Here is a 113,264-nt window from a genome sequence, read left to right as displayed (position 1 = left end):
GTCGGGCGATCGGAAATCATGTGACCTGCGGCGGCCCGACAAGCCGGGGCGCGCAGAAAGCCAAGGGAAGAAGGACATGGCCACCGCTGAACTTACCGCTGAGAGCCCCGTTGCTGCCGAAGTCGCGGAACTGATCGCGCGTTCGCGGGCAGCGCAGCAGCAGATCGAGAATGCGACCCAGGAGCAGGTCGACACCTGGATCAAGGGCATGGTCTATGCCGTGTGCAAGCCCGGCATGGATGAAGAGATCGCCCGCGAGACCGTCGAGGAAACACAGCTCGGCAACTACGAGGGCAAGTTCAAGAAGATCTCGATCAAGACCCGCGCCACGCTGATGGACATCATTCACGACAAGTCGGTGGGCGTGATCGAGGAAGATCGCGAGCGCAACCTCGTCAAGATCGCCAAGCCGGTGGGCGTGATCGGCGCGCTGTCGCCCTCGACCAACCCCGAGGCGACCCCGGTCATCAAGGCGATCAGCGCCGTGAAGGGCCGCAACTCGGTCATCATCTGCCCGCACCCGCGCGCCAAGTTCGTCAATGCCAAGATCTGCAACCTGATGCGCGATGCGCTGGTGAAGATGGGCGCGCCGGCCGACCTCGTGATCCCGATCGAGCAGCCCTCGGTCGAGAAGACCAACGAAGTGATGAAGCAGTGCGACCGCGTTCTGGCCACCGGCGGCACGCCGATGGTGAAGGCGGCCTATTCCTCGGGCACTCCGGCGCTGGGCGTGGGCGTGGGCAATGCCGTCATCACCGTCGACGACACGGCCGACCTCGACGACGCGGCCGAGAAGATCCTGATCTCCAAGACGCTCGACTTCGCGGCCTCGTGCTCGTCGGACAATGCCGTGATCCTGCTCGATGCGATCTACGACAAGATGCTGGCCAAGCTTCAGGAGAAGGGTGGCTTCATCATCGAGGGTGAGAACAAGACCAGACTGCAGAACGCGATCTGGGAAGATGGCGAGCACATCAACGCCAAGGTCGTTGCCCAGTCGCCGCAGTTCATCGCCGACTATGCCGGCTTCGAGATTCCGAAGGACACCAACTTCTTCATCGTTCCCGAAGTCGGGACCGGCAAGGAGCATCCGTTCTCGGGCGAGAAGATGACCGTCACCATGGCGCTCTACCGCGCCAAGGACCTCGACGAGGCGATCGAGCTGACCAATGCGATCCAGGCCTATCAGGGCCAGGGCCACTCCTGCGGTATCTACTCGACCTCGGACGAGAACATCATGAAGCTGGCCATGCACACCAAGACCAGCCGCGTGATGGTGAACCAGCCGCAGTCGGCCTCGAACTCGGGCAATCTGTGGAACGGCATGCGCCAGACCTTCTCGCTGGGCTGCGGCTCGTGGGGCGGCAACGCCACCAACAACAACGTGACCTGGCGCGACCTCATCAACGAGACCTGGGTCTCCAAGCCGCTGCCCGAACACAAGGTGCTCCCCTCCGACGAGGACCTGTTCGGCAAGGACATCATCGATCTGGTCGGCTGATACTTTTGCGGCAACCGGATGGGCCTGGAAGCGTTCCGGGTTTCATCCGGACCTGCAAAGGAGAAGACCGATGAAGACCATCCCGCTGATAGCCCCTGCCGCGCTTGCCCCCGTCGCGCTAGCCCTCGCGCTTTCCGCCTGTTCGGGCGGGAGTCCCGCGCCGGAGGCCACGGCCAGCAGCGAGGCCGTGGCGCAGGCAGGTGGCGTGTCCGCGGAACAGGCTGCGGCGGACGACACTATTCCCGAAGCCCTGCGGGGGCGCTGGGGACTGGTTCCCGCCGATTGCACCAGCACGAAGGGCGATGCCAAGGGGCTGCTGACAGTGAGCGAGGATGCGCTCACATTCTACGAGTCCGCCGCGACGCTCGGGTTCATCAAGGCCCGCGACAAGGACATGATCACTGCGGCATTCGAATTTTCCGGCGAAGGTCAAAGCTGGGTGCTCGACGTCACGTTGTCGTCACCCGACGGCGGCAAGACGCTCGTTCGCGAGGACACCGGGCCGGAAGCCGCACCGAAACCGCTTACGTACACGAAGTGCCCATGAGAGGCCGAGATGACAGGAACAGGGGCTGAGATGACCGAACAGTTCGGGCTGACCGAAGATCAGATCGCGATTCAGGAAACCGCGCGGAAATTCACCGCCGACATGATCACGCCGTTCGCCGCGGAATGGGACGAGAAGTCGCATTATCCCGTCGACGTGTGGAAGGCCGCCGGCGAGCTGGGCTTCGGCGCGATCTACGTGTCCGAGGAAAACGGGGGCATCGGTCTCGGCCGGCTCGATGCGGCGCTGATCATGGAAGCCATGTCCTATGGCTGCCCGTCGACCAGCGCCTATATCTCGATCCACAACATGGTCGCCTGGATGATCGATACTTTTGCCGATCAGCAGCTCAAGGACCGCTATCTTCCCGATCTGTGCACGATGGAGAAGATCGGCTCCTACTGCCTGACCGAGCCGGGCTCGGGCTCGGACGCGGCGGCGCTCAAGACCAGCGCGAAGCTGGATGGCGATCACTATGTGCTGAATGGCACCAAGCAGTTCATCTCGGGCGGCGGCTACAACGATGTCTACGTCGTCATGGCCCGCACCGGGGAGCACAAGTCGCGCGGTGTTTCGGCCTTCGTGGTCGAGAAGGACACGCCGGGCCTCAGCTTCGGCGCGCCGGAAAAGAAGCTGGGCTGGAACAGCTCGCCCACCGCGCAGGTAATCTTTGAGGATGTGCGTGTGCCGGTCGAGAACCGCGTCGGCGCGGAAGGGGACGGCTTCAAGTTCGCCATGGCCGGGCTCGACGGTGGTCGTCTCAATATCGGGGCCTGTTCGTTGGGCGGGGCGCAGCGCTGTCTCGACGAGGCGATCCAGTACGTGAAGGACCGCAAGCAGTTCGACCAGCCTCTCGCCGAGTTCCAGAACACCCAGTTCCGTCTTGCCGAGATGGCGTCCGAGCTGGAGGCGGCGCGTGCGTTGCTCTACATCGCGGCTGACAAGGTCACCCACAAGACGCACGACAAGACGCGCTTCGCCGCCATGGCCAAGATGATGGCGAGCGATACCGGCTCCTCGGTGGTCGATCGCGCGCTGCAGATGTTCGGCGGCTACGGCTACCTCAAGGACTATCCGATCGAGCGCTTCTGGCGCGACCTGCGCGTCCATCGCATCCTCGAAGGCACCAACGAGGTGATGCGCATGATCATCGGCAGGGACTTGCTCAAGTAATGACCGATGAACTGCTGATCCGCCGCGAGGGTATCGCGGGCGTCATTTCGCTGAACCGCCCCAAGGCCATCCATGCCCTGACGCTGGGCATGTGCCAGGGCATGATCGAGATCCTCACCGAGTGGGCCGCCGATCCCGAAGTGAAAGTCGTGATCCTCGACCATTCGGAAGGACGCGGTTTCTGTTCGGGGGGCGACATCAACCTGTTGCGCCAGTCCGCACTGAACGATGGCGGCGTTTCCGGCCGCCAGTTCTTCTTCGAGGAATATCGGCTCAATAATCTGCTCTTCACCTATGGAAAGCCTATTGTCGCTTTCATGGATGGCATCACCATGGGCGGCGGCGTCGGCATTTCGCAGCCCGCCAGGTACCGCGTGGCGACTGAACACACGCGCTTTGCCATGCCGGAGACCGGTATCGGCCTTTTCCCGGACGTGGGCGGCGGCTGGTATCTCTCGCGGCTCGAGGGGCGCATGGGCCAGTTTCTCGCGCTCACCGGCGCGCGCCTGAAGGGCGAGGAATGCCTCTGGGCGGGCCTTGCCACGCACTACCTGCCGAGCGAGGCGCTCGAGGAAGCCAAGAATCGTATTGCTGCCGGGCACGAGATCGCCGGCGTGCTGAGCGCGCTGGCCGTCACGCCGCCCGAACCGGCGATTGCCGAGCATGAGCATGCGATCCGCAAGCATTTCGCCTTCGATACGCTGGAGGAAGTGCTGGCTTCGCTGGAGGCCGACGACAGCGGGTGGGCGATGAAGGAGCTGGCAACGCTCAGCACCAAGAGCCCGCAGGCCTGCAAGGTCTCGCTGCGCCAGCTTGCCGAATCCGAAAAGCTGGAAACCTTCGCCCAGAACATGGCGATGGAATACCGCATTGGCAGCCGCGTGCTCATCTTGCCCGACTTCGCCGAAGGCGTGAGGGCGGTGATCGTCGACAAGGACAATGAGCCGAAATGGAACCCCGCCACGCCTGAAGGCGTGACCGACGATATGCTGGACGCGATCTTCGCGCCGCTCCCCACCGAAGAGGAATGGAAGGCCCTATGAGCTACGAAACGATTCTGGTCGAACAGAAGGGTGCCGTCACCCTCATCACGCTCAACCGTCCGCAGGCGCTCAATGCCCTGAATACGCAAGTGCTGGCCGACATGATCGACGCGTTCGGCAAGTTCCAGGCGGACCCCTCGCAGCTCTGCGCGGTCGTCACGGGGGCGGGCGACAAGGCCTTCGCCGCCGGCGCCGACATCAAGGAGATGGCGGACAAGTCGGGGGCCGAGTTCTATTCGCAGGACTTCTTCTCGGGCTGGACCAACCAGCTCGTGAAGATGGTGCGCAAGCCCTGGATCGCGGCGGTCAATGGTTTCGCGCTGGGCGGCGGCTGTGAAGTGGCGATGATGTCCGACTTCATCATCGCTTCGGAAAAGGCGAAGTTCGGCCAGCCCGAAATCAAGCTCGGCGTGGCACCGGGCATGGGCGGCTCGCAACGCCTCACGCGCGCGGTCGGCAAGTCGAAGGCGATGGATATGTGCCTTACCGGCCGCATGATGGACGCCGCCGAGGCGGAGCGTGCGGGGCTCGTCAGCCGCGTGGTTCCGGCCGACCAGCTGATGGAAGAAGCCATGAAGGCGGCAGAGGCGATTGCCGCGATGCCGCCGCTCGCCGCGATGATGAACAAGGAGCTCGTCGACATGGCCTTCGAGACCACGCTCGACACCGGCCTCATCATGGAGCGCCGCATGTTCCAGGTGCTGACCGCCACCGAGGACAAGACCGAGGGCATGAAGGCCTTCGTCGAGAAGCGTCCGGGCGTCTGGAAGGGCCGCTGACGGCAATCGAACCGCAGCTGGCCTTTTGGCTGGCTGCCTGGTTCCGCAATGCGCCGTAGACGGACGGCTCGAACCGGAACGGCTCCTGGGAGAATGACATGAAGACGATCGCATTCATCGGCCTTGGCAACATGGGCGGCGGCATGGCCGCGAACCTCGTGACCGCCGGCTACAAGGTCCACGCCTTCGATCTGTCGGAAGATGCGCTGGCCAAGGCGAAGGAAAACGGCTGTCAGCCGTTCTCGACCGTTTCCGAAGCCGTTGCCGAAGCGGATGCCGTCGTTACCATGCTGCCCAACGGCAAGATCGTGAAGTCGGTCTATACCAGCGAAGTGATCGGCAAGGCTCCCGTGGGCGCGCTGTTCCTCGATTGCTCGACCATCGACGTCGCCACCGCGCGCGAGGTTGCCCAGCTTGCCGAGGATGCCGGTTATACCATGGTCGATGCCCCGGTTTCGGGCGGTATCGCGGCGGCCAGCGGCGGCTCGCTGACGTTCATGGTCGGGGGTACGTCCGAGGCCTTCTCCAAGGCGCAGTCGGTGCTGGAGCCGATGTCGAAGGCCGTGATCCACGCCGGGCAGATCGGCAGCGGCCAGGTTGCCAAGATGTGCAACAACATGCTGCTGGCGATCCACATGATCGGCACTTGCGAGGCGATGGCGCTGGCCAAGAGGGCCGGGCTGGCGCCGCAGAAGTTCTACGAGATCAGCTCGAAGTCGACCGGCTACAACTGGTCGCTCAACGACTACACCCCGGTTCCGGGCGTCGGCGCAACCAGCCCGGCGGACTACGACTACCAGGGCGGTTTCGCTTCGGCACTGATGCTCAAGGACCTGGGGCTGGCCATCGACGGCGCGCACGATGCCAGTGCGACGGTCCCGCTCGGCGAGCATGCGCTGGAGATCTACAAGGCCTTCGTCGAGGCCGGCAATGGCGGCAAGGACTTCGGCGCGATCTTCACGACGCTTTGAAGGCGCGCTGCAGAACGAATACCGGGCAGAAAGAATACCCGGTGGACATCAGGCAAGATGATCCTGCCGCGCCCCACGTTTCCGCGCTGCTGGCTTTTCATCTGGACGAGCTTCGCAGCGTGATGGGGGAGCATGCTTTCGCGCTGGATGCGAGCGGGCTTTCTTCCACGGATGTGACGTTCTGGACAGCCTGGCGGGATGAATACCTGGCGGGTTTTGCGGCCCTGAAGCATCTCGGCACCGGTACGGGTGAAGTCAAATCGATGCGTGCCGCCCCATCGGCGCGCGGTTCCGGCGTGGGCCGGGCCCTGATGGACCACGTCATCACCGAAGCACGACAGCGCGGTTATCGTGAACTCTATCTGGAAACCGGTACCGCGCCGCTGCACGAACCGGCGATCGAGCTTTATCGGCGATCGGGTTTCGTCAGTTGCGAGGCTTTTGCCGACTACCAGCCCAGCCTGCACAACCAGTTCATGGTGCTGGCTCTTTGAGTTTGCGCCGCCGTTCGATTTCGAAACGCGGCAGCCTCATCCCCTTGGTGCGGCTGGTGAGGTGATACTGCCGGCACAACGCGCAGCGATAGGGGCGCAGTGGGAAGGGGGCCCTGGCAGCCACCTCAAGCGCAGCTTCCTCGCTCGCATAGCGGGCCTTGCGCCGGCAGATGCCGGGGCGGGTGCGCACGTCAGCCCAACAGTTTCGCGGCCAGCAGCATGAGCATCTTGACGTCGATGGCGTAGCCCTGTTCGCGCCAGTCGGCGATTGCCTGATCGATGCCGGACAGCGGCACGCGGTGGACCACGATGTCCTCGCTGTCGACGCCGCCGCCTTCGCCCACTTTCACCAGATCGTGCGCGCGGAACAGCGTGAAGCTTTCCGAGACCATGCCGGGAGAGGAGAAGAACTCGCCGAGGTTCTCCATGTGCCCGGCGTGGTAGCCGGTCTCCTCTTCCAGTTCGCGTGCGGCAGCGATGCTGGGATCTTCGCCCACATGCTCGTCGTGGTCGCCGACGAGCCCGGCGGGCAGTTCGATGCAGTGCTTGCCGAGCGGCACGCGGTACTGGTCGACGAGGATCACGTGGTCCTCGTCATCGACCGCCAGGATCACCGCCGCGTGGATGCCCCGCGCGCGGCTGACGAATTCCCAGCGGCCCCGCTTCTTGGCCGTGATGAACCGGCCTTCCCACATGATTTCTTCCGGTTTGTCGCCATCGTAGTGTTCGGCCAGTTCGCGATCCATGTAAGTCATACTTCGATAAGCCTGTCTGGAAGTTCGTTCACGTCGTCGTCCGCACGCGGGAAGTGCGGGGCGATGATCGCGCCGACCTTGCCCACTGCGGCGCTCATGCCGTCGGCGATGCGCCCCTCACGGACATGGGCGAGCATCGCCGTCATGGCATCGCCCCAGACCTCGGGATCGACCTTGGTGGCAATGGCTTCGTCGGCGACGATTTCGGCGCGGTGCTCGCGCATCGAAAGGTAGATGAGCACGCCGGTGCGCCCGGTGGTGCGGCGTTCGGCGCCGATGCGGAAGGCGCGGATCGCGCGGTCGTGCACGCGCGCCGTCTTGACCGGCCCCGGTATCAGGAAGAAGTGCAGGGGCTGCCACATCTGCAGCAGGAACAGCGCCGCGAACGCGATGCTGCCCATGCCCAGCGCCAGCCCGAACAGGCCGCGCGGGGTCCATTCGTGGCCCCAGTCGGCGATCATCCGGTCGTAGAGCCCGACATAGAAATCGGGTACGATCGTGAGGGCTGCCAGCGCGAGAAAGGCAGCGAGCGCCGACCATGCCAGAATGACATCGGTATAGCCGTCCGATCGGTCGGCGAGGATCGTGACGATCTCGCCTGCGCTTTGCAATTCCGCTTCAGCGACCGCCGCGGTGATCTGCGCGTGGTCTTCGGCCGAAAGATAGGAGGGGGAGGGCACGTCTCGTTCTCCTCTACCAGCTGCCGCTTGCGCCGCCGCCGCCGAAGCTGCCGCCGCCGCCCGAGAAACCGCCGCCGCCGAAGCCGCCGCCTCCCCAGCCGCCACCGCCGCCCCAGTGGTCGTCGTTGCCGCCGAAGCCGCCCGGGATCCAGATGAAACCGCCGCCGCTACGCCGACGCCGTCCGCCGCTGCGCGCCTCGTTGATCATCGGCATGACCACGAAGAACAGGATGACGAGGATGAACACTACGGTGCCCAGCGAAATGCCGCCGCCGCTGCCCTGGCGCTGCTGATCGGCCTGCGCCGCGATCTTCTGCGCTTCTTCGGGTGGCAGGGTGATCTGCTTGATGATCGCATCGGTCCCGGCCGCGATGCCGCCGGGATAGTCGTCCTTCTTGAAATAGGGGATGATGACCTTGTTGATGATGAGGAAGCTCATGCCATCGGTCATTATCGGCTCGAGGCCATAGCCCACTTCGATGCGCACCTTGCGTTCCTTGGGGGCGACGAGCAGCAGGACGCCGTTGTCTTTGCCCTTTTGCCCGATCCCCCATTCGCGGCCGAGCTGGTAGCCGTAGTCGGAAATCTCGTAGCCCTGCAGGCTGGGGACCGTCACCACGACCATTTGCCGGGTGGACTGCTTTTCCAGCGCGGCAAGCTTCTGCGTCAGCTGCGCTTGCTCGGCCTTGGGGATGATCCCGGCCGCATCGACGACCTGTCCTGTCAGCTTGGGAAAGTCAGGCGCGGCCCACGCCGCCTGCGGCCCTGCAAGCAGGGCGCACAGGAGCAGCAGAAAGGGCGCGAACAGGGCCCGGAAACGAATCACCAGCTCACATCTTCCCTTCGAGGCTCGGCGCCACTTCGGCGCCCGGCGTCACGGCCTTGTAGGGCACCAGCGGATCGGCTCCGCGCAGGCGCGCGCCGATCATCGTCGGGAAGGTGCGCACTTCGGTGTTATAGTCCTGCACCGAGGCGTTGTAGTCGCGGATGGCGATGCGGATGCGGTTTTCCTGGCCTTCCAGCTGGCTCTGCAGCATTTGGTAATTGGTGATCGACTTGAGGTCCGGATAGGCCTCGAAGCTGGCCATCAGCCGGCCCAGGCCCTGCGAAAGCTGGCCCTGCGCGGCGGCGAACTGTTCCATCTTCGCCGGATCCTGCAGGTCGTCGCCGCTGATCTGGATCGAGGTTGCCTTGGCGCGCGCCTCGATCACGCCGGTCAGGATTTCCTTCTCCTGCTCGGCCGCACCCTTGGCGACGGCGGCGAGGTTGGGGACGAGGTTGGCGCGTTCCTGGAAGGCGGCTTCCACGTCAGCCCACTTGGCCTTTGCGGCCTCCTGCTTGGTGGGTACCGAGTTGAAACCGCAGGCGGTGAGGCTCATCGCCGCAAGCGTCACGATCGCAAAACGGCCTAGGCGCGAAATCAAACCGCGCTGCGTGTTCGAAGCTGACATTGCTTTACCTTACTCCTCACCTGCCGCGTCCAGCGGCTCCAGGGGACGAATGTAGCGGTGTACATCGATGGTTCAAGGACTTGCCCTTGCAATACCGGCTTGCGATGACGGTGATGTGGCGCGACTTCGTGTGCAGGAGGGCTGGATGTTTCAGGATTTCAAGAAATTTATCGCCAAGGGCAACGTCATGGACCTTGCTGTGGGCGTCATCATCGGCGCGGCATTCGGGGCGATCGTGAAGTCGCTGACCGACGAGGTGATCATGCCGCTGGTCGGTGCGATTTTCGGCGGCGCGGACTTCTCCAACCACTTCATCCTGCTCAGCGCGCCCGATGGCTATGACGGCGCGACGGACGATTACGCGGCGCTCAAGGAAGCGGGCGCGGCGATGATCGGATACGGGTCGTTCATCACCGCCATCATCAACTTCCTGATCCTGGCCTTCATCATTTTCCTGATGGTCCGCTACGTCAACCGGCTGATGGAAACCGTTGAGAAGAAGGAAGAAGAAGCCGCGCCCGCACCTGCCGGGCCGAGCGAGATCGACCTGCTCACCGAAATTCGCGACGAACTCAAGAAGCGTGGCTGATCCGCGAACGGGCTGCGCGGTTCTTCTCTGCGCGGTCACTTCACATTCACGTTCGATCGCCTATATGGGCACTGCCGGTTCGCCGGCTATGACGATAAATTGCAGCGTGCAATAGACGCAGCGGACCCGGGGGCGGTACCCGGCGGCTCCACCATCACCCGTCCCGAAAGGGGCAGCCCTGTTGTCGCAGGGGTGATGACGGGGCCGAACTAGGATCGACGTGTGTTGAAAAGCGGTGTTTTCGTCCGGGCTGAGTAACCCGTTAAAGGCTCAAAACTCATAAGTGCCAACGACAACGAAGCACTCGCTCTCGCCGCGTAATTCTAGGGGCTAACGCCCTGAAGTTACAAAGCTAAAGCGCGGTTGGACCCACCGGGCAACAGAAGCGGATTCCAGGGGCCCGGGGTGAGCCTGGCAACAGAATCACCCCACTCCAGGTCTTGAGGCCGGATTTGGTCTTGAGGCGGGGCCGCGTGCGGCGGTGGCCCCGATCGGATTTCCTTGATCGATGGTGTGCCGGGGTGAACGGTCAGGCGGCTTTGGGGTCGCTGTTCGTACCCGTTTCTGCGGTTTCGTCTTTCCGCTGCTTTTCGGCCTGTTCGTACTTTATGCAGTCGAGCACCTTGGCGCCGGCCATGAACACCGCGCCGGTGCAGGCGGCGAACAGCAGCTTGCCGCCGAAGCCTGGAAACTGCGTCAGGTAGACGCTGCCGCGTTCGGTAGCACCGAGCGCGAGGGCGTAGATGATCATGAACGCTTCCCAGCGCGTCTTGATCACGAACAGGCGACCGATTTTTCGAAACATGTCAATCCTCTTGTTAAGGACTTGTTTAGCAACGTCCGTGCCAATCGTGAGTTCCCGCCGACTCCGATGCTTAACGTTTGCAAGAGTGTAAGCTAACCCGACAAACGGCATAAGCCGCAAGCGCATTTCGATGTGATCGCGCTGTTGCCATTCGTGCACGCTTGCGTCATAGGGCGGGCATTCCTTCCCCAGGGCAGTTTTGGCTATCGTTATGTGCGTTGCACGCCCTGATTCGGCGTGCGCGTTCGAAACAGTGCGAGGAAAGATGACTGACAGGGTTGAACGTTCGGGCCTCCAGGTTGATGCCGGTCTGGCGAAGTTCGTCGAGGAGCAGGTTCTGCCGCCCATCGGGCAGGACGCAGATGCCTTCTGGAGCGGGTTCGCCGCGCTGGTGGGCGATCTGGCTCCGAAGAACAGCGCGATGCTCGCCAAGCGTGACGACCTGCAGGCGAAGATCGATGCCTGGCACGTGGCCCGCGCCGGCAAGCCCATCGATCAGACCGAATATCAGGCGTTCCTGAGCGAGATCGGCTACCTCGTGCCCGAGCCGGGTGATTTCACCATCGGTACGCAGAACGTCGATCCCGAGATCGCGACCATGGCCGGCCCGCAGCTCGTCGTCCCCGTGCTCAACGCGCGCTTCCTGCTCAATGCCGCCAATGCGCGCTGGGGCAGCCTCTACGATGCCTATTACGGTACCGACGCGCTCGATGCCGCGCCGGCGCAGGGCAAGGGCTACGATCCGGTGCGCGGCGCTGCCGTGATTGCCGAGGGGCGCAAGTTCCTCGATGCGGCGCTGCCGCTCGCCTCGGGCAGCTGGGTCGATGTCGCAAGCCTCGATGTCACGCTGGCCGATCCCTCGCAATATGTCGGCACCACCGCGAAGGGCCGCCTGTTCACGTCGAACGGCCTGCACATCGAAGTCGTCGTCGATCCTTCAAGCCCGGTCGGCAGCACCGACAAGGCGGGAATTTCCGACATCGTGCTCGAAGCCGCGCTGACCACCATCGTCGATCTCGAGGATTCGATCGCGGCGGTCGATGCCGAGGACAAGGTGCTGGCCTATGCCAACTGGCTGGGCGTGATCCGCGGTGACCTCACCGACACCTTCGAAAAGGGCGGCGAGACGATGACCCGCGCGCTCGCGGGCGACAAGACGGTGACCACGGCTGGCGGCGAGAGCGTCAACCTGTCGGGCCGCAGCCTGCTCTTCGTGCGCAATGTCGGCCATCTGATGACCAACCCGGCGATCCTGTTGCCCGACGGCAGCGAGATTCCCGAAGGCATCATGGACGCAGTCATCACCAGCGCCATCTCGACACAGGACGTGAAGGGGCTGACCAAGTATGGCAACAGCCGTGAGGGCAGCATCTACATCGTCAAGCCGAAGATGCACGGCCCCGAGGAATGCGCCTTCACCAACACGCTGTTCGATGCCGTCGAGGACCTGCTGCAGCTTGAGCGCAACACGCTCAAGGTCGGCGTGATGGACGAGGAGCGCCGCACCTCGGCCAACCTTGCCGCCTGCATCCATGCGGTGAAGGACCGCATCGTCTTCATCAACACCGGCTTCCTCGACCGAACCGGAGATGAGATCCACACCTCGATGCGGGCCGGCCCGATGATGCGCAAGGGCGACATCAAGGGCTCGACCTGGATCGCCGCCTACGAGACGCGCAATGTCGCCATCGGCCTGCAACATGGCCTTTCGGGCAAGGCGCAGATCGGCAAGGGCATGTGGGCCGCGCCCGACAAGATGGGCGACATGATGGTCCAGAAGATCGGCCATCCCAAGACCGGTGCGAACACCGCCTGGGTGCCGTCGCCGACCGCCGCGACGCTGCACGCTACGCACTACCATCAGGTCGATGTCTTCGGCCTGCGCGATGCGATCGCGGCCGCGCCGGTGCCGGGGCTCGACCTGCTGCTCACCGTGCCGCTGGCCGAGGGCGTGAACTGGTCCGAGGACGAAGTGCGCGACGAACTCGACAACAACGCGCAAGGGTTGCTCGGCTACGTCGTGCGCTGGATCGACCAGGGCGTGGGCTGTTCCAAGGTGCCCGACATCAACGACGTCGGCCTGATGGAAGACCGCGCCACGCTGCGCATCTCCAGCCAGCACATGGCGAACTGGCTGCTCCATGGCGTCTGCTCCGAAGAGCAGGTGATGGATTCGCTCAAGCGCATGGCCGCAAAGGTCGATGCGCAGAACGCGGGCGATCCGCTCTACGAGCCGATGGCAGGCAACTGGGACACCAGCTTTGCCTTCAAGGCGGCCTGCGATCTGGTGTTTAAGGGCGTCGAGCAGCCCAGCGGTTACACCGAGCCGCTGCTGCACGCCTGGCGCCGGAAGAAGAAAGCCGCGGCAGCCGTCTGAATTCCATTAACACGAACCTAACCATTGTCCCCTAGGTTGTCTCGTGAGAGCAACCGGGGGGCGATGTCTTTCGTGAGCATTGAAGAACGAAGAGCGGAGCCGCGCACCGCGATGGTGCGGGAGGCGCACGTGCGTTGGGCCGGTGGCGAGAGCGACATCACCGTGGTCGACGCCAGTTCCGTCGGAATGCAGGCCACGACCTCCCGGCCGCCGGCGCGCGGCGAATTCGTGGAACTGGTGGTCGGGCCGCATGCCCTTGTCTGTCAGGTGCGCTGGAGTGCGGGAAACCGTTTCGGGCTGGCTTTTCGCGAGCCGGTCAGCGTCACTGCGCTGCTCGACGGCGAGCCGGGCCCGGTCACGCTTGCCGAACTGGATGCGCGTGGCGGATGGCTTGCAGCGCTGACGCGAAAGGCATCGGCGCTGGGTCGCGGATTGCAGTTCACGGTCCTCGCCGCCGTGCTCGGCGCCACGGCGGCAGGCGCGGCTGCGTGGTCGATTTCTTCCCATTCGGAAAACGGGCGTGGCCCGGTGGACGTCGTGCGCCTGACTATGGCTGGCTCAACACCCGCGCAACACTGACGAATTCCGCGACCGTCAGGGTTTCCGCGCGGCGCTGTGGATCGATACCCAGAACCTCCAGAGCATCGAGCGCGCCGGGCACGCCTTTCAGGCTCTGGCGCAGCATCTTGCGGCGCTGTCCGAATGCGGCCTCGGTCACGCGTTCGAGCACGCGCATGGACAGGCCTTCCGGCGCCTCGCCCGGTACGACATGGACGATGGCGGACATCACCTTGGGCGGCGGGGTGAAGGCACTGCGGTGGACTTTCATCGCCAGCTTCGCGGCGGAGCGCCACTGCGCCAGCACGGCAAGGCGGCCATAGGCGGAGGTGTTCGGCGCGGCGACGATGCGGCGGGCCACTTCCTCCTGGAACATCAGCGTCAACGAGCGCCACTGCGGCGGCCAGGCCTCGCCCGAAAGCCAGCCGGTGAACAGCGCCGTGCCGACGTTGTAGGGGAGGTTGGCGACGATGTGGTAAGATCCGTCGAACAGCGTGGCGGGCGCGATCTTCATCGCATCGCCCTCGATCACCTTGAGCTTGCCGGGAAAGGCAGCCTCGACTTCCGCGAGCGCGGGCAGGCAGCGGCGGTCCATCTCGATGGCGGTGACTTGTGCGCCGGCGCGCAGCAGGGCGCGTGTCAGGCCGCCGGGACCGGGCCCGACTTCGAGCACGTTCTGGCCTTCCAGCGATCCGGGTATCGCCGCGATCCGGTCCAGCAACTGCTCGTCGAACAGGAAGTTCTGGCCCAGTGCCTTGCTGGCGGACAGGCCGTGCTTCGCGATGACCTCGCGCAGCGGGGGCAGGGTGGTCACGACACCCGCCTTGCCGCGCATTCGCCGGCCATGCGGATGGCGGCGATCATGGCCCCCGCACTTGCCACGCCCTTGCCGGCGATGGCGAAGGCGGTGCCATGGTCCGGAGACGTGCGCACGATGGGCAGGCCCAGCGTGACATTGACGCCCTGATCGAAGTCCAGCGTCTTGATCGGGATTAGCGCCTGATCGTGGTACATGCACAAGGCGACGTCGTAGCGGTCGCGCTCGTGGGCGGCAAAGATGGCGTCGGCCGGGTGCGGGCCGGTAACGGCAAGCCCTTCGGCCTGCAGCGCGGCGATGGCGGGGGCGATGATTTCGATTTCCTCGCGCCCCATGCGCCCGTCCTCTCCGGCATGGGGATTGAGTCCGGTCACCGCGAGGCGCGGTGCGGCTAGCCCGAAATCGCGGGCTAGGGCGCGCGTGACGATGCGCGCCTTGTCCACGATCAGCGCGCGGGAGATCAGGCCGGGCACGGCGGCCAGCGCCTCGTGCACGGTGAGCGGGACCGTCCTCAGGTTCGGGCCGGCGAGCATCATCACCGCGTTTGCGTGCGGCAGGCCGCAGGCATCGGCGAGGAATTCGGTCTGGCCGGGCTGGGTGAAACCGACGGCGGCCAGTTTCGACTTGGCGATCGGACCGGTAACGACGCCGCCCGCTTCGCCTGAAAGCGCCAGTTCGCTGGCGCGGGTCAGCGAATGGAGCGCGAGTTCGGCGCCCTCGCGGCTGGGCGAGCCAAAGGACGGGGTGGCATCGTTGCCGTCCAGAACGGGCAGCGCATCGGGGAAGGTCCGCGCGGCCTCGCCGGGCGCGGAGATCGGCGCGACGGGCATGTCGACCCCGCGGCTCGCTGCGGCTGCGGCCAGGACACCGGCGCCGCCCACGACGAAGAATGGCGCAAACCCGGCCTCGCCGCGCCGCGCCCATGCCTCGGCAATGAGCTCGGGCGCAACGCCGGCCGGATCGCCCAGAGATACGGCAAGCGGAGCCGCCTGCGTCATGTCAGGCGCCCCGCGTGCTGTCAGTTGTATTCGATGATCGCATCGCGACGAAGGTCGCGCAGGTACATCTGCGCGCGCTTGTTGATGCGGTCGTCTTCCATCTGCGCCTGCAGCTGCTCGAAGCTCGGGCCGTTGTCGACCTGCGGATCGTCGCGGCCGCACAGCATGAGGATGCGTACGCCGTCCTGGAGCGAGCCGAACGGCGGAAGCGTTTCACCGGGGGAAAGCTGGAGGATCGCGTTCTGGATCGGGCCCGGCAGGTCGCGGGCCTTGACCTGGTCGTTGGCGACGACCTGGGCGCCGGCCTGCGCGGCGACCCTGTCCACGTCGCCGCAACCCTTGGCGGTCTTGATCGTGTTGGCGAACTGCTCGGCCATTTCGCCGGCCTTGGCCTCGCTGATGCCCTTCGGGAAGTTGATCGAGATCTGCTTCAGCGCCAGCACCGCATCGCGCGGATCGGCGGTCAGCACCTGACGCTTGTCGATCAGATAAAGGATGTCGAAACCGCCGGGCACCTCGATCGGACCGACGAGCTGGCCGGGCTGCATCTCGCGCGCCACGGTGGCGAGTTCGCCGGGAAGCTGGGCGAGGCGAATCCAGCCAAGGTCGCCGCCGACCGCAGCCGTGGAGGCCTGCGAATACTGGCGGGCATAGGCGACGAAGCTGCCGCCCTCGCGCAGCTGCTGCACGATCTGCGTGGCATTCTCGTAGACCTGCTGGCGCGCTTCGGCAGGGGCGGCGAGGTAGATCTCGCCAAGGCGGTACTCGTCGGTGCCCTTGGCCGCCTTGAGGCGATCGAGCATCTCGTTCACTTCGTCTTCGGAGACGTTGATGAAGGGGGCGACATTGCGCTGGAGCAGGCGCTGCCACGAAAGTTCGCCGCGGATCTGGCGCTTGAGCGATTCCGCGGAGGAACCGATGCGCTTGAGATAGGCGTCCATGGCGCTGGTGTTCTGGTTGAAGTTCTGCGCTGCGACGCGGGCGTAGGACTGGTCCACTTCCGCCTGGCTGACCTCGATGTCGGAGGCCTTGGCCTCCTGGATCTGCAGCGTCTCGTCGATCAGGTTGCGCAGCACCTGCAGGCGCAGGCGCTTCATTTCCTCGTCGCTGATCTTGCCCTTGTTGGCCGCGACGAGCAGCGCGAGGCGCTGGTCCACGTCGGTGCCGGTGATGACGGAGCCGTTTACCACCGCCGTGGCGCGGCGCACGTTGGGGTTGTCGTTGCCAAAGATCTTGACGTCGTCGGGTATGACGATCTGGCCTTGCGGGGCCGATTGGGCCAGCGCGGCCGGTGCGGCAAGCACTCCGGCCAAGGCGGCCAGACTGCCGATCGAAGTGAACGCGCGCCTGATGGACCTGCTGCGATTGACTGCTTGCACCGTGATCACAATCCCGTTTTCTGCCGGCTGGGCCGGAACATTCATGGGCAGGAACCGTGTCGCAAAGACCTGCCGCACGCGTTCCATATACCTGCCGCGTCGCGGCTTAACTGAAAATGAGCACACCCGATAGCGGCTTTGCACCGGCCTGCCAACGGGCGCGGAGCGGCATGCCGGGCGCAATCCCCGAATCATGGGCGGCTTACCGTAAACCGATGTTCTTGAGGCTGAAGCGGATCTGGAAGGAGTTGCCCTTGCGGGCATCGCCGGTGGCCTCGTAATCGCGTCGCCAGGTAATCGCGATCTGCATGCAGTCGTCCTCGTAGGCGGCGCCGATGCGGGTGCGCAGCGGCTGGAATCCGTCCGAACCGTAGGTCGGGTCTTCCTTGCGGTCCGTCAGGTTGACGACCGCCGATCCGAACAGCGACCAGTAGTTGGCGAAGGCCACGCGGCCGGCGGCGCGCACTTCCTCGCGGTTCTGGAGGTCCTCGATCGTGTTCGAAATGTCGCGGTTGAGCTTGGTGTAGCCGATTTCGAAGTAGGTTCGCGTATTACCGATCGCCGCGTCGAACTCGTTGCGGCGCACCGCCAGGCTGTCCTTGTCGATGCGAAAGCGGTGGGTCAGGTTGATGAAGTCGCGATAGCGCACTTCGGTGCGTCCGACGATATCGGAGGTTTTTCCGGTCAGCCCTGTGCCTTCGGGGAGCAAGGTGGGCTTGTCGCTCAGCCGCACGGACTGGCCGATCGTGGTCTTGATTCGCCAGCGCGGGGCTTCGAACTGCCAGTCGAAGCCGTAGGTGAAGCGCACGCTGTCCTCGATGCGGTCGTAGCCGGGGAAGCGGTTGAGCGCGAAGATATTGCTTGTTTCCAGTTCGATGGCGCGCGAGTCCTCGTTCGGGACTTCGAGGTTGCGGACCGAAGGGCTGGCGACGAGCTGGACGCGCGGGGTGAGAACCTGCGTGCCGCCGAAGGCTTCGCCCACCAGCGGCCACTTCACGTCGACCGCCGCGAGCGCGATCGCGCGCGTCTGCCAGCCGGGTTCGCCGCGGTAGATCACCGTGCTCGTCGCGGCGTTCTCGTCTGAATGATAGACGTCGCCGCGCATGAGGCCGGTCAGCGTCACTTCCTGCCCGAGACCGGTGATTCGGCGCAGCGTCCACTGCGCGCTGGCAAAGGCGCGCTGGGTGTCCTGGCCATCGGTACGCTGGATTCCCAGCGTGTTGAGCTGGGTCTCGATCTTGCCGCCCAGCACCGGGTCCTCGAAGCGGCGGCGGTAGTCGATCACCGGAAAGGCCACCGGGATCAGGCCTTGGTCGCGCCCGGCCTGGAGCGTTTGCGTGGCATAGCCGGCGAACGAGAAATAGCTCTTCTCGTCGATCCGCTCGACATCGATCATCGAGCGCAGCCGGTCGTCACGGCTGATGTCGTAGCGGCGCAGGAAGGTCCGGTCGGTGGAGCGCCGGATCGAGGCAGTCACGCTCCAGTTCTGGTCGAGCTGGAGCTTGCCGTTGGCGAAGATATAGCCGCGGAAGGCGCTGACGCTGTCCGTGGTGGTGCTCGAGGTCGAGCCGAAAATCGGGATCTTGTTACTGCCCGTGGCGTAGCCGGTGATCTGGTAGGCGCCCTTGTCGGTCAGCGCGCGATATTCGATCGATCCCATCGGGGCCGCCTTGGTATAGGCGGACAGGCTGCCTGTAAGGTCCCGGTTCTCGGAGATCTTCCAGTAGTAGGACTGCCTGATTTCCACGCCGTTCGACGGGCTGGAGCGCAGGTCCGGGATCAGGAAGCCGGAGACCGCGTGACCATCGGTGCTGACCGTCAGGCCCAGTAGCGGGATCTGGACCGCGCCGAACAGTTCGAGCCGGGCGTTCCGGAAACGCACGCGCTTGCGCGTGTCGCTGTAGATCACCTGCTTGGCGACGACTCGCCAGCTCGGCTTCCTGGGGCAGCCGTCCGCATCCACGACGTCGCAGCCGGTATAGGCGGCCTGGCTCAGGATCACGTCGCCATTGGCGATACGCTCGCCCTTGAGCGCGGCCAGCCTGCCGCCTTCGCGCATGACGAGCAGCATGTTTTCCATCATGCCGGTCTTGAGTTCGTCGGTCAGCTCGACGCGGTCGGTGGAAAGCTCGTTGCCGTCCTGATCGACCAGATGGACATTGCCGCTGGCCACGATCTGGCCGGTCTGGCGGTTCCACGCGACGCTGTCGGCGCGCAGCGACTGCTCATCGCGGCGTAGCAGGACGTTGCCGCTGGCGCTGACCAGTTCGGCGTCCTGATCGTAGTCGATGGTATCTGCTTCGAAAGCGATGTGGTCTGCGTCTTCGGGCGAGGATGCCGGCTGCGGGGTGGTAGCCTCCTGGCTCTCGGCCGGGGGCTGGCCAACGGTGGCGGCAAGGTCCTGCGCCAGGGCGCCATGGGGCAGGGCGCAGGCCGCGATGCCCAGAGTCAGGACGCCCAGCGAAACGGAGCGCAAGCGGCAGTACGGGGCTTGCAGTGGATTCTGCGCGGCAGGGAGCATGGCTTGCCTATCGCACCGCCTGTGCCTAACTGCAATCCAGTCATACGGCGAAGCGCACAAGTTGGGCGCGATGCCGGAAAGTTCCAGGAGAATCCATGCAGATCCAGTTCCTTGACGCGTCGGCTGCCACAAGCGCGCGTCTCGTCGCCCGTATCGTCAACAAGGATGCCGTGCCCGCCGACCTCGAACCGGTCCTGGCCGAGGCCGCTCGGATGGCGCGTTTTTCGGGCAAGGCGGGGCAGATTTTCGAAGGCTTCGTCGAGCGTGGCGGGCAGGTCGTGCGGGTTGTGCTCGCGGGCATCGGCGCGGGCGATGCGAAGGACCGCAAGGGCGCGATCGAGAAGGCGGGCGCATCGATTGTCGCGAAGTACCTGACGTCGGGTGAAACCGCTCTGGCGCTGGACCTCACGGGGGCGGGCCTTTCGGCCGATGAGGCCGTCGGCGCGCTGACCGGCGCGGTGCTGCGTTCGTGGCGCCACGATGTCTATCGCACCAAGCTGGCCGACGACAAGAAGCCGACCCTTGCCGTGATTTCGGTGGTCGGCGCGCCCGAGGGCGTCGAGGCGCTGTGGGAAGTCGAGCAGGCAGTGGCGTCCGGCGTCGCGCTCACGCGCGAGCTGGTGACCGAGCCGGCCAACACGATCTATCCGGAAACCTTTGTGGAGCGCTGCAAGGCGCCGATGGAAGCCGCGGGCCTCAAGCTTCGCGTGCTCGACGACAAGGAAATGGCTGCGCTCGGCATGGGCTCGCTGCTCGGCGTTGCGCAGGGTTCGGTGCGTCCGGCCCGGCTGCTGGTGATGGAATGGATGGGCGGCGCCGCAGGCGACAAGCCCGTCGCCTTCGTCGGCAAGGGCGTGACTTTCGATACCGGCGGCATCAGCCTCAAGCCGCCGGCAGGCATGGAAGACATGAAGTGGGACATGGGCGGCGCCGGCGCGGTGGCCGGGACCATGCTCGCGCTTGCGCTGCGCAAGGCGAAGGCGAACGTTGTCGGCGTGTGCGGCCTCGTGGAGAACATGCCCGACGGCAATGCCCAGCGTCCGGGCGACGTGGTGACCTCGCTCTCGGGCCAGACCATCGAGGTCATCAATACCGATGCCGAAGGCCGCCTGGTGCTGTGCGACGCGCTCACCTGGGTGCAGCGTGAATACAGCCCCGTAAAGATCGTCGATCTTGCGACGCTGACCGGCGCGATCATCGCCGCGCTGGCGCACGAATATGCCGGCCTGTTTTCCAACAACGATGCTCTCGCGGCCGAACTTACCGCGGCGGGCGAGGCCACCGGCGACCGCCTCTGGCGCTTCCCGATGGGCCCGGCCTACGACAAGCAGCTCGACAGCGCGATCGCCGACATGAAGAACGTTGGCACCCGCTTCGGCGGCTCGATCACCGCGGCGCAGTTCCTGAAGCGTTTCATCGAGAACGATACGCCCTGGGCGCACCTCGACATCGCCGGTACTGTCTGGGCCGACAAGGCCGGGGCGACCTGGGACAAGGGCGCGACCGGCTTCGGCGTGCGCGTGCTCGACCGCTTCGTGCGCGATACGGCCGAGGCCTGAGGACGGATGCGGGGACGCGGCTGATGCGCGTGGACTTCTACCAGCTCAGCCGCGATCCCGCCGAGGCCGCGCTGCCGCTCATCGCGCGCAACGTGATGAACGTGGGCGAGCGGTTGCTCGTGGTCGCCGCCGATCCGCAGCAGCGTCAACGCATCTGCCAGGCGCTGTGGTCGCTGTCGTCCGAAGCCTTCCTGGCCAACGGCATGGCGGGTGAAGGCGACGAGGAGCGCCAGCCCATCCTGCTGTCGGACACGGTTTCGCCGCTCAACGGCGCGAAGTTCCTCGCCATTGCCGATGGCCAGTGGCGCGAAGGCGAGACGCCCTTCGAGCGCACGTTCTTCCTCTTCGACGGCGCGACCGTGCAGCATGCCCGCGACACCTGGCGCATGCTGCGCGGGCGCCAGGGCGTCGAGCACTTCTACTGGAAACAGGAAGGCGGGCGCTGGGTTCAGGCGGGGTGAAGCGGTTCTTGCGGCAGGGGGCAATCCCGGCTAGGGGCGCGCGCGACAACTCGATAACACCCCTACTTCGCAAGGAATGAACCATGGCGGTTACCCGCACCTTTTCGATCATCAAGCCTGACGCCACGCGCCGCAACCTGACCGGCGGCGTGACCAAGATGCTGGAAGAGGCCGGCCTGCGCGTCGTGGCTTCCAAGCGCATCCAGATGACCAAGGAACAGGCCGAGGGCTTCTACGCGGTCCACAAGGAACGCCCGTTCTTCAGCGATCTCGTCTCGTTCATGATCTCGGGTCCGGTCGTCGTCCAGGTGCTCGAAGGCGAAGACGCCGTGAAGCGCAACCGCGACGTGATGGGCGCCACCAACCCGGCCGATGCCGCCGAAGGCACGATCCGCAAGACCTATGCGGAATCGATCGAAGCCAACTCGGTCCACGGCTCGGACTCGGACGAAAACGCCGCGATCGAGATCGCCTACTTCTTCAAGCCGGAAGAGATCGTCGGCTAACCGACTGTTAATTCTTGGTAAGAATGGTCAAGGCCGCCGTTTTCGGCGGCCTTTTCTTTTGGTGAGACTCGTTCTCATCTGGTAGCTGACGATTAGCTAACCGGGGGCAGGGTCATGGGCATGTGGTCTGCGGGTTCGCGTTTTTTCGTTGTCGAAGAAAAGGGCTTGAGCATGAATCGCATGACGGCTTTTGTCGCGGTCACCATTTCTTTCATCGGGGCGATCCTGGTTTCGCAGGCCGCTCACAGCAGCGAAGCAGGGGCTTCGCTTGGGTCGGTTTCGGCCACGTCCATCATGACCCGCTGAACGGTTCGGCCGGGAGGTCGTCCGGCTCGGAGATGCTTGATCGCACGTGCGGTGCCGATCGTGCAGGTGCCGCGGGGATTAGCGTTTGATCCTGAATAGATCATTGCGGTACTCTGCCGGCAAAGGAGAACCGCGATGGAAGGCATGGGTGAAGCAGGCGAAGCCTGTCCCTTCGAATTCAACTTCGACGAAAAGACCTTCAAGGTCGGCGATACCGTAAGCTTCCGTGTCACCGGCAGCCTGGAGGGGTTTCCTTTCGTCGGCAGGCTGGTCGAGGTGCACGCGGACTACGTTATGATCGCGGGCGATCCGCAGGAACCCGAAAAACTCTATCGGGGCACGCGTGAAAGCCGCCCGCTGGTCGACGAATCGGAAATTTGAGGGCGCGGTCGCCGCGTTGATCTTGCGCAAGGTTGCTGTCACGCGCGGCGGCTAGGCTTGCCCCGTTATCAGAGAGAAGGAGCCGAAATGTCCCACAAGCCTCACGATCTGGCGGCCGAGTTTCCCGACGATGTCGAGGTGCTGCACCGCCTCAAGGCCACGAAAGGGCATTTCGCCGTGCTTGCCGACCGCTACGACGAAGTGAATCACGCGATCTTCCGGATCGAGGCGGAATGCGATGCCGCTTCCGACGAGCGCGCCGAAGAGCTCAAGAAGGAGCGGCTTTCGCTGCTCGACCAGATCGGCACCCTGATCCGCGAAGCGCGGCGCGCGCCCGCCTGAATCAGCTTGGCTGAGCCGGATGAATGTCCTCCGGGTGCGTCGCGCCCGGAGCTTCCCGGTGTGCGGCCGTTCGCCGGTCAGAACTCGTCGGCCGCGTCCAGCAGGCCGGTCAGCTTCTTCGGTGCCACGGTCCGCCATGATCGGCTGAGCCAGTCGCCGATCGCACCCCAGTCGTTGTCGCCAATGTCCAGCCGCATGCCGATCCAGGCGTCCCCGAAATAGGCGGGGCGGAAGTAGCGCTCGGCGTCCTGCTCGATCAGTATTGCCTGTTCGTCCACGCCGCTGATCTTGACGAGCAGGGCAATCCGGCCGTCACCGTGGTGATCGGCGCTGAAATAGGCGAACTTCTTGCCCTTGACGATGCCGAAGCAGGCCATGCCGTGGCTGACGACTTCGTCGGTTTCGGGCAGGGCCAGCGCACTTGCGCGGACGTGTTCGAGCAGCCAGTCGGGGTTGCGGCCGCGGGTGACCAGTCTGGCCAGACAGCGCGAATAGAGCTGGTGTTCGGCGATGAGCACGCGCGCGGCGAGGCTGTCGGGCGTGTCGTCGGGCAGGATCGCCACCGGGATCTGTCCCAGGATCGGTCCGTCGTCGAGCTCGGGGGTGACGAGGTGGACGGTCACGCCGCCATGGCTGTCGCCCGCCGCGATTGCGCGCTCGTGGGTGTGCAGGCCGGTGTACTTGGGCAGCAGCGAAGGGTGGATGTTGACCATGCGGCCTTCCCACTTGCCCACGAATTCATCGGTAAGGATGCGCATGTAGCCGGCGAGGGCGACCCATTGCGCCCCGCTCTCGCGGATTGCCGCGTCCATCGCCGCGTCGTGCTCGGGCCGCTTCATGCCCTTGTGCGAAAGGGCGAAGGTCGCCACGCCTTCGGCTTCGGCAAGGCGGAGCCCCTTCGCCTCGGGATCGTTGGCGGCAACCAGTACGATCTCGTAGGGGCAGTCGTCGGCGCGGCTGGCATAGAGCAGTGCCGCCATGTTGGTGCCGCTGCCCGAGATCAGGACCGCGACCTTCTGCCGTTCGGGTGCCTGTTCAGGCAAGGTGGACGGCCTCCCAGGCTTCGCGCGCGGTCCAGTCATCGACGCTGCCCTGGACCGTGCAGCCCTTGTCGCCCGGCTCGATCGCCCCGATCACGAAGACTTCCTCGCCGGCGGCTTCCAGTTCGGCCTTCAGCGCGGCGGCATCCTGCGGGTTGACGGCCAGGACCATGCCGATGCCGCAGTTGAAGGTGCGTGCCATTTCGGCCGGTTCGATATTACCCTGCGCCTGCAGGAACGCCATCAGCCGGGGCTGCACCCAGGCACCGGCGTCGATCCGGGCATGCAGGCCATGCGGCAGCACGCGCGGTACGTTCTCCAGCAGGCCGCCGCCGGTGATGTGGGCCAGCGCATGGATGCGGCCCGCGCGGATGAAGGGCAGCAGGCTCTTCACATAGATGCGGGTAGGCGCGATCAGCGCATCGATCAGCAGCGTTTCCTGATCGAACAGGGCAGGGCGGTCCAGCTTCCAGCCCTTGTCCTCGGCCAGGCGGCGCACCAGCGAATAGCCGTTCGAGTGTACGCCTGAAGACGCAAGGCCGAGCAGGACGTCGCCGGCCGAGACGCGATCCCCGGTAAGCTGTTCGCCACGTTCCACCGCGCCGACGCAGAAGCCGGCTAGGTCGTAGTCGCCCGCGGCATACATTCCCGGCATCTCCGCCGTCTCTCCGCCGATCAGGGCGCATCCAGACATGCGGCAGCCTTCGGCGATACCGGCGACCACGCGTTCGGCGACGCCGTTCTCGAGCTTGCCGGTCGCGAAGTAGTCGAGGAAGAACAGCGGCTCGGCACCCTGCACGATCAGGTCGTTCACGCACATCGCGACAAGGTCGATGCCGATATGATCGTGCCGGTCGTGGTCTATGGCAAGCTTGACCTTGGTGCCGACGCCGTCGTTGGCGGCGACCAGCAGCGGGTCCTTGTAGCCGGCCGCGCGTGGGTCGAAGAATCCGCCGAAGCCGCCCAGTTCCGCATCGGCGCCAGGACGGGCCGTGGCTTTCGCCAGTGGGGCGATGGCCTTGACCAGCGCATTTCCGGCCGCGATCGAGACGCCGGCCTGCTCGTAGGAGTAGCTCTTCGAGGAGTTATCATCGGACATTCGCGCCGCCTAGCGCTTTACTTCTTGGATTTCCATCGCCGTTTGGGCAAAAGGCCCCCGGTTTCGACAATGGCGATGACGATCTCCCCCAAAATCCTGCGGCTCGGTCGCAATGGAGCCCGCCTGGGGCAGGGCAGGCGCACTGCTGCGCTGGTCGCCGGTGCCGTGGCGCTGGCCGCGGCGGGAATCGGTGGCGTGCGACTCGCAGCGCAGATCGAGGGGGACCGGGGCATTGCCCCGCTCGCCAATTCCGAGGACATCCAGGTCAACGGCATCGACGTCGACGTTACGGCCAAGAACGGCGCCGAAGCCCGACTCGAAGGGTGGAAAGAGGCCGAGAAGAAGGCCTGGAAGAAACTGGGCGGGCCCGACATGCCGCTCGCATCGATCGATGCGATGGTTTCCTCGGTAGTGATCGAGCACGAGCAGGTCGGTCCGCAGCGCTATGTCGCCCGGCTGGGGGTGATCTTCGACAAGACCAAGGCCGGGCAGTTCGTCGGCGGGCCGGGTGGCGCCGTGGCGCGTTCGGCGCCGATGCTGGTGATTCCGGTGCTCTATTCGGGTGGCGTGCGTCAGGTGTTCGAGGTGCGCGGGCCCTGGCAGCAGGCCTGGGCCGAGTTCCAGGCCGCATCGAGCCCGGTCGACTATGTGCGTCCCGCGGGCAGCGGCGGCGAATCGCTGGTGCTCACGGCGGGGCAGACCAGCCGTCGCAGCCGCCTGTGGTGGAGCACGCTGCTGGGCCAGTTCGATGCCGCCGATGTGGTCATGCCGGTCGCACGGCTCGAACGGCAGTGGCCGGGCGGCCCGATCAAGGGCACCTTCACGGCGCGCTACGGCCTCGACAACACGTTTCTCGGCAGTTTCACCATGATGGCGAACAGCGAGCAGGACCTTCAGGGCATGCTCGATCAGGCCGTCGTGCGGGTGGACGGGCTCTACCGCGATGCATTGTCGAGCGGAGTGCTCAAGCCCGATCCCACGCTCAGGAGCGGCCGGGTCGCGCTCGATCGCGCCTTCGATCAGCTGCGGGCCGCGCTGATGCCGCAGGAAGAAGAGACGCCGGTCGGCACTGTCCCTCAGGCCGTGCCGCAGGAAGGCGCGCAAAGTGCCGCTACCGCTCCGGCCGAGACCGTTTCGGTCCAGTTCGCCACGCCCGATGCCGCCGCCGTCGATGCGGCGCTGGCAGCCGTGCGCGGCGTGCCGGGCGTTCAGGGCGCGGCCACGGTCAGCCTCGCGATCGGCGGGACTTCGGTCATGCGCGTTACCGTTGCGGGCGGCGCGGACCGCCTTGCCGGTGCTCTTCGCGCGCAGGGCTGGAATGTCTCGAGCGGTGGCGGCGGCGGCGCACTGAGAATCAGCCGCTAGGTTTCCGCAGCGATGAGGCAGATCGCCCTTCCGCTGTCCTCCGCGAGCGACAGTCCGCCGCGCATCGTCGTGGGCAATTCCAATGCGGCCGTGATCGAGGCGCTGGGGGAGCCAGGGAAATGGCCCTTCCATACCGCTATCCTTGCCGGTTCGCCGCGTTCCGGCAAGTCGCTGCTGGCGCGCTGGTTCGTCGAAACGGGCCAGGGTGACGCGGTGGACAACGCCGAGACAATGGACGAGGACGCTCTGTTCCACCGGTGGAACAGAGCGCAGGAAAGCGGGCGCCCGCTGCTGATCGTCACCAATCGGCCTCGCGGCACCGGAGATGGGGACTGGCAGGTCCGTCTGCCCGATCTCGCCTCCCGTCTCGGCGCGGCGCTGGATCTGGAAATCGGCGAGCCCGACGACGCCATGCTGATCGCGCTGATGGAAGTTCACGCCGAAATGCGCGGGATCGTTCTTGACCATTCCGCAACGCAATATCTTGTAGGACGGTGCGAGCGTAGCCATGTGGGCGTGGAGAAGCTGGTCGCCGCGATCGACCGGCTCAGTCTGGAGCGGAAACAAGCGCCGACAATGGCGATCTGGCGTGATGCACTGATTGAGACTAAGGGCGGCACCACGAAAGAGGATTGACGGCGGCAGGCGCAAAAAGTTGCATCGCGGCCGGATTGATGGGAATTACGGGAAATGCTGGGTAACCTGATCCGCTATCTGGACTCCGTCGTGGCACGCGATCCCGCGCCCCGCTCGCGTTGGGAAGTGCTGCTCTATCCGGGTGTCTGGGCACTGTTCTGGCACAGGATCGCGCATCGCCTGTTCAATGCGCGCCTGTTCTTCCTGGCCCGTGCGGTGAACCATCTCTCGCGGTTCCTGACCGCGATCGACATCCATCCCGGTGCCACCATCGGCAAGAACTTCTTCATCGACCATGGCTTCACCGTGATCGGCGAGACCGCGCATATCGGCGACAACGTCACGATCTACCAGTGCGTGACGCTGGGCGGCTCGAACCCCACCAACGGCGTGGGCGGCAAGCGCCACCCGACGCTGGAGGACAACGTGATCGTCGGCTCGGGGGCGCAGATCATCGGCCCGGTTACTGTGGGCAAGCGCGCGCGCATCGGCGCCAGCGCCGTAGTGACAGAGGACGTGCCCGAGGGCGCGACGATGATCGGCGTCAAGGCCCGCTCCACGCTGGTCAAGGCCGAGACCTACGCCAAGGAATTCATGCCCTACGGCACGCCCTGCAAGGAGCCGTGCGAGCCGGTGGGCAGCCAGCGCGTGGATGAGCTGGAAGAGCAGGTGGCCGTTCTGCGCGAGCAGGTCGCCGCTCTGGTCGAGGCCAACGAGCAACTCGCGCGAAAAGCCGAAAAGCCGGGCAAGCCGGCTTGCAAGGGCGTCTGATCTGAATGGCGGCAGGTCCGATCGGTACCAGTCCCCATTCCGGTAGCGTCTTAGCCTTTCCCGGCCGGGCCCCGTTGCAGATCGGCTTCGACCGGTTCGAACTCCAGCGCATTCTAGATCTCTACGGCCGCATGGTCGCGGCCGGCATGTGGCGCGACTATGCCGTGGACTTTGGCAAGGACGCGGCCAGCTTCTGCGCCTTCCGTCGCGCCGCCGAGCGGCCCCAGGCCCGTATCGAGAAGCGCCCGGGATTGCGCAACAAGCAGGGCATGTGGGCGCTGTTCGGCGAGGCCGGGCAAGTCCTCAAGCGCGGGCACGAACTGGCCGGCGTGCTCAGCCCGCTGGAACGCAAGCTGCTGAAGGTGGTGGAGGACTGAGCTTCAGACGAAGGTGTGGCTCATGGAAAGGCGTTCGGTCTGTGCTCGCGTAACCACGCGTACGATTTGAAGCAGGCACCACGCTGCAGCGATGTCCAGAACCAGTGTCACTGCGGCAAGAAGATATTGCACATCGTCGGCAACGAAGGCCGTTCCATTCACGGTACCGATGACATTGCTGCCGACAAAGAACGTCCACCAAGGCACGAGTTCCGGCAGGTCGCGCATCATCGGCTTGTTTCCGTAGCGGCTGACTTGCAGAAGTTCGCGCATGGCTTGAAACGGTTCGAAGAAGTTGGCGATGGGAATGAAGAACCAGCCGACAGACCAGCCTGGCGTATATTTCAGGCCCTCCATGCCAGCCGCAAACAGGTTTGCGTGGGCACGGTATATCCACATCAGGATCACGATGGCGGCAAAAAGCGTTCCGGCCCAGTAAACCACGGTCGTCAGCGCGCTGATTGTAACGAGGTCGATGCTGCCGTAAAAGCCCTGCCAATTGGCCATGCCGCCGTACAGCATCACGATCATTGCGAAAGAAAGCGCTATGTATGCGTAGATCGCATAAGTCGCGATCAAACTGCGCCGTTCGAGCACGCGCAGTCCATGATCGAGCTTCAGTAGCGCCATGCTTCTTCTTGAGAGACCGCAGCAGCTTTAGTCAATCCACCTTGCTGGAGTTTAATGCTGCGATTTCAGCAGCATCGACAGCGCATGGTGTGATTGCTCCATGCCGTTCTCGAACACGTGGTCTCCCGCCCGCTCGCGGATTTTCGGCCAGGCCCTTGCGAAGCCTTCCGCGGTGCGTTCGGCCTCGGGCAGCAGCATGCCGTCGTTCATGGTGATGAAGGCGCTCTGGAATACGCCGCCGCCTGCCGCCACGATCGCATCGGTGGGGGCATCCTTCGACACCAGGAAGACGGCTGCGGGCACGACGCCTTCGGGTTCGAAGGCCTTGTAGGCCTCGTCCGGGAAGATGTCGGCGGTCATGCGTGTGCCGGCGGTGGGGGCGATGCAGTTGACGCGGATGTCGTGCCTGGCACCTTCCAGTCGCAGCGTACGGGCAAGGCCCAGCACGCCCGCCTTGGCCGCGCCATAGTTCGCCTGCCCGAAATTGCCGCCGAGCCCGGTGGACGAGGTGGTCATCAGCACCCGGCCGTAGTTCTGCTCGCGCATCGTGTTCCACACGGCCTTGGTCGCAAAGGCGCTGCCGAGCAGGTGGACGCGCAGCACGAGCTCGAAATCGGCCGGGTCCATCTTGGCGAAGGTGCGGTCGCGCAGGATGCCCGCGTTGTTGATGAGGACATGCACGCCGCCCCAGTCCCTGACGACGCGCTCGGCCAGGACTTGCATCTGCGCGAAGTCGGAAACGTCGCCACCGTCGGCCATCGCCTCGCCGCCCTGGCTGCGGATTTCCTCTACCACGGCGAGCGCCGCGTCCGAATGGCCGCTGCCGTCGCGCGCGGCGCCGAGGTCGTTGACGACCACTTTTGCGCCCCGGCGGGCCAGATCCAGCGCATAGGCGCGGCCAAGGCCATTGCCCGCTCCGGTGACGATCGCGACCTGACCGGCGAAGGAAATCGACATGCACTGCTCCGTTTCGGCCATCGGGGGGCCTGTTCAACAGCGGCGCCCATAGCACGGCTTGCCCTGATGCGCCTCAGGAGTCATAGGCGCATCAAACGAATCTGCCCGCTCGTAAGCGAAAGGCCCTGCGATGAAAGTCCGCATCCACGTCAGTCTGAAGCCCGGTGTGCTCGATCCGCAGGGGCGGGCCATCCACCATTCGCTCGAAGGCCTGGGCTTTTCCGGCGTAAACGACGTGCGCGCCGGACGTCTGTTCGAGCTCGACGTCGCCGACAGCACGACCGACGAGGCGCTCGACGACATGTGCCGCAAGCTGCTCGCCAACATGGTGATCGAGAACTACCGCATCGAGAAGGTGGCCGCCTGATGGCCTTCCGCTCCGCCGTCATCACCTTTCCCGGCTCCAACTGCGACCGCGACATGGCGGATGCGCTGGAGAAGGTCTCGGGCACCCCGGCACTGCGCGTGTGGCATGGCGACCACGACCTGCCCGAGGGGCTGGACTTCATCGCGCTGCCCGGTGGCTTTTCCTATGGCGACTATCTGCGCTGCGGCGCCATCGCCTCGCGCTCGCCGGTGATGCAGGCGGTGATCGCCGCCGCCGACAAGGGCGTGCCGGTGCTCGGCGTGTGCAACGGCTTCCAGGTGCTGACAGAAAGCGGACTGCTGCCCGGCGCGCTGCTGCGCAATTCGGTGATCCGCTTCGTCTGCCGCGACGTGAGGCTGAAGGTGGAAAACGCGCAGTCGCTGTTCACCAGCGGCTATGAGGCGGGACAGGAAATCGCGATCCCCGTGGCGCACCACGACGGCAACTACTTCGCCGACGAGGAGACGCTGGATCGTCTCGAAGGCGAAGGCCGGGTCGCCTTCCGTTACATGGAAGACGTCAACGGTTCGGCCCGCCAGATCGCCGGCGTGCTCAACGCCGCCGGCAACGTGCTGGGCATGATGCCGCACCCCGAGCGCGCCATCGAGGCGACCCACGGCGGCACCGACGGCCGTGCGCTGTTCGAAAGCGCGATCAGGGGGCTGGTCGGGGCGTAAGCGATCCTGCTGGCCGTGTCCCTGACCGGAAACGGAGCAGGGCTGCGCCACAGGCACGGCCCTGCCGTTTGACGGGGTGTCGGCAAGGTCAGGCGGCTTTCTTGCCGGCCATGGCATGGACGTCCGCCGCGCCGAGGCGCTGGCCGCCGATTGCCCAGTCGCCCTGTTCGACTTCCATGATCCGGACCCAGGTGACCGGGCGCATGGCTTCGCCTTCGACGGCGATCATCGCTTCGGTGACATTGTCGATCAGGGCATGCTTCTGTTCTTCGGTGAAGACGTTCTTGATGACATCGATGGTGACGAGAGGCATTTCTGTTCTCCTTGTTCATTTGGCGCATCGGCTGTTTCCGATGTTCAAGGAATACAGCGCCTTGTCTGGCGCTGCTTGACGTCGGCGTGAAGATATCTGACCTTTTCTTGAAGAATTCAGGGAAAGGGGGGGCGCTTGACCGGATTTGGCCCGCGCATCTACCGATTCGAAACATTCGAACTGGACGCCGCCCGCTTCGAATTGCGGTCGGACGGCAACCCCGTGCATGTCGAACCGCAGGTTCTCTCGCTGTTGATCCTGCTGGCTGGAAACCGCGAGCGGATGCTCGGCAAGGACGAGATCATCGACAGGATCTGGGACGGACGGATCGTTTCCGAATCCGCGGTCGCGGCCCGGATCAAGGCCGCGCGCAAGGCCATCGGCGACGACGGGAGCCAGCAACGGCTGATCCGCACGATCCATGGCAAGGGCTTTCGCTTCGTCGGAGAGGTGACCGAGTGCGACGTGGCACGGCCCGCATTCCAGGCATCGTTGCAGCCGGAAGTCGCTTCGGCATCCGCGATCACCACCGCGCTGCTGAACGCCCGGCAGGGGCGTCCCTCGATCGCCGTATTGCCTTTCCTGATGATCGGCGAGCCAGGACCGCACGACATTGTCGGCGATGCGCTGCCGGCCGACATCATCATGGACCTTTCGCGGCTACACTGGCTGTTCGTCATTGCTCGTGGTTCGAGCTTTCGCTTTCGCGGCGCGGACGTGGACCCGCTCGCGGTGGGACGCGAACTGGCCGTGCGTTATTGCCTCGTTGGTACGATCGAACTGGCGGGCAACGCCGTGACTGTTGCGATAACGCTGGTCGACACGGGCGACGGGGAGACAATCTGGGCCGAGCACTATCGTGGCGATCTGGCTGAACTGCAGGACATGCGGCCCGAGATCGAGGCAAGGGTGGTGGCGGCCCTCGAAGTCCAGATCCCCCGCAACGAAGTCCGTATCGCCCGAGGCCGGCCCCCCGCCGAACTCGACGCATGGGGAGCCTTCCATCTGGGGATCGACCACATGTATCGCTTCACGCAGGCCGACAACGCCCACGCGGCGCGATTGTTCGAACGGTCGCTGGCGTGCGATCCTTATTTTTCGCGGGCCCTCGGCGGGCTCTCCTTCACCCATTTCCAGAATGCGTTCCTGGGCTTCGCGGAGGACCCGGAGGCCGAGCGGGAGACTGCCCGCGCGCTCGCTCACCGTGCACTCGAAGCCGACCGTCTCGATCCCTTCGCGCATTTCAATGTCGGCCGCAGTTTCTGGCTGGACGGTCTGCTGGAGGACTCCATCGGCTGGTTCGATCGCGCAACCAGCCTGAGCCCGAGCTACGCCCAAGGGGTCTACAACCGCGGGCTGGTGAGCATCATGGCGGGCAAGCCCGAAGCGGCGGACGCGGATCTCAAGCTCGCGCTCGAGCTGAGCCCGCTCGACCCGCTGGCCTATGCCATGGTCTCGGGCCGTGCACTCACGCATGTCCAGCTCGGCGATTACGAGCATGCGGCAGAATTCGGATCACGTGCGGCGATGATGCCCGGCGCCCACAAGCATATCACGTTGATTGCGGCCTTAACCGTGCAGCTGGTGGGCAAACGGGATCAGGCCCGTAACTGGCTGGCCCGCGCGCGTCAGGCCGATCCCGCGCTCAGCGCGGAGACCTTTTTCCGCTCGTTTCCCTTTTCACACACACGCGCGCGCGAAGTGATCGAGAAAAGCCTTTCGACCTTGGGATTGTGACGGGAACGACGCGAATTCCTGTTTGCGTGCGCCGATGAGACTTTCTCCAAAGGTCTGAAGTACGGCGCCACGTTTTCCAGCAGCTTGCAATTCCTGCCGCAGTATCCTAACTGCGCACCGCAACCACGAGGGAAAGTGTCATGAACAACTAAGCAAACAGCGCGGATTTCCTGCTCATGCTTGCTTGGTGTTCTTATGACATACCTTACTCTCGATGGCGTCGCCTGTGCGACGCCGGATGGTACTCTTCTCTTTTCGGATCTCGACCTTTCGCTTGCGCGTGAAAGCGTGGGGCTTGTCGGGCGCAACGGTTCGGGCAAGTCGACGCTGCTTGCGGCGATTGCCGGGCAGGGGGGCGTCGTGCAGGGCAGGATCACCTGCCGGGGCAAGGTCGGCTTCCTGCGCCAGTTGCCGCCGACCGGCATGCGCACGGTCGGCGATCTGCTCGGCGGGGAGGCGCTGGCCTGCCTGGAGCGGATAGAGCGTGGCACGGCCTCCGACGAGGATCACGCGCAGGCGGACTGGACGCTGCCCTCGCGCCTCGATGCGGCGCTGGCCTCGGTGGGTCTCGCGCCGCTCGAACCCGGCAGGCCGCTGGCCGTTCTGAGCGGGGGCGAGCGCATGCGCGTGATGCTGGGGGCATTGCTGCTGGACGATACCGACGTGCTGCTGCTCGACGAGCCGACAAACAATCTGGACGATGCCGGACGCGACGCGGTGATCGACCTGATCGGGCGCTGGCATGGGCCGGTGCTGGTCGCGAGCCACGATCGCGCCCTGCTCGAACATGTCGACCGCATCGTCGAACTGACGCAGGCCGGCGTTCATGTCGTGGGCGGCGGATGGAGCGCTTTCGAGCAACAGCGCGGCGCGCAGCGGGCGCAGGCGGTACGGACACTCGAAAAGGCGGAAGCAGCCGTGAAGACGGCGCGGCGCGAGCGGCAGCGCGAGGCGGAAAAGCAGGCGCGGCGCGACAAGCGCGGCCGGGCCTTCGCCGCGCGCGCCTCGGAGCCGAAGATCCTGCTTCACGCGCGCCAGCAGAGGGCGGAGCAGACGGCCGCCCGCTACCGCGCGGTAGGCGATGGCAGCGTGGAACAGGCCGGGGAGGCCCTTGCGCGGGCACAGGCGGATGTGGAGCGGCTGGTGCCGATCCGCATCGCGCTGCCGCCTTGCGGGCTGCCGCCGCGCCATGTGCTGGTCGAGGCCCGGCAGGTGGCCTGCGTGCGGGACGGGCGGCACCTGTTCGGTCCGCTGGACCTGACGGTTCGCGGGCCTGAACGGATCGTGCTCACCGGGCCCAACGGCTCGGGCAAGACCAGCCTGATCCGCTTGTTGCAGGGCGAAGAGGAACCGCAGGCGGGAAGCGTGACGGCGGACCGCGAGGACATCGTCCTGCTCGACCAGCACCTTTCGCTGCTGGAAAGGTCTGAAAGCGCGCTGGAGGCGATGCGTCGGCACAATCCGCAGATGCAGGCGGGGCAGGCACACGACGCGCTGGCGGTCTATGGATTCCGCAACCGGTGGGGCGATCGCACGGTGGAGAGCCTGTCAGGTGGCGAGCGCGTGCGCCTGGCGTTGGCCTGCCTGTTCGCGCGAACCTTGCCGCCGCGCATGCTGATCCTCGACGAGCCGACCAACCATCTCGACGTGGATGCGACGATGCTGCTGGAAGAGGCGCTGCAGGCCTACGACGGCGCGATCCTGTGCGTCAGCCACGATCGCGGCTTTCGCGAAGCGCTGAAGCTGGAGCGCGAACTGCGCCTGCCGGGCGCAGGGCAGGGCTGAAGCGTTATCCCGCAGCGCGGCTGCCTGTCATGCCGCCCGCGTCTCAGGCCGCGTTGTGTTTTCCCAGATAGACGGGATTGCGGAACAGCGCCTCGGCATCCTCGGCGGGCATCGGGCGACCGAAGAAGTAGCCCTGGATCTTCCGGCAGCCGAGCTTGCGGATCATCTCGACTTCCTTCTCGGTCTCCGCGCCTTCGGCGGTGGTCGACATGTCGAGGCTGTCCGCCATGGCGACGACGGCACGGATGATCGCGAGGCTTTCGGGGTTGCCGGTCGCGGCACCCTGGACGAACGAGCGGTCCACCTTGATCGTCGAGAAGCGCAGCTTGCGCAGGTAGCCGAGCGAGGAATAGCCGGTGCCGAAGTCGTCGAGCGCGACGCCGCAGCCCAGTGCCATGACCTGCTCCAGTGCGGAGCGGGCAAGGGTGGCATCGCGCAGGAAGATGCTCTCGGTAACCTCGACCTCGAGACGACGGGCGGGCAGGCCGCTCTGGGCCAGCGCGGTGACGACCGTCGAGGTGAAGTTCTGATCGAGCAGTTGCTCGCCCGAGACGTTGACCGCGACGCGCACGTGATCGGGCCAGTTCATCGCTTCGCTGCAGGCCTGCTGCAGCACCCATTCGCCGATCGGCACGATCAGGCGGGTATCCTCGGCCAGCGGAATGAACTTGGCCGGGCTGACGAAGCCATGGTCCTTGCTGGTCCAGCGCAGCAGCGCCTCGAAGCTGACGACGCTTTCGTTCTGGGCATCGACCACGGGCTGGTAGACCACGGTGAATTCGTTTCTCTCGAGCGCGTGGCGCAGGGAGAATTCCAGCTGGCGGCGTTCTTCCGCATGGGCATGCAGCGCCGGCTCGTAGGTGAAGTGGGCGTTGCCGCCGGTGTCCTTCGACCGATAGAGCGCGAGGTCGGCGTTACGCATCAGCGTCTCGACGGTCGAACCGTCGCGCGGGCCGATGGCCGAACCGACCGAAGCCCCGACGTAGAGGGTGTGGTGGTCGATCTCGTAGGGCTGCGAAAGGCGATGGATGACCTGACTGGCGACACGGTCGACGTGCTGGAGATCGGAAGCGTCGCGGATGACGATGGCGAACTCGTCACCGCCGAGGCGACCGCACAACTCGTTCTCGCTCATCTGCTCCTTGAGCCGCTCGGAGACGCGCGCGAGCAGCTGGTCGCCGACGAGGTGCCCGAGGGTATCGTTGACCGCCTTGAACCGGTCGAGGTCGATCATCAGGAACGCGCAGCGCGTGCGCCACTTTTCGGCATAGTCCAGCGCCTCGCCCAGCGCTTCGGTAAGCATCATGCGGTTGGGCAGGCCGGTGAGCGTGTCGTAGCGGGCCAGCCAGGCGATCTTGTCGGAATTCTCGCGCGCCTCGGTGACGTCCGAGCCGACACCGCGAAAACCGTCGAAGATGCCATCCTCGTTGTAGCGGGGCGTGCCCGAAAGCTCCCACCAGCGCGCTTCGCCACCGATCATGACGCGCACGAGCTGGTTGGAGAAATTCTCGCGGCGCTTCAGGCGCTCGGCGAGGTCGTGCAGGCTCGAGTGGAACTGTCCGGTTTCCCATGCCGATCCGGCGACAAGCTGGATGAAGGGCGTGCCCTCGATTTCCGCGGGATCGCGGCCCAGGGCAAACGCGAATCGTGGAGAGACCGCGCGCACGCGGCGCGCCGTGTCGATCTGCCAGAGCCAGTCCGCCTCGCCTTCCTCGAATTCGCGCAGCAGCAGCGAGACGACCTCGCTCTTCTCCAGAATGCCGGCTTCGGCGACCTTGGTGGCGATATAGCGCCGCGCGCCTTCGATGGCGCCGACGAAGATCGTGCCCGTGAAGATCACGGCGATCGCCGCCATGTCGTAGCTTTGGGTGAACAGGAAATAGACGAACGTGGAACCGCCCACGATGCCGGCGAAGAGCAGCGTGCTCATGGGTACGGCGGGCAGCAGGATCGCGGATGCCGTCATCAGCATGGCGATCACGGTCCACAGCTTCACCTGGGTCTGCGAATCCACGAAGAAGCCGAAGAATCCCAGCGGCACGGCCCATGCAAGCCCGTTGACGACGGCGCCGACCATTTGCATGTGGACCTCGCCACGCGACAGCCGGCGTCGGTCGGCATCGGTCAGCGAACGGTCGACCCGGAAGCTGTGCCACAACGTGGCCGCCACTACCGCAATCCACCCGAGCAGCATCATGCTGTTCACCTGGCCCATCAACAGGGCGGCGGTGGCGAGTATGGCCGCGGCCTGCGTGGCGATGCGGGCGAACGTCGTCGCGCTCAGGCTGGAATACTGCAGCCCACGCAGACGCGTCCAATCGCCATCCGCCGGATCGGACAGGCCGAGCACGGCCAACACGGGAAGCTCCTTGGGGAGCGTCTTGTTCGAAAGAGTCCTAGTGTTCACACTGGCTCGGATACTCGAACAAGGGTTATTACTCGGTAAAGCGTTTGCCGTTGATTTCAGTTTTTCGGTTTTACTGGCAGCGGGCAGAGGCCCGTGTCGCGTTTTTATTCAACGGTGACGCTCTTGGCGAGATTGCGCGGCTGGTCGACGTCGGTGCCTTTCACGCAGGCGACGTGATAGGCGAGCAACTGGACCGGTACGGCATAGACCAGCGGCGCGATCAGCGGGTGCACCTTGGGCATCTCGATCGTGGCGATGCAGCCTTCGCCAGCCTCCGCGATGCCTTCAGCGTCGGAGATCAGCACGACCTTGCCGCCACGCGCGCGCACTTCCTGCATGTTGGAGACGGTCTTTTCGAAGAGAGGCCCGGACGGGGCCAGGACGATGACCGGAACGGCTTCGTCGATTAGCGCAATGGGGCCGTGCTTCATTTCGCCCGAAGCATAGCCTTCCGCATGGATGTAGCTGATTTCCTTGAGCTTGAGTGCACCCTCGAGAGCCAATGGGAAGTCCGGTCCACGGCCCAGGTAGAGCACGTCGCGAGCCGGGGCGATGAGGTGCGCCATGTCCGCGATCTCCTCGTCGTGGGCGAGGGCCGCGTTGAGACAGGCGGGCGTCTCGACGAGGTGCCTGACCACTTCGGTCTCCTCGGCGCGGTCCATGCGCCCGCGCAGCACGGCCAGCCGCGCGGCGAGGGCGGCGAGAACGGCGAGTTGGCAAGTGAAGGCCTTGGTCGAGGCGACGCCGATTTCCGGTCCCGCGTGGGTGGGCAGCAGCAGGTCCGCCTCGCGGGCCATGGAACTGGTCGGCACGTTGACGACGACGGCGATTGTCTGCCCGGCCGCCTTGCAGTGGCGCAGCGCGGCAAGCGTATCCGCCGTTTCGCCCGATTGCGAGATGAAGAGGGCCAGGCCGCCCGATTCGAGGACCGGGTCGCGGTAGCGGAACTCGGACGCGACATCGATGTCGACCGGCACGCGCGCGAAGCTTTCGATCCAGTACTTGGCGACCATGCCGGCGTAGTAGCTGGTGCCGCAGGCCACGATGGTGATGCGATTGACCCGGGAGAGATCGAAATCGATCTGCGGCAGCGCCACCGACTGGTCGACCTGCCGCACGTAGCTGTTGAGCGTCTGTGCCACTACGGTCGGTTGCTCGAAGATCTCCTTCTGCATGAAGTGGCGATAATTGCCCTTTTCGATGGCGACCGCCGATGCGCCGGACGAGACGATCTCGCGTTCGACCGGATTGTTGTCGACATCGTAGATCCGGGCGCCGTCGCGGGTGATGACGACCCAGTCGCCTTCATCGAGGTAGGAAATCCGCTGGGTGAGCGGAGCAAGCGCGAGCGCATCGGACCCCAGATAGGTCTCGCCTTCGCCGTAGCCGACCACCAGCGGCGAGCCGAGGCGCGCGCCGATCAGCATGTCGGGGAAGCGGCGGAAGGCGATGGCCAGCGCGAAGGCGCCGCGAAGCTGGGGCAGGACGATCTTCATGGCTTCCTGCGGCGAGCGGCCCGCCTCGATCTGCTCGGAGACGAGGTGTGCGACCACTTCGGTGTCGGTCTGGCTCTCGAAAGTACGGCCGCGTGCTTCCAGTCCCTCGCGCAGGGGCTTGAAATTTTCGATGATGCCGTTGTGCACCAGCGCCAGTTCCGCAGTGGCGTGCGGGTGGGCGTTGGCGGCGGTCGGCGCGCCGTGGGTGGCCCAGCGGGTGTGGGCAATGCCGGTTACCCCCAGCGCCGGGTCCCTGACCAGTTCCTTGACGAGATTGAGCAGCTTGCCTTCGGCACGGCGCCGGATCAGTTGCCCATCATGGACCGTGCAGACGCCGGCGCTGTCATAGCCCCGGTATTCCATTCTCCTGAGGCCGTCGACCAGACGGTCCGCCACGTCTTCCTTGCCGACGATGCCGATGATGCCACACATGTGCCGAGTTTGCTGCCTTAACCGTGATAACCAAGCAATTGGAGGCTTGAACCTGCCGATACAAGCTTGAGAAGAGGTTTAGATGTCAAGCCGGTAGGCGTGCTTGTGGAAAGAACGGCTCAATCGCCGTCGAGCAGATCGCCCAGGCCGCCCAGAAGCGAACCTTCGCCGCGGCTCTGGCCGCCAACCGGGCGTGCGGCCGCGAGCATGCGGCCGGCGAGGCGCGAGAAAGGCAGGGACTGGATCCAGACCTTGCCGGGACCGCGCAGGCGCGCGAAGAACACGCCTTCACCGCCGAAGATCATCGACTTGACCGAACCGGCACGGATCAGGTCGAAATCGACGCCCGATGTGAAGGCGGCGACACAGCCGGTGTCGATGTGCAGTTCTTCCCCGGCCTGCAGTTCGCGCTCTATCACGGTGCCACCCATCTGCACGAAGACCCAGCCATCGCCTTCCAGCTTCTGCATGATGAAGCCTTCGCCGCCGAACAGGCCGGTCATGATCCGCTTCTGGAAGTGGACGCCGATAGAAACGCCGCGCGCGGCGGCGAGGAAGGCATCCTTCTGGCAGATCAGCCGTCCGCCCACGTCGTCGAGCTTGATCGGCAGGATCGCGCCGGGAACAGGGGCTGCGAAGGCCACGCGGGCCTTGCCCTTGCCGTGGTGGGTGAAGACGGTCGTGAACAGGCTTTCGCCGGTGACGAGGCGCTTGCCCGCCCCCAGCAGCTTGCCCATGAAGCCGCTGCCTTCACCGCCCGATCCATCGCCGAACACCGTCGACATCTCGATGTCGGAATCCTTCCAGACCATCGCGCCGGCTTCCGCCACCGCGCTTTCGCCGGGGTCCAGTTCGATCTCGACGAACTGCAGTTCCTGCCCCCTGATTTCGAAGTCGACGTCGTCGGCAATCGATGAACTGCGGGAGTGGCTCCAGGGACTGTTCGTCATCGTGTGGTCTCCATGTGGCGCGAAAGAGGGACGTAAGGTGTCATTGATGCGGCGTGTGACGATGTGATTTCAGCAATGCGACTTGTCAAACCACGCCGGTCGGATATTCTAGGGACTTCAACGAACACTGTCTGACGCGTTACGCCTGACAGCAAGGCCCCGGCAAAGACCGGCGCAGTATCGGTGTTTTGGGGAGAGGAAATACGCCGATGCTCATCAGAAGTGCGTTTGCAGGAGTAGTGTGTCTGTTGTTTGCCGGCGCGGCCCAGGCCGCTACGGTCGGGCAGAGTTCGTCGTCGGGCAGCATACCCGAGACTACGGCGCTTGCCGTCGCTCTGGGGCACGGCATGAAGCCGGGAACGGGCCTCGATGTCGACGCGCAGGTGGACAAGGCCTTCGACATGATCCGCAGTGGCAAGCAGGCGAAGGCCGTCCGGCTTTTCGACAGCGTCATTGCGTCGGTCGACCAGTCGCTTGCTGGCGATACCCGTGCGCGCCTGTGCCGCACCGATCGCAATGCCGGCAAGGCGGACGCGGACAAGGTGGTGCTCGTCGAGGGGGCCGTCTGCGATGCACACTTCGGCAAGGGGTTTGCGCTGATCGATCTTGGACGCGGCGACCTTGCCGAAGTGGAGCTGCGCGAGGCCACGAAGATGGCGCCGGGCAACGCCCACTATGTCAACGAATATGCCGAATTGTTCAAGTCGCGGCGCCAGTGGCAGAAGAGCTACGATCTGTTCGCCCAGGCCTGGGCCATCGTCGACAAGGACCCGGCCGGCCACGATGCGTCGCTGGCGGCGCGGGCCCTGCGCGGGATGGGCTACAACAAGATTGCGATGGGCGATCTCGACGATGCGGAGCGGTTGTTCCGCCAGTCGCAGGAATACGAGCCGGACAACGAAGCGGCCAGGATCGAACTGGGTTACATTGCCCGCAAGAAGGCGATCGGTTCGTAACGCTTCGGCGGGTCGAGCGGTCGCAGGTGCGGCCGCTCCCGTCTCAGCGCGGCTTCTTCTGGTCGGCCTTTTTCTTCTTCATGGCGTCGTGAAAACGGTCGGCCCAGCCGGGCTTGACCAGCTGTTCGCCGCGCACGAGGCGTAGCTCGCCGTCGGCAACGTCGCGGGTGACGGCGCTGCCCGCCGCGACGATCGCGTCCGCGCCGATCTTCACCGGCGCCACCAGCGCGCTGTTCGAGCCGATGAAGGCGCGCTCGCCGATCACCGTCCTGTGCTTGAAATAGCCGTCGTAGTTGCAGGTGATCGTGCCCGCGCCGATGTTGGCGCCCGCGCCCACTTCGGCATCGCCAAGGTAGGTGAGGTGGTTGGCCTTTGCGCCTTCACCCAGCACCGCCTGCTTCATTTCGACGAAGTTGCCGATTTTCGCGCCGGCCTTGAGCACGGCACCGGGGCGCAGGCGGGCATAAGGGCCGATCGAGGTGCCGCTTTCCAGCGTCGCGCCTTCGAGGTGCGAGAAGGCGTGGATGACCACATTGTCCGCCACGGTGACCCCGGGACCGAACACGACGTTGGGTTCGATGGTCACGTCGCGTCCCAGCTGCGTGTCCCAGGCGAAGAACACGGTTTCGGGCGCGATCAGCGACACACCATCGTCCATGGCCTGTACGCGGCGCTTTTTCTGCCAGCGAACCTCGGCTTCGGCGAGTTCGCTCCGGCTGTTGATCCCGCCCACCTCGTCGGCATCATCGGTCACGATAACGGCGCAGGTGCGCCCTTCGAGCGTGGCGATGTTGACGATGTCGACGAGGTAGTATTCGCCTTGCGAATTGTCGTTGCCGACCTTGGCAAGCAGGCCGAACAGGTCGGCTGACTTCACCGCCATCAGCCCCGAATTGCACAGGCGGCAGGCGCGCTGTTCCTCGTTGGCGTCCTTGTACTCGACCATCATCGCGATGCGGCCATCGTCATGGGCGAGCACGCGACCGTATTGCAGCGGGTCTTCCGGTTCGAAGCCGAGCACGACGACGGCCGGGGCATCGGGCGCATGGAGCCGCTCGATCATCGCGCGCATCGTCTCCGCCTGCACGAAAGGCACGTCGCCGTAGAGGATGAGCACATCGCCCTCGAAGCCGGTCAGCGCCTGCTCGGCCTGCTGCACGGCATGGCCGGTGCCGAGCTGGGGTTCTTGCACCGCGATCGTCGCGCGCGCACCCAGCGCCTGTTCCAGTTGTTCGCGCCCGTGCCCGGCGACGACGACCTGACGCTCGGGCGACAGGTCCTGCGCGCTGGCCAGCAGGTGTTCGAGCATCGGGCGGCCCGCGATGGGATGGAGCACCTTGTGCAGGTTGCTCTTCATGCGGGTGCCTTTGCCTGCGGCAAGGACGATGATGGCGAGGGGGGTACTGGCAGAAGTCATAATCGTCATCTGCCAGCAATTTGTTGCAGTTTCTACACCAACCCTTCAGTGGGGTGGCCATGACTTCCTTTCCCTTTGAAATCGTCGGCTTCGATCTCGACGGAACTCTCCTCGACAGTCACGGTGATCTCGCCCACGCGGTGAACCACGCGCTTTCCATCGAAGGACGCCCGGCCATTCCCGCAAGCGCAGTGCGCGACCTGATCGGCGGCGGGGCGAAGAAGATGCTGGCCAAGGCGCTGGAAGTCACCGGAGGCAGCGTGGCCGAAGCGCGTTTCGATGAGCTGCACCAGTCGCTGCTCGATTTCTACGAGGACAACATCGCCGTTGAAACGCGGCTGTTCCCGGGCGGCGAGGCGATGCTGGACGGACTGGCGCAACGCGGCGTGAAGCTCGCGGTCGTGACCAACAAGCTGGAGCGCTTTGCCGTGAAGATCTTCAAGGACCTGGGCCTCACCAGCCGGTTCTACACGGTCATCGGCGGCGATACGCTCGGGCCGGGACGGGCCAAGCCGCGTCCCGATCTGCTGAACCTGATGCTGGAGCGCGCGGGCGGAGGCAGGGCTGCCTATGTCGGCGACACGACCTACGATACAGGAGCGGCCGCTGCGGCGGGCCTGCCTTGCGTGGCCGTCAGCTTCGGGTTCAACGACAGGCCGCCGCTCGATCTTGGCGCCGCGGCGGTGATCGACCATTTCGACGAGTTGATACCGGCGCTAGAACGGATCGCGTAGCTACCGCCCCGCCGATAACCGTTCCAGACAAGCGCCGCGACTTGCCTCTCTCGCGCCGTCGTGCAAGCCCTGTCCCCAGGCGCCGAGCGCCACGTGCAAAAGGGGAGACGAGACGATGCCGACACCTGGAGAGAAACTGCGCGCGCTGCTCGAAAGCGGCGAGCACTTCGTGTGCGGCGACGTCTTTTCGGCGATTACCGGCCGCATTGTCGAGCACGTCGGTTTTCCTGCCGCCTATCTGGGCGGCCATGCCTGCTCCGCCTTCCACTACGCGGTGCCCGACAATGGCGTGTACAGCCAGGTCGAGCAGATCGAGCAGGCCGCGCGCATTGCCCACGTGATGTCGATCCCGCTTATCGCGGACGCCGATACGCTGGGCGAGACGGTGGCCGATGCCTATCACTTCACGCGCCGATACATCCAACAGGGCATTGCCGGCTTCCACGTCGAGGACGAGCGCAATCCCAAGCATTCCAAGCACGTCAATGGACTGTGCGCGATCGAGGACCAGCAGGCGCGCATCGATGCGGCCCGCCGGGCGCAGCGTGACAGCGGCCAGGATTTCGTGATTATCGCGCGGTGTGACGAGCTCTACACCAGCGAGATGGGCGGTGGCGGCACCGGCAGCATGGAAGAGGCGATCAAGCGGGGCCATGCCTATATGGAAGCCGGTGCCGACGCGCTGTTCTACCCGCCGCGCCCCGACTGGGTGCCCGAACTCGTCAAGGCCTTCGGATCGAAGATCCCCGTTGCGACGATGGGCTTCAGCCTGCCCGATACGGCCTTCAACATGGCAACCGGCGGCTGGGTGACGGCTGCAGCCAACCACCTCAAGCTCATGCGCGAGCTCAAGGAGGAAGGCCGCATGCTTTCGGGCAACTTCAACTTCCCCGAAAAGTACGAGCTGATCGAACACCCGCTCTACGATGGCCTGATCGAGGAATGGGCGGAGAAGACCGGACGCCCGACGCGTCCCAACCACGCGCCCTGATCGGCAAGGGGAGCACCAGGCGATTGGCTCCTGGCGTGTGATCGTTTTACCTCGAATCGTCATTGCGAGGCCCGTAGGGCCGCGGCAATCCAGAGCGGCGTCACAACGCTCTGGATTGCTTCGCTTCGCTCGCAATGACGAATGCTTCATTCAAGGGTAATTGCACTCTACTCTGGAACCGCCACGCCTTCGGGCAGTACCAGCACTTCCAGCCCCGCACCGGGCGCCAGATAGCGTCGGGCGACGATTGTGATGTCCGCCGGGGTTAGGGCGAGCAGGCGTTCCTTCGCCATTTCGTAGCGGTCGATGCGGTCGGGCTCGGTCTGGGCGCGGTCGACCAGCGAGAGCCAGCCCCCGTTGCTCTTGAGCGCATTGTGCAGCGATTCGAGCAGCGGCTGGCGGGCGCGGCGAAACATGTCGGCGCTGACGGGAGCAGTATTCAGCGCGCTCACGACGCGCTGGATCGCGGCGCGCGTGGCGGGAACGTCGGCGACGTCGACCGAGGCATTGACGGAAAACACGCCATAGCCTTTCCAGTGCCGTGAGGCATAGCTGCTGGCGGAAGGCGAATAGGCCTTGCCGAGCGCCTCGCGCAATTGATCGGTCAGTTCCACGCGTATGACACGTTCGAGCATCTCCAGCCGCAGCGTGTCGAGCGGGTCGCTGTCGTCCCGCGTTGGCCAGACGATCCTGAGCAGTGCCTGGTCGGCAGGTCCGGTATGGCGGATCACGCGAGTGGATCGGTCTGTCGTGAACATGCGCGGCGGCTGGTCGGAATAGCTGCGAAAGGCCGCTTCGCGCGGGGGCAGGGCGCCCAGCGTCTCTCCGACCAGCGCGATCACGCGGTCTTCGTCTATATCGCCGACAACGCCCACTTCGATCGCACCGCGCGCCAGCCGGTCGCCGATGTCCTGGCGCAGCTTGGCGAAGGTCAGGTGGCGATAGTCCTCGACCCGCTGCAGGCTGAAGCGTGGATCGTTGTCGGACAGGATGGCGCCCAGATCCGCCTCCAGCGCGGAGGATGGCGTCGCCCGCAGTTGCGCGAAGTAGTTGTTGACCGACTGGCGATACTGCACCTCGCCTTCCGGGCGGTAGCCGGGGTCGCGGATCAGGGCCGTCATCAGGTCGAGCTGCAGTTCGAGATCGCGTGGCGTGGTGCGGACCCGCGTGTCGAATGTCGCGGCACCGCGGGACAGCCCGAGGCCGACGGTCCGCCCGGCAAGGATCGAATCGAGTTCGTCGCGGCTGTGCTTGCCAAGGCCGCCTTCCGCCAGATAGGGCGCCATTTCGCTTGCCAGCGGGTCGGCCTTGGTATCGAGCATGTCGCCGCCGTCCACGGCGAGGCTGATCCTGACCTTGTCCTTCTCGATGTCGGTATGCTTGAGGTTGAGCATCACCCCGTTGGCGAAGCGCACCTCGCGGATACCCAGTTCCGGTTCGCGCCTGTCGCTTACGACCTCTCCGGGAGGGCCGAAGTCCGTGTAGTCGAACGATGCCGTCGCGGTGGGGGGCTGCCTGACGATGGTCTCGCGCATCACGCGGCGCCAGGTCTCCTGGATCGCTTCGCTGCCACCTTCGGGGGCGACGCGGCCCTGGAAACGGATCAGCGGCTTTTCGAGCGGTATCGCTTCGCGCTTCATGGCGGCCATCACGACCTCGGGCGTGATCCCGGGGGCGAACGCCTCGAAGCGTTCAAGAGCAGAGGCTGGCGTCGAGGGCACGATCGCATCGTTGACGAGCGACAGCGCCGCGCTGGCGAGCGTCCCGTTCGAGCGTGTTTCGGCCGCGCCGGCGGCATCGACGAGCGATGTGCGGATACGGGCGATCTGCTCGGTAACCTCGTCCTGCGTGAAGCCATGGGCCAGCGCGCGGCGGTATTCCCGCGCCGCCGTTTCCAGTCCGCGCTGCCATGCGCCATCGACCGTGTCGACGATCAGCCGCGTCGAGCGGGCAGCCTTGAACACGTCGCCCGTGCCGAAGCCGGCATCGCGAAAGGGCGGCTTTGCCGAGCGGGCCAGACGTTGCAGCCGCCGGTTGACGATCCGGTAGCCGATGGTGCGCAGGAGGTTTTCCTGGCGTTCGGCAATCGTGTCGGGCTCGTCCCGGTAGCGGCCGTTGCGCAGCACCGTCATGCGCTCGGACAGGGCGGGGTCGAGGTAAATCTCGCTGCGATCCCTGTCCATTCGATAGACCGGCCCCGCATCGGGCTGCTTTTCCGCGAGGGCGGGGCTCCAGCTGGCGAAGTGGCGGCGGATGCCGGCTTCCACCGCAGCGGTGTCGAAATCGCCGACGACCACGAGAACGGCATGGGAAGGCACGTATTCGCGCTGGTAGAAACTGCGCAGCGAAGCGCTGGTGGCCGCCTTCAGCGTCTCGGCCGTGCCGATCGGGAAGCGCTCGCCATAGCGCGAGGCGGGATAGAAGAAATGCGTGGAAGCAAAGGCGTTGCGGTAACTCCAGGTGTTGCGGTCGCGCATTTCCGACAGCACGACGCCGCGTTCGCGTTCGACCGCGCCCTGCGAAATCGTAAGGTTGCTCGCGGTTTCGCGCATCAACATCAGCGCGGTATCCAGTAGCGCCGGGTCGTTGCGCGGCAGATCGAGCTTGTAGACGGTGCGCTCGAAGCCGGTCGAGGCGTTGGTATCGGCCCCGAACGCCAGCCCGTCGCGCTCGAGCAGCCTGATCATCTCGCCTTCGGGGACGTGCGTGGAGCCGTTGAAGGCCATGTGTTCGACGAAGTGGGCATAACCGCGCTCGCTGTCGCTCTCGTCCAGCGATCCGGCCTCGACTTCCATGCGGACGACGCCGGTGCCTGCCGGCGTGGCGTTGTGGCGAACGATGTAGCGCATGCCGTTGTCCAGGCGTCCGAAGCGAAAGTCCGGATCGACCGGGATGTCGCTCTTCTCGAAAGCCCAGCGGGTGTCGTCGTTGGAGGTATCCCTCGCGGCGAGCGGCGCAGGCAGCAGCGCGGCGAGGACAGCGATCAGGAGTCCTCTCATCGCGTCAGGAGTGCCCCAGCGGCCCGAACATAACAAGGGGCCGGATCGCATTTGCCCGCGATCCGGCCCCTTGGCTCAATTCGTTTCGTGCCCGGTGGGGGCTTACTTGCCGCGCAGCTTGCGGTGCTTGGACAGGTCGAAGACCTCGCTCGGGCCGTTGTCGTCCTGCAGCAGGCCGAGACGACGGGCGACTTCCTGATAGGCTTCTTCCTCGCCGCCCAGATCGCGGCGGAAGCGGTCCTTGTCGAGCTTTTCGCCGGTGTGCATGTCCCACAGGCGGCAGCCGTCGGGGCTGATCTCGTCGGCCAGGATCACGCGGCTGAAGTCGCCGTCCCAGATACGGCCGAATTCCAGCTTGAAGTCGATCAGGCGGATGTTGATCGCCGCGAACATGCCGCACATGAAGTCGTTCACGCGGATCGCCATGTCGGCGATGTCCTGCATCTCGTCATGCCCGGCCCAGCCGAAGCAGCGGATGTGTTCCTCGGCGATCATCGGATCGCCGAGGGCATCGTCCTTGTAGTAGTATTCGATCAGCGTGTGCGGCAGCATCTCGCCCTCGGGAATGCCGAGGCGCTTGGAGATGGAACCGGCCGCGACGTTGCGCACCACCACCTCGATCGGGATGATTTCCACCTGCCGCACCAGCTGCTCGCGCATGTTCAGGCGGCGGATGAAGTGGTTGGGCACGCCGATGTGGTTGAGGCGCGTGAAGACGTACTCGCTGATGCGATTGTTGATGACGCCCTTGCCCTGGATCGTGCCTTTCTTCTGCGCGTTGAACGCAGTGGCATCGTCCTTGAAGTACTGGATCAGCGTGCCGGGCTCGGGACCTTCGTAGAGGATCTTGGCCTTGCCTTCATAGATCTGGCGGCGACGGGACATGGGTTTCGTCCTTGCAACGGTAAAAGAGCAAACCCCGGCTCGATGGAGTCGCGGGCGACATTCCGGGCCGGGGCAATTGCTCGCGCATATAGTGCAAGCCGGGTCAAAAGCAAACTACCCGCTCTGCACTTGGTGGATACCGCGCTTTTGTGCACGATGGCGGCATTAGAACGGGGGAGAATGCGGGATGGGAGAGCAGGGGGACGAAACGATCGCCGGCTGGATCGCCAGCGTCGTCGGATGTCCGGCGGTTTCCGACTGGGTCACGGTGGACCAGGCGATGATTTCGGGCTTTGCCGATGTGACGCGCGACTGGAATTTCCTGCACGTCGATGGCGATGCCGCCCGCGCAGTCGGTATGGAGCGGACCATCGCCCATGGCTTCCTTACGCTGTCGCTGATGTCGCCGATGCGGATGAATGCCGGACTGCGGCCATGTCCCGGGCTGAAGATGGCGATGAACTACGGGCTCGACGGGGTGCGCTTTCTTTCGCCGGTTCATGTCGGAGACCGCATTCGCGGTCGCTTTACAACGCTGGACATTGAGGAAACGCAGCCGGGCCGCTATCGTGAGACGGTACAGGCAAGCGTCGAGATCGAAGGGCAGGAACGCCCCGCGCTGGTTGCCACATGGCTGGCCATGTACATGACGTGAGGATCGCCCGAAAATGACCGTTGTCATCCGAGCTCTGACCGGAGAGCAGATTCTGGCTGCCGTCGACGCTCTCGCGGCATTGCGCATGAGCGTCTTTGCCGAATGGCCCTACCTCTACGACGGCGATCACGCCTACGAGATCGCGTACCTCGGGGAATTCGTCGAGGCGCCGGACGGGATCCTCGTTGCCGCCTGCGATGGCGACAGGATCGTGGGCGCGGCGACGGCATCGCCCATGCCCGCGCAGAAAGCCGAATTCCGCGCGCCTTTCGAAATGCGCGGGTTCGATGTCTCGCGGCTGTTCTATTTCGGGGAATCCGTATTGCTGCCCGAATACCGGGGGCAGGGCATCGGCCATGCCTTCTTCGATCACCGCGAGGAGCAGGCCAGGAAATGCGGCGCTGCGGCAGCGACGTTCGCGGCCGTCATGCGTCCGTCGGATCACCCGGACCGGCCGGCAGACTACGTTCCGCTCGACCGGTTCTGGCGCAAGCGGGGCTATGCACCGGTTTCGGGGCTGGTCACACGGTTCGACTGGAAGGACCACCGCGAAACGGGTCAGACGGCCAAGCCGATGCAATACTGGATGCGACGCTTCTAGAGCGAATCCCGCCGGATCGCCTCGACGAGATTGCGCGCGGCCTCGCTCACCTGGCGCCAGGTCTCCTCGAAGCCTTCGGGGCCGCCGAAATAGGGATCGACGACATCCTGGCCGGTCATGCCCGGAACATGGTCGAGCAGGAGCGAGAGGCCGGCGTGCGGGCTCGGCGGCGCGATCCGTCGCAAGTCGGCGAGGTTCTTGCGGTCGAGCGCGATGATGCGGTCGAACCGGGCGAAGTCGTCTCGTTCCACCTGCCGGGCGCGATAGGACGCGATGTCGATTCCGTGGCGCAGGGCTTCGGCGCACGACCGCGGATCGGGGGCGTTGCCGATGTGCCATGACCCCGTGCCGGCGGAATCGACCAGCAGGTTCAGTCCCGTCGCCTCGGCATGATGGCGCAAGGCGGCCTCCGCGAGCGGCGAGCGGCAAATGTTGCCGAGGCAGACGAACAGGACGGAGGGCAAGGGCGGCGCAACGGTCATTCCACGATCCTAGACCACCCGCGGCCGCTTCGTCACGTGCCGCCAGGGGAGGGGGCTAACAAAAGAAATACATTCATCGTTAATTTCGGGTGTCTTCGTGTGGGAGAGCCGCGTCCCTGCCTATATGGCCACTAAAGGGAGGGTTTCCTTAAGGTTTCAAGGATAACTGATAGTCCAAATCCCCTGCTTTCCGACGGATGCGGCATAGTTAATCGATGCGGACCATCACAAAGTTCATCTCGCGCCTGCGCCACGATCGGGCGGGCAACATCCTGCCCATGGCAGCGGTCGGTGCTGTCGTCGCGGCGACCATCGTCGGTTCCGCCGTCGATCTCAGCCGTGCCTACAGAGCGAAGAACCAGTTGCAGTCCGCCTGCGACGCGGCCGTGCTGGCCGGACGTCGCTCGGTCTCCACGAACGGCTTCGACGATGCGTCCAAGACCGCTGCTGCCAACTTCTTTTCGACGAATTTCGACGACGACGTCCAGGAAACGCGCTCGACTTCGTTCGTCACCAGTTCGGACGACAACGGCAATACCGTGAACGGTACCGCCAGGACGACGCTCGACACGCTCATCATGCGCCTGTTCGGCTTCGACGACTTCCAGCTTGGCGTGAATTGTTCAGCCTCTATGGGCGTCGGCAATTCCGACGTCGTGATGGTGCTCGACAACACCGGATCGATGGGCTGGAACCTGACCTACAGCGAGACCAGGCTCGAGGCGTTGCAGGACGCCATGAAGAACTTCTACACGACGCTTTCGTCCGCCACGTCGGGGACGAATGCCCGCATTCGCTATGGTTTCGTGCCTTACAGCACGACCGTGAACGTCGGGCATCTGCTGTACGATCTCAACCCGAATTACATCACCGACAAGCACACCTATTCGTCGCGCGAGCCGATATATGTCGATCCGTCGACGAGCACGACCGACACGGCCTACGAGAACCTGCAGACGACGGACTGGATTGATTACAATGACGGGTACAGAAACTACTCCGATTGCGAGAGTGATCTGCCTCCCGCCGCCAGCGGCTTTTCGGACTATGGGTCTTCATCCACGTCATCGACGTCGACGCCTGCGACGGACGGCTCCGGGCACCAGATGGTCACGACGACGTCAACGCAAGAACAGCGCCAGCTGACATCATCTCAGTGCGTCTCTTACAATGTGAAGATTCGTGGATCGTGGTACACGTATTATAAAATACAGGCGAAGTATAATACGCGTGACAAGGTAAGTACGGACACTATGCTGGGTGGCCCGGATGTCGTGGGTACCTTCCATCACTACGATTACAAGCCCGTCGAGTACGATACCAGCACGTACAAGACCTTCACGTCGGTTTCGAAGCTCGTCGGCGATCCCTCCGGAGGGAATCCTACTTCCGTGAGTTCCACCTGGAACGGCTGCATCCATGAACGGTCGACCTCGTCGGCCAGCAGTTTCAGCTTTTCCTCGCTCACGGGCATTTCCCCGTCCGATGCGCTGGACCTTGATCTCGATACTGCGCCGAGCGTTGGCGACGAGAGTACGAAGTGGGCGCCGATGTGGCCGGAGATCGTCTACAACCGCTACACGACCGGCGAGGATTCACGGGGGCGCACTGTCCATACGGCGACGACAGGCACGGGTGACTACGGCGTTACCGTATCGTCTCCCTGTCCCGTCGCGGCGCAGGGGCTCGAGGAAATGACCCAGGGCGAGTTCGACGGCTACGCCAATTCGCTGGTGGCTACCGGGAACACCTATCTGGACATCGGCATGATCTGGGGCGGGCGCCTGCTTTCACCGGAGGGCATCTTTTCCGGCACTGTCAATGATCGCCCCTCCAACGGCGGCGAGGTGTCGCGCCATATCGTGTTCATGACCGATGGCGTGATGGAGCCGAACAATGCCATCAACCAGGCGTGGGGCCTCGAATGGTGGGACCGCAATGTCACTTCGGACGGCAGTACCGGCGACACCTCGCGCCACACCTCGCGCTTTCTGGCGGCATGCGAGGCGATCAAGGACAAGGGTATCCGCATCTGGGTGATCGCCTTCACGTCGGGCCTCTCCAGCGATCTCACGACCTGCGCGTCCGCCCACAGTTCGTTCACCGCCAGCGACTCGGCGGACCTCAACGAGGCCTTTCAGGAAATCGCCAAGCAGGTCGGCGAGCTGAGAATTACGCAATGACGGGAAGGACGGGCATGGCCGGCTGGGAACGCATCGTTGCGCTGTTCGCGCGCTGCCGCGACGACAGGCGGGGCGTGACGGCGCTGGAGTTTGCGCTTGCAGGGCCGGTGCTGATCATCCTGCTGCTCGGCATCTTCGACATCGGGCATATGACCTACGTCACGAGCGTGTTGCAGGGCGCCGTGCAGAGCGTTGCGCGCAACAGCGCCCTGGAAACCGCCGATACCGCCACCGAGGACGCCTATGTCGAGGAGATGGTCCAGCGGGTGGCGCCCGGCGCAACGGTAACGACGAGCCGAAAGAGCTACTACGACTTCGCCGATATCGACCGGCCCGAGAGCTGGAACGATACCAACAACAACGGCACGTGCGACAACTCGGAGACTTACACCGACGAGAACAAAAACGGCCGTTGGGACGCCGATGTCGGCAAGTCCGGCAACGGCGGCGCCAACGACGTCGTCGTCTACACGGTGACGATGACCTACAAGCCCCTTTTCCCGATCCCCTGGATCACCGACAGCAATGCGACACGCACGCTGGAGGCCAGCGCCGTGAAGAAGAACCAGCCGTTCTCGTTGCAGAACAGCCTCGGTTCCGCGGCAGGGTCATGCGATTGAGCGAGCATGCGATGAAATCTGCGATCATGCGCCACACCACGGAGCCTTGCCGCCGCGCCCGGGCGTTCGCCCGGTCGTTCCTGGCGGACAGCAGGGGCGTTTCGATCCTTGAGCTGGCCCTGTCGCTACCGCTCCTGCTCACGCTCGGGCTCTACGGGACCGAAATGGCCTATATGGCCACGGTCAACACGCAGGTTGGCGCGATTGCCAATTCGGTGGCGGACAACGCCTCCCGTCTGGGCCAGACCGACAACAGCGCGGTGACGCCGACGGTGACGGAAACCGAGATCAACTCGGTGATGTCGGGTGCGCTCGTGCAGGGCAATGCGTTCGATTTCGAGAAACAGGGGCGTATCATCCTGTCCAGCCTCGAAAAGGATTCGGCGACCGGCAAGCAATACATCCACTGGCAGCGCTGCAAGGGCGACTATGACCATGCTTCGCGCTACGGCCCGGAAGGCACTGGTCTTGACGATGGTACGACGCTTGCCGGCATGGGAGAGGCGGGGCACCTGATCACCGCCAACAGCAACTCGGCCGTCATGTTCGTGGAAGTCTACTTCCACTACCAGCCGCTATTCGGCACCGTTTTCGTGGGTGACACGACCTTCAGCCGCGAGGCCGCCTTCATCATCAGGGACGACAGGAACCTGACCCCCGGCGTTACCGGCACGGCTAACCAGTCGGCGTGCAGCTGAGCTGATCCGGCCGGGCGCCTGGGCTCTTTGCGGCCTTCACGGGAGGCTTCGCCATCCCGTGCGTGCCCCTGCATGTTCGCCTCAGGGAAACCTTTCAGCCATGGCGTGACAAGTCGTGGCGCATGGGACGCGTTAGGGTCCCGGGCATGGAAACGATTTCCCGAACAGAGGATCAGTGCATGTCCAGCAACCCCGCCCTATCGCTCGAAGCCATCCCGCCTGTCACGACGGCTGCCGCATGGCGCGGGGATGAGCTCGAGAAGACGGGCGAATGGATCTACATGCTCTCGGCCGAGCAGGTCGCCGAGCTCGAGGAACTGGGCACACGCTTTCTGGAAGAGAACCCGGACCTGCGCACCGTTCAGGCCGAGGACTATCCGCTCGTCGCCTGCGCCGATGCGGTGAAGGTATGGGGCGGTGACGTCGACTACGGGCGCGGCTTCGTTCTGGTGCGCGGGTTGCGCACGCACCTCTATTCCGATGCGCTGTCCTCGGCGATCTACTACATCCTTGGCCTGCACATGGGCGATCCGATCCGTCAGAACGAGATGGGCGACCTGATCGACCACGTCTATGCGACCTCGGACAAGACCATGGACGATCCCACCGCGCTTTCCGCCAAGGTGCGCGACAAGCTTGTCTATCACTCCGACAGCTCGGACATCGTCGCGCTGATGTGCCTGCGTCCGTCCAAGGAAGGCGGGGCATCCTGTCTCGTCTCGGGCGCGCAGATCTACAACGAGATTCTCAAGCGCCGTCCGGATCTGGCGCCGCTGCTGCTCGAACCGTTCCACTGGGACTGGCGCCGGCAGGACCACAATGCACCGGCCGATACCTACACTTCGCCGATCGTCAGCCTCGTCGATGGCGTCTTCTCGATGTACGCGGGCTCGCTCTACATTCTTACCGCGCAGGAATACGAGGGCGTGCCCAAGCTGACGCCCGAGCAGATTGAAGTGCTCGAGCTCTTCGACAAGATTACCTACGAGGAAGGCATGGCGATCGAGATGGACTTTCGTCCCGGCGACATCCAGTGGCTGTCCAACTACGCCGCGCTTCATGCCCGCACGACGTTCTGGGACTGGCCCGAACCGCAGCGCCGCCGCCATTTGCTGCGCCTGTGGCTGAGCCGCGATGCAGGCCGCCCGGTCGTGTCCGGTTTCGGCAAGAACGGCGTCGTGCAGGTGCGTTCGGCCCCGCGCGACGGTGCCGCCGAGCATCCTGACGCGCACTTCGACGTCTATTCGGTCTCGGTTCCCCGCCTGCTGTCCTGAGCGCCGGCTCCCAATCCCGCCTCACAGCGGGATGCGGCACTCGCCCAGGCCTGATGGTGCACGCTTCCTAGCGCCGTTGCACGTCGGGTCGGGGGGCATGGGCGAGTGCCGCTATGGGAGGCAGGAGGATCGCGCAAGGTGATCAGAGAAGTGCGATGACTTCCCCCGCGGTTTTCACATCCGCGAAGTTGAGGCGCAGGTTGAGCAGCGCGGCATTGTGTTCCTCGTCGGTCACCGTGGCGCAGGCATCGGACACAACGATCACCTTGTAGCCGCGCATGTTGGCTTCGCGGGCTGTCGATTCGATGCAGACGTTGGTCAGCGTTCCCACCAGGACCAGCATCTCGATCCCGTGAAGTTCCAGAACTTTCGCCAGAGCGCCGGCAGGGCAGGAAAAGGCGCCATAGCGGAACTTGTCGAGCACGAGATCGTCCCGCCCACGGTCCATGGCCGGGTGGATGTCATGCGAAGCGCAGCCCTCGCGCAAGGCTGCCACCGCGCGAACCACCACCGGATCGGACATGTCGTATTGCCATTCCGGCATGGCCAGATGCGGTGCGTCGCTGACAGTCTGGCGCGTCCAGATCACTGCCGCATCGGCATTGCGCATGGCCCGGACCAGCCGGTTGATCGGTGCGATGACGGCGCGCGCGGTTTCGCTGCCGAAAACTTCGCCTTCGCCGACGAAGGCCGATTGCATATCGACCACGACCAGCGCGGTGCGGGCGGGGTCGATCGAGTCGAAGGCGTTGTATCCGCGCCCCCGCTCGATGGCCCAGGCGGGCAACTCGATGCGGTGCATCAGGCGTCTTCGTAGGCGATGGAGAGCGAGAGCGCTTCCCACTCCTTGATCTGCGCGGCGACGAAGGCGTGCTGGTCGGTGGCGTAATGCAGCGCGTCCTCGCCCAGGAACAGGTGCAGCGGCGGCTTGGGCGCGTCGAGCGCCTGCAGGATCGCTGCCGCCGCGCGCTGCGGATCGCCCTTTTCCTTGCCCGCATTCTCGGTGAGGCTGCGGCGCGCGAAATGGGCGACGCTGTCGTAATCGGCGATGTCCCTGACGGCGAACTTCAGGCCGGCACCGGCAAATTCGGTGCGCATGCCGCCCGGCGCGACATTGGTGACGCGAATGTTCATCGGCGCCACTTCCTGCGCCAGCGTCTGGCCGAGGCATTCGAGCGCGTACTTGCTGGCGCCATAGATTGCCGTGCCGGCCCAGGGCGCGTGGCCGCTGACCGAGGTGATGTTGACGATATGCCCGGCGCGGCGCGCGCGCATCGCCGGGAGCACGGCCTGGATCATGCGCAGCGCGCCGAAGACGTTGATTTCGAACAGCGCCCTGGTCTCTTCGATGGACACTTCCTCGATCGCGCCGATCAGACCGTAGCCGGCATTGTTGACGAGACGGTCGATGCCGCCGGTCAGCTCTTCGGCCCGGGCGACGGCATCGCGCACCGAAGTCTCGTCGCCGAGGTCCACGGTAAGGACATGCGCACGGCCCGGGGCAAGGCTGGTGAAGGCCTCGTCGCTGGCCTGCCGCGTGGTGCCGACAACCGTGTCTCCGCGCGCGAGAGCGGCTTCGGCCAGCGTCCGGCCAAGGCCGCCGCCAATCCCGGTAATCAGCCAATTCGTCATTGAGGAACCTCCATTGTTGCTGGGCAGCCTAGGGGGAGGGTGCCCGCGCGCTCTTGGCGCTGATGCCCGCAATTGTTGCGCCTGCGCGCACGGTGGCTGCTCGTGCTTGACCGGTCGTGTGCGCGCATGCTGCACCCGGCTTCCACAAGCAAAAGGATGGGGCGCACACTTGGCTGTTCACATCGTCGGTTCGATCAATATTGACATTATTGCCTCGCTCGAACGCCTGCCGTTGCCGGGCGAGACCGTCATGGCCGGTGCCACTGCGAAACTGCCCGGAGGCAAGGGCGCGAACCAGGCCGTCGCGGCCGCGCGCATGGGGGCGCAGACGCGCATGATCGGCGCGGTGGGCGATGGCGATGCCGGCCGCTGGATGCGCGACAGGCTGGCCGCCGACGGGATCGATGTTTCCGGCATCGAAGTGCTCGAAGGTCAGGAAACCGGCACTGCCTATATCGCCGTCGATGCCGAGGGTGAGAACCAGATCATCGTGGTTTCTGGTGCCAATGCGCGATTGCGGCCCTGCGCGCCGGTGGACGAGGGGGTGCTGCTGGCCCAGCTTGAAGTGCCGGTTGCCACGCTCCTGCCGGTCTTCGCGCAGTCAAAGGCGATCCGTATCCTCAACACGGCGCCGGCCGTCGCCGGGGCGAGGGCGCTGTTCGAGCATGTCGATGTCCTCGTCCTCAACGAACACGAACTTGGCGTCTATGTTCCTGCCGATGGCGATGACGACGATCTGGCCCGGCGCGCGCGCAGCCTGCTGTGCCGGGATGGGCAGGCGGTCGTCATTACGCTGGGGGCGAACGGTGCACTGGCGGTGCGGAGCGACTGGCATCTCCATGTGCCGGCCGTGCCGGTGATCCCCGTCGATACGATTGGCGCGGGCGATTGTTTCTGCGGCGCGCTGGCCGCGCTGCTGGACGAAGGGCGCTGTTTGGAGGAAGCTCTGCCTTGCGCGAGTGCGGCTGCGGCGCTGTGTACGCTGGGGCAGGGAGCGGCGCCTTCGATGCCCACGCGCGCGGCCGTGGCGGACCTGCTTTTGGGGACGCCAACAGAACATGCGCTGCCAATCAAGAACGCTTCTGCGGCTTCCCTAGGCTGATTGCACGAAGCCCAGACCAACGAACAGGATTTCAGGATGACCCAGTTCCAGCCTACGCCATTCGACATTCCTTCGGACGCCGGCGGCAAGGATCTCGGCATCTTCCTTCCGATCGCGAACGGCGGGTGGATCCTCTCGAAGAACAAGCCCGAGCTCGACGGCTCCTATGCCTACAACCGCCAGTGCGCGGTGCTGGCCGAGGACGTCGGGTTCGATTTCATCATGTCGATGTCGAAGTTTCGCGGCTACGGTGGTGAGACGCACCACTGGGACAGCTCGCTCGATCCGGTCGTGCTCATGGCCGCGCTGGCCGAGGTGACCAGCAAGGTGAAGTGCTGGACCACGGTCCACACCATTCTCCAGAACCCGGCGGTCGTGGCCAAGATGATGGCGACGCTCGATCAGGTCTCGGGCGGGCGTTCGGGTCTCAACGTGGTAACCGGTTCGTACAAGGGCGAATTCTCGCAGATGGGCGCCTGGCCCGAAGGCGTCGACCACGACGGGCGCTACGATCTCGCCAAGGAATGGATCACGGCGATCAAGCGGCTGTGGAAGGAAGATTCCGTCTCGATGGATGGCAAGTACTTCCAGCTCGATGACTGCGAATCCTGGCCCAAGCCGGAAAAGCGCCCGTTCCTCGTCTGCGCCGGTTCCTCGAAGAAGGGCATGCGCTTCACCTCGGAAGAGATGGATGCGATCTTCCTGTCGGGTGCCGATCCGGAAGAACTGGCCGAGGCCAGCCGCGCCGCCAAGGCCGATGCGGCCGAGCTGGGCCGCTATGTGCGCACCTATTCGATGATGACCGTGGTCTTCGGCGATACCGACGAAGAGGCCGAGGCGACCGCGAAGCATTATGCCGAGGGCTTCGACGAAGATGCTCTGCACGGCATGATGCGGGCCTATGGCTTCCTCGATGCCGAAATCGGCAAGGAAAACGCCTTCACCAAGAAGGCCCGCTCGAGCTTCATGTCCGCGCATGTCACCGGATGCTCGCAGACCGTGACCGACCGGTTGACCAAGCTGCTCGAAGTCTCCGGCACCGACGGGCTCATGTTGATCTTCCCGGATTACCTGACCGGCATCCCCAAGTTCGGCCGCGAGGTCCTTCCGGTCCTGCGCGAGCGCTTTCCCGGCAAGGTAAAGGTCGGCAGCCATGGCTGAGGCCACTGACCTGCCGCACGTCGCGCCGGACAAGCTCGGCGCGATGCTGCCGCCGGCGACGACGGCACTCGTCGTCGTCGATATCCAGACCGATTTCGCCGCGCCCGATGGTCTCGTCGGCCGTTTCGGCGTGGACATGACGGCGATCGAGGCGGCCATCGACCGTGTCGAGGACCTGATCGCCGCCGCGCGCAAGGCGGGGGCGACGGTGGCCTTCATGCGGGTCGTCACGCGGCCCGAAACCGATCCGCCGGTGCTCAAGACGCTGATGGCCCGGCGCGGCGAACCTGGCGGCGAGGCTATCTGCCGCGTGGACGATGGCGGTGCCGACTATTACCGCGTCTCGCCCGAGCCGGGCGACATCGAGATCGACAAGCTGATGTTCGACAGCTTTCACGGCACCGATTTCGACGAGCAGCTCAAGGCGCGCGGGATCGATACCGTGGTCATGACCGGCATCACCACCGAATGCTGCGTCGATTCCACCGCGCGCTCGGCCTTCCACAACGGCTACAACGTCTTCGTTGTTTCCGATGCCTGTGCGGCATACGAACCGGAGATGCACACGGCGACGCTCAACGTGCTCGAGAAGAACCTGGCCTTGCTGGTCACCTCGGACGCGGTGGCCGGGGCCTGGGCTTGAAGCGCGCCGCCGCCATTCCTGCATTCCCGGCGAGGGCCGGTGCCTGTGGGCGCTGAGACCGGCGCATCCTTGCAGGCCGGTCCGCCCGCCCGCGCCAAAATGGAGGGTCCCAGTCTATGGCCGATGCTCTGAAATCGCTGACCCGGGGAACGCCCGGGGGCGTTCTGGCCGCATGTACCGTTGGCAATTCGGTCAGTGTGACTCCGGCGGTCCATGCCGTTTTCGGCCTGTTTCTGGTGCCGCTTTCCGAGGAGTTCGGCTGGTCGCGTGCCAGCATTTCGGGCGTGCTGGGCGTGCTGGCTCTGGTAGGGGCCGTAAGCTATCCGCTGATTGGCCGCCACGTCGACAAGGGCGGCGCGCGGCGCACCTTGCTGGCGGGTGTCTTCGGTCTGGCGCTGTCGATCGCGGCGCTGGCGATGACGGGCGGCAGCCTCCTGCAATTCTACGCGACTTTCGCCGTGCTGGCGGTCTTCGGTGCCATGGCCGGCACGCCGATCTTCCAGAAGGTGATCGCCGACTGGTTCGACAAGAACCGCGGCACTGCGCTCGGCGTCAGTGCGGGCGGGGGCAACGGGCTGGGCTCGGTGATCCTGCCGGTACTCGCCGCCGTGCTGGTGCAGACCTGGGGCTGGCGAGCCGGCTATCTCGGTGTGAGCGGCTTCATGCTGCTGATCGCATTTCCGCTGCTGTGGCTCATGCTGCGCGACAGGGCCGGTTCGGGCCATCATGTAGAGGCGGTGGAGCGCGACGGCCTCACGCTGGGCGAAGCTGCACAGACGCCGGCCTTCTGGCTGATTCTGATCGCGCTGGCGGCCGGTGCGGGCGGCACCACGGCAGTGTTCAGCCATGTCGTGCCGATCCTTGGCGATCGCGGTTTCTCGGTCGCGACCGGGACGGCGGTGGTCGGCGTCTTCGCGCTGGTTACGTCGGGCTGGCAGATCGCCACCGGGCGGATCATGGACATGATCCCGTCGCCGCGCGTCGTGGTGCCGATGTACCTCATGGCCGTTATCGGGCTGGTCCTGCTGGAAACCGGAACGGGCATGACCGCACTCGTCATCGGCGGCGCGCTGCTGGGCGTGGGGCTCGGCGGCCAGTTCGGCGCCTTACCCTATTTCATCGGCCGCTATTTCGGCACGCGCCATTTCGGCTCGGTGATCGGCGCGATGTATTCGGCGGTGATCGCCGCGCAGGGCACGACGCCGATCCTGCTCGACGCTGTGTTCGATGCGCAGCATTCCTACCGCCCGGCACTTGTCGGCGTGGGTGGAGCGCTTATGGCGGGTGCGGTCCTGCTCATGCTGCTCCCGCGCTACAATCGGGCGGCGGACGTGGGCGAAGGCCTGCTCGTCGCCGGCCACTGATCTTGCAAGACATCACGATTTCCGGAGGCCGACGTGGCTGATTTTTCCGAGCACGAACCCGCATTCGCCGATCCCGCCAAGGCGCCCTATGCCGTCAGCGAGGAAGAGCGCGCGGCGATTGCCGCGGCGATCGATACCGATGAACTGGTCGATCTGGCGCTCACGCTCGGCAACATTCCCAGCCGCTCGCGCGAGGAACTGGCCGCAGCCGAATTCGTCCACGACTGGATGGCCAAGGAAGGCTTCCGCCCGCGCAAGGTCGGCGCGACGCCCGAACGGCCCAATGTGATCGGCGAGTACGGCGGCACCGGGCGCGGCGCGAACCTGCTCTTCACCGCGCACCTGGATACCGAGAGCCCGACGGGCATGATCGAGCACGACAAGTTCCGCTACCGTGAAAGCACGCTGGCCGATCCCGAATGGACCAAGTGCTGGCTCGACGACGAGGGCCGTATTCGCGGCTATCCCGTCACCAACGATCGCGGCCCGATGTCCTGCTTCCTGATTGCGGCCAAGGCGCTGCGCAAGGCCGGTATCGGCCTGTCCGGCAAGACCTGGCTGACGGCCTGCCCGGGTGAGATCGGCCCCGAGCCGATAGAGGAATTTTCCGGTATCGAGTGGAACGGCAAGGACATCGGCGCGCACTACCTGTTCCACCACGGCGGCGTCGCGCCGGACTATGCAATTGCGGCCGAGGGTACCGACTTCGGGCTGACCTGGCAGGGCAGCGGCTATGCGCTGTTCCGCGTGCGCATCTTCGGGCAGGGCATGTTCTCGCCGATCCTCGACGCGCCGCAGAGCGCGGCCGCGCATCCCAATCCGATCTATCGTCTGGGCCCCGTGATCGACGCGCTTCATGCCTGGGGCCTCGCCTTCGAGCAGGGCAGCATCATCGAGACGGCGAGCGGCGAAGTGCGGCCCAAGGTCCAGATCGCCTCGGTGCGGGGCGGCATGCCGATCGACTTCGGCGCGGGCACCGAGGTTTGCGCGCTCTACCTCGATGTCTCGCTCAACCCGCGCCAGAAGGCGGCCGATGCCTATCACGGGATCGTCGAGGCGATGCGTGGTGTCGATGTCGAGCAGTTCGATGTCGAGCCGGTGGTGGTGCGCCACGGTTTCGAGGCGCGGCCCGGCGAAGTCGCCCCGCTGGTCGGTGCGGTCGATGCGGCCACGCGCCTGGCGCGCGGCGCGCCGTTGGAACCGGCCCATCCGGTCTATTCGAGCATGTGGCGCGATCACAACGTGTTCAACATGCACCGCGTTCCGGCCGTCACCACCGGAATGCCGCGCTGGCGGCCGACGGGAGAGGACATGGCATCGAGCGCGCTCGTCTATGCGCTTACGATGCTGGCCGTCTGCGGCAGGGGGGAGGCGCCGGCCGGTCTGGACGGTGCGACGAGCGTCTATGGAAACGACTCGCCTTTCTAGCTCTGACGGCCTCCGCCACTGCGGCTGTGCGGGCGAGTCCATGGCCGAATGAACAGCCCCCTTGTCGGTTTGGGCAACGCTGGATAGACCGTGGCGTAGGTCGCCAAAGTTAAGAAGCGTTCATTCTCCGGAGAAGGGTGCCACCATTTTCAGGTGGTCCGTAAGTGCGAATAACGACGAATGTTTATCCCAAGGAGCAGCGGCGCGATGCTTGGCGCTTCGCTCTCAAGCGCCTGTCGCTGACGCTCGACGAGGCCGACGAAGCGACTCTGTACGGCGAGCTTATCCATTTCCGTTCAAGCACTAACATCGACTTCATCCGGGTGACCGGAACCCCGCAATCCTGGTCGATCGACTTTCGCGAACAGCCCCAGACCTACTGGCTGGCGATGATCCTCGACGGCACCGCGACGATGCGCGATGCGCAGCAGACACTGAAGCTGAGCGACGGCGACATGATCTGCGGCCGGGGCGATTCGCCAGTGCATCTGGCCTTCGCCGGCGACAACCGCAGCCTGATCGTCCAGGTGCCGCACAGCGACTTGTCGATGCGCCTCAAGACGCCGATCGGCGGTGAGCCGCGCAAGATCGCCACCGATACCGGCACCGCGCGCGTCTTTGCCGGCATGCTGCGATCGCTGGCCGATACGATTTCGGACATCACCACCGATCAGGCACGGCCCGTCGAACTGGCCTTTCCCGAATTCCTCGTCACCAGCCTGCTCGACAATGCCCCGGCCAAGGCCATGGGCGGGGCGGCGGGCATGCGAGCGGCGCTGCTGGAGCGGATTTTCCAGACTATCGAGATCCGCCTGTCCGACCCCGATCTGAATTACCAGCAGGTCGCCGCCGAGCACGGCATTTCGCCGCGCTACCTGCAGAAGCTGTTCGAATCGATCAACGACAGCTTCGGCCACTACGTGAAGGTGCGGCGCCTCGAACGCTGCCGACTCGACTTGCGCAGTCCGCTCCACGTGCAGAAGTCGATCTCGGACATCCTGTTCGAATGGGGCTTCAACGATTCCGCCTCGTTCAGCCGCGCTTTCCGCGAGCAGTACGGCATTTCTCCGCGCGAATACCGCAAGGCGCAGCCGCAGGAGCAGGAAGCGGTGGAACTCCTGCGCCGGGGCCGCCCGGCGCGTGGCGAGCGTAATGCGGCCAAGCAGGACAGCCCGGCAAACGAAACGGCTGCCGAGGCCGCTGCCGAACCTGAAGCCTCGCTCGACGCAGAGATCGAGGACGAAACCGAGGTCGAGACCGACGCCGCGCAGCCAGTCGACCCTGCGAAGTTCGCCGACGGGCAGCCGGTCCGCCACCATCACCTGCCGGTTTCGCCCGAGACCGTGCACTGGGGCTATTTCAGCAAGGACCTCAAGCCCGCGCTGCATGTCCGCTCGGGCGACTTCGTCACGATCGAGACGCTGACCCATCACGCCAACGACGATCCGGAACGCATGGTGCAGGGCGATCCCGGCGCCGAAAGCGTCTATCACTGGGACGAGCACGGCAAGGCCATCGAACGCAGGGGCGCCGGGCCCATGGAGGCGACGGCATTCGGGCGTGGTCCGGGCGAGGGCTTCGGCGTGCATATCTGCACCGGCCCGATTGCCGTCGAGGGCGCCATGCCCGGCGATCTCGTCGAAGTGCGCATTCTCGATCTCAAGCCCCGGCCGAGCGGCAATTCGCGCTTTGCCGGCAAGTGCTTCGGCAGCAATGCCGCCACGTACTGGGGCTTCCACTATCAGGACCTGCTGACCGAGCCGAAAATGCGCGAGGTCGTGACGATCTACGAGGTCGAGGCGACCGGCGCGCGCACGCCCACGGCGCATGCGGTCTATTCCTATCGCTGGACCGAACAGATCGACCCCTCGGGCGTTGCCCATGCCCGCTACGATTATCCGGGCGTTCCGGTCGATCCCGCCAAGATCGAGCGCAATTACGACGTGCTGCGCAACGTCGAGATCCCGATCCGCCCGCACTTCGGCGTCATCGCCGTGGCGCCCGCGCACAACGGTCTGGTGGATTCGGTTCCGCCCGCCTCGTTCGGCGGCAATCTGGACAACTGGCGCACCGGCCCGGGCGCGCGGGTGTTCCTGCCGGTGCAGGTGGCGGGGGCGCTGCTGTCGCTGGGCGATCCCCATGCCTCGCAGGGCGACAGCGAACTGTGCGGCACGGCCATCGAATGTTCGATGACCGCGCTGATCCAGGTGGTCCATCACAAGGCATCGAGCCTGATGGAACAGCTCAAGGACGTCGATTACCCGCTGATCGAGACCGAGACCGAATGGGTCATCATGGGCTTCAGCCACCCCGACTACCTCAAGGAACTCGGCGAGGACGCCCAGAGCGAGGTCTACAAGCAAAGCTCGATCGATGGCGCCATGCGCGACGCGTTCCGCAAGGCGCGCCGCTTCCTGATGACGGCCAAGCAATTGAGCGAGGACGAGGCGATCTCGCTGCTGTCGGTGGGCGTGGACTTCGGCGTGAGTCAGGTGGTGAACGGGAATTTCGGCGTCCACGCGGTGATCCGCAAGTCGCTGTTCACGAGCTGAGGACCGGCAATCTCTGAACGGGAAGGAATTGGTTTCAGGGACGGGGGCTGAGCGAAAGCGTGATTGCTTTAACTTGAATCGTCATTGCGAGGCCCGCAGGGCCGCGGCAATCCAGGGCAGCGCCACAATGCTCTGGATTGCTTCGCTTCGCTCGCAATGACGAATGTTTCATTCAAAGATGGTCAGGATCTAGCTCATCCACCTCAGAACGGCTTGTCGCCCGCAATCGTCACGCGATAGCCCGAGCGCGTTTCGGGGAAGTAGTCCCACACCGCGAAATGCTGCGTGCAGCGGTTGTCCCAGAAGGCCACCGAGTGCGGTTGCCAGCGGAAGCGGACCTGGAAATTCGGGTCCTTGATGTGCTCGTAGAGGAAGCCGAGCACCGCATTGCTCTCTTCCTTCGAAAGTTCGGGGATGCGCGTTGTGTACGAGGAATTGACGAAGAGCAGTTTGCGCCCGGTTTCGGGGTGCGTGCGCACGACCGGGTGGGTGTTGCACTCGTAGACCTTGTCCACGTCCGGGAAGATGGCCTTGTAGACCGGGTTCGCGTCGTGGATCGCGGTCAGCGGTTCGAGAAAGGCCTTCATCGGTTCGGAAAGCGCCTCGTACGCCGCGTACATGTTGGCGAAGAGCGTATCGCCGCCCGCTTCGGGCATGGTGTGCATGTAGAGGATCGAGCCCATCGGCGGTTCGGGATCGCACGAAAGGTCGGAGTGCCACTTGTCGCCGGCGATATACTTGCTCTGGGCGTCGGCGTGGATCTGCACCACCTCGGGGAAATCGTCGAGGCCCTTCACGGCCGAATGCATGTGCAGCTTGCCGAAGGCACGGCCGAAGGTCAGGTGCGCTTCGTGGTCGATATGCTGATCGCGGAAGAAGACGACCTGGTGCTGCATCAGGGCCTCGCGGATTTCCGCGTAGGCCTGGTTGCCCAGGGGCCTGGTGAGGTCGACGCCAAAGATTTCGGCTCCGATCCGCTTGGTCACGGGGCGCACGTCGATCAGTTCATAGCCCATCTGGTCTCTTCCTTGGCCTTTCGGGGGTGTGCCGGGCGGTTGGGATGGCGCCCGGCACGTATCGTAACGTCTTATTCGGGATCTTTGACGGTGCCCTTCTCGGGGAAGATGCGCCGTTCGATCCGGCAGTGAATGCCCTGCGTGCCGTCGACGACCTGCGTCACGCCGAAGTCGGCGGCAACGCTCATCAGCGAATAGCCGTCGTTGCGCGAAAGGCCCTGATGCTCGGTGAGGAGGTGCAGCATGTCCATCGACGCGCCCTTCATCGCCTGGTCGAGGTCTTCGCCGAAGCCGTGGACGATCCAGCAGTCGGGCGTTTCGAGCAGCGGCGAGGGGAACGCAAAGTCCTTGCGCAGGATGATCTGGAACAGCACGTCGAGCGAGGATTCGATCGCGGTGCCGCTGATCTCGCCGTCGCCCTGGCTCACGTGCGGGTCGCCGATCGAGAACAGGCCGCCCTTGACCTGCACCGGATAGTACATCGTCGCGCCCGCGCCGATGCGCCAGTTGTCGATGTTGCCGCCGTGGAGACCCGGCGGGATCGTGCTCACCGGCTCGTTGACGGCAGGCGCCACGCCGGCGGTGCCGAGGTGCGGGCGCGCGGGCAGGGTGATGCCGGGAAGGGCGGGCGAGCGGTCGCATTCCGGGCAATGGGTAATGCGGCCGGGAACGACGTACTTTTCCTCGACGTCGTAGGCGTAAAGCGCGCTTGCCGTGTTGGCGTTGGGATCGATCTTGTAGATCGTGACGCGTTCGGTCTCGCCGAATTCCTCGTAGAGGTGGCCCCAGTTGGCGGCGAGGTTCGAGCCGTAGTTCATGCGCGGCTTCATCTGGAAATAGCGCACTTCCAGCATGTCGCCGGGCTCGGCGCCCTCGACGTAGATCGGGCCGGTCATGATGTGGCAGCCCGGCGCGCGGGTGGCGGGATCGATCTCGGTGAAGATGCGGCGGATGTCGTCGTCGAACATCAGCTCGGGATCATCGCCCGCGTGGTGGGTGACGGCCTGCGCCTGGATGAGGTCACCGCTCTTGACGGTGAGTGCCGGCTTGATGTCCGGGGAGAAGTATCCCCAGTGGACCGTTTCCGGCGTGGCCCTGAGATGGTGCAGCGCGCTGGGCGTTGCGGCCTTGTCGGCGGACTCGGACTTGAGGCTGATCAGTGCCATCGGAACTCCTGTGAGGCAGGTAAATGGGGGCAGGTCCGCGTCACGCCGCGTCGATCAGGACGCTGGTCATGCTGAGGGACTTGTGCTGGATGAAATGGGGCTGGAACTCGGCCGTCTCGTCTTCGTGCCTGGCACCCAGAACGTAGAGCAGCGGTAGGAAGTGGTCCGAGCTGGGAACCGAGAGGCGCGCGGCATCGCCCAGCGCTTCGTAATCGATGACGGTCTGCGGCGTATCGTCGGCGATCGCCTTGCACATCGTCGAATTGAACTGTTCGGCCCAGGGGTAGGGCGTCGCGGCCGGGTTGCCCCAGTCCATCGCGGGCAGGTTGTGGACGATGTTGCCGGTGCCCATGATGAGCACGCCCTCGTCGCGCAGTGGGCGCAGCATGCGGCCCACTTCCCAGTGCTCGGCGGGAGACTTGGCGACATCCATGCCGAGCTGGATTACCGGGATGTCCGCTTCGGGATAGGCATGGACGAGGACTGTCCAGGTGCCGTGGTCGAGGCCCCAGTTGGCATCGAGCTTGACCGGCATCGGCGCCAGCAGTTCCTGCACGCGCGCGGCGAGTTCGGGATCGCCCGGGGCCGGGTATTGCATGTCGAACAGGGCCTGCGGGAAGGCGCCGAAGTCGTGGATCGTGCGCGGCTGGGCCATGGCGGTGACGGCGGTGCCGCGCGTCTGCCAATGCGCGGAAATGCAAAGGATCGCCCGGGGCTTGCCGATGCGGTCCGCCATCTCTTTCCAGGTCTGCGTTACCGCATTGTTTTCCAGCGCGATCATGGGGCTGCCATGTCCGAAGAAGACGATCGGAAGACGGCTCATTATGCTCTGCTCCATTCCAATCCCGCGGTTTGCGACCCGAGGGGGCTCGACACTCGTCGTGTGTATGTATCGAGGCTATGAGGGGTGGGGCCTCGGGTCTTGCGGCGGTGCGCACAAGAACTTGTCGCGGCGCAGCAAGACCCTGGGCCGGCACCTTATTCGCGGGTGAAATCCTCGGGGATCTGCGGGTTTTCACCACCCTTCACCCAAAGCAGGATCTCGTTGCCCCAGGGGTCGGCGAAGCACCAGTTGAACCCGTTGAATTCCTTCCAGTAATGGTTGCGCCACAGGACCTTGGCGCCGAGCTTTTCAGCGGTGTCCAGAATGCGTTCGGGAGTGTCGTCCTCGCTCACGAGCACCCAGATGCGGGCCTTGCGGCCTTCGGTCGAAAGCGTGCGGGGCTCGACGCCTTCGGGGTTCGGGTTGGGGCGGGCGTTCCCAGCATCGAACACGCCGAAGTGCAGGTTGCCGATCTCGCTGTCGGACCCGTCCTTGTTCTTGAAGAATCCGCCCGGAACCATGCGGTGATAGAGGCCTCCCATGCGAGGGTCGTCTTCCCAGCCGAAGACTTCTGCGTAGAACTTGCCGGCCTTGGCAGGATCGTCGGTGGCGAAGTCGAAGAAAATCAGGCTGTTGGTCATCTTTAGCTCCCTTGTGCTTGGATCAAGGCCTAGAGATGGAGGGGAACTTTGCTCGCCGCCGGGCGCACAAATCCTTGATTGCCGGCGTCGGTGCGGAACGCGCCCTGGCCCACGCACAAAAAAAGGCGGCGCCCGGTCGAAACCGGACGCCGCAGCCGTCGGGAATGACGCTGTTGAAGTTTTTCAGGCGGCGCCGCTGCCGCGAATCTGGGTCACCGGAGCGGAGGGGCCGCGCCGGCGGTCCCATTCGGCCCAGTAGCGATCGACGAGCCAGACGTTGAGCAGGCGCTGGGCGCCTTCCTGCCAGGAATAGCGGCCGCGCGGGGCGTGCTTCGAACGCAGGCCCTGCTGGACGAGTTCGTCGACGTGGAAGTCCTGACCGACGATCTGCTCCACCGCCTCGTCGTTCATCTTCATCTTCAGCTCGTAGAGCGGATCGTCCATCGCTTCGGGTGCCATCAGCGTGCCGATCGTCAGCGCGTGCGATCCGGCCGAGTGCGGGTCCATGATGAGATAGAGGACGGTGTCGTTGAGAACCACCAGCGAGAGGCTTGGCGGCAGATTCACGAAGAGCAGGCGGTTCTGCTCTTCTTCGGTCAGCTTAGGAAAGACCGGGAAGACCGACTTCTGCGTCGCGTTGAACCCGGCATTGGGGTGCAGCGTGCCGTTGAGGCGGTAGTAGGCCGCCGAGTCCGCGGGGACGTCGGGGAAGCTGGCAAGGCCGCTCGGGATGAAGTCGTGCAGCGGACCGGCGTGGAGACGGCTGGCGTGATAGCCGTCGTTGTTGTTCTCCAGCATGACCTTCCAGTTCCACGGGAAGATCGTCGGTTCCTCGGGGCGCGGGCCGCGCAGCGAGGCGAAGTCGTAGTTGGCGACGACGGGTTCCAGCGCGGCAAGGCGCGGGGTGAGGGGCTCGGCATCGGGATCGAGGTTGATGAAGATGAAGCCGTGCCAGGTCTCGTGCCGGATCTGCGGCAGGGCGGCCTCTTTCTTGTCGAACTTGCACGTCTTGTTCATCGCCGGCGCGCCGACCAGGGCGCCGTCGAGATCGTAGGTCCAGTGGTGATAGGGGCACACGAAGGCGCGGGTATTGCCGTGTCCTTCGGCAACCAGCATGGCGCGGTGCTGACAGACGGACGACAGCGCCTTGATCGCGCCGTCACGCGTCCTGCACACCACGATCGGCTCGTCGGCGCGGGTCACGGTGAAGAAATCGCCCGGGTTTTCCAGCCATTCCTCGCGCCCGACGCAGAGCCATTCGCGCTGGAACAGGGCATCCATCTCGAAGCGATGGAATTCCTCGCTCGTATAGCACTCGGGGGGCAGCGTTTCGGCCTCCAGGGTGTCGAGCCTGGAGCTGGCGAGACTGTCGAAGAACTGGTCTGTAAGGATGGTCATTGCCTGTTTCCGTTTTTGGCGAACCGCCGCGTGGCCCTTGGTGTTGCGTTCGATGATAGAAACACCCTAGCCGTTGCCTTCCGCGCCGGCTTTGCGCATGGCGCAGTGTTTCTTGGCACGGTGCCTCGGGGCTTCGGCTCACTCGGCCGGAACGAGTTCGCCAACCGCCTTGGTTTCGCCCGTCGCTTCGTTTTCGTCCTCGCCCGTCTCCTCGTCCGCGCTGCCGACAGGCGCGCGCAGGAACAGCACGGCAAAGGCAGCGCCTGCGGCAAGCAGGATCGAGAAGGCCAGCAGGGCCGGGGTGTAGGTGCCGGTGGCATCGGCGACGCTGCCCGCGCCGACCGGGCCGAGCACGGCCAGCGTGGTGGCGGTGGTGGCCATCGCGGTCATGTCGCCGGCCAGTGCCGCGCCGAAATAGCGCAGGATCAGGACATGCGCGGAAAGCCAGGCCATGCCCCAGCCGGTGCCGAACAGGACTGCCGCCGCGCAGGCGATCAGCACGACGGGGGTGGACCACAGCAGCAGCATTGCGGCTGCCTGCAGAACGAGACCGCCGATCAGGATCAGGCGCGGGTCGTAGCGTTCGCAGACCGCGCCGGTCACGCCTTTCGCGCCGGTGCCGGCAAAGGCCAGCAGGCTCATCGCGATCGCGCCGGGGGCGGCGCCTTCGCCGAGGCTGGCGATATGGGCGACCAGGATCGAATGGGTGCTGGTGACGACGAGCTGCACGATCGTCATGATCACCGCGAGGATGACAAAGCTGCGCGTCATGAGGGCCTTGCGAACCGTCCAGGTCGCGGCTGCCTTCGGCTTTTCGCCGTCGATGCCCTTGACCTGATCCACGCTCTCCACCTTCACCGCGTCGCGCACGCAGATCAGGCAGACGATCCCAACCAGCGTGGAGCAGATCGCCATGACCAGCCAGTGCAGGCGCCAGTCGCCGGTCAGGCCGACGATGGTGCCGACGATCAGCGGCCCGGCGATCCCGCCGGAGGAGCCGATCATGAAGTAGAAGCCGATCATCCGCGCCGAGGTGCGCGGGAACCACGTCGCCAGCAGGTAGACGGGCGGGGAAGGGGCGGCGAGCGTGAAGCCGATGCCCATCAGCGTGGTGGCAACGAAGAAGAAGTTCAGATCGCTGATCATCGAGGCGATCAGGAAGCCCGTGGCGAGCACGATGCAGCCGGTGAACATCGTCAGGCGCGTGCCGATGGTCTTCATCAGGATCGGCGGCAGCGGGCTGGCGATGCCGCAGGCGAGCCCCAGCAGCGAGAAACTGAGACCGGCGGCCGCTTTCGACCAGCCGAGCTCTGCGACCATGGTGTAGAGGACGTATCCCAGCGAGGTGAAGGTCGTTGCCGTAACGAAAAAGAATGCAAGTGATGCGGCAAGCATGACCTGGGCGTTGCGGGGCATTATCTCTCCTGCAGGCTTTGCTGCCCAGGGAAAGCTAGGGCGGCCACATCATGCAAGCTCTCATGATGCGCCTGCATACTCTTGATGATGCACGCCTTAAGAGTTGATCGCAGGAAAGCCAGTCCCGCAGATGCAACAAGGGCGCGGCAACCTTTCGGCCACCGCGCCCCGGGCGTTATTTGTGTGCGGGAAATCCGTCAGGTCAGAACTGGTAACCGACCGAGAGGATCACCTGCCGCGGCGGGATGTAGGTGTCCATCACCTGCGCGCTGCCGTAGGGATCGGAGAAGCGCGAGTTGATGCCGTTCTTGTCGAACAGGTTGATCACGCGAAGGGTGACGTTGGTGTTCGTCCCGTTCGGTTCGTACTTCGCCATCAGGTTTACCTGCGTGTAGGACGGCGTCATGTCGACCGCGCCATCGTTGAACAGGCGGTACTGGTACTTGCCGCGATAGATCAGCTGCGCGCGGGCTGTCAGCTCGCCCGGGCCGACCTGTCCGTTCCACGTTGCGGCGGCCGTGCCCTGCCAGCGCGGCAGCTTGGGCACGCGGTTGCCCTTGATGTCTGCGCGGGCAGCATCGCGTGCCATCACAGCCGGGAAGAAGTTGTCCGGAAGCCAGAACAGCCAGTCGGGATAGCCGGCCGCGTTCTGGGCAGCAGCCGCGGCCGCCGGATCAAGCGCCTCGTAGTGCGAGGTGAACTCGCCTTCGAGCCAGGAGACCGACGTGTCGAAGCGAAGATGGTTGGTCGGCGCCCAGGTCGTTTCCAGCTCGATGCCGTAGACGCGAGCCTTCGGCGCATTGCTGATGCCTTCGCCGTACAGGATGGGGTCTTCCTCAAGGAACTGCATGTTCTTGTAGTTGTAGAGGAAGCCCGAGGCGTTGATCTGCAGCGTATCGTCCAGGAAACGGTTCTTGGTGCCGATTTCGAAGGAGTCGACCGTTTCCTGCTTGTAGGCTGGAAGGATCGAGAAGCTGCTGCCCGAGGACGCGGCGCTGTTGATGCCGCCCGGCTTGAAGCCGCGCGTCCAGCTTGCATAGACCATGTTGTCCGGCGTGAACTGATAGTCGAGCGCGACCTTGCCGGTCCAGGCGTCGCCCTTGAGCGTGCCGGTCGACGACGGCTGCAGGTAGGAGCCCGAGGTCTGGCTCGATGCGCCGCCTGCGACGCTGTCGAACATGCCCGAGGACTTGTCGTGGTTGTAGCGCGCGCCGGCCGTCAGCTTGAGGTCGCTGGTCAGTTCATATGTCCCCTGCGCGTAGAAGGCATAAAGCTCGCGCTTGATCGAGGACAGCTCGGCATAGGTGATGACGCCGACTTCAGGATCGTTCCAGGCGGTGTCGAGCGGCAGCGGCGAACGCAGGATCTGGTCGTCCGAGCCCTTGTATTCGTTGATGTACTGGCTGTTCTTCGAATGCAGGTAGACGCCGCCGGCCACCCAGCTGAAGGGGCCGCCATGGTTGGAGGTCAGGTTGATTTCCTGGCTCCAGCTTTCCGTGTCCGACTGCCACAGCGGAACGTGGTCGTAGGTCGAGCCGCCCCAGGTGAGCGGGCTGTAGGTCAACGCGTAGAACAGATCGGTGTCGAGGCCGTCGGCATCCCAGGCCTGTTCGGAGTGCAGCTTCTGGTAGCCGGTGATCGACTTGATGACGGCAAACGGCGTCTCGTAGCGCATCGTGCCCGAGTAGAACTGGGTCTTGACCGCCGAGCGGCCCGGATAGTCCTGCGTCAGCAGGCGGGCGTCGGGTTCGGGGTCGAGGATGTTCTTCTGCGCCGGACCGTTGGTCTTGCTGTCGTACTGGATCGTGTTGAGCGTGATCGAGAAGTTCGACGTGGGCGACCACTTGGCGCCCAAGCGCCAGCCGGTCTCGTCCTGATCGTCGAGCTGGTACTTCTCGTAGCCGGGAACCTTGGTCGCGTGGGCATAGCCGTCGTGCTTGGTGTACTGGATGGCGCCGCGCACCGCGAGCGTGTCGGTGACGGGCACGTTCAGCGCGCCGCTGCCTTCCATGTACTTGTAGTTGCCGATGCCGACGTTGACGTTACCGGTCATGGCGTCGGTGGTCGGCTCGTTGGTGACGACGTTGATCGTGCCGCCGGTCGACCCCTGGCCGAACAGCGTGCCCTGCGGACCGCGCAGGACCTCGACCTGGGCGACGTCGATGAAGGCTGCGCTCGCGGCGATCGAGTTGAAGATGTAGACGCCGTCGATGTGATAGGAGACGCCCGGCTGCGTATTGGTGTTTTCGGGGGTTTCCGAACCGATGCCGCGGATCGAGATGATCCGCTCGCCGCCACCGCTGCGGGCAACCACGAGGCCGGGGACCGAACCGTTGAGGCCGGTGATGTCGGTGATGTTGGCGGCCTTGAGCGTCTCGGACGTCACGGCACTGACCGAAAGCGGTGCTTCCTGAAGGCTGATCTCGCGACGCTCGGCGGTCACGACGATGTCGGCGATGCCGCTGCTTCCGGCCGCTGCCGCGTCGGCATCCGCTTCGGCGGCGTGGGCCGTGCCGGATGCGAAGGCAAGCAGAGAGACCGTGCAGGCCAGGGCATGGGTGATGTGAAACTTGCTGATCATTTGAGCTCCCCGAAACGTGATGTCAGAACCATTCCCGGTCTGCGGCTCGTCGTTGCTTGGTGTGGCCGCGTGGCGGGAAATCTGGCGGCTGCGGGGGGCGTGGTCTTGTGCAATTGCGAATAAGTACTTGACTGGAGACCCTCGGCACCGGCCCGCGACTTTTCCGAAAGTCGTGGATTTCTGCGGTTTGAAGGGCGAAATCGGGCTTGGGAGCCCGGATCGCCTTTAGGTTGCGGTGCGAAAGGCGCGGCAAATGGCGCCTCGTGTCAAAGCGACGGGGTATTCTGGGACAAGACCATGCGCTTGCGGTCTGCCAGAGGCGGCAGGGCAAAGAGGCCCGGGGAGAAGCAGCCGTGACATCGACCAGCAGCACCACGCCGCTTGCGACCCGCAAGCTGGGCCGCACCGGCATGGAGATCACGCGCGTCGGCTTCGGGGCCTGGGCCATCGGCGGCCCGGACTGGGCCGTGGGCTGGGGTGCGCAGGACGATGCCGATTCGATTCGGGCCATCCGCCACGCGGTCGAACGCGGGGTGAACTGGATCGACACCGCGGCGATCTATGGGCTTGGCCACTCGGAGCGGGTCGTGGCCGCCGCGCTTGCGGAAATTCCCGCGTCAGGGCGGCCCTATGTCTTCACCAAGTGCGGACAGGTCTGGGACCCGGCGGATCGCAACAGCAAGTTCCGGGTCGGGCGCGCCGATTCGATCAGGCGCGAATGCGAGGATTCGCTGAAGCGGCTGGGGGTGGACGTGATCGACCTGCTGCAGATGCACTGGCCGGCCGAGGATGGCAGCGCAATCGACGAATACTGGCGCGCGCTGCTCGACCTGAAGGCCGAGGGCAAGGTGCGCGCGGTGGGGCTGTCCAACCACAATGCCGACCAGCTCGATGCCGCGGAGAAGCTGGGCCATGTCGATACGCTCCAGCCGCCGCTCTCGGCGATCAGGCGCGGGGCCATCGAACGCGAACTGCCCTGGTGCCTGACGCATGACACCGGCGTTATCGTCTACAGCCCCATGCAGTCGGGCCTGCTCTCGGGCGGCTTTTCAGCCGGGAGGGTGGCAGGCCTGCCGTCGGACGACTGGCGCGCGACTCATCCCGATTTCACCGGCGATGCCCTGACGCGCAACCTGCAGGTGGCAGAGGCGATGAAGCCCATCGCCGCGCGGCACGGCGTGTCGCAGGCCGCGGTCGCCGTCGCCTGGGCGCTGGCCGTGCCGGGGGTGACCGGAGCCATCGTCGGGGCGCGAAGCCCCGCGCAGGTCGATGGCTGGATTGCCGCTGCCGGGCTCGAACTGCTGGACGAGGACCTTGCCCTTGTTGCAGAGGCGATCCGTACCTCGGGCGCCGGCAGTGGCCCGGTCTCCGGCTGAGACCGCCATTTCCCGCCCAATTTTTCGAATCTGGCCCTGCGAAAGGCTTGTGCCCTTCGTTTCGGCGCATTGGACATCAGATGAACCGACTGCTCTCGCGCCTGAACATTGATCCCTACATCCTGCTGCTGATCTCCACCGTGGCGCTCGCTTCGGTGCTGCCGGCGCGCGGCGTCTTCGCGCAGATCGCCGGCGGGGTGGCCGATGCGGGGATCGCGTTGCTGTTCTTCCTGCACGGGGCGAAGCTTTCGCGCGAGGCGGTCATGGATGGCGCGCGTGCCTGGAAACTGCACCTTTCGGTCGCCTCGCTCACTTTCGTGCTGTTCCCGCTGATCGGTCTGGCCGTTTCGAGGATTCCAGGCCTCGATCCGGCGCTGGCGACGGGCGTACTGTTCCTGACCCTGCTGCCGTCCACGGTGCAGTCCTCGATCGCCTTCACGGCCATCGCTGGCGGCAATGTCGCGGCAGCGGTGTGCAGCGCCTCGTTTTCCAACCTTGCGGGCATCTTCCTGACGCCGCTGCTCACCGCCGTGCTGATCACCGGCAAGCAGGGCGGCTTCTCGACCGATCCGGTGGTGACGATCGCCGTGCAGCTGCTCTTGCCGTTCCTCGCCGGGCATTTCCTGCGCCCGTGGATCGGCGGCTTCGTGACGCGGAACAAGAAAGTGCTCGGTCTCGTCGACCGGGGATCGATCCTGCTGGTGGTCTACACGGCCTTCGGTGCGGCGGTGATCGAAGGGCTCTGGAGCCGTGTCACGATCGGCGAACTGGCGCTGATCGCCGGTCTTTCGCTGGGTGTCCTCGCGCTCGTGCTGCTGGCGGCGACCGCGCTGGGTCGCTGGCTCGGCTTCTCGCGCGAGGACCGAATCGTCCTGATCTTCTGCGGCTCGAAAAAGAGTCTGGCGACGGGCGTTCCGCTGGCCGGCGTGCTGTTCGCGCAGGCACAGGTGGGTGCGATCATCCTGCCGCTGATGTTCTTCCACCAGATCCAGCTCATGGTCTGCGCCGTCCTTGCCCGCCGCTTCGCCGCCGCGCAGGAGCGCGAGGCGGAGGCGTAACAGGAGGCGCCACGGCGCCTTTCCGCGCTGGTTCCCAGCTGTTTCGGAAGTTGGTCGGGGAGACAGGATTCGAACCTGCGACATCCTGCTCCCAAAGCGCAATTGAATCGTTCAAATTCAGTGGCTTGAGTGTAAACCTCACGGCAAAGGTCGCCAAAAGTTTCAATGCGTTAGCATGGGTGGGTAAACTTTCGTGCCCTTATTCTCTCACGGTCAGAGTGTGGCGTTTGGTCGGACACGCCCCGCTTTTTCGGAAGCTTGAAGGTCTCACTGCAGCCTCTTCAAAGAGCTTCGTCTGCACTCGATCGATGCTTGATCGAAAATCCGAAGGACAAACACAAAAAACCGCTGGGAGGACGGCCATCCTCACCAGCGGTCGATACGAAGCTGTCGCTACCCTTCTTCCCTACGCCATCGCCGAATCGCCTGCAAGGACGAACCTTGCGGGAGGTGCGGCATGACAGGTGTCACGGAAAGGCATGATGGCCTGCACGCGGCGATGAGCGGCAAGTGGGAGCTGATTGACCTTATCCGCGAGGTTGGCCGGGACGGCCTGAAGCTCAACGCGCGCCAGATCCGCTACCTAGAGCTCTGCATCAAGTGGTGCCGAGAAGGCGACTTTCGGTGCGGGGCGATCTGCGCACATTGGAATAGCGTTGATGCCATGGCGGGAGAACTTGGTTGTAGCCCCCGGCAGATCTGGAACATCGAGACATCGCTCGAGCGGGCCGGGCTGATCCAGCGCACGTTCGGAAAGAACGGCCGCCGCTTTGGCAAGCGGGACAGTGCGGACCAGATCGAATGGGCAGCCGGGATCAACCTGGCGCCGCTGCTCACGCAGGAAAAGCAAGCCCGTCTTCTCGACCTCCAGAAGGAGCTCAGCGAAGAGCGGGCCGCGTTGGAAGTCCTTCGTGCTGAGATCCAGCTCGTGCGACGTCGCATTCAGGCCTGCGGAGACACTGGCGCAATCCGGAAGATGGATGCGATCCTACCGGGCGGGCGCACGTCACGCTTGCAGGACAAGGCCCGCCTTGAGGAGCTTCTTACTGCCTTGCAGGCAGTTCGGACGGCTATTTCCGAAGCCTGTGGTGCAACCAAAATTTCCGATGGTGATGCAGAAACTGCCGACGCGTCGGAAATTTCAGGTGCACCATATACCCCTCTTAAACACTCTAAAAACCTTCGTACGGCTCCGGCCGCGAGCGAAGCGGCTTCTGTCACGCCGCGCCAAGCCATGCTTCTCGCGTCGACCTCCTATCGGATGCGGGTCGAAGCTCTGGGCGGCCCCAGTCCGGTAAACTTGATCGAAGCTTCCGCACAGGCCTGTGCCGAACTTGGCATAGGGCCTGCTGGATGGGGCTCAATTTGCGAGCGCTTGGGGCGGGAAGCGGCCGCCTTGGCCATTCTTGTCATCGACAGAAATGCCCGCCTTCCGAAGGATGATCCCTACCACGCACGGCACCCCGCCCGATGCGCCTTCGGTTTGGCCAAGCGTGCAAGGCTGGGCGGGGGGAACCTGCAGGGCATGCTGATGGCAGGCCTGCGTATGGATCTCGATCGCGAACTGCCGCGCCAATTCGCAAGGTCCGAGCCGACAGATGACCGCCGGTTCACCGCGCAGGATCTCACAGCGTCTTTCCTCGCAAACTTTCAATTGGAGGTGCTGCCATGAGCGCTTGTTTGCTCTACCGGCCGCAGGGCCGCCTTGGCTCCACAGGGGACCGCCCCCGTTCTTCAATAGTCGGCACGACCTCGAGGCCACCGCTCAATGACGGAAAGGGAATAGGGGATCACACTCCACGTTACGGCGTAACGGGCACTACGATGGCCAACACCCGCAGAATTGCGCGGTTCTACTGCGTAGGCCGTGTTCTAGGGCGATCGGCAAAGCTGGCTTTGTGGACTGTTCGACGTAGAGCATCCTTCTACATCCGTCGTAGAGGCGCAGGAATCTGCGGTTTGTGGCGTAGCCTTCCGATCGAAGGAGGCTCGGCATGGCCCAGGTGAACGTCTCCTATGACGATGGGCTTTTGCGCCGTCTCGATGCCCTTGCGGAGCGGCAGAACGTGTCGCGGCCGGACCTGTTTCGAGCCCTTGCCGAAGAAGCCATTCGCGCGGATGAACAGGGCCGCGCCATGTTCGATCCTCCTGAGCAACCGGTACGTCCCGATGACGCGGTGCGCCTGGTTCAGGAGCTCAGCGCCTTGCGTATCGATCTCGATCGCTTGCTGCGCTCGGCGGAGAAGCGCGAGCGCAATCTTCTTGTGGCGGCCCATGCGACCGAAGAGGCCAACCGCGACGCCAGGGAGATGCACGCCAAGGAACTCGCCGGACGTTTCAGGGAGGGAAGCTCACCGTTCTTCCAAGCGCTGCAGGAGCTGCAAGGGCAGATCACTAGCAAGCTGGACGAGGTCACCTTGGCTGTCGAGCGACCATCGGGACAAGCTGCAATTGAGGCGCATCTCGTATCGCTGCGAAAGGAGGTCATGGCCGGGCTCAAACAGAGGCGTCCTTCGCTTCATTGGCACTTCTTCGACCAGTTTAAACTGGCGAGCTGGGAAACCGCTTTCCTCCTCGTCGTGGGCCTAATTGCCCTTTCGATTGTAGAGGTGGGGGCCGCGAAAGTCCTGCCATACAGCTGGATCGCGACGCCTGTCTCCCGCGCCCTTTACGGCTCTGCCGACATTGGCATCTGCGAGCTCTATCGATCATCCCGCCGCCTGGACCAGTGCCCGGTCCTCGCCCCGGTGAAGACCGGAGGGCAGTCATGATTTCGATTGGAGCCGTGGCAGGCGATGGCGCCGCGTATTACGCATCCGACAACTACTACACAGCGGATGAGGCCGTCGAGCAAAGCGAGTGGGTCGGTCGGGGCGCCGATGCGCTGGGCCTATCCGGCAAGGTGGATCCCGAGGCGTTTGAGCGGCTGCTTCTGGGAAAACTGCCCGATGGGAGCCAGTTGGACGCCCGCCGGGGCGAGCACCGGCCCGGCCTCGATCTGACTCTATCCGTGTCCAAATCGGTGTCCCTACTGGCGATCATCGGCGGGGATAAGCGGATCGTTAGCGAACTGAAGCATGCAGTTGGCGCCACCCTGTGTTGGATCGAGAAGAACCTCATCGAAACCAAGGTCTGGGCTGGAGATCGCCAGCAGGCCGAGCGCAGTGGCAATCTCCTGGCCGCGACCTTCCTGCACGACGTGAACCGGAACGCAGAGCCGCAATTGCACATCCACGCCGTGCTGATGAATGCGACCAAGGCTTCTGATGGAAAATGGCACGCATTGCGAAATGATCAACTCTTCCGTCGGCAGCATGCGATCAGCGCGGTCTTCAATTCCGAACTGCGTAGCCGACTCGAGGGGCTCGGCTACGAGACAACTCCGGCGCGTAATCCCGTGGACGGGGCCTTCGAGCTCACTGGCATCAGCCGCGAGATCATCGAGGCCTTCTCGACCCGTTCGACCGAAATCCGGGAAGCGTTGGATGCGGAAGGGCGGGGCTCGCCTCGCGAACGGGAGATCGCAGCCCTGGCCACGCGGAAAGGGAAGGAGGCCGCGCCCGATCCGGCAAAGCGCGCGAAAGGATGGCGCGATCTGGCCGCAACGGTCGGGCTGGATGCGCAAGGTCTGGTGCGCGCGTCCGTGCAGCGGCTCGAACGTGGGCAGTCGATGTGGGGGCAGGTGATCGCGGGGATCAGGGGTATCGGCAATCGCGGCGCAGCTTTGGTGGCGGCCATGGGGCTTACACCGCGGGCAGACGATCCCCTCGTGCCGGAACGCATCGGCCGTCTTGAGCCCAGGGCCTATGCGGCGGCTGAAGCAGTAGCCTCGGCCTCGCGTGATCTGTCCGAGCGCGAAGCAGGCTTTGACCGGATCGACCTGCTCGGCCGGGCGCTGGACCGGATGGGGCCGATGTCCGTCGCCGAGGTTGAGCGGCGCATAGACCTTCTCGTTGCGAAGGGCCTGCTCGTTGGCGGTGATCGGCTTCTGACACCAGAAACCGCTGTACGCCTAGAGGGGCGCCTTCTCGGGCATCTGCAGGCCGCGCGGGGCGCTTGCGTTCCCATGATTGAGCGCCCCGAGGCGGCCGCTCGGGTTCAGGAGGCCGCCCAGGAGCTGGGACTGCGCCGCCTGAACCCGGGGCAGCAAAAAGCCGCCGTCGACATCCTCTCGAGTACGAACCGGGTCCATTATGTCCAAGGCGGAGCTGGCACGGGCAAATCAGCTTCTCTAAGTCCCGTCGCGCAGGTAGCGCGGGAGGAAGGGCGCGCCGTTCATGCCCTTGCCATCGCATCGGGCACCGCGCGGGATTTTGGCGAGAAGGTCGGAGTTCCCGGGCAGTCGATTGCCTCTTTCATAGCCCGCCACCGGGGCGTGCTCGATGGCAGTGCGAGTGCGGACAAAGTCGCCGAATTGCGCAGTACGCTCAGTGGATCGTTCGTGATGGTCGACGAGGCCTCAATGATCCCCAATCAACAGTTCGAGCAGCTGCTGCGCATTGCTTCCATGCTGGGCGTCGAGCGCCTGGTCATGGCGGGCGATGTTCGGCAGCTAACGCCGGTCGAAGCTGGCAAGCCTTTTGAAATGACGCAGGCAAAGGGCGCCCCCACGTCGCACATTCAGGAGAACCTGCGAGCGGCGTCACCCTTGATGAAAGAGGTGAACGCCGCCCTTGCGGAGAACGACGTTGGCAGTGCCTTCCGGCTACTTGAAGAAAGAACGACCGAGGTGGGAAGCCAGGAAGCGGCCGGCCTTGCCGCCCAACGATGGGCCTCCCTTGACGCCAAGAGCCGAGACCGCACGCTGCTCCTCGCCCCGAGCCGGGCGATGCGCAGCGCCATCAATGCCGCGGTCCAGCAGGAGCTGCGCAAGGCAGGGGAAATCGGAGCTGCAGCAAGTCCGCAGACCGTGCTGGAGAAAATCAACGTGACCCGGGAGGGCGCGCGGCAACTGCGCGCCTGGACCGAAGGCAACGTGGTCGAGTTCAGGACGAACTTGCCGTCCCAAAGCCTGTGGAGGGGAGAACGCGGTACGGTTATTGACCGCGAGGGAAGTCGCGTCACGCTACGCATGACCGATGGCAGCATCAGGGCTATTTCTCCTGAACGCCTGCCGCGAAATCTCAAGCACGATGCCGTGTCGCTCTATCGGGAAAAGCAGATCGATCTGCACGTCGGGGACCGCATCCGCTGGACCGACAACAACCAGAGCCGCGGGCTTCTCAACAACCAGCAATCGACAATCACCACGATCACCGCAGAAACGGTCACGGTGCGGCATGCCGATGGAATGCAGATCGAGCTCAGGCGCGACGATCCGGCACTGGAAAAGCTGGACCTTGCCTATGCGCTGACGGTCCATGCCAGCCAGGGGATGACAGCGCAGAGCGCCATTCTCGTCATGCGCGAGCAGGAGCGCCACCTGAACTCGACTCGCTCGTTCCTGGTGTCTGCGACGCGCGCGACCGACAACCTCTTCCTGATCGTCGACAACGTGCAAGGCGTGGAACGCGCGGTGATCCGCAACGCGGGCGACAAGACAAGCGCCCTCGAAATCGCGGACCAGGGGCGCCGCCACGGCGAATCCGAAACCGATTACCTGAAAAGAAAGCTCGGCTTCGACGAGCCACGTGCGGATCCCGCCAAAGCGCCTGAACCCAAAGTCGACCTGCCCGAACGCAATATCGAACGCAGCCGATGAGCACAGATGCTCACCTGTCCACACTCCCACACCTTCACATGTGAACACGAGGACGCCTGAACATGTCCACCATTGCCATCATTAGTCAGAAGGGCGGCGCCGGAAAGACGACGCTTGCCATCCACCTGGCCGCGGCCGCCGAGCGTGCGGGGCAGGTTTCGCTCATCATCGACACCGATCCGCAGGCGACGGCCAGCCAGTGGGCGGAATGGCGTAACGGCGCCGCGCCCGAAGTCATCGACAGCGCGCCGCCGCGCATCAGCGCCAAGGTCACGGCCGCCAAAGCGCAAGGCGCGCGTTTCGTGGTGATTGACACACCGCCCCACGCCGATAGCGCCGCAACCCGAGCCATCGAGATCGCCGATCTGGTCCTGGTGTCTTGCAGACCCAGCGCCTTCGACCTCGCTGCTATCAGGACCACCATCCAACTGGCAAAGCTCGTCGGCAAGGCGGCCCATGTCGTGTTCACCGCTGGTCCGCCTAACGCCCCGCGCATTTACGAGGATGCGCGCGACCTCGTCAGCGGGTACGGGGCGCAATACTGTCCTGTTCTGCTACCGGACCGGGCCGTCTACCGCCACGCCAGCGCCCAAGGCGCCACCGCCTTCGAACTCGAGCCCGAGGGCAAGGCGGCGCAGGAAATCGCAGCCTTGCACATGTGGGCCTGTGCGCAGTTGAACATGTCCACATGTTCACACGGACTGGAGGCCGCACGATGAGCCGGTTTGCCAACCTGGCCGACAAGGCCCCGTCCTCCACTCCCGCGAAAGAGGCCAGTCCCGGCTCGGCAACGGAAAGCCCGGTCACGCCGCCCAGTCGTGTTGGAAGGAAAGCCATCTCAGGGTACTTCTCACCGGAGATGTCTCTGGCCATGCACATGTGTGCCCGCAGGCAAGGCATGAGCCTTCAGGACCTCATGGCCGAGGCCTTCAACGACGTCCTGAGAAAGCATGGCGAGAGCCCGATCGGCAAATAGGCCCACGCGGAAATCTGTCTCGCAAGAAGGAACTGGCGATGGAAATGCAGCAGAGCGATACTGTCTGGTCGACGCTACCCGCCGATCTGCGTCAGCAGTTGGAGGGCTTGTCGAAGCGAACCGGGCGTTCGGTGGCTTCCTATCTAGAGGAATCCTTGCGGTTGTGTCTGCAGGATTTCGAGGACGAGTGCGCCGCTCGTGAAATCGTGGCACACATGGGCCTCCCCGACGATTCGCCGTCTTCGTCCCAGATTTTTGCAGGCTCGTCCGATGAGTGAAAGCACCCCCAATCTTGTCACCTCCGGTCTCTCGCGGACTGTGTCCCGCGATGGCGTGACCGTTGAAGTGAACATCTTCCGGCTCGAAAGCGAAACGGAGTGGACCCTGGAAGTCGTAAACCAGGCGCGGACTTCCATTGTCTGGGATGATCCGTTCGAAAACGACGATCTCGCGCTGGCAGCCTTCCAGGCCGCCGTTGATGAGGAAGGCATGACATCGTTTCTCGACAGCGCAACCGTGATCCCCTTCCCGTCGCGCTGAACGATGGATAGAGCCTGCTTCTATAGATCATTTATCATTGAATAATGATCTATAGAAGGCCATGCTAACAATCATGCGATGGAACTGGCAACAACCGGATTGGCCGGACTTCACCTATAAACCCTCGGATTTGCGGGGCCAGGAAGACCGTTTCCTCAAGGGTGCTGGTGTCGTCATCGGCACGATGGCACACCTCGAGCCGCAAGACCGCGAGCAGCTCACGATCACGATGATCGCCCAGGAGGCGGTCGATAGCTCGGCGATCGAAGGCGAGATCCTTGACAGGGCCAGTGTCCAATCCTCGATTGCCAGGCATCTTGGCATCAAGGCCGATGCGCGGCGCGCCAATGCGGCCGAAGCCGGCGCGGCCGAACTGATGGCCGACCTTTATCGGACCTACGCTGAACCTCTGAGCGACGCGATGCTGGGCCACTGGCATGCCATGTTGATGAACGGGCGGCGAGACTTGCGGAAAATCGGAAGCTACCGCACGCATGCCGATCCCATGCAGATCGTCTCGGGAGCAATCCATGCCCCGAAGGTCCATTTTGAAGCGCCGCCTTCCCAGCGCGTGCCGGATGAAATGGCAAGGCTCATCGTGTGGTTCAACGCGACCGGACCAGCGGGTTCAACGCCCGCTGGTGCCTTGCTGCGTGCCGGGCTGGTCCATCTCTGGTTCGAATCGATCCACCCGTTCGAAGATGGCAATGGGCGCCTCGGCCGTGCCTTGGCCGAGAAGGCTCTGGCGCAATCCCTCGATGCTCCCGCCATCACGGCTTTGGCCGAGACGATCCAGCGCCACCGCAAGGCCTATTACGAACAGCTGCAGCGCGCGAGCCGGTCCAATGAGGTCGACGCCTGGCTGGCCTGGTTCGCAGATATTGCCCTGGCGGCGCAGGAAAGGAGCCGTGAACACGTTACCTTCCTCATCGCCAAGACGCGCCTGCTCGATCGCGTGCGCGGCAAGATCAACGACCGGCAGGAAAAGGCCCTCCTGCGCATGTTCGCCGAAGGGCCCGACGGCTTCAAGGGCGGCTTGAGCGCCGCGAACTACCGAACCATCACGGATACTCTCTCGGCAACGGCAACCCGTGATTTGGCAGAGCTGGTCTCACTCGGCGTCCTGCGCAAGGAGGGCGAGCTGCGGTACACGCGTTATCATCTGCTGGTCGGTGGCTAACGCCCAGATACGTAGGCCAGGAGCGGTAAAGGGTTGTCCTCCCCTCGCGGCTTAGCCCACTTTTCAATGGCGTATTGGGGCCGGTAGGTGCCCGTCTGGTTTGGAGCGAAATTCTCAAACAGATGCCGCTTGCGCGACGTAACTCGCCTTTGACGCCCACTAGAAATAGTGATGCAATACAGTTAGCTACAAGGCGAGAGTGTTCCGGCTGTTGGGATCGGGTGTTCAATGCGCATTCAACGTTTGAGATTAAAAAATGGCTATAAGCGCTTTCATGATCTGACTATCGACCTTGGACCGACGCCCGCTCGGATTGTCGTGCTAGTCGGTCCTAACGGGTGCGGAAAGAGTAGTGTTCTCGACGGGATAATGTACCATCAACAGCTTTACCAAGCCGTCGGTTCCGTTCACGTAAATGATGCGTCATATCATAGTATGGACTCCGCGCGTAACATCGAACACAATGATATCGAGATAACGTTTGCTGGTGGCGGAAACTTCAGTGACGCGCGAAATTCTCGCCAGCAGTCAGGCAAACCAAATACGGTTTTCTCATTTCGGAGCCCTTACAGATATAATACCTATGTGAAAATTCACGAAGTTAGGGCTATGCCGCCCATCAAAGAGAACAGCTATGGCGCGGGCTATGCCGGTGCCCTCGACTCTAAGATGGAGGAAAATTACCGGCGGCTACAAGGCATGGTCAACCGCTACACCCAAGACAATGACGTCAAGCCAAGCGAGGCGAGGTCTAAGATTATTGGGGAATTGAATCAGTCCATTAAACGCTGCCTTGACCTAGAAATAGTAGACGTCGGTGATGTGGAGTCTGGAAGCGGAACGTTATATTTTTCTAAATATGATCAAAAAAATAAATTCGAATTTAATGTGCTTTCCGCCGGAGAAAAAGAAGTAATTGATATTTTGCTTGACCTATTTTTGCGAAAATCGGACTTTAACGATTCTGTGTTTCTCATAGATGAGCCGGAATTGCACATTAATACTTCTATACAAGGGAGATTATTGAATGAAATAGATGCGTTAGTAGGGGATGATTGTCAGATTTGGCTGACTACCCATAGCATCGGATTTCTCCGCAGGCTGCAATCTGAAATGCGAAATAAATGCCAGATCATTCAGTTCGACCCAGCGCTAAAACTTGCTTCCGAACCCCAGAACCTAAAGCCTATGAAAGGCTCGGCTGCCGCTTGGCGCGAACTTTTTAAGGTGGCTCTGGACGACTTGTCAGAGTTAGTTAGCCCCAAGACTATAATTTACTGTGAGGGCCGCGATGCACCTAGCAAGTCAGGGGAAGAACGGGGTATGGATGCTAAAGCATTCAATACCATCTTTGCAGACACTCACCCAGACGTTCTTTTCATATCGAGTGGCGGCAACACGGAACTGGATCAACGTAGCCAAATCGCAATTGCCATCTTAGGTAAAGTATTCCAAAATGTGGAAATATTGGTTTTCAAAGATCGCGATATGATTTCCGGCAGAATCGCTGACGAGTCTGATCGGCAGACATACCTCAAGCACAATGCTGCCAATCATCGCGTGATGAAACGCTTTGAGCTCGAAAATTACCTTTACGACAAAGACGTTTTGAAAGCATATTGCAATGCTCAAGACTTGATTTTTGATGAATCTCAGTACGACGCGTTCGTCGTCGATATCACAAATCAGAATCTGAAAGATGAAACGGGTAGAATTAAAAAGATATGCGGCATATCTACCAGCATCAATGGTGAGGTATTTAAGCTAAATTTGGCAAGTCATCTCACTGAAGGAATGAGTGCGTTTGCAGAGTTAGCCGATTGCGTGTTCTCGCGAAAATGAGGCGGTCGCCTGCTTAGGCGATAGGCGCCGCGAAGGTCGCCTCTTGGGAAGGAGGGCTTACGCAACCAGCGACTGAATTGGGCGCTTATCCTCAGCGACTTCAGTGCCGCTGTTCAACGCGCCATGACGGGCCAAGCTCAAATCCGGCATCTGGGCTGACAAGCGGGCCATCCGGCTTGGGAGCGACATAGGGCACGGGCTCGGTCACCAAGCGTATTCCATTCAAACCGCGATAATAGCCTGCCAGCAGACGGTTATCGAGCATTGCCTGAAGCCAGGCCAGATCATCGGCCATCTGCTTCGCCCCGCGCCCGGCGAGGCAGAAATAGAGGCATCGTTGGAAATCGTCGCATGTCGTCGAAAGGACAGTTGCCAGTCTCGGCTTGCCTCGCGGGTCTTCGGCAAGGACGAGATCCACGAGTTCGCGCAATTCCCTGGTCGCGTAGAAGGCGTCGAACATTTCCATGCCGAGGCACGCGTTTGCGATCATGCGCCGGGTTGGCGAATTGGCTTCGTCCAGCGCGGCATCGCGCAGCTCGATGTCGAGATCGAACGGATCGGTGAAGTCGGACTCGGGCATATCGCACTCACTCCTGGGTTGAAGGGCTCACCTTTTCTCCGCGCAAGGCATCGTAGAGCGTGCTCTTGCCAATCTTCAGTCGTCCGGCCGCCTCGCGAACCGTCAGTCCCTGGGCTATCATGGCCTTGGCCCGACCGAGCATGGACGGGGAGACCACCGGCTTGCGGCCGCCTTTGCGTCCTCGAGCCGCAGCTGCTGCCAAGCCAGCCCGGGTGCGTTCAAGGATCAGGTCCCGTTCGAACTGGCCAAGCGCACCAAACAGATGGAAGACGAGGCGGCCCCCGGCCGTTGTCGTGTCGATCGCCTCGGTGATCGAGCGAAAGCCGACCCCTCGGTTCTCAAGCTCGGTCACGCTGGCGATCAGGTGCGATAGCGAGCGCCCCAGACGATCCAGCTTCCAGACGACCAGCACGTCTCCATCCCGAACGAAGTCGAGAGCGGCCTGCAGGCCCGGCCGGTCATCCCTGGCGCCCGAGGCCACGTCTTCGAACACGCGATCACACCCAGCCTGGCGCAGCGCATCCACCTGCAGGACCGTCGACTGCTCGCTCGACGAAACCCGCGCATACCCGATCAGCGCCATGCCACCTTCACTTGTCCAGAAACTCGTCCACCAATCTATCTGTCCGAAATGCCGATTGGCAAGGTAATTATCGGACATGCAGTCGAGGTCCACCAAACCCTCCTTTGATGGACACCCGTCTTTCAGGACGTCCGGCCGCCGTGCCGGCGCCCGGGAAAAGGGGAGAGGGAAAGAGGTCATTGCGAAATGAATCGCAATGGAGACCGTCATGTCCGATCAGTGGACCTCTTCCGCTCAAGAGTACTTCAAGACCATCGCGCGTGAGCGCGGAACCTTCGCTGCCTGGCAGGCGGGAGCGTTGAACTACACCGTCTACCTGCTGCTCGATCAGGAGCGGCCCGATCCCAAGGGCGACTTTCCCGGCTATCCCATCTACGTCGGCCAGTCCGGCAACGTACCGAGGCGAATGGCATCGCATTGCCGCCATGCGATCAAACGCGATGCCGAAGCAACAGTCCTGCACGAGCGGATCGCCGGGATGATGAAGGCAGGCTACTTTCCGATCGTCCTGGGCGTGGCGAGCGCGCCAACGCGCACGATGACCATTCTTGCCGAGCTTCTGCGCACGCAAGACTTGCTCCGGGCCGGCTATCACCTCTGCAACAGCCTGCGCGAGCAGAAGAAGCTGCTGACACGCGATGCCCTCCAGAGGCGATATGCCAGCCTGCGCTGGAGCATCTACCTGAGCGAAGCCATCAAGGAAGGCCTCAAGATCCGTTTTCACTGCAGGGCCTGCCGGAAGGCCGAGACCTGGGATCCGGCCATGCCGGCAGAGGAAGGCTTCTGGGCCTCGAACCTCGCGGGCGCGCGCTGGCGCCTGTCGCCTTGCCCCTCTTGTAGCCGGCGGCGCGAGGCGACCATCCTCGATCCGATTGAAAGCGCTCCACCGCCACCTCCGCCAGGGCCGCGAACGATGAACATGGCCAAGGAGGGCGGACACCATGCGTAAGCTGCTTCCCGCGATCCCGGCGCTTGCCGCCTTTGGGCTGTCGATTGCGCCGGCCACTGCGAAGTTCACCGCGGATATCCAAAAGGATGGCTGGCGGTTGCTCGGAACGACCGAGGCGTGCGGCCTGCACACGACCTTCGAGACCAAGGAGCACCCGATCTATCTCGACATCCTCTACCTGCCGGAAAAGGATAAGTTCAACTTCGTCCTGACCAGCAAGCAGTATTCCAAGACGATCATCGGTCGTGCTTTCTGGATGACCGTGACCTTCGACAACACCCGGACGCGTTTCCGAGCATACGGTATCGAGACGGAGGATGGACCTGCCCTGGGAGGCTATGTTGGCGCCAACTTCCTCAAGGACTTCGCCGGGACCCGCAAGATGGAGCTGGAGGTTGAAGGAGCCAAGTTTGGCATCTTCAACATCGATCAACCGCGCGACCTGGTCGCGGAGTTCGCCAAGTGCGCGGATGATGCCTGGAAAGCCCAGTTTGATGGCCGGACTTCAATGCCCTAGGCGCGCTTTGGGGAAGGGTAGGTCGGTCTGACAGTGAGGGCCAGTCGGTCCTTGGGAAAGGCAGGGTGTGGGACCTATGCGACCGTCGGCTTACCGGCGAGCGCCCCAGGAAAGCCGACGCTCCCGTCGCGGCTGCGTGAGGCCGGGCCAAAGGCCTCCCCTGGGACCTAGCCGACAGTCCGCTTTGGAGCGTTCCTGATCATATAACGGACGTACCTGATACAGGGTGTTGATGCCAGCTCCCGCCGACATAGCGGTCATGACAGAGACGGAATCAGCACTCTTAAACCGGCCGTTCACTCATAACACTAGGGACGGCCGGAACGCGCCCGTCGACGAGCGGTCAGCGCATGACCTAGTCGATGAGGTTGGTCGGCCGGCGCTGGCCCAGGAACGTCTTTACGGCGCCGCCCGATGCCTTCTCGGCTGCCTTATCGAGGCGCTGCGGTATGTCGCCGCCGATGAGCCTAAACTCGGGGGCGCGGTGAGGCGATGGGGCGAGGAGCTGTCGGCGGTCCGCGGATGCGATGCCCAGCTCAATGAAGCGCCACCTCTCATGGGGGTCGTTGGCGGCGGCGGCGAGCGCGAACCAGTGCATTGCATGTGCGGCCCGCTCGTATCTCGCACGCGCGGCACTGGCCGCTCCGCCAAGGAACCCCCGTCCCCAGTCGCGACGGAGCAGAGTATCGGAATGCGCGTTGGCTGGACGGAATGAGGCTGTGGTGATTGCGAGCGCATGGTCCGCCGCCGTGTCCGAGGCAAGGCGCTCGTCGATGAAGCGATCGAGCCATTCGTTGGCACCCGCCGCCACTGCGGCGAGCGTCAGGCACTCGATCTCCCGATCGTCGCGGGCGCTGCGATACGCATCCAACCTGAGGCCGTTGATCTCTGGCGACGCCGCAGCCGCGAACAGCGCGAGGTGGCGGAACTCGTGCTTCGCGTCACCGACCCGTACGACGAGATGCGATTCCACCGCCCACAGGTGCGCGAGCACATTGGCAGCCAGATCCGGGTCGATCTCGGCGTAGTTCTGGGCGAGCGCGAACCCGAGGTTCTGCAGCGGGCACAACGCGCGCTGGTCTTCGGTCCCGAGGATCGTGCGCAGCCATCCGGCATATCGTTCGGGCTGGGCACTGGCGAGTTCAGCCAGCCCGAAGGAATAGGGACGCCGCGCGAAGGCGATGGCACCTTCGCTCATCAGGCTGGCCATGAAGCGGTCAACCTGGTCGCTAAGCAGCTGTCGGCGATTAGCGAACTTGGCGCCAGAGGCGTCGCTCATCTCCTCGTTGAGCGCCTCGATGGCTGCAACCGGGTCGTCGGGCCTCTTCTCTCCTCGATCGACCAGGTTCATCCGGGTTTCGCTGGGATCCTCGCCCACTTCGAGCACGATGATGGCATCGCGCGGCTCGTCCACGTCGAGTGGCTCCACCAAGTCGTCGATGATCTTCTCGATGGTGTCCGCAAGTCGGTCGCGTGCTGCGGGGAGCCTTGCCGCGACCCAGTCGAGATGCTCGACCGGCACCTCTTCCACCAGATCATTGCGACCGCGCCTGCCGATGGCGCTGGCGATCGCACTGCGCACTACGCTCGCGCGCCAGCTCTTGTCCTCGCGCGGGGGCGCGTCGAGCGCCATCAAGGCTTCGTCCAGGCCCGCATCGTTGCGGCTGCGCGCGAACTCGGCCGCAGCCGCGGACACTTCGGCGTCGTGGCTGGCGAGACACTTGGCCACCATCTCGCGCAGTTCGTCGGTCACGTCGGTCGTCGACGAGGCGAGGAAGAGAAGTGTCCGCTCCAGTATCCGCGGATCAGCATCCATCACTCCATCCAGACGGAACGCCGCCTCCACACCGGAAAGCGGCTTTGCAAGGGCGGCGTAGCGAAAGTAGTAGGGAGCGCGCGTCGGCAGGGACTGCAGTAGGTCGAGCTGCTGTCCGGCGTCCAGCGTCGGCATGACGCCCTCGACCAGCATGCCCGTAACGAAGTTCTCGTCGCCGTCCGGCACGAGCGCGGGATTTTTCGAAATGTCGGCGATCCGCTGCCGCGTGGCGGCGACCGCCTCCTCGCTCATGACCTGGGAAAGCCAGGGTATATGCCAGCCCAGCTGGCGTAATGGCATATCAGTTCGCGTGGCGACCGATCGCGCAAGCGTGTCCAAAATTTTCCTAAAACCAGCCGGGTCGAAGCGGATCAACAGTTCGCGGTTTCGTTCGAGGTCGTGATCCTCGGACGTGGACCACATGCCGCTCCAGATCTGCCCCGCATCCAGACCCGCCATGCGCTCGGTCAACTGCGCCACACCCTCAGGCGCTTCGGTCTCAGGGTTCAGCGGATCGGGTCGGTCATTCCCGTATGTGACGCGATCCGGACGTGGGCTGACTGCCTGCGCTTCCTGCTCTGCGTCGAGCGAGCCGAGCAGTCGAAGTGCGCAGGCCGCCGCCTCGAGAGCGTGGACGGAGGGTTCGCCGCGGATGAGGTCGGCGATCTCCGAGCGCACCGCTGCGGCGACCTCAGCCGGATCGATGCGGTTCAGTCGCACAACCCAGGACAGATCCTCGTAAGGCGATTGCGTGTTGCCGGTGAGCGTGTAGGCGAAGGCGAACGCGACGATGCCGCTTGCGAACTCTGCCAACGGTCGCCCGTAGAGGAACAGAGCTGCAGCCGAGGCTAGGCCTGCCGATTCCGGCAGTTCGGTGCACCACTCGGCGAGGAAGCGGCGCTCAGATTCGGTCATCTGGGCCAATCGCGCCTCCACTCGGGCTTCATGCTCGCCTTGGCGCCTCGAGCGGTCGGGTCCGCCGCCGTAATCTGGCAGTCTCCGTGACCATGTGCCCAGCCACCGGTTCAGGCGTGCCTTGAAGGCTTCGGCAACGCTGTCGCGCTTCGCAGCTTGGAACAGAAGTTGAAGGAAGCGGCCATCGTCGCGCTCGCTGTGCTTCGCCTCCCATGCGTCGATGAAGGGTGCTGGACGCGCCACCACGTAGGTGATGAGATTCTCGAAGGCCTCATCGCCGAGGTTCTGCAGCGACATCCATCCGCCAACCAGAGCAGCGATGCCACGATTGGGATAATTGCCGTCGAGCGTCGCGACGGCGATCGCGGCCGACAGGATATCCCCGACGGTATCGAAGCCGCGGATCGGGTCAATGATACTGTCGAGTGCCTCATCGAGATCCTCGACGCCGTCGCGGACGGCTGCTCCGAGTTCGTCGGCAACGAGAAGTCCGAGCGCGAAGTGAAGCGTCTCCTCTCGGAACTGGTATCTTCGGCTCAAGCTGTCGAAAAACTGACCTTCTTCAATGTCGCTCAGGTCGTGAGCAAGGTCGCGGCCGTCCTGCCGCTGCGACGCGCCCGAGCGGCTCCGCCATTCGTTTCTGTCGAAGTCGGTGCCAGGCCTTTCACGATATTCCCGAGCATGACGCACCAACAAGTCACGGAAATCCTCGTCGTTGTGGCCGACGAGGTCCTCGCGCTCGCGCAGCCGGTGTCGCCAGTATTCCAGAAGCAGCCGGTCGATGCTGAGCTCTTCGATGCCAGACAGTTGCGGCAGTAGTCTGAGCGCCAACGCGCAGATGCGCGGGTTGCGCATGAACTGGTTGAGCCGGGGCGCTAGCGCCGCAGGGTCGACCTCGTTCTTGCCCAGAACGTCTGCAAACTCGCGGTCGTCGTAGTTTTGGATATGAACGGGTACCACAGTCACATAGTCTGGCAGCCGATTGGCCACGTCCCGGTCCCAGTAGCCCTCTCGGCATGTCGCCATGACGACGCCGCCGAGCGAGTGCGCCGCTGGCATGAGTGTGCGGAGGATCGCCGCCCAAGGCTTTCCGCTGGTCTCGTTCAGGCCATCGATGAGGACGATGAACCGGCCTGGAGTGAGGGAGCCATTTGACCAACGTTCGAGTCGGCGGCGCCAACGCGCGATCGTGGGCGCATGCCTTCGTGAGTCTTGATGCGCCGCGAGGCGCGCCAGCATTTCAATCGCCTCCTCAGTGCCGGACAGTTGATCCACGATTCGGCCGATGGAGAGCATGAGGATCGGCCTTGGAGCGGCGGCCAGCCACCAGTTCGCGACCGACCATGTCTTGCCCGCCCCATCTCCACCAAGGACGGCGACCAGCGAGTCGCCCTCTACGTCAGCCGTTGCCGTATCAACGGCCGCCTTGATGGCGGACTGGACGTTCGACCGGTCTGCAATCAGCGCTGGTTTCTCGAGCGGCGTCAGAAATTGTGAGAAGTTCCGTTGCGCGAGCTTGCTGCTGGCGAAATTGCGCTCGCACCATTCGCTGTTCTTGCTGCGAAACGCGTCAAGCCCGAGCAGTGCTGGTGAGAGCTGAGCCTGCAGTTCCGAAAGGCTGGCGCCGAAGGCTGGATCCCTGGCGATGTCTTCAAGTCCGGCGCTAAGATCGGCGAGTTGTTTCGTATTGAGTAGCCTTGTCGCCCAAGCGACCACCGCAGGCCTGACGGCGGCTAACAGAACCGCCAGTGGCGGGAGGCCCGTGTCCGTCCAATCAAGCGTGAGAAGCGTGATGCCCTTATCGTCGAGGATCTCCTCCAACTGGCGCTGGGTGGGTTCGCTGATCTCCACGGTCGCAGCGAGCACCCATAGGTCGATACCTTCCGCTAGCACGCCAGCCGCCAGCGTGGCCTTTCCCACCAGTTCCTGCAGAGGAACGCTATCGGTATAGCGCTTCGCCTCCATGGCAATGGAAAACGGTGCCTTCGGGGTCGCTGCGTCGCGCCCGAACTGCGCGCCCGACCGCGCCAATCGGAAAGTGTAGCCCGTCAATTCCGCTAGCGCGCGGGCAACCAAGCCCTCAAATCCATCTGGCCCGGCGGCCGGATTCCATCGGCGTAGTATTTCGTGGAGGTTAAAGCTTGCCCCGGTGGAAGGTATGGACGTCGCTGTTGGTGTCATGCGACCGTTTTAGCGCCGCTGTGGGCGGTCGCAAGCGTGAGAGCCTGGCGACTGTTGCGGGGCGGGGATGATACTGCGGGATGGGGGGCGACTTCGTTAATGCAGCTAGCGAAAATGCTGCCCTCTAGGACGTCACGGTTGGGTAGCTGAGCAAGAGTCGCCCGACTTTAATCCCCGCTAGAGGCAAAATCGGGGTCACGTCAGGCGGGACAAAGCGGTTGTTCCGGTCTTGGGGAGCGAAATTTAGCGCCTGAGCGGCAATGAAGGGTCGGTCGACGCAGCTTTAGGGGACTTCGTTATTGTAGTCGGCAGGACCAAAGCTGAAATGATATCGCACTTGGTTTATCCGCAACCGATTGATTCCGACGGCTTGGACATCACCGGCGGCAATTGGTTGCCCGAACAGCGCGATATTCGGAACCATCTTTGAGAGTTCATACTCGCGCATTTGCGCGAACTTGCGCAGCGAAATGCCGAAGGCCGTCTCGAACGGAATACTCCCGGTGCGCAGCAGACTGAAAAACGACGGATAGCAGAGCCCATCGAAACCGCGTCGGCGCGCCGCGTCGGCCAAGGCTCGACTGACTGGATAGGAATGAGCGCCTGCGAGAAAAAGCATGTGAACGGCAAGGTCCACACTTTCGAATTCCGAGCATTGCTCATCGATGAGCGCACTGAGATCAAGCAGCTTGAGTTTGCGGAGCGGAGTCAGGGTAGCGACGTAGAGTTCGTCTTCGGCGGCAAAGCGGCACTCATGTACGCAGACCTCCAAGTCCTGCGAGCCGTAGAGGATCGCGCAGTCCGTTGAGTCTAGCCTACCTTTTCCTGCGAACTCCTTGGGCGGTGCGTCGTATTCTGCCGGGTCTGATGGCGTATGCGGCGCCTTGCGCACGCGATAGAAAGGGGTGCCGGGCTCAAGTTGGACGACTGGATACGCATCGAGGATGCGCGCGATGGCGGAATCGCGCGTTCCCTCGTCGCAAAGCTCTTGGAGCGGCTCGATGTAGCCGAGCATCCACAAGTTAGGACCATAGTGAAAAAGGCCGATCCCGAGCGTTGATTGCAAGAGGTCAACGTCACGCCCAAGCGCCCCTGCGAGTCCGAGCGATCCGGGCTGGCTGTCGTTGAACTGGATAACCGGCGCGCCGCCGAAGTCGGCCCGTTCAAGGCTGCCATGCACGAAGAACATCTTGACCAGGAAGAGTAGGTCTTCTCTCGTCAGAACCGGGACGTCACTAGAAGCGCACCTGGGGCAATCGCCAGTTTCCGCCTTCATCTCCCCGGCCATCCGGTGCAGCCCCACATCGGAGAGACAGTTTGGACAAAGCAATCCGGCCTGCCCGATATCTCCATCGTTCCCACCGCTCACGGCGACAGAGGTTTCTTGTGTGGCGTTTTCACTCACAGTTTCCAAAACCGGTCCAATCGTAGTTTCACCAACGCCTTCGCCGCTATGGGCTTATTTGAGCAAGCGGTCTTCGTCGAGACAAGGTTACGCCGCAGGCAGAGCGATGCGGACGTTTACAATGGAAAAGCAGAACGTTCGGACCTGCGCTTTGAAAATTGGTGGCTGAATGGCCACGAAGGGTCGTTTGCCGAGCGCCGAACGAACCCGCCTAATTGGGGATCGACCATTCTTTGAAGCGCCTGAGGATAGTCGGATTCTGCTCCAGATCGGCAAGGACTTCCGCTTGCTGCCAGACGCTGCCACGCTTCACTTTGAAAGTGATCAATATTTTATTTCGATCGACATGTGAAAAAGAAATGACATTTCTCCTAACCAAATGGGCCGTTGGCATGCCATTGTTTATAATCATGACTGCGCCATGCAAATAATCATCTAAATAATTAATGAAATCTTCATTATTTAATGAATAATTTGATGATATTTCAATAATGTCATTTATTGAGCAGTTCATTCCATTTGATAAATCAAATAATCTTTTGTGCAGATTTGGATTTATTCGTATCTGGAAGCGACCCGAAAATTCTCGGTCGCTGCTGTTTCGGTTGTTCATGTTCGCTCCTTCGGAAAGGCCGTGAGCGCGTTGGATGCCATAGGTTCACCGTAGTGTCAATAGGCACTGAAGAGGATTTGTAACCTCCAATTGCATCAGTCGCTGTCATTTTGCGTCGTTAGAATGGGTGGCATACAGGTCCCACTGGCCGAGAGATCGGCTCGTGAGGGCAACTCGATCAATCCACTATTCAGCACCAAGCGGTTTTCGTCAGACCGCTTCCGTCATGGACCGGCCATTTCCTGGCGTAGATGCGATCGGCCACATCTGGTCGCGAGCTGCCGAAATTGCGGACGGTCCGCACCTGGGGACTGAAAATTGGCGCCTGAACGGCCACAAAGGGTCGTCACCGGAGCGCTGTGAACTCCAGCCCGAAGCGGGTGAGGTACTTGCGCAGGCGGTCGGCGTCGTTGGTGCTGGCGCGGCGTTCGCGGGAGGCGGCGAAGAGGCGGCGGCCGGCTTCCGATAGGGAGGGGCTCTCACGGCAGACCCGTGCGACGTAGGCGAGCTGGACGCGGTCAAAGGGGTCGATCTCAGCCAGTTGACGGGCGCTCAGGATTGCCTCGAGGCCGTCGCTACGCTCGCCGGCGCCGGACCAGAGGCGCTGTAGGCGGGCCACTTCACCGTCCACCGTGGCAACGTCGATGCGCCCCTTGGGCGCGAACGTCGCCATGCGGGTGACGCTGGCGGCGAGATCGCGGAAATTGCCGTTCCAGCTCGCGCGCGGCGATGTGGCGAAGTCGAGGAAGCGGGCGCGCGCCTCCTTGTTGAAGGAGACGCGCATCCCCTCGCGCTCGGCATGGCGGTCGAGTTCGTAGTCGAGGTTGGGGGCGATGTCCTCGCGCCGTGCGGCGAGGCCGGGAAGCGCGAACGTCCACAAGTTGAGGCGGGCGTAGAGGTCTTCGCGAAAGGTGCCTTCGGCGACGCAGCGGCCAAGGTCACGGTTGGTGCCGGCGATCAGCTGGAAGTCGCTGACCACTTCGGCGTCCGCGCCCATCGGCAGGAAGCGCCGGTCCTCGATCGCGCGCAGGATCATCGCCTGCTCGTCGAGCCCGAGCTCGCCGATCTCGTCGAGGAACAGCATGCCGCCATCGGCGCTGCGCAGCAGTCCCGGACGGTCGGCGGCCGCGCCGGTGAAGGCGCCCTTGCGATGCCCGAACAGCGCCGACATCGCGCCATCACCGCGCAGGGTGGCGCAGTTGACCTCGACGAACGGCCCGCCGACCTGCCGCTTCACCTTCTTGAGATCGTGGATGCGACGGGCGAGCTGGCTCTTGCCTGCGCCGGTGGGTCCCATCAGCAGGATCGGCGCGCGGGTGCGCGAGGCGACCTGCTCGATCTCGTCGATCATGGCGTTGAACGCGGGATTGCGCGTCTCTATTCCGGACTTCAGGAACGAGGTGCCCTCCCGCCGGTCGGCAGCGAAGCGGGTGGCGATGGAATCGTAGCGCGACAGGTCGAGGTCGATGACGCTCCAGCTGCCGGGCGCGGTGCCGTCGGCCCGGCGGGTCGGCTGCGTCTGGAGCAGGCGGCCGGGCAGGTAATGCGCCTCTGTCAGCAGAAACAGGCAGATCTGCGCGACGTGGGTGCCGGTGGTGATGTGGACCAGCACGTCCTCCGCTTCCGGATCGAGCGGCAGGGTGCGCGTGAAATCCAGCAGTTTGCCATAGACTTCCTCGAAATCCCAAGCGTCGGAGAAGTCTATGACATGGCGCTCGACCGTGGTTTCCGGGGAGACATCGGCGATGTCCTGGCTGACGTATTCGGCGAGGCGGCGGTGCGCGGTGCCGTGGATCAGCACGAAGCGGTCGACGCGCAGATCCTCGTGCATCGTCAGCGCCACGGTAGGGCGCCATTTCATCCAGCGCGAGGGGCCGAACTTGGCAGCGTCGAGCGTGGAGCCGAGAAAGCCGATGACGGTAAGCGGTTTCATGATCTCATATGATAATCGCTTATACATTGATATACAAATTGTGAGTCTTTCGATCTCGGCGTCCTGAAGGGGTACAGCCGGAGATTGCCGGTTTTCCGCCGATTCCGAGAAATTTTCGCCAGACGCCGTCGGTTTGGCACGCCCCCTGCAATTCTATTTCCGCCGGGTCAGTCGAACAGCCCGGCTCAGCAGGCGAAAGCGGGGCGGCCGGAATGGGCCGGCCGCCTCCATTTCGCCGCAAGAACATTTCAGGAGTACGGCCATGACCGACACCAGTTTCGAATTGCGGCAGGTCGAGGGCGGCATGCCAGTGAAGATGTGGACCCGCGGAGTGCCCGTGGATGACAAGGCGCACGACCAGCTCGCCCGCGCGGCGAAGATGCCCTTCGTGTTCCGCCACGTCGCGGCGATGCCCGATGTCCATGTCGGCATCGGCGCGACCGTGGGCTCGGTGATTCCGACCAAGGGTGCCGTGATTCCGGCCGCCGTGGGCGTGGACATCGGCTGCGGCATGATGGCCGCGCGCACCTCGTTGATGGCGCATGACCTGCCCGACAGCCTAGAAGGCATCCGGTCAGCAATCGAGCAGGCGGTGCCGCATGGGCGCTCTGTTGGGCGCGGCAAGCGCGACCACGGTTCGTGGGGCGCTCCGCCTGCTGGGATCGTCGAGGCCTGGGCCACCCTTGCGGTGCGCTTTGAGCGTTTGTGCGACAAGCACCCGCGGCTGAAGAACACCAACAACCTCACGCATCTGGGCACGCTGGGCACCGGCAACCACTTCATCGAGCTGTGCCTCGACGACGAGGCGCGGGTGTGGGTGATGCTGCATTCCGGCTCACGCGGGGTGGGCAATGCCATTGGCACGTTTTTCATCGAGCTGGCCAAGCAGGATATGCGCAAGTGGCACATAAACCTGCCTGATGAAGACCTCGCCTACTTCCCGGAAGGGACCGACCATTTCGACGATTACGTGGAGGCGGTGGGCTGGGCGCAGGACTTCGCCGCGCTCAACCGACGGATGATGATGGCGAACGTGATCGCCGCCCTGCGCGGCCAGATCGCCAAACCGTTCGATGCGGAGCTGGAGGCGGTGAACTGCCACCACAATTACGTCACGAGAGAGAACCACTTTGGCGAGAACGTGCTCGTGACCCGCAAGGGCGCGGTTCGTGCGGCGAAGGGGGTGATGGGCATCATCCCGGGCTCGATGGGCGCAAAATCGTTCATCGTGCGCGGGCTCGGCAACCCGGAAAGCTTCGACAGCTGCTCGCACGGCGCAGGACGCGTGATGAGCCGCACCCAGGCCAAGAAGCTTGTCACGCTGGACGAGCACGTGGCCGATACGGCGGGCGTCGAATGCCGGAAGGACGAAGGCGTCATCGACGAAACACCTCGCGCCTACAAGCCGATCGAGGCGGTGATGGCGGCCCAGGCCGACCTCGTCGAGATCGTCCATACCTTGAAGCAGGTGGTCTGTGTGAAGGGGTGATCCCTTTTGACGTCAATGCGGCAGGGGCTTCGACAGGCTCATTCCGGGCGTTATTGGACTTCTGCTCCAACCCCGCTCACCCTGAGCTTGTCGAAGGGCCACGCACAAACCTGCATTTTGAATTTGGAAGAATACCATGATCGAGATTGACGGTTCGGAAGGTGAAGGCGGCGGGCAGGTGGTGCGCAATTCGTGCGCGCTCTCGCTCGTCACCGGCAGGCCCTTCCGCATCACCAATGTGCGCGGCGGGCGCTCGAAGCCTGGGCTCATGCGCCAGCACGTTACTGCCGTAGAGGCGGCGACGCGGATCGGCGGGGCCGAGGTTAGCGGCGCTGCCGTGGGTTCGGCCACGCTGGAGTTCCGCCCCGGCGCCGTGCAGCCCGGAGAGTACCGCTTCGCCGTGGGCACGGCGGGCAGCACCGGGCTTGTCCTGCAGACGGTGCTGATGCCGCTCGCGCTGGCCGACCGCCCTTCACGACTGGTGTTGGAAGGCGGCACGCACAACATGCTGGCCCCGCCGTTCGACTTCATCGAACGCACGTTCCTGCCGGTCATCAACCGCATGGGCCCAAAGGTGGAGGCGCGCCTCGTCCGCCACGGCTTCTACCCCCGCGGTGGCGGACGGATCGAGGTGGATATCACCCCGGCCCCGCTTGCCCCTCTGGAATGCATTGACAGCGGAGAATTAGCCGGCGGATCGGCGCAGGTGTTGTTCACCGGCCTGCCGTTCGAGATCGCCGAGCGCATGATCGCGCGGCTGCGCAAGGAGCTGCCCGAGTGGCCCGAGGACGCCTTCGTGGTGCGCGAGCTTCCAGCCGATCAGGGCCCTGGTGTCATCCTCATGATCGAGGCGCGCAAGGCGCATGTGACCGAGATCGCCAGTGGCTTCGGCCAGCTGGGCGTGCCGGCTGAACGGCTCGCCAAGACAGCGGCGAGCCGTCTGAAAGGCTACGTCGCGTCACAGGCCTTCGCGGGTCCGTACCTTGCCGACCAGCTGGTTCTGCCCTTCGCGCTGGCTAGCAGCGGCGCATTCACCACGGTGAAGCCGACAGGCCACCTCATTACGGCCGTCGAACTGGCGCAGCGTTTTCTTGGCAAGCCTATCATTCTGGAGCAGGAGCCTTGCGGTAGGCATCTTGTCAGATTTGCATAGAACATGGCGCGGGCAAACGCCGCAAGGCCAATGGCGGCTAATTTGGGCGTTTGGGCATGGGAAAGCGGACCGGCCGGACTTGGGGCTGGTAGATTGGCGTTTAAGCGGCCGAAATGGGTCGACTGCTTACGCAGAAAGCAACGGTTGCGCGGCTACTGCGCAGCACTCAGTTTTGAATCGGGTTCGCTAAAAACCCATTCCTTAAACGTTGCGTGAAGATCCCGGCCACTGGCGGCCTCCATGGCATTTTCCAGATCAATGCTGGTGACGGTTCCGCCAGCGTTCTTGCGGGTATAGTCACGCAGGCCTTTCCAGAAGGCCCGCTCTCCGAGCAAGGAGCGAAGGTGATCCATGAACACCGCTCCCTTGCTGTACTGGATCGCCCGACGTGCGCCGAGAGACGGATACCGACCGCCCCAGGCAAGCGGTCGATCAAGGCCTTTGGCGCTGGCTTTTTCCCATCGTGTCCGCGCAACTGCTATCTCGGCTTCGTAGGCATCTCGGCCGTATCGATGCTCCTTCCAGGCGGCTGTCATGAAAACGGTGAGGCCTTCGTTGAGCCAGAAGTCCTGAAGGGTCGCACAGGTGATGAGGTTGCCAAACCATTGATGGGTCAACTCATGAACGATGGCCCAATCGTCTGCGGGCGCACCAGGATCGGCGGGAAGCACGTCGATGCCGAGCACCGAGAACGTGGCAGCTTCCTGCGCCTCGCTGCCTTCGACCAGCAATTGGCTGTATGTGGGTACGGGAAGCGATAGGTCCAATTTCCGCGAAAGGAAGTGCACCTGGTCGGGCGTCGGCGCGAACCGCCGCGCCAATATCGAGGCGTCTACGCTATCGCTGAGATAGGTCAGGCGCGAAACCCCCGCCTGCGTATCGATACGATTGAACCTGCCGACGGCGAACCCATAAAGATAGGCCGAATAGGGCCGGGGCGAGCGCCAGATATGAACCTCGCTTCCATCTGGCCCGGACTGTATTGAAACCAGGCGTCCGACCGAGAGGGTTTTCATGCCCTTGGGTACGCGAAGGGCTAGCGCGAAACGAGCCTTATCCCCGAACTGGTCTTGGAGGCAGATCATCCAGTCACAGGCGAAATAGCTCGTGTAGAGGCCCGTCTCGGAGCGTACCAAGCCGCGGGCCGGATGCCCTTGGTAGGTCAGGTCAAGGGTTGCGGTCAGCCCTCGGCGCAGTGCCTTGGGAAGGCGAAAGATCAAGCTGCCGCTTTCGATCCCGGGCGCCAGGGGGGCGCCATCCAGTGTTGCCTGGGTGATGTCGAGAGCGTTCCCGGTGAACACGAACCGGCGCACGCCGTCTTCCGTTGTCCGAAGCCGGATCACCTCGTGTCCGGCAACGCTGGCGTTCTCGATGTCGGGGGTAAGGGCCAAATCATAGCTGAGCACCTCAAAACCCTGACCGGGCGTGTGATCTGTGCCGGCAATCGCGTCGCTGCCTTGAAGGCTGCAGATTCCCAATAAACTACAAATGATCCAGCGCATGCCCCTGTAGATCTCCAAATGCCCAATCTCCGGATGAACCAGAGCTAACCGCACGATCCGTAGGAGCGAAGTCCGAGAAGATCGGCCCGTCGCCGAGGAACTGCGGCTTGGCGCAACGAAGAGGCCCACAATGGCTTAAGACGTAGCAGCTTGCTGTGCGGATGTAACTTGACTGCGGGCTAGCGAGAATGGCGATATCGGCGTCCGGTTTGGAGGCAGCAAACTTGGCACAACGGAACGTCCGGACCTGGGAGATGAAAATCAGCGGCTGAGCGGCCGGCAAGGGGCGGGCGCAGAATGGCCTCTATGCACCGGCGGCGGGAGTGGCTGCCAGGCGCCCAAGTTGGTCGCTCAGCGTTCGAAGGCACGCTCCCGAAACCGGCCATGCCGGAAAATTACGAAATTGGTCGACATGGCGTGCCGAACTGGTGCCGGTCAAAAATTTCGACTTGAGCCAAATTATCGCCCTCGTTCCAGACCGAGACCCAGTTGTCGGGATGCACATCAATTGAATGAGGATGCCCATCATCGAGAATTACCGCCGCTTCCCCGCCCGGAGGGACCTCGTATTGATCACAGATTGGCTCGATAAAAATCGTAAGTGGGGTCGCCAGGTAATTCCGAATGGGCAATCGCATTCCGGGGTTCTTTCAATTAGCTTGGTCAATGAGCCTACGTTGGGACCTCGACATCCGCAAAGGCTCCGATCAGGCGGCTGCCACGCGCCCTTGTCGGTCGCTTGATGGCTGAATTGACGTGCCAGGGAGCCGACCGACCGCTTTCCCTCGGCGGCCAGGTTCGTCGAGAACTGGGATGAGAGGGAAGCGGCTGTTTTGCTGCGGCAATTCAGTCGATGATTTCTACCAGGCTGACAGCCGCGTATCGAAATATGGAAGGCTTCTCTTTCGGAGCACCGCTCGGAAAGTGTGGGCCGAAAAAAGCGATGTAACAGTCAAACATGCCGATCGCATCGTCGAGCCAGCAATGAACGACAACGCCAAACTCTGACGTGAGGTGGTCATCGTCGTTGTAATAAGCGTCACGACGGACCTTGGTCCCCGGTGCAAGATAGCGATCCTCGCCCGCAACCTTAGCAACTGTCATTTCATCTCCGCTTTTGAATTGCACACTGCTCCCTAAAGCGATCCTATTATCGTCTGCAACGGGCGCGTGAACGGCAGCTATCTTTGCAGCCCGACTCTAAACCTGCCATTCCGCTACCGGCCCGGCGTACGCGCTCCGACAGGACAACCGGAACGTCCGCACCTGGGAACGCGAAATCGGCGACTGAGCATCTTGGAAGGGTCGTCGTCCGTCACCATTTCGAGTTGCCGCTAGGATATTTATTTATCCAATCCTGGCTTTGGCTTTTTGGTTGCAAAAAGTCTTTTGCACTGGAGTAGCGCGACGGAGTAGATTCCGAAAAGTGAGGCGGCAGAAAATGTGATTAATGTTAAGTATTCTGGTCCAACATCGTAAATTTCTAAAGTCAGTGCTAGGATGGCTAGCGTTAATGCAAATCCCGCATAAAATCGAGCTTTCGGCCAGTCAGGTGAAATGACTGTTTGTCGACGCAGGTCCATTGCGAACTTCGTGTGGTCGTCAGGTTCCATAAAGCTCACCTCTCTAAGGCAAAGGTGCGGAGGTACTCACGGACTCTAGCCCGGTCTTTGCCTTTCAGGTCCGAGCCGTTCGCAAATTCGATTCTACCTAAGCGTTCTAGTTGTTCTTTGTTGAGTACCAGGCGGACCTCACCACAGATGCTAATAAGGTCTCGAATCGTTTCATCGTAAAATCCCCAATCAATTGTGGAGTAGTGGCGTACTGGCTTTAGGTCACTCCCCATGAGGACCCATTCGGGGTCCACGTCAAATTCCGTGCGAATTTTTGCCAGGACCTGGACGGGAGGGGATGCAAGATCCTTTTCCCAAGAGTGCAGCGAGCGACGTGTGAAGCCGAGGCGGGTTGCGAAGGCTTCCTGTCCCAACCCGCTGCTCTCTCGCACAGCCTTGATGCGCGCTCCGATCGACATTGTGAAGATATCTTCCCATTTGATCAAATTTAGGTTACGTTGTGATCATGTCGTCAACTTACCGAAAGTTGGAGCAATGGCAAACAGGATCAATACTGCGAGGCTTCTGAAGGATCTTCTACAGATGCGGGGATCAAGCTTCGCGGAGGTCGGTAGGACGGTTGGCGTAACGCGTGCCGCAGTCTCGCTCGTTGCCCATGGCAGGTCTAATTCTCGTCGTATTCGCTTGGCTCTTGCCGAAGCAGCGGGCCTTGCGCCTAGTCAGCTTTGGCCCCGGAACCTGGAAGCGAATGCAGATACTAGCGCGCAGGAAACACGCCCAAAATCGGGGAGTAGTTGAATGGACAACTCAGAAGATCCTCGTCGTCCCGGCTATGCCTCACCTGCTCGCGTCAAAGCGTACCTCAAGCTATACGCGGACCTTGGTCATGAGATTGGCGGATTGGAATTGACGCCTGACCGGTCGATCCGAATTCTTTCTCGGGAAGCTGTGCGCAGCACTGAGTCCAAGAACGCGTATGACGAATGGAAGAGTGTGGGGCGCTAGCGATGGTGCAGGGGCCGCACATCGTCAAGAAACTGCGGATGGGAAGGCCGGTTCGCTGGTATGTCTATGCTTGGCGCGGCGGACCTTGTGTGCACAAGCAAGTTGGGGGCGTCCGTCCCAGTCTGACGGGAGAAATCATTGACGCGATTGCTTCTGCGCGATCGAAGGGTGAGGGTGGCATCGCAGACGGGACCGTCAGTTCTCTGATCGTGGGCTATCGTTCGAGTCCCGAATGGAAGAGGCTCGCTCAAACAACCCAGCGTGGATGGAGCCCTTGGCTTGATCAGATCGATGGCAAGTTCGGAAGAGCGCCGCTGGCTGCGTTCGATGATCGGCGAGTTAGGAACGACATCCTCACATGGCGCGATGGCTATGCAGATCGACCGCGCAGTGCTGACATGGCGATGCAAGTGTTATCGCGTCTCCTGTCGTGGGGTGTCGACCGAGGACGTCTCGCCAAGAATCATGCGGCAGGGATTGATCAGCTTTACGAGAGCAATCGCGCTGACATCGTTTGGACCGAAGCTGACTTTGCAGCATTCAAATTGCATGCGTGCGACGAAGTTCGTGAAGGCGTCGAGCTGGCGGCCTGCACTGGCCTTCGGCGTGGTGATTTGGTCAGCGTCCCGTGGTGCGCGGTGGGTGAGCATGCCATCATCTGGCAGACCGGAAAAAGCCGCGGCCGCGCGCGCATCGTGATCCCCTTGTTGCCCGAGACGCGAGTCGTGCTCGACGGGATCAAGGCTCGGCATGCATTGGAGATGGCGACAAGGCCAGAGGGCAAGCGCAAGCCACTGCCTGAAACGATTCTGAGCAACAGCATGTGGCGAGCATGGACACCCATGGGTTTCAGTAGCCGCTTCCATGACGCCAAGAAGGAAAGCGGCGTGAAAGTCAATCTGCATGACCTAAGGGGGACGTTCGCCACGCGTTGCATGATAGCCGGGCTGACCGATCAGGAGATCGCGGACATCCTCGGTTGGAATACCAAGGATGTGGCCATCATTCGGCTCAAATACGTCGACCAGGCCCGAGTGGTGGTGGCCATGGCCGAGCGGATCAGCCGTGGAACAAAGTGAGATTGTGTAAACCGGTTGTAAACCGGCTTAGGAAGGAAGGTGCTAAGTGCTTGAGAAATTGGTCGGGGAGACAGGATTCGAACCTGCGACATCCTGCTCCCAAAGCAGGCGCGCTACCGGACTGCGCCACTCCCCGACCCTTCGGGCGTGTATTTCCACGGCAGTGGTGGGCCCGGCAGGATTCGAACCCGCGACCTAGCCGTTATGAGCGGCCAGCTCTAACCGCTGAGCTACAGGCCCCAACCGCCGTGCGCCCGGCGGTACACGTGCCGACCGGGCCGGTGCGCGTTAGCTTGGCTCGTGCGATGAGGCAAGCTCCACTGACGACAAGATGTCGCTAACACTTGTGGGTTTCACGCCGCGCCGTTCCAGATGGGCGAAGAGCGTGCGCCACCACGCATAGAGTGCCTCCAGATCGGCTTCGCCGCGCACGTAGGGCGTATGGCCCGGCGCCAGCGAGGGGCTGTGGAACGAGAACACGAGTACGGGCAGGCCTTCGTCTATGGCGATGTCCACGCCGCGCAGGGCTTCCTCGGCGGTAATACCCTCGGGCGTGAGCGCGATGCGTTCGAGCAGGCCGGCACGCGCGAGCACGCCGCGCATCGAGGGCGCGCGCCACAAGTGCGGGTAGATGACATTGCCCATCTGCCGCAGCGGGCCCCAGTAGACGGTGGTCAGCGGCAGTTCGAGCAGGCTGCGCCCGGCGTCGGCCCAGTAGGGATGGAGCGGATGATCGCGGTAATTGGGGCCGCCCGCGCCGCTGTAGTCGAAGCGGGCGCGGACCGAGGTGTCGATGGCGATGCCGCATTCGCGCAGGATTTCCCCCGTGCGCGGTCCCAGCCCGTACCGCCCCGCGCGGTAGATGCGCGGCGCGGTGCCGAAAGCCTGCTCGATCCGGTCACGCAGCGTGTGGAACTTGGCGCGCTCCAGCTCGAAGGGCAGGTTGCCGGCATAGCTGTTGAATTCGGTGACCTCCTCCTCGAACGGAGGACTGACCCAGGGGTGGAGCTGTACGCCCACATCGGCCCGGCCATTGGCCACGGCATCGCCGATGGCTGCGGGCGCTTCCGGCGAGCAGGCGACGGGATAGTCGATCAGATACGTGGGAATGACGCCGAAGTCCTCGCAGAACTGCTGGAACTGGCGCAGGGCCGGCACGGTAACGAGGCTGTGCTTTTCCCGGTCGAGCGGGGCATCCCAGTCGAACTCCTCCTCGGTGTCGACCGTGACGATGAAGCGCTGGCCAAAACCCTCGCGGAAAGCGGCACGGGCTTCCTTGCCCGGCGGTTCCAGGAGACTGGGCCCAGACACAGCTAACACTCCCCTTCGCTTCCATCGCATCCGAAATGCTTGCCGGGCAGGATGGCACGGTCGAGCACCCGTGCCTATAACCTTCAAAGGTTGCTATTTTCTGCCTGTTCTGGGGTCAAGCCGGGCAGCCACAGGTACAGCATGCCGTCGTCCCGCTTCATGCCGCCTCCGGCTGCGGCTGCTTCCGCGGCCGCGAGCCGCAAGGTGAAATCGATCCCGAACATGCCGGCCGAAAGCGACTGGCCGCGCTCGCCCGGCGCAAAACCGGGGCGGGCATCGTCCTCGTGCGTGGCCAATGCCGCGGGCAGGGCGACATGCACCACTACGCGCGCGTCTTCCTGAGCCCAGCTCAGCGAAAGCGATTCGTCGGGTGCGGTGGCCCCGGCGAGCGCAGCGAAGAGGCGCCAGATCAGCCGCTCGGCCTCTGCCTTGTCGAGATGCACGGGCAGCGAAGGCGCGGTGGCGGCCGGATCGACGGCGAAGCCGCTGGAGCGGGGATCGGTCCACGACCGCAGGCGGACGACGGTCTGGGCCAGGATTTGCGCCAGATCGCATTCGCCGGCTTCGAGCGTCAGCACGCCCGTTTCCAGCTTCACCAGCCGATCGAGTTCCTCGAAGCCCGCGAGGATATGCGCGCAATCGCTGGCGATCGCGGCGGCGAGGGCGCGATATTCGTGCGGGGCCGGGCCGTAGAGTTGCTGCTGCACGATCTCGGCGGCGACCTGGATGGCATTGGCCGGGGTGCGCAGTTCGTGGAGAATTTCGCGCATGCGGTCCGCCTCGCCGCGCGTGGCGGCGGCCGCGTCGGTTTCGGGCGGGGCGGCCGGGCGGCGCATCCGGCCGCAATAGCCGGTGAAGTGTCCACCGACCGGATCGAAGCGGGGGACGGCGTCGACCTGCCATTCGCCGCTGACCGCCGGGGCGCCGCTGACGCACAGGCGTGCCGCGCGCAGCGGCAGGCGGCGGCGCATCGCCGCGCCGGGCGCCGGGTCGCTGTCATCATCGTTCGCGGCGAGGTTGAGGCCGTAGACGGCGGGCGCGTGGGGGCCGTCGGCCCACCGGATGCGGCCTTCGGGATCCGTCGCGAAGTCGATCGCGGCGGCGCGCTGCGCGGCGAAGGGCACGGTATCGCCCAGCGGCAGCCGGGGCGCGTCGGTTCCCGGCTCGGGCGCGCCCTTCATCTCGCGCGCCTTGCGGAACTCCTCGATCCTGCGGACGATGGCGCCGATCCCCGCTTCGCTGGATACGACCTGCGGGGGAGAGGGCGGAGCGGCCTTTTCCCTGGCGGCCCGGGCCTGTGCCCATTCGCTGAGCGAGGTGGGTGGCGGCGGATCGTCGGCGAGGTCGAGCAGCTCCAGCACGTCCCCGGAAATGTAGTCGTCGTCCTCGGCTTCGGAGACTTTGGGCGCCGGCGCTTCCGGCTCCGCGGCCTCTGCCGGAGCGGCACACGTCTCCGCATCGATGGGCGGCAGGCCGCGATCGTGTATGCCCAGACGTTCGAGCAGGGCTTCGACGGCGGCGGAAAGGTCGCGGCGATGGCGCAGGATGCCGCGCGCGCGCACGGGCAGTTCGGGCACCAGCGCAAGCCATTCGGCATCGGTCAGCCTGGCGGTGCCGATCGCCGCGCTGGCGACGTCGGTTTCGGCCTGTGCCAGATGCGCCAGCAGGCGCGGGTTCGTCATTGGCTGAAGCGGCTGGCGCAGGAAGCCGGCCCGTTCGGTCGCCGGAATGCGGGCGGAGAGCGCATCCAGCCGGGCAAATCCGGCGTCCAGGGTTTCCGACGCGGCGTTGCCTGGCAGCCGCCCGAGGATGTCGATCAGCTGCCGGTACTGGATGCGCGCGATCCCATCGCCGGAATCGGGCAGCCGCAGTACCGTGTCCAGGCGATCGTCGAAATGCATCTATACTCCAGGCGCGACCCGCGCGGGGTCAAGGGAACCCCCCATTCTACCCAGTGTAGCAGACCGGGGAAGTTCCTCTCCTAGCAAAGCGGTGGATGATCGGAAGTGTTCACTTTGCGGGCGTTGCAAAGCGGGACGATTACGTTATGGAACAATAATATTACAGGGCTCAGGCGTTTTCGATGTGGATATTGCATCGAGTTGAGGCGTCGAATGGGCCCGTCGGGGAATTTTGTATGATCAATCTTGATGAAATCGACCGGCGCCTGCTTGCCGAACTGCAGGCCGAGGGTCGTATCACCAACGTGGAACTGGCCCAGCGCGTGGGGCTGACGGCACCGCCGTGCCTGCGCCGCGTGCGCAGTCTCGAGGAAGCGGGCATCATCCAGGGCTATCATGCCGATCTCGATGCGTCGAAGCTGGGCTTCACGATTACCGTCTTCGCGCTCGTCAGCCTGAAGAGCCAGGCCGAGGAATCGCTGCGCGCTTTCGAAGACCACATGAAGACGCTGCCCGAGGTGCGCGAATGCCACATGCTGAACGGCGAGATCGACTTCATCCTGAAGATCGTCAGCCGTGACCTGCAGAGCTTCCAGGAATTCCTGACCAGCAAGCTGACGCCCGCGCCGAACGTCGACAGCGTGAAGACCTCGCTGACGATCCGCACGTCGAAGAGCGTGCCGGGCGTACCGTTGGAATAGGGCTGATCGCCTGCGGCGGAACGGCTCAAAGCCCCGCCGCAGCCTCCAGTGCCAGCAGATAGCTCTGCGCGCCGAAACCCGCGATCGTGCCTTTCGCGGCCTGTCCGACCCAACTCGTGTGCCGGAACGGCTCGCGCGTGTGCGGGTTGGACAAGTGCACCTCGATGACCGGCGCCGTGATCGAGCGGATCGCGTCGAGCAGGGCGACTGAGGTGTGCGTATAGGCACCGGCATTGAGCAGGACCGCATGCGCGCCTTCCTCTTCGGCCTCGTGCAGCCAGTCGACGAGGTGTCCCTCGTGGTTGGACTGCCGCATCTCGATCTCGCAGCCCAGCGTCTCGCCGCGCTCGACGAGCAGGGCGGCGATGTCGTCGAGCGTCTGCGATCCGTAGATTTCCGGTTCGCGCTTGCCCAGCCGATTGAGGTTCGGTCCATTGAGGACGTAGATCAGCTTGCTTGCCATAGTTCGCCAAAATCCCCCGGCGCCCGCTTGAAAGTGTGGCCCGACCTTTAACGGCCGTGCGGGCCGGCGCAAGCGCTGCCATCAGTATGCAGCGGGCACGCCTTCGACGATCGGGGGAGGTGGCCCCGATCCCGGCCTGTCGTCCGCCGGCCTGTCGGCGTTGTCGGCCGGCCGGTTGTCGTCCGCGGCGTAGCCGTCGTCTTCGCTGCCGCCGCCATAGAAACTCGCCAGCGCCGCGTCGTTGGCTTCCCTTGCACGGCGGGCGGCGGCTTCTTGCGCGGCTTTTTCTGCGGCGGCCTGTTCGGCGGCCCTGGCTTTGGCAAGCTGGCTGGCGTTTTCCTCGTCCCGGGAGGGGCCGCAGGCCGCCAGCGCCAAGGTCGCGCCCGCAAGAAGGAAGACGCGTGAAACTTTACCAAACACCGGCGAACCCTCTTAGCCTGATTGTATATGACTGAGCGATGAAATTCAGGGGGTTAGCTAGGGCAAAAGCCTTAGCGTTTCCTTAGCGTAGGCGCGCCTTCGCGATGCTAGCGGTCGGATCCCTTAACCTTGCCCCACTGGCGCATCGCCGAATACCCCAGATAGCCGGTGCCGAAGAGCGCGTAGAGCGGCTGGGGGATGCCGTCGAGATAGGCACTCATCCCCGCGGCGATGGCGCGCGCGGCATCGGGACTGAAGGCGCCGATCACGCCCATCGGCAGGGCCCAGAGGATCATCGCGTACATGACGTAGAGAAAACTCGGCCGGGCGCGGCTGGTCCAGGGATCGGCCGAACCTGCCTCGGCGATGATCGCCGAAAGGCTGGCCTCTAGCGTCTTCAACTCCTGCGTGTTTTCCAGCTTGAGCAGTTCCAGCTTGGCCCGGTCCCGCGCGTCGGGATCGGGAATGACCTTGTCGATGATGCGGGTGACGGGGCCAAGGAGCGATTCGAAAAGCGGCATGGGCGAGTCTTCCACTTGCGGTCGGGGACTCGCAGATAGATAACCATATCGGTTCGTGTAGGAAAATGGTTCCGCGTCTGCCGTCAGCTGAGGGCGTTTACTCGGAAATGCAGGACTTCAACGCCGATGCCACGGTTTCGAGGGCCGCATAGTTCGACTTGAAGCGAAACCAGGTTCCAAGAGGCTGGAAACCGTCATTGCCCATCGAGCCGGTATTGCCTGCGGCCAATTTCACGTTCCGCATGACCAGAACAACTTGGCTTTGTTCCACTGCCGCTTCAAGGTCGAAGCGCATGATCCAGCCTGAAAGGCCCATGGTCTTGTCGGTTTGACCCTGTGCCACAAGATATTGGCTCTGGTCATCGACCACCTTGAAGATACCGCCTCCCTGAACCGTGGCCCGGTTGTCCCGCTGATAGTAATTGCCGGTGGCAGGTCCCACCCAGGAGCCGGCACTATCGCGCAGCTGAACTTCGTCATTGTGGAGGTTGGTCGCCACGCATCGCTTGACGCGCGAGAATTCCACCGGAGTGTCTGTCGGGAACGACCAGTCGATCTTCTCGACGGTCCTGTTCGTCGCGACCGTTACATTCGCGGGTATGTTATCCTTCCCCGAGGCCATGGCGGGAAGTGCGAAGAAAGCAGAAATTGCAATGATCTTGGCAAGATAACCCATATGATCCCCCGTGCGGACGACTTGCGTGATACACTGGCGTTGAACGTGACGGTAGGGGAGAGTGCCATGCCCGCATGACATCGCGTGGCCGCGACTTGCGGTCTGCTTGCGTGCTGTGGGCGAATGAAAAAGGGCAGCGGAGGCTGCCCTTTGTGCGTTTTGAAAAACGTTCGTGAAATTGGTCGGGACGAGAGGATTCGAACCTCCGACCCCCACACCCCCAGTGTGATGCGCTACCAGGCTGCGCTACGTCCCGACCGGAGCGCGGCCTATAGGCACCTCTCCGGCGTTGTGCAAGCGCTCCGATAAAGAGTTTTGCCGGGATGCTTGAACGCATGGTGTGCGCCCTTATGTGTGACGGCGTCCGGGGCGGGGCGCAAAGCGTCGGCGGCGCGCGCGTTGCCAGTGCCGCGCTTTGTTGCTAACCGCCCGCTTCCGGAGAAGTCGGGTTCACGGATTTCCCGGCGAGGTGTGCGGCAAATCGGATGCCGCGCCCGATTCGCCAGGCAAGCCGGTAACCGGTCGATTACGAGAAGGCCCCTCAACTCAATGCAAACCTCGATTCTCAACCAGCTCGCCGCCGCCGCTCCCGCAGGCGCGCCGCCGGCCTGGATTCAGTACATGCCGTTCGTGGCCATGGCGCTGATCTTCTGGTTCCTCATCCTGCGTCCGCAGATGAAGCAGCAGAAGGAGCACAAGGCGAAGCTCGGCGCGCTCAAGAAGGGCGATGAAGTGCTGACCGGGGGCGGTTTCGTTGGCAAGGTGCTCAAGGTTGACGAAAACTACGCCGAGGTCGAGCTTGCGAAGGGCGTTCAGGTCAAGGCGCTCAAGTCGACGATCGTCGATGTGATCCCGCCCGCCGGCTCGAAGCCCGCGAACGACTGAACTGCCGCTGGGCCCAGCAGTATCCGGGGCATTCCCGCATGGGGCGCCCGATTGGAGAGAAGCCAAAGGCAATGCTCGAATTTCCTACCTGGAAGAAGCTCTGGTTCTGGGGGCTGACGCTGGTCATCTCCGTGGCCGCGCTGCCTTCCCTGTTCTCCGTCTCGGGGCTCCGCTGGCCGCAGGCTCTTCCGAACCCACAGGTCAGCCTCGGTCTCGACCTTGCCGGTGGCAGCCACATCCTGCTCGAGGCGAACGAGAAGCAGGTTGCGCAGCAGCGGCTCGAGAACATGGAAGAATCGGTTCGCGCCCGCCTCAGGCTGGCCGATCCGCGCATCCGCATCGGCGACATTTCCAGCGCCAACGGCCGTCTGAGCTTCATGCTCAAGGACCCAGCGCAGGTCGACGCCGCGCGTGACGAGATCCTGCCGCTGACCACCGGCGCGGGCCTGACCGGCCAGCGCGACTGGGACATCCGCGTCGAGGACGGTAGCCGTTTCGTGCTGACGCCGACGCGCGAGGGCCTCCAGCAGGCGGTGTCGAACGCGATGGATTCGGCCATCGAGGTCGTGCGCAAGCGTATCGACGCGCTGGGAACGCGCGAGCCGACGATCATCCGTCAGGGCGAGAACCGCATTGTCGTGCAGGTTCCCGGCCTCGATGATCCGCAGGCGCTCAAGAACCTGCTGGGTCAGACCGCCAAGCTCGAATTCAAGCTTGTCGACGAGACCGCGACGCCGACCGACGTGGCGCAGGGCATCGTGCCTCCGGGCGACGAGATCGTTCCCTGGTCCGATCCCAATGCGCCCGGTTCCGGCGGCGTGCCGGTGCTGGCGGTCAAGCGCCTGGGCGGCATCAAGGGCGATCAGCTCACCGATGCCCGGCAGTCGTTCGACAGCCGCAACAACACGCCGGTCGTTTCAATTACCTTCGACCAGACGGGCGGGGCCAAGTTCGCCAAGCTGACCAGCG

The 113,264-nt window shown here is 63.8% G+C and carries 103 protein-coding genes, 3 tRNA genes and 1 other RNA gene (1 of these 107 cut by a window edge); 59 read left to right on the top strand and 48 right to left on the bottom strand.

Annotation, left to right across the window (positions count from 1 at the left end; all coding sequences use genetic code 11):
• Positions 1–76: 76 nt before the first annotated feature.
• The 7 genes from NZK81_RS13185 (at position 77) to NZK81_RS13155 (ending at position 6,508) form a co-directional block, all read left to right on the top strand.
• Complete coding sequence (locus NZK81_RS13185; RefSeq protein WP_260046555.1) at positions 77–1,501, top strand: aldehyde dehydrogenase family protein; 1,425 nt, start codon at positions 77–79, stop codon at positions 1,499–1,501.
• 70 nt (positions 1,502–1,571) lie between these two features.
• Complete coding sequence (locus tag NZK81_RS13180) at positions 1,572–2,048, top strand: hypothetical protein (RefSeq protein WP_260046554.1); 477 nt, start codon at positions 1,572–1,574, stop codon at positions 2,046–2,048.
• 30 nt (positions 2,049–2,078) lie between these two features.
• Positions 2,079–3,221 carry an acyl-CoA dehydrogenase family protein gene (locus NZK81_RS13175; RefSeq protein ID WP_260046553.1) on the top strand — a complete coding sequence of 381 codons (1,143 nt, stop codon included), beginning with the start codon at positions 2,079–2,081 and terminating at the stop codon, positions 3,219–3,221.
• A complete protein-coding gene (locus NZK81_RS13170) occupies positions 3,221–4,264 on the top strand; it encodes an enoyl-CoA hydratase/isomerase family protein (RefSeq protein ID WP_260046552.1) in 1,044 nt (347 codons plus the stop codon). The genes NZK81_RS13175 and NZK81_RS13170 overlap by 1 nt, the downstream gene beginning before the upstream one ends.
• Positions 4,261–5,043 carry an enoyl-CoA hydratase-related protein gene (locus NZK81_RS13165; RefSeq protein WP_260046551.1) on the top strand — a complete coding sequence of 261 codons (783 nt, stop codon included), beginning with the start codon at positions 4,261–4,263 and terminating at the stop codon, positions 5,041–5,043. Before NZK81_RS13170 ends, NZK81_RS13165 begins: the two co-directional genes overlap by 4 nt.
• Before the next feature lie 98 nt (positions 5,044–5,141).
• A complete protein-coding gene (gene mmsB, locus NZK81_RS13160) occupies positions 5,142–6,014 on the top strand; it encodes a 3-hydroxyisobutyrate dehydrogenase (protein ID WP_260046550.1) in 873 nt (290 codons plus the stop codon).
• Positions 6,011–6,508 (top strand): GNAT family N-acetyltransferase, encoded by a 498-nt coding sequence (locus tag NZK81_RS13155; RefSeq protein ID WP_311202094.1) that lies wholly within the window; start codon positions 6,011–6,013, stop codon positions 6,506–6,508. The genes mmsB and NZK81_RS13155 overlap by 4 nt, the downstream gene beginning before the upstream one ends.
• A 191-nt stretch (positions 6,509–6,699) precedes the next feature.
• Here NZK81_RS13155 and NZK81_RS13145 read toward each other — a convergent pair whose 3' ends face one another.
• Genes NZK81_RS13145 through NZK81_RS13130 form a run of 4 tightly spaced genes read right to left on the bottom strand, consistent with a single transcriptional unit; the run spans position 6,700 to position 9,394 of the window.
• Positions 6,700–7,263 carry an NUDIX hydrolase gene (locus NZK81_RS13145; protein WP_260046547.1) on the bottom strand — a complete coding sequence of 188 codons (564 nt, stop codon included), beginning with the start codon at positions 7,261–7,263 and terminating at the stop codon, positions 6,700–6,702.
• Complete coding sequence (locus NZK81_RS13140; protein ID WP_260046546.1) at positions 7,260–7,943, bottom strand: TPM domain-containing protein; 684 nt, start codon at positions 7,941–7,943, stop codon at positions 7,260–7,262. Before NZK81_RS13140 ends, NZK81_RS13145 begins: the two co-directional genes overlap by 4 nt.
• 13 nt (positions 7,944–7,956) lie before the next feature.
• Positions 7,957–8,766, bottom strand: coding sequence for a TPM domain-containing protein (locus NZK81_RS13135; protein WP_419181680.1), 810 nt, complete (start codon positions 8,764–8,766; stop codon positions 7,957–7,959).
• A gap of 7 nt (positions 8,767–8,773) precedes the next feature.
• The gene (locus tag NZK81_RS13130; protein WP_260046544.1) at positions 8,774–9,394 is read right to left on the bottom strand and encodes a LemA family protein; all 621 of its coding nucleotides are present in this window, start codon (positions 9,392–9,394) and stop codon (positions 8,774–8,776) included.
• 145 nt (positions 9,395–9,539) lie between these two features.
• On the opposite strand from NZK81_RS13130, the gene mscL reads away from it, so the two are divergent.
• Both mscL and ssrA read left to right on the top strand, forming a co-directional pair.
• A complete protein-coding gene (mscL, locus tag NZK81_RS13125; protein WP_260046543.1) occupies positions 9,540–9,983 on the top strand; it encodes a large conductance mechanosensitive channel protein MscL in 444 nt (147 codons plus the stop codon).
• A 35-nt stretch (positions 9,984–10,018) separates the two neighbouring features.
• Positions 10,019–10,377, top strand: a transfer-messenger RNA (tmRNA) gene (ssrA, locus tag NZK81_RS13120).
• Between the two features lie 135 nt (positions 10,378–10,512).
• Here ssrA and NZK81_RS13115 read toward each other — a convergent pair.
• Complete coding sequence (locus NZK81_RS13115) at positions 10,513–10,788, bottom strand: hypothetical protein (protein WP_260046542.1); 276 nt, start codon at positions 10,786–10,788, stop codon at positions 10,513–10,515.
• 265 nt (positions 10,789–11,053) lie between these two features.
• Here NZK81_RS13115 and NZK81_RS13110 point away from each other — a divergent pair, with 265 nt between their 5' ends.
• Positions 11,054–13,165 carry a malate synthase G gene (locus NZK81_RS13110; RefSeq protein WP_260046541.1) on the top strand — a complete coding sequence of 704 codons (2,112 nt, stop codon included), beginning with the start codon at positions 11,054–11,056 and terminating at the stop codon, positions 13,163–13,165.
• A gap of 72 nt (positions 13,166–13,237) precedes the next feature.
• Positions 13,238–13,744: a PilZ domain-containing protein gene (locus NZK81_RS13105; RefSeq protein ID WP_260046540.1), complete on the top strand. Its 507-nt coding sequence runs from the start codon at positions 13,238–13,240 to the stop codon at positions 13,742–13,744.
• Here the strand turns inward: NZK81_RS13105 and rsmA are convergent.
• From rsmA to NZK81_RS13085, 4 genes are all read right to left on the bottom strand, one after another.
• Positions 13,713–14,537 (bottom strand): 16S rRNA (adenine(1518)-N(6)/adenine(1519)-N(6))-dimethyltransferase RsmA, encoded by an 825-nt coding sequence (gene rsmA, locus NZK81_RS13100; protein WP_260046539.1) that lies wholly within the window; start codon positions 14,535–14,537, stop codon positions 13,713–13,715. The two genes, NZK81_RS13105 and rsmA, sit on opposite strands and share 32 nt — an antisense overlap.
• Positions 14,534–15,538: a 4-hydroxythreonine-4-phosphate dehydrogenase PdxA gene (pdxA, locus tag NZK81_RS13095; protein ID WP_260046538.1), complete on the bottom strand. Its 1,005-nt coding sequence runs from the start codon at positions 15,536–15,538 to the stop codon at positions 14,534–14,536. Before pdxA ends, rsmA begins: the two co-directional genes overlap by 4 nt.
• A gap of 20 nt (positions 15,539–15,558) precedes the next feature.
• Positions 15,559–16,917 (bottom strand): peptidylprolyl isomerase, encoded by a 1,359-nt coding sequence (locus NZK81_RS13090; protein WP_260046537.1) that lies wholly within the window; start codon positions 16,915–16,917, stop codon positions 15,559–15,561.
• Between the two features lie 202 nt (positions 16,918–17,119).
• Entirely contained in the window at positions 17,120–19,438 is a 2,319-nt protein-coding gene (locus NZK81_RS13085) for an LPS-assembly protein LptD (protein ID WP_260046536.1), read from the bottom strand.
• Between the two features lie 95 nt (positions 19,439–19,533).
• Here NZK81_RS13085 and NZK81_RS13080 point away from each other — a divergent pair, with 95 nt between their 5' ends.
• From NZK81_RS13080 to NZK81_RS13055, 6 genes are all read left to right on the top strand, one after another.
• Positions 19,534–20,997, top strand: coding sequence for a leucyl aminopeptidase (locus NZK81_RS13080; RefSeq protein WP_260046535.1), 1,464 nt, complete (start codon positions 19,534–19,536; stop codon positions 20,995–20,997).
• A 23-nt stretch (positions 20,998–21,020) separates the two neighbouring features.
• Positions 21,021–21,458 (top strand): DNA polymerase III subunit chi, encoded by a 438-nt coding sequence (locus NZK81_RS13075; protein ID WP_260046534.1) that lies wholly within the window; start codon positions 21,021–21,023, stop codon positions 21,456–21,458.
• 83 nt (positions 21,459–21,541) lie between these two features.
• Positions 21,542–21,964, top strand: coding sequence for a nucleoside-diphosphate kinase (gene ndk, locus NZK81_RS13070; RefSeq protein ID WP_260046533.1), 423 nt, complete (start codon positions 21,542–21,544; stop codon positions 21,962–21,964).
• A 114-nt stretch (positions 21,965–22,078) separates the two neighbouring features.
• Complete coding sequence (locus NZK81_RS13065; RefSeq protein ID WP_260046532.1) at positions 22,079–22,270, top strand: hypothetical protein; 192 nt, start codon at positions 22,079–22,081, stop codon at positions 22,268–22,270.
• Between the two features lie 135 nt (positions 22,271–22,405).
• Positions 22,406–22,651: a hypothetical protein gene (locus NZK81_RS13060; RefSeq protein WP_260046531.1), complete on the top strand. Its 246-nt coding sequence runs from the start codon at positions 22,406–22,408 to the stop codon at positions 22,649–22,651.
• Between the two features lie 87 nt (positions 22,652–22,738).
• The gene (locus NZK81_RS13055) at positions 22,739–22,993 is read left to right on the top strand and encodes an HP1242/YdcH family protein (RefSeq protein ID WP_260046530.1); all 255 of its coding nucleotides are present in this window, start codon (positions 22,739–22,741) and stop codon (positions 22,991–22,993) included.
• A 77-nt stretch (positions 22,994–23,070) separates the two neighbouring features.
• Here NZK81_RS13055 and purN read toward each other — a convergent pair whose 3' ends face one another.
• Both purN and purM read right to left on the bottom strand, forming a co-directional pair.
• Entirely contained in the window at positions 23,071–24,036 is a 966-nt protein-coding gene (gene purN, locus NZK81_RS13050) for a phosphoribosylglycinamide formyltransferase (protein WP_260046529.1), read from the bottom strand.
• Positions 24,029–25,132, bottom strand: coding sequence for a phosphoribosylformylglycinamidine cyclo-ligase (gene purM / locus NZK81_RS13045; RefSeq protein ID WP_260046528.1), 1,104 nt, complete (start codon positions 25,130–25,132; stop codon positions 24,029–24,031). The genes purN and purM overlap by 8 nt, the downstream gene beginning before the upstream one ends.
• 69 nt (positions 25,133–25,201) lie before the next feature.
• Here purM and NZK81_RS13040 point away from each other — a divergent pair, with 69 nt between their 5' ends.
• From NZK81_RS13040 to NZK81_RS13025, 4 genes are read left to right on the top strand one after another with little or no spacing between them, the layout of a single operon-like run.
• Positions 25,202–26,497 (top strand): heavy-metal-associated domain-containing protein, encoded by a 1,296-nt coding sequence (locus tag NZK81_RS13040; protein WP_260046527.1) that lies wholly within the window; start codon positions 25,202–25,204, stop codon positions 26,495–26,497.
• Positions 26,498–26,509: 12 nt separating this feature from the next.
• A complete protein-coding gene (locus NZK81_RS13035) occupies positions 26,510–27,133 on the top strand; it encodes an HdaA/DnaA family protein (protein WP_260046526.1) in 624 nt (207 codons plus the stop codon).
• 54 nt (positions 27,134–27,187) lie between these two features.
• On the top strand, positions 27,188–27,904 hold the full coding sequence (gene epsC, locus NZK81_RS13030; protein WP_260046524.1) for a serine O-acetyltransferase EpsC: 717 nt from the start codon (positions 27,188–27,190) through the stop codon (positions 27,902–27,904).
• 5 nt (positions 27,905–27,909) lie between these two features.
• Complete coding sequence (locus NZK81_RS13025; protein WP_260046522.1) at positions 27,910–28,281, top strand: DUF2794 domain-containing protein; 372 nt, start codon at positions 27,910–27,912, stop codon at positions 28,279–28,281.
• Positions 28,282–28,284: 3 nt separating this feature from the next.
• Here the strand turns inward: NZK81_RS13025 and NZK81_RS13020 are convergent, their stop codons facing one another.
• Together NZK81_RS13020 and NZK81_RS13015 are read right to left on the bottom strand one after the other, a co-directional pair.
• On the bottom strand, positions 28,285–28,911 hold the full coding sequence (locus NZK81_RS13020; RefSeq protein ID WP_260046521.1) for a DUF4328 domain-containing protein: 627 nt from the start codon (positions 28,909–28,911) through the stop codon (positions 28,285–28,287).
• 51 nt (positions 28,912–28,962) lie between these two features.
• On the bottom strand, positions 28,963–29,868 hold the full coding sequence (locus tag NZK81_RS13015; RefSeq protein ID WP_260046520.1) for an SDR family NAD(P)-dependent oxidoreductase: 906 nt from the start codon (positions 29,866–29,868) through the stop codon (positions 28,963–28,965).
• A 130-nt stretch (positions 29,869–29,998) separates the two neighbouring features.
• Between NZK81_RS13015 and purS the strand changes: the two genes are divergently transcribed.
• Positions 29,999–30,235, top strand: coding sequence for a phosphoribosylformylglycinamidine synthase subunit PurS (gene purS, locus NZK81_RS13010; protein ID WP_260046519.1), 237 nt, complete (start codon positions 29,999–30,001; stop codon positions 30,233–30,235).
• Entirely contained in the window at positions 30,235–30,912 is a 678-nt protein-coding gene (gene purQ / locus NZK81_RS13005) for a phosphoribosylformylglycinamidine synthase subunit PurQ (protein ID WP_260046518.1), read from the top strand. Before purS ends, purQ begins: the two co-directional genes overlap by 1 nt.
• Positions 30,913–31,000: 88 nt before the next feature.
• Here purQ and NZK81_RS13000 read toward each other — a convergent pair whose 3' ends face one another.
• The gene (locus NZK81_RS13000; protein WP_260046517.1) at positions 31,001–31,225 is read right to left on the bottom strand and encodes a tautomerase family protein; all 225 of its coding nucleotides are present in this window, start codon (positions 31,223–31,225) and stop codon (positions 31,001–31,003) included.
• 135 nt (positions 31,226–31,360) lie between these two features.
• Here NZK81_RS13000 and NZK81_RS12995 point away from each other — a divergent pair, with 135 nt between their 5' ends.
• Together NZK81_RS12995 and NZK81_RS12990 are read left to right on the top strand one after the other, a co-directional pair.
• Complete coding sequence (locus NZK81_RS12995; protein WP_260046516.1) at positions 31,361–32,962, top strand: winged helix-turn-helix domain-containing tetratricopeptide repeat protein; 1,602 nt, start codon at positions 31,361–31,363, stop codon at positions 32,960–32,962.
• A gap of 195 nt (positions 32,963–33,157) precedes the next feature.
• Positions 33,158–34,747: an ABC-F family ATP-binding cassette domain-containing protein gene (locus tag NZK81_RS12990; RefSeq protein ID WP_260046515.1), complete on the top strand. Its 1,590-nt coding sequence runs from the start codon at positions 33,158–33,160 to the stop codon at positions 34,745–34,747.
• A gap of 43 nt (positions 34,748–34,790) precedes the next feature.
• Here NZK81_RS12990 and NZK81_RS12985 read toward each other — a convergent pair whose 3' ends face one another.
• From NZK81_RS12985 to NZK81_RS12975, 3 genes are all read right to left on the bottom strand, one after another.
• Positions 34,791–37,097 (bottom strand): putative bifunctional diguanylate cyclase/phosphodiesterase, encoded by a 2,307-nt coding sequence (locus NZK81_RS12985; RefSeq protein WP_260046619.1) that lies wholly within the window; start codon positions 37,095–37,097, stop codon positions 34,791–34,793.
• A gap of 161 nt (positions 37,098–37,258) precedes the next feature.
• Positions 37,259–39,082 (bottom strand): glutamine--fructose-6-phosphate transaminase (isomerizing), encoded by a 1,824-nt coding sequence (gene glmS, locus NZK81_RS12980; protein ID WP_260046514.1) that lies wholly within the window; start codon positions 39,080–39,082, stop codon positions 37,259–37,261.
• Between the two features lie 119 nt (positions 39,083–39,201).
• Positions 39,202–40,032 (bottom strand): TIGR00266 family protein, encoded by an 831-nt coding sequence (locus NZK81_RS12975; protein WP_260046513.1) that lies wholly within the window; start codon positions 40,030–40,032, stop codon positions 39,202–39,204.
• A gap of 239 nt (positions 40,033–40,271) precedes the next feature.
• Between NZK81_RS12975 and NZK81_RS12970 the strand changes: the two genes are divergently transcribed.
• The gene (locus NZK81_RS12970) at positions 40,272–40,988 is read left to right on the top strand and encodes a tetratricopeptide repeat protein (RefSeq protein WP_260046512.1); all 717 of its coding nucleotides are present in this window, start codon (positions 40,272–40,274) and stop codon (positions 40,986–40,988) included.
• Between the two features lie 43 nt (positions 40,989–41,031).
• On the opposite strand, the gene glmU is transcribed toward NZK81_RS12970, so the two are convergent.
• A complete protein-coding gene (gene glmU / locus NZK81_RS12965; RefSeq protein ID WP_260046511.1) occupies positions 41,032–42,405 on the bottom strand; it encodes a bifunctional UDP-N-acetylglucosamine diphosphorylase/glucosamine-1-phosphate N-acetyltransferase GlmU in 1,374 nt (457 codons plus the stop codon).
• A gap of 59 nt (positions 42,406–42,464) precedes the next feature.
• Here glmU and NZK81_RS12960 point away from each other — a divergent pair, with 59 nt between their 5' ends.
• Together NZK81_RS12960 and NZK81_RS12955 are read left to right on the top strand one after the other, a co-directional pair.
• On the top strand, positions 42,465–43,139 hold the full coding sequence (locus NZK81_RS12960; RefSeq protein WP_260046510.1) for an HAD-IA family hydrolase: 675 nt from the start codon (positions 42,465–42,467) through the stop codon (positions 43,137–43,139).
• Positions 43,140–43,254: 115 nt separating this feature from the next.
• Positions 43,255–44,130, top strand: coding sequence for an isocitrate lyase/PEP mutase family protein (locus tag NZK81_RS12955; protein ID WP_260046509.1), 876 nt, complete (start codon positions 43,255–43,257; stop codon positions 44,128–44,130).
• 167 nt (positions 44,131–44,297) lie between these two features.
• Here NZK81_RS12955 and NZK81_RS12950 read toward each other — a convergent pair whose 3' ends face one another.
• Both NZK81_RS12950 and purC read right to left on the bottom strand, forming a co-directional pair.
• Positions 44,298–47,129 (bottom strand): M16 family metallopeptidase, encoded by a 2,832-nt coding sequence (locus NZK81_RS12950; protein ID WP_260046508.1) that lies wholly within the window; start codon positions 47,127–47,129, stop codon positions 44,298–44,300.
• A 102-nt stretch (positions 47,130–47,231) separates the two neighbouring features.
• Complete coding sequence (gene purC / locus NZK81_RS12945) at positions 47,232–48,014, bottom strand: phosphoribosylaminoimidazolesuccinocarboxamide synthase (RefSeq protein ID WP_243994459.1); 783 nt, start codon at positions 48,012–48,014, stop codon at positions 47,232–47,234.
• 187 nt (positions 48,015–48,201) lie between these two features.
• Here purC and NZK81_RS12940 point away from each other — a divergent pair, with 187 nt between their 5' ends.
• Both NZK81_RS12940 and NZK81_RS12935 read left to right on the top strand, forming a co-directional pair.
• Positions 48,202–48,669 (top strand): MaoC family dehydratase, encoded by a 468-nt coding sequence (locus NZK81_RS12940; protein WP_260046507.1) that lies wholly within the window; start codon positions 48,202–48,204, stop codon positions 48,667–48,669.
• A gap of 13 nt (positions 48,670–48,682) precedes the next feature.
• A complete protein-coding gene (locus NZK81_RS12935) occupies positions 48,683–49,270 on the top strand; it encodes a GNAT family N-acetyltransferase (protein WP_260046506.1) in 588 nt (195 codons plus the stop codon).
• Here NZK81_RS12935 and NZK81_RS12930 read toward each other — a convergent pair.
• On the bottom strand, positions 49,267–49,752 hold the full coding sequence (locus NZK81_RS12930) for a low molecular weight protein-tyrosine-phosphatase (RefSeq protein WP_260046505.1): 486 nt from the start codon (positions 49,750–49,752) through the stop codon (positions 49,267–49,269). The genes NZK81_RS12935 and NZK81_RS12930 overlap by 4 nt on opposite strands.
• 215 nt (positions 49,753–49,967) lie before the next feature.
• Here NZK81_RS12930 and NZK81_RS12925 point away from each other — a divergent pair, with 215 nt between their 5' ends.
• The 4 genes from NZK81_RS12925 (at position 49,968) to NZK81_RS12910 (ending at position 54,527) form a co-directional block, all read left to right on the top strand.
• Positions 49,968–51,935, top strand: coding sequence for a TadE/TadG family type IV pilus assembly protein (locus tag NZK81_RS12925; protein ID WP_260046504.1), 1,968 nt, complete (start codon positions 49,968–49,970; stop codon positions 51,933–51,935).
• Entirely contained in the window at positions 51,932–52,555 is a 624-nt protein-coding gene (locus tag NZK81_RS12920) for a TadE/TadG family type IV pilus assembly protein (RefSeq protein ID WP_260046503.1), read from the top strand. Before NZK81_RS12925 ends, NZK81_RS12920 begins: the two co-directional genes overlap by 4 nt.
• A gap of 11 nt (positions 52,556–52,566) precedes the next feature.
• Complete coding sequence (locus NZK81_RS12915; RefSeq protein WP_260046502.1) at positions 52,567–53,253, top strand: pilus assembly protein TadE; 687 nt, start codon at positions 52,567–52,569, stop codon at positions 53,251–53,253.
• A gap of 179 nt (positions 53,254–53,432) precedes the next feature.
• Positions 53,433–54,527 (top strand): TauD/TfdA family dioxygenase, encoded by a 1,095-nt coding sequence (locus NZK81_RS12910; protein ID WP_260046501.1) that lies wholly within the window; start codon positions 53,433–53,435, stop codon positions 54,525–54,527.
• 142 nt (positions 54,528–54,669) lie between these two features.
• Here NZK81_RS12910 and NZK81_RS12905 read toward each other — a convergent pair whose 3' ends face one another.
• Both NZK81_RS12905 and NZK81_RS12900 read right to left on the bottom strand, forming a co-directional pair.
• The gene (locus NZK81_RS12905; protein WP_260046500.1) at positions 54,670–55,329 is read right to left on the bottom strand and encodes a cysteine hydrolase family protein; all 660 of its coding nucleotides are present in this window, start codon (positions 55,327–55,329) and stop codon (positions 54,670–54,672) included.
• The gene (locus NZK81_RS12900) at positions 55,329–56,159 is read right to left on the bottom strand and encodes an oxidoreductase (protein WP_260046499.1); all 831 of its coding nucleotides are present in this window, start codon (positions 56,157–56,159) and stop codon (positions 55,329–55,331) included. The genes NZK81_RS12905 and NZK81_RS12900 overlap by 1 nt, the downstream gene beginning before the upstream one ends.
• A gap of 169 nt (positions 56,160–56,328) precedes the next feature.
• Here NZK81_RS12900 and NZK81_RS12895 point away from each other — a divergent pair, with 169 nt between their 5' ends.
• From NZK81_RS12895 to NZK81_RS12870, 6 genes are all read left to right on the top strand, one after another.
• The gene (locus NZK81_RS12895; protein WP_260046498.1) at positions 56,329–57,261 is read left to right on the top strand and encodes a ribokinase; all 933 of its coding nucleotides are present in this window, start codon (positions 56,329–56,331) and stop codon (positions 57,259–57,261) included.
• A 36-nt stretch (positions 57,262–57,297) separates the two neighbouring features.
• Positions 57,298–58,422 (top strand): LLM class flavin-dependent oxidoreductase, encoded by a 1,125-nt coding sequence (locus tag NZK81_RS12890; RefSeq protein WP_260046497.1) that lies wholly within the window; start codon positions 57,298–57,300, stop codon positions 58,420–58,422.
• Entirely contained in the window at positions 58,415–59,065 is a 651-nt protein-coding gene (locus NZK81_RS12885; protein WP_260046496.1) for a cysteine hydrolase family protein, read from the top strand. Before NZK81_RS12890 ends, NZK81_RS12885 begins: the two co-directional genes overlap by 8 nt.
• Before the next feature lie 116 nt (positions 59,066–59,181).
• Positions 59,182–60,429 (top strand): MFS transporter, encoded by a 1,248-nt coding sequence (locus NZK81_RS12880; protein ID WP_260046495.1) that lies wholly within the window; start codon positions 59,182–59,184, stop codon positions 60,427–60,429.
• Positions 60,430–60,462: 33 nt separating this feature from the next.
• Positions 60,463–61,857, top strand: a complete 1,395-nt coding sequence (locus tag NZK81_RS12875; RefSeq protein WP_260046494.1) for a zinc-binding metallopeptidase family protein — start codon at positions 60,463–60,465, stop codon at positions 61,855–61,857.
• A 164-nt stretch (positions 61,858–62,021) separates the two neighbouring features.
• Positions 62,022–64,409 carry an acetamidase/formamidase family protein gene (locus NZK81_RS12870; RefSeq protein ID WP_260046493.1) on the top strand — a complete coding sequence of 796 codons (2,388 nt, stop codon included), beginning with the start codon at positions 62,022–62,024 and terminating at the stop codon, positions 64,407–64,409.
• A 203-nt stretch (positions 64,410–64,612) separates the two neighbouring features.
• Here the strand turns inward: NZK81_RS12870 and NZK81_RS12865 are convergent, their stop codons facing one another.
• The 7 genes from NZK81_RS12865 to NZK81_RS12835 all read right to left on the bottom strand — a co-directional run bounded on the left by NZK81_RS12865 (position 64,613) and on the right by NZK81_RS12835 (position 73,450).
• Positions 64,613–65,425, bottom strand: coding sequence for a TauD/TfdA dioxygenase family protein (locus tag NZK81_RS12865; protein ID WP_260046492.1), 813 nt, complete (start codon positions 65,423–65,425; stop codon positions 64,613–64,615).
• Between the two features lie 71 nt (positions 65,426–65,496).
• Complete coding sequence (locus tag NZK81_RS12860) at positions 65,497–66,591, bottom strand: acetamidase/formamidase family protein (protein WP_260046491.1); 1,095 nt, start codon at positions 66,589–66,591, stop codon at positions 65,497–65,499.
• A gap of 40 nt (positions 66,592–66,631) precedes the next feature.
• Positions 66,632–67,414, bottom strand: coding sequence for a 4,5-DOPA-extradiol-dioxygenase (gene ygiD / locus NZK81_RS12855; protein ID WP_260046490.1), 783 nt, complete (start codon positions 67,412–67,414; stop codon positions 66,632–66,634).
• A gap of 155 nt (positions 67,415–67,569) precedes the next feature.
• Entirely contained in the window at positions 67,570–68,055 is a 486-nt protein-coding gene (locus tag NZK81_RS12850; protein ID WP_260046489.1) for a VOC family protein, read from the bottom strand.
• Between the two features lie 183 nt (positions 68,056–68,238).
• A complete protein-coding gene (locus tag NZK81_RS12845) occupies positions 68,239–69,453 on the bottom strand; it encodes an aromatic ring-hydroxylating oxygenase subunit alpha (RefSeq protein ID WP_260046488.1) in 1,215 nt (404 codons plus the stop codon).
• A gap of 138 nt (positions 69,454–69,591) precedes the next feature.
• Positions 69,592–70,869: an MFS transporter gene (locus NZK81_RS12840; RefSeq protein ID WP_260046487.1), complete on the bottom strand. Its 1,278-nt coding sequence runs from the start codon at positions 70,867–70,869 to the stop codon at positions 69,592–69,594.
• Positions 70,870–71,071: 202 nt separating this feature from the next.
• Positions 71,072–73,450 carry a TonB-dependent receptor gene (locus NZK81_RS12835; protein WP_260046486.1) on the bottom strand — a complete coding sequence of 793 codons (2,379 nt, stop codon included), beginning with the start codon at positions 73,448–73,450 and terminating at the stop codon, positions 71,072–71,074.
• A 353-nt stretch (positions 73,451–73,803) separates the two neighbouring features.
• On the opposite strand from NZK81_RS12835, the gene NZK81_RS12830 reads away from it, so the two are divergent.
• The 11 genes from NZK81_RS12830 (at position 73,804) to NZK81_RS12780 (ending at position 86,123) form a co-directional block, all read left to right on the top strand.
• Complete coding sequence (locus NZK81_RS12830; RefSeq protein WP_260046485.1) at positions 73,804–74,826, top strand: aldo/keto reductase; 1,023 nt, start codon at positions 73,804–73,806, stop codon at positions 74,824–74,826.
• 80 nt (positions 74,827–74,906) lie between these two features.
• On the top strand, positions 74,907–75,884 hold the full coding sequence (locus tag NZK81_RS12825) for a bile acid:sodium symporter family protein (RefSeq protein ID WP_260046484.1): 978 nt from the start codon (positions 74,907–74,909) through the stop codon (positions 75,882–75,884).
• A gap of 457 nt (positions 75,885–76,341) precedes the next feature.
• Entirely contained in the window at positions 76,342–77,556 is a 1,215-nt protein-coding gene (locus NZK81_RS12820; protein WP_260046483.1) for a helix-turn-helix domain-containing protein, read from the top strand.
• Positions 77,557–77,878: 322 nt separating this feature from the next.
• Positions 77,879–78,655, top strand: coding sequence for a ribbon-helix-helix protein, CopG family (locus NZK81_RS12815; protein WP_260046482.1), 777 nt, complete (start codon positions 77,879–77,881; stop codon positions 78,653–78,655).
• Positions 78,652–81,585: a MobF family relaxase gene (gene mobF, locus NZK81_RS12810; protein WP_260046481.1), complete on the top strand. Its 2,934-nt coding sequence runs from the start codon at positions 78,652–78,654 to the stop codon at positions 81,583–81,585. The genes NZK81_RS12815 and mobF overlap by 4 nt, the downstream gene beginning before the upstream one ends.
• A gap of 62 nt (positions 81,586–81,647) precedes the next feature.
• Entirely contained in the window at positions 81,648–82,304 is a 657-nt protein-coding gene (parA, locus tag NZK81_RS12805) for a ParA family partition ATPase (protein WP_260046480.1), read from the top strand.
• Positions 82,301–82,561, top strand: a complete 261-nt coding sequence (locus NZK81_RS12800) for a ribbon-helix-helix domain-containing protein (protein WP_260046479.1) — start codon at positions 82,301–82,303, stop codon at positions 82,559–82,561. The genes parA and NZK81_RS12800 overlap by 4 nt, the downstream gene beginning before the upstream one ends.
• 38 nt (positions 82,562–82,599) lie before the next feature.
• The gene (locus NZK81_RS12795; RefSeq protein ID WP_260046478.1) at positions 82,600–82,839 is read left to right on the top strand and encodes a hypothetical protein; all 240 of its coding nucleotides are present in this window, start codon (positions 82,600–82,602) and stop codon (positions 82,837–82,839) included.
• Positions 82,832–83,101, top strand: a complete 270-nt coding sequence (locus tag NZK81_RS12790; protein WP_260046477.1) for a hypothetical protein — start codon at positions 82,832–82,834, stop codon at positions 83,099–83,101. The genes NZK81_RS12795 and NZK81_RS12790 overlap by 8 nt, the downstream gene beginning before the upstream one ends.
• A gap of 73 nt (positions 83,102–83,174) precedes the next feature.
• Positions 83,175–84,281 (top strand): Fic family protein, encoded by a 1,107-nt coding sequence (locus tag NZK81_RS12785; protein ID WP_260046476.1) that lies wholly within the window; start codon positions 83,175–83,177, stop codon positions 84,279–84,281.
• 228 nt (positions 84,282–84,509) lie between these two features.
• Complete coding sequence (locus NZK81_RS12780; RefSeq protein WP_260046475.1) at positions 84,510–86,123, top strand: AAA family ATPase; 1,614 nt, start codon at positions 84,510–84,512, stop codon at positions 86,121–86,123.
• A 100-nt stretch (positions 86,124–86,223) separates the two neighbouring features.
• Here NZK81_RS12780 and NZK81_RS12775 read toward each other — a convergent pair whose 3' ends face one another.
• Both NZK81_RS12775 and NZK81_RS12770 read right to left on the bottom strand, forming a co-directional pair.
• The gene (locus tag NZK81_RS12775) at positions 86,224–86,703 is read right to left on the bottom strand and encodes a hypothetical protein (RefSeq protein WP_260046474.1); all 480 of its coding nucleotides are present in this window, start codon (positions 86,701–86,703) and stop codon (positions 86,224–86,226) included.
• A 7-nt stretch (positions 86,704–86,710) separates the two neighbouring features.
• The gene (locus NZK81_RS12770; RefSeq protein WP_260046618.1) at positions 86,711–87,286 is read right to left on the bottom strand and encodes a recombinase family protein; all 576 of its coding nucleotides are present in this window, start codon (positions 87,284–87,286) and stop codon (positions 86,711–86,713) included.
• Between the two features lie 208 nt (positions 87,287–87,494).
• Here NZK81_RS12770 and NZK81_RS12765 point away from each other — a divergent pair, with 208 nt between their 5' ends.
• Both NZK81_RS12765 and NZK81_RS12760 read left to right on the top strand, forming a co-directional pair.
• Positions 87,495–88,235, top strand: a complete 741-nt coding sequence (locus NZK81_RS12765; RefSeq protein ID WP_260046473.1) for a GIY-YIG nuclease family protein — start codon at positions 87,495–87,497, stop codon at positions 88,233–88,235.
• Complete coding sequence (locus NZK81_RS12760) at positions 88,228–88,752, top strand: hypothetical protein (RefSeq protein ID WP_260046472.1); 525 nt, start codon at positions 88,228–88,230, stop codon at positions 88,750–88,752. Before NZK81_RS12765 ends, NZK81_RS12760 begins: the two co-directional genes overlap by 8 nt.
• Positions 88,753–89,107: 355 nt before the next feature.
• Here NZK81_RS12760 and NZK81_RS12755 read toward each other — a convergent pair whose 3' ends face one another.
• The 4 genes from NZK81_RS12755 to rtcR all read right to left on the bottom strand — a co-directional run bounded on the left by NZK81_RS12755 (position 89,108) and on the right by rtcR (position 97,615).
• Positions 89,108–93,559, bottom strand: a complete 4,452-nt coding sequence (locus NZK81_RS12755) for a hypothetical protein (RefSeq protein WP_328517073.1) — start codon at positions 93,557–93,559, stop codon at positions 89,108–89,110.
• Between the two features lie 388 nt (positions 93,560–93,947).
• Positions 93,948–95,069 carry an RES family NAD+ phosphorylase gene (locus NZK81_RS12750; protein WP_260046470.1) on the bottom strand — a complete coding sequence of 374 codons (1,122 nt, stop codon included), beginning with the start codon at positions 95,067–95,069 and terminating at the stop codon, positions 93,948–93,950.
• 211 nt (positions 95,070–95,280) lie between these two features.
• Positions 95,281–95,682 carry a toxin-antitoxin system HicB family antitoxin gene (locus NZK81_RS12745; RefSeq protein WP_260046469.1) on the bottom strand — a complete coding sequence of 134 codons (402 nt, stop codon included), beginning with the start codon at positions 95,680–95,682 and terminating at the stop codon, positions 95,281–95,283.
• A gap of 346 nt (positions 95,683–96,028) precedes the next feature.
• Positions 96,029–97,615 carry an RNA repair transcriptional activator RtcR gene (gene rtcR / locus NZK81_RS12740; RefSeq protein WP_260046468.1) on the bottom strand — a complete coding sequence of 529 codons (1,587 nt, stop codon included), beginning with the start codon at positions 97,613–97,615 and terminating at the stop codon, positions 96,029–96,031.
• Between the two features lie 262 nt (positions 97,616–97,877).
• On the opposite strand from rtcR, the gene NZK81_RS12735 reads away from it, so the two are divergent.
• Positions 97,878–99,104, top strand: a complete 1,227-nt coding sequence (locus NZK81_RS12735) for an RtcB family protein (protein ID WP_260046467.1) — start codon at positions 97,878–97,880, stop codon at positions 99,102–99,104.
• A 136-nt stretch (positions 99,105–99,240) separates the two neighbouring features.
• The gene (gene rtcA, locus NZK81_RS12730) at positions 99,241–100,257 is read left to right on the top strand and encodes an RNA 3'-terminal phosphate cyclase (protein ID WP_260046466.1); all 1,017 of its coding nucleotides are present in this window, start codon (positions 99,241–99,243) and stop codon (positions 100,255–100,257) included.
• Between the two features lie 152 nt (positions 100,258–100,409).
• On the opposite strand, the gene NZK81_RS12725 is transcribed toward rtcA, so the two are convergent.
• The 3 genes from NZK81_RS12725 to NZK81_RS12715 form a co-directional block, all read right to left on the bottom strand.
• Positions 100,410–101,759, bottom strand: a complete 1,350-nt coding sequence (locus NZK81_RS12725) for a M1 family metallopeptidase (protein ID WP_260046465.1) — start codon at positions 101,757–101,759, stop codon at positions 100,410–100,412.
• Positions 101,760–102,605: 846 nt separating this feature from the next.
• On the bottom strand, positions 102,606–102,863 hold the full coding sequence (locus tag NZK81_RS12720) for a hypothetical protein (protein ID WP_260046464.1): 258 nt from the start codon (positions 102,861–102,863) through the stop codon (positions 102,606–102,608).
• Positions 102,864–103,377: 514 nt separating this feature from the next.
• Positions 103,378–103,791 (bottom strand): helix-turn-helix domain-containing protein, encoded by a 414-nt coding sequence (locus NZK81_RS12715; protein ID WP_260046463.1) that lies wholly within the window; start codon positions 103,789–103,791, stop codon positions 103,378–103,380.
• Between the two features lie 549 nt (positions 103,792–104,340).
• Between NZK81_RS12715 and NZK81_RS12710 the strand changes: the two genes are divergently transcribed.
• Positions 104,341–105,417: a tyrosine-type recombinase/integrase gene (locus tag NZK81_RS12710; protein WP_260046462.1), complete on the top strand. Its 1,077-nt coding sequence runs from the start codon at positions 104,341–104,343 to the stop codon at positions 105,415–105,417.
• A gap of 59 nt (positions 105,418–105,476) precedes the next feature.
• On the opposite strand, the gene NZK81_RS12705 is transcribed toward NZK81_RS12710, so the two are convergent.
• From NZK81_RS12705 to NZK81_RS12690, 4 genes are all read right to left on the bottom strand, one after another.
• Positions 105,477–105,553 (bottom strand) — tRNA-Pro (locus NZK81_RS12705).
• Positions 105,554–105,581: 28 nt separating this feature from the next.
• Positions 105,582–105,657 (bottom strand) — tRNA-Ile (locus NZK81_RS12700).
• A gap of 48 nt (positions 105,658–105,705) precedes the next feature.
• Positions 105,706–106,728, bottom strand: a complete 1,023-nt coding sequence (locus tag NZK81_RS12695; RefSeq protein ID WP_260046461.1) for a polysaccharide deacetylase family protein — start codon at positions 106,726–106,728, stop codon at positions 105,706–105,708.
• An 83-nt stretch (positions 106,729–106,811) separates the two neighbouring features.
• Complete coding sequence (locus NZK81_RS12690; protein ID WP_260046460.1) at positions 106,812–108,629, bottom strand: histidine kinase; 1,818 nt, start codon at positions 108,627–108,629, stop codon at positions 106,812–106,814.
• 236 nt (positions 108,630–108,865) lie between these two features.
• Between NZK81_RS12690 and NZK81_RS12685 the strand changes: the two genes are divergently transcribed.
• Positions 108,866–109,330 carry an Lrp/AsnC family transcriptional regulator gene (locus tag NZK81_RS12685; RefSeq protein WP_260046459.1) on the top strand — a complete coding sequence of 155 codons (465 nt, stop codon included), beginning with the start codon at positions 108,866–108,868 and terminating at the stop codon, positions 109,328–109,330.
• A 25-nt stretch (positions 109,331–109,355) separates the two neighbouring features.
• Here NZK81_RS12685 and aroQ read toward each other — a convergent pair whose 3' ends face one another.
• The 5 genes from aroQ to NZK81_RS12660 all read right to left on the bottom strand — a co-directional run bounded on the left by aroQ (position 109,356) and on the right by NZK81_RS12660 (position 111,666).
• On the bottom strand, positions 109,356–109,793 hold the full coding sequence (gene aroQ / locus NZK81_RS12680) for a type II 3-dehydroquinate dehydratase (RefSeq protein ID WP_260046458.1): 438 nt from the start codon (positions 109,791–109,793) through the stop codon (positions 109,356–109,358).
• A gap of 81 nt (positions 109,794–109,874) precedes the next feature.
• Positions 109,875–110,213, bottom strand: a complete 339-nt coding sequence (locus NZK81_RS12675; RefSeq protein ID WP_260046457.1) for a hypothetical protein — start codon at positions 110,211–110,213, stop codon at positions 109,875–109,877.
• 107 nt (positions 110,214–110,320) lie between these two features.
• Positions 110,321–110,734: a holin family protein gene (locus NZK81_RS12670; protein WP_260046456.1), complete on the bottom strand. Its 414-nt coding sequence runs from the start codon at positions 110,732–110,734 to the stop codon at positions 110,321–110,323.
• 97 nt (positions 110,735–110,831) lie between these two features.
• Complete coding sequence (locus tag NZK81_RS12665) at positions 110,832–111,410, bottom strand: hypothetical protein (protein ID WP_260046455.1); 579 nt, start codon at positions 111,408–111,410, stop codon at positions 110,832–110,834.
• Positions 111,411–111,589: 179 nt separating this feature from the next.
• Positions 111,590–111,666, bottom strand: a tRNA-Pro gene (locus NZK81_RS12660).
• A 293-nt stretch (positions 111,667–111,959) separates the two neighbouring features.
• On the opposite strand from NZK81_RS12660, the gene yajC reads away from it, so the two are divergent.
• On the top strand, positions 111,960–112,295 hold the full coding sequence (gene yajC, locus NZK81_RS12655; protein ID WP_260046454.1) for a preprotein translocase subunit YajC: 336 nt from the start codon (positions 111,960–111,962) through the stop codon (positions 112,293–112,295).
• Positions 112,296–112,366: 71 nt separating this feature from the next.
• On the top strand, positions 112,367–113,264 hold the 5' portion of the coding sequence (gene secD, locus NZK81_RS12650; protein WP_260046453.1) for a protein translocase subunit SecD. Its footprint extends 716 nt past the window's final position; only the first 898 of its 1,614 coding nucleotides appear in the window; it begins with the start codon at positions 112,367–112,369; the stop codon falls past the right edge of the window.

The organism is Novosphingobium mangrovisedimenti (genome assembly GCF_025153475.1).
GTDB lineage: Bacteria > Pseudomonadota > Alphaproteobacteria > Sphingomonadales > Sphingomonadaceae > Novosphingobium > Novosphingobium mangrovi_A.
The sequence above is the reverse complement of the archived record's forward strand: the minus strand, read 5'-3'. Positions and strand labels throughout refer to the sequence as shown.

What these genes read in the sequence shown, in the direction of transcription:
- NZK81_RS13185 (WP_260046555.1), top strand. Translation starts at nt 77, where the DNA reads ATGGCCACCGCTGAACTTACCGCTGAGAGCCCCGTTGCTGCCGAAGTC.
- NZK81_RS13180 (WP_260046554.1), top strand. Translation starts at nt 1,572, where the DNA reads ATGAAGACCATCCCGCTGATAGCCCCTGCCGCGCTTGCCCCCGTCGCG.
- NZK81_RS13175 (WP_260046553.1), top strand. Translation starts at nt 2,079, where the DNA reads ATGACCGAACAGTTCGGGCTGACCGAAGATCAGATCGCGATTCAGGAA.
- NZK81_RS13170 (WP_260046552.1), top strand. Translation starts at nt 3,221, where the DNA reads ATGACCGATGAACTGCTGATCCGCCGCGAGGGTATCGCGGGCGTCATT.
- NZK81_RS13165 (WP_260046551.1), top strand. Translation starts at nt 4,261, where the DNA reads ATGAGCTACGAAACGATTCTGGTCGAACAGAAGGGTGCCGTCACCCTC.
- mmsB (WP_260046550.1), top strand. Translation starts at nt 5,142, where the DNA reads ATGAAGACGATCGCATTCATCGGCCTTGGCAACATGGGCGGCGGCATG.
- NZK81_RS13145 (WP_260046547.1), bottom strand. Translation starts at nt 7,263, where the DNA reads ATGACTTACATGGATCGCGAACTGGCCGAACACTACGATGGCGACAAA.
- NZK81_RS13130 (WP_260046544.1), bottom strand. Translation starts at nt 9,394, where the DNA reads ATGTCAGCTTCGAACACGCAGCGCGGTTTGATTTCGCGCCTAGGCCGT.
- mscL (WP_260046543.1), top strand. Translation starts at nt 9,540, where the DNA reads ATGTTTCAGGATTTCAAGAAATTTATCGCCAAGGGCAACGTCATGGAC.
- NZK81_RS13115 (WP_260046542.1), bottom strand. Translation starts at nt 10,788, where the DNA reads ATGTTTCGAAAAATCGGTCGCCTGTTCGTGATCAAGACGCGCTGGGAA.
- NZK81_RS13110 (WP_260046541.1), top strand. Translation starts at nt 11,054, where the DNA reads ATGACTGACAGGGTTGAACGTTCGGGCCTCCAGGTTGATGCCGGTCTG.
- pdxA (WP_260046538.1), bottom strand. Translation starts at nt 15,538, where the DNA reads ATGACGCAGGCGGCTCCGCTTGCCGTATCTCTGGGCGATCCGGCCGGC.
- NZK81_RS13085 (WP_260046536.1), bottom strand. Translation starts at nt 19,438, where the DNA reads ATGCTCCCTGCCGCGCAGAATCCACTGCAAGCCCCGTACTGCCGCTTG.
- NZK81_RS13080 (WP_260046535.1), top strand. Translation starts at nt 19,534, where the DNA reads ATGCAGATCCAGTTCCTTGACGCGTCGGCTGCCACAAGCGCGCGTCTC.
- NZK81_RS13075 (WP_260046534.1), top strand. Translation starts at nt 21,021, where the DNA reads ATGCGCGTGGACTTCTACCAGCTCAGCCGCGATCCCGCCGAGGCCGCG.
- ndk (WP_260046533.1), top strand. Translation starts at nt 21,542, where the DNA reads ATGGCGGTTACCCGCACCTTTTCGATCATCAAGCCTGACGCCACGCGC.
- NZK81_RS13065 (WP_260046532.1), top strand. Translation starts at nt 22,079, where the DNA reads ATGGGCATGTGGTCTGCGGGTTCGCGTTTTTTCGTTGTCGAAGAAAAG.
- NZK81_RS13060 (WP_260046531.1), top strand. Translation starts at nt 22,406, where the DNA reads ATGGAAGGCATGGGTGAAGCAGGCGAAGCCTGTCCCTTCGAATTCAAC.
- NZK81_RS13055 (WP_260046530.1), top strand. Translation starts at nt 22,739, where the DNA reads ATGTCCCACAAGCCTCACGATCTGGCGGCCGAGTTTCCCGACGATGTC.
- purM (WP_260046528.1), bottom strand. Translation starts at nt 25,132, where the DNA reads ATGTCCGATGATAACTCCTCGAAGAGCTACTCCTACGAGCAGGCCGGC.
- NZK81_RS13040 (WP_260046527.1), top strand. Translation starts at nt 25,202, where the DNA reads ATGGCGATGACGATCTCCCCCAAAATCCTGCGGCTCGGTCGCAATGGA.
- NZK81_RS13035 (WP_260046526.1), top strand. Translation starts at nt 26,510, where the DNA reads ATGAGGCAGATCGCCCTTCCGCTGTCCTCCGCGAGCGACAGTCCGCCG.
- epsC (WP_260046524.1), top strand. Translation starts at nt 27,188, where the DNA reads ATGCTGGGTAACCTGATCCGCTATCTGGACTCCGTCGTGGCACGCGAT.
- NZK81_RS13025 (WP_260046522.1), top strand. Translation starts at nt 27,910, where the DNA reads ATGGCGGCAGGTCCGATCGGTACCAGTCCCCATTCCGGTAGCGTCTTA.
- NZK81_RS13020 (WP_260046521.1), bottom strand. Translation starts at nt 28,911, where the DNA reads ATGGCGCTACTGAAGCTCGATCATGGACTGCGCGTGCTCGAACGGCGC.
- NZK81_RS13015 (WP_260046520.1), bottom strand. Translation starts at nt 29,868, where the DNA reads ATGTCGATTTCCTTCGCCGGTCAGGTCGCGATCGTCACCGGAGCGGGC.
- purS (WP_260046519.1), top strand. Translation starts at nt 29,999, where the DNA reads ATGAAAGTCCGCATCCACGTCAGTCTGAAGCCCGGTGTGCTCGATCCG.
- purQ (WP_260046518.1), top strand. Translation starts at nt 30,235, where the DNA reads ATGGCCTTCCGCTCCGCCGTCATCACCTTTCCCGGCTCCAACTGCGAC.
- NZK81_RS13000 (WP_260046517.1), bottom strand. Translation starts at nt 31,225, where the DNA reads ATGCCTCTCGTCACCATCGATGTCATCAAGAACGTCTTCACCGAAGAA.
- NZK81_RS12990 (WP_260046515.1), top strand. Translation starts at nt 33,158, where the DNA reads ATGACATACCTTACTCTCGATGGCGTCGCCTGTGCGACGCCGGATGGT.
- glmS (WP_260046514.1), bottom strand. Translation starts at nt 39,082, where the DNA reads ATGTGTGGCATCATCGGCATCGTCGGCAAGGAAGACGTGGCGGACCGT.
- NZK81_RS12975 (WP_260046513.1), bottom strand. Translation starts at nt 40,032, where the DNA reads ATGACGAACAGTCCCTGGAGCCACTCCCGCAGTTCATCGATTGCCGAC.
- glmU (WP_260046511.1), bottom strand. Translation starts at nt 42,405, where the DNA reads ATGACTTCTGCCAGTACCCCCCTCGCCATCATCGTCCTTGCCGCAGGC.
- NZK81_RS12960 (WP_260046510.1), top strand. Translation starts at nt 42,465, where the DNA reads ATGACTTCCTTTCCCTTTGAAATCGTCGGCTTCGATCTCGACGGAACT.
- NZK81_RS12955 (WP_260046509.1), top strand. Translation starts at nt 43,255, where the DNA reads ATGCCGACACCTGGAGAGAAACTGCGCGCGCTGCTCGAAAGCGGCGAG.
- NZK81_RS12950 (WP_260046508.1), bottom strand. Translation starts at nt 47,129, where the DNA reads ATGAGAGGACTCCTGATCGCTGTCCTCGCCGCGCTGCTGCCTGCGCCG.
- purC (WP_243994459.1), bottom strand. Translation starts at nt 48,014, where the DNA reads ATGTCCCGTCGCCGCCAGATCTATGAAGGCAAGGCCAAGATCCTCTAC.
- NZK81_RS12940 (WP_260046507.1), top strand. Translation starts at nt 48,202, where the DNA reads ATGGGAGAGCAGGGGGACGAAACGATCGCCGGCTGGATCGCCAGCGTC.
- NZK81_RS12935 (WP_260046506.1), top strand. Translation starts at nt 48,683, where the DNA reads ATGACCGTTGTCATCCGAGCTCTGACCGGAGAGCAGATTCTGGCTGCC.
- NZK81_RS12930 (WP_260046505.1), bottom strand. Translation starts at nt 49,752, where the DNA reads ATGACCGTTGCGCCGCCCTTGCCCTCCGTCCTGTTCGTCTGCCTCGGC.
- NZK81_RS12925 (WP_260046504.1), top strand. Translation starts at nt 49,968, where the DNA reads ATGCGGACCATCACAAAGTTCATCTCGCGCCTGCGCCACGATCGGGCG.
- NZK81_RS12920 (WP_260046503.1), top strand. Translation starts at nt 51,932, where the DNA reads ATGACGGGAAGGACGGGCATGGCCGGCTGGGAACGCATCGTTGCGCTG.
- NZK81_RS12915 (WP_260046502.1), top strand. Translation starts at nt 52,567, where the DNA reads ATGAAATCTGCGATCATGCGCCACACCACGGAGCCTTGCCGCCGCGCC.
- NZK81_RS12910 (WP_260046501.1), top strand. Translation starts at nt 53,433, where the DNA reads ATGTCCAGCAACCCCGCCCTATCGCTCGAAGCCATCCCGCCTGTCACG.
- NZK81_RS12905 (WP_260046500.1), bottom strand. Translation starts at nt 55,329, where the DNA reads ATGCACCGCATCGAGTTGCCCGCCTGGGCCATCGAGCGGGGGCGCGGA.
- NZK81_RS12900 (WP_260046499.1), bottom strand. Translation starts at nt 56,159, where the DNA reads ATGACGAATTGGCTGATTACCGGGATTGGCGGCGGCCTTGGCCGGACG.
- NZK81_RS12890 (WP_260046497.1), top strand. Translation starts at nt 57,298, where the DNA reads ATGACCCAGTTCCAGCCTACGCCATTCGACATTCCTTCGGACGCCGGC.
- NZK81_RS12885 (WP_260046496.1), top strand. Translation starts at nt 58,415, where the DNA reads ATGGCTGAGGCCACTGACCTGCCGCACGTCGCGCCGGACAAGCTCGGC.
- NZK81_RS12880 (WP_260046495.1), top strand. Translation starts at nt 59,182, where the DNA reads ATGGCCGATGCTCTGAAATCGCTGACCCGGGGAACGCCCGGGGGCGTT.
- NZK81_RS12865 (WP_260046492.1), bottom strand. Translation starts at nt 65,425, where the DNA reads ATGGGCTATGAACTGATCGACGTGCGCCCCGTGACCAAGCGGATCGGA.
- NZK81_RS12860 (WP_260046491.1), bottom strand. Translation starts at nt 66,591, where the DNA reads ATGGCACTGATCAGCCTCAAGTCCGAGTCCGCCGACAAGGCCGCAACG.
- ygiD (WP_260046490.1), bottom strand. Translation starts at nt 67,414, where the DNA reads ATGAGCCGTCTTCCGATCGTCTTCTTCGGACATGGCAGCCCCATGATC.
- NZK81_RS12850 (WP_260046489.1), bottom strand. Translation starts at nt 68,055, where the DNA reads ATGACCAACAGCCTGATTTTCTTCGACTTCGCCACCGACGATCCTGCC.
- NZK81_RS12845 (WP_260046488.1), bottom strand. Translation starts at nt 69,453, where the DNA reads ATGACCATCCTTACAGACCAGTTCTTCGACAGTCTCGCCAGCTCCAGG.
- NZK81_RS12840 (WP_260046487.1), bottom strand. Translation starts at nt 70,869, where the DNA reads ATGCCCCGCAACGCCCAGGTCATGCTTGCCGCATCACTTGCATTCTTT.
- NZK81_RS12835 (WP_260046486.1), bottom strand. Translation starts at nt 73,450, where the DNA reads ATGATCAGCAAGTTTCACATCACCCATGCCCTGGCCTGCACGGTCTCT.
- NZK81_RS12825 (WP_260046484.1), top strand. Translation starts at nt 74,907, where the DNA reads ATGAACCGACTGCTCTCGCGCCTGAACATTGATCCCTACATCCTGCTG.
- NZK81_RS12820 (WP_260046483.1), top strand. Translation starts at nt 76,342, where the DNA reads ATGACAGGTGTCACGGAAAGGCATGATGGCCTGCACGCGGCGATGAGC.
- NZK81_RS12815 (WP_260046482.1), top strand. Translation starts at nt 77,879, where the DNA reads ATGGCCCAGGTGAACGTCTCCTATGACGATGGGCTTTTGCGCCGTCTC.
- mobF (WP_260046481.1), top strand. Translation starts at nt 78,652, where the DNA reads ATGATTTCGATTGGAGCCGTGGCAGGCGATGGCGCCGCGTATTACGCA.
- parA (WP_260046480.1), top strand. Translation starts at nt 81,648, where the DNA reads ATGTCCACCATTGCCATCATTAGTCAGAAGGGCGGCGCCGGAAAGACG.
- NZK81_RS12800 (WP_260046479.1), top strand. Translation starts at nt 82,301, where the DNA reads ATGAGCCGGTTTGCCAACCTGGCCGACAAGGCCCCGTCCTCCACTCCC.
- NZK81_RS12795 (WP_260046478.1), top strand. Translation starts at nt 82,600, where the DNA reads ATGGAAATGCAGCAGAGCGATACTGTCTGGTCGACGCTACCCGCCGAT.
- NZK81_RS12790 (WP_260046477.1), top strand. Translation starts at nt 82,832, where the DNA reads ATGAGTGAAAGCACCCCCAATCTTGTCACCTCCGGTCTCTCGCGGACT.
- NZK81_RS12785 (WP_260046476.1), top strand. Translation starts at nt 83,175, where the DNA reads ATGCGATGGAACTGGCAACAACCGGATTGGCCGGACTTCACCTATAAA.
- NZK81_RS12780 (WP_260046475.1), top strand. Translation starts at nt 84,510, where the DNA reads ATGCGCATTCAACGTTTGAGATTAAAAAATGGCTATAAGCGCTTTCAT.
- NZK81_RS12775 (WP_260046474.1), bottom strand. Translation starts at nt 86,703, where the DNA reads ATGCCCGAGTCCGACTTCACCGATCCGTTCGATCTCGACATCGAGCTG.
- NZK81_RS12770 (WP_260046618.1), bottom strand. Translation starts at nt 87,286, where the DNA reads ATGGCGCTGATCGGGTATGCGCGGGTTTCGTCGAGCGAGCAGTCGACG.
- NZK81_RS12765 (WP_260046473.1), top strand. Translation starts at nt 87,495, where the DNA reads ATGTCCGATCAGTGGACCTCTTCCGCTCAAGAGTACTTCAAGACCATC.
- NZK81_RS12760 (WP_260046472.1), top strand. Translation starts at nt 88,228, where the DNA reads ATGCGTAAGCTGCTTCCCGCGATCCCGGCGCTTGCCGCCTTTGGGCTG.
- NZK81_RS12745 (WP_260046469.1), bottom strand. Translation starts at nt 95,682, where the DNA reads ATGAACAACCGAAACAGCAGCGACCGAGAATTTTCGGGTCGCTTCCAG.
- rtcR (WP_260046468.1), bottom strand. Translation starts at nt 97,615, where the DNA reads ATGAAACCGCTTACCGTCATCGGCTTTCTCGGCTCCACGCTCGACGCT.
- NZK81_RS12735 (WP_260046467.1), top strand. Translation starts at nt 97,878, where the DNA reads ATGACCGACACCAGTTTCGAATTGCGGCAGGTCGAGGGCGGCATGCCA.
- rtcA (WP_260046466.1), top strand. Translation starts at nt 99,241, where the DNA reads ATGATCGAGATTGACGGTTCGGAAGGTGAAGGCGGCGGGCAGGTGGTG.
- NZK81_RS12725 (WP_260046465.1), bottom strand. Translation starts at nt 101,759, where the DNA reads ATGCGCTGGATCATTTGTAGTTTATTGGGAATCTGCAGCCTTCAAGGC.
- NZK81_RS12720 (WP_260046464.1), bottom strand. Translation starts at nt 102,863, where the DNA reads ATGACAGTTGCTAAGGTTGCGGGCGAGGATCGCTATCTTGCACCGGGG.
- NZK81_RS12715 (WP_260046463.1), bottom strand. Translation starts at nt 103,791, where the DNA reads ATGTCGATCGGAGCGCGCATCAAGGCTGTGCGAGAGAGCAGCGGGTTG.
- NZK81_RS12710 (WP_260046462.1), top strand. Translation starts at nt 104,341, where the DNA reads ATGGTGCAGGGGCCGCACATCGTCAAGAAACTGCGGATGGGAAGGCCG.
- NZK81_RS12690 (WP_260046460.1), bottom strand. Translation starts at nt 108,629, where the DNA reads ATGCATTTCGACGATCGCCTGGACACGGTACTGCGGCTGCCCGATTCC.
- NZK81_RS12685 (WP_260046459.1), top strand. Translation starts at nt 108,866, where the DNA reads ATGATCAATCTTGATGAAATCGACCGGCGCCTGCTTGCCGAACTGCAG.
- aroQ (WP_260046458.1), bottom strand. Translation starts at nt 109,793, where the DNA reads ATGGCAAGCAAGCTGATCTACGTCCTCAATGGACCGAACCTCAATCGG.
- NZK81_RS12670 (WP_260046456.1), bottom strand. Translation starts at nt 110,734, where the DNA reads ATGCCGCTTTTCGAATCGCTCCTTGGCCCCGTCACCCGCATCATCGAC.
- NZK81_RS12665 (WP_260046455.1), bottom strand. Translation starts at nt 111,410, where the DNA reads ATGGGTTATCTTGCCAAGATCATTGCAATTTCTGCTTTCTTCGCACTT.
- yajC (WP_260046454.1), top strand. Translation starts at nt 111,960, where the DNA reads ATGCAAACCTCGATTCTCAACCAGCTCGCCGCCGCCGCTCCCGCAGGC.